Annotated in this window: 80 protein-coding genes, 3 tRNA genes and 4 pseudogenes (1 of these 87 cut by a window edge); 34 read left to right on the top strand and 53 right to left on the bottom strand. The window is 72.4% G+C overall.

Features of this window, described 5'->3' with window-relative positions:
* From ACP4IX_RS01905 to ACP4IX_RS01840, 14 genes and pseudogenes are all read right to left on the bottom strand, one after another.
* A pseudogene (locus tag ACP4IX_RS01905) lies at positions 1–856 on the bottom strand (Rne/Rng family ribonuclease); the annotation flags it as partial.
* A 274-nt stretch (positions 857–1,130) separates the two neighbouring features.
* A complete protein-coding gene (locus tag ACP4IX_RS01900) occupies positions 1,131–1,907 on the bottom strand; it encodes a TIGR03936 family radical SAM-associated protein (protein ID WP_426554541.1) in 777 nt (258 codons plus the stop codon).
* A gap of 232 nt (positions 1,908–2,139) precedes the next feature.
* Positions 2,140–3,972, bottom strand: coding sequence for a trypsin-like serine protease (locus tag ACP4IX_RS01895; protein ID WP_426554540.1), 1,833 nt, complete (start codon positions 3,970–3,972; stop codon positions 2,140–2,142).
* A 346-nt stretch (positions 3,973–4,318) separates the two neighbouring features.
* Entirely contained in the window at positions 4,319–6,259 is a 1,941-nt protein-coding gene (locus ACP4IX_RS01890) for a TIGR03960 family B12-binding radical SAM protein (RefSeq protein WP_426517229.1), read from the bottom strand.
* A gap of 92 nt (positions 6,260–6,351) precedes the next feature.
* The gene (gene rodA / locus ACP4IX_RS01885) at positions 6,352–7,551 is read right to left on the bottom strand and encodes a rod shape-determining protein RodA (protein ID WP_426517227.1); all 1,200 of its coding nucleotides are present in this window, start codon (positions 7,549–7,551) and stop codon (positions 6,352–6,354) included.
* Positions 7,548–9,854: a penicillin-binding protein 2 gene (mrdA, locus tag ACP4IX_RS01880; RefSeq protein ID WP_426517225.1), complete on the bottom strand. Its 2,307-nt coding sequence runs from the start codon at positions 9,852–9,854 to the stop codon at positions 7,548–7,550. The genes rodA and mrdA overlap by 4 nt, the downstream gene beginning before the upstream one ends.
* A 120-nt stretch (positions 9,855–9,974) precedes the next feature.
* A complete protein-coding gene (gene mreD, locus ACP4IX_RS01875) occupies positions 9,975–10,646 on the bottom strand; it encodes a rod shape-determining protein MreD (RefSeq protein ID WP_426517223.1) in 672 nt (223 codons plus the stop codon).
* A 13-nt stretch (positions 10,647–10,659) separates the two neighbouring features.
* Entirely contained in the window at positions 10,660–11,661 is a 1,002-nt protein-coding gene (gene mreC / locus ACP4IX_RS01870) for a rod shape-determining protein MreC (RefSeq protein WP_426517221.1), read from the bottom strand.
* Positions 11,662–11,824: 163 nt separating this feature from the next.
* Entirely contained in the window at positions 11,825–12,844 is a 1,020-nt protein-coding gene (locus ACP4IX_RS01865; RefSeq protein WP_398130593.1) for a rod shape-determining protein, read from the bottom strand.
* Positions 12,845–13,163: 319 nt separating this feature from the next.
* A complete protein-coding gene (ndk, locus tag ACP4IX_RS01860; RefSeq protein WP_007449819.1) occupies positions 13,164–13,577 on the bottom strand; it encodes a nucleoside-diphosphate kinase in 414 nt (137 codons plus the stop codon).
* Between the two features lie 104 nt (positions 13,578–13,681).
* Positions 13,682–14,038 (bottom strand): DUF4233 domain-containing protein, encoded by a 357-nt coding sequence (locus ACP4IX_RS01855; protein WP_426517218.1) that lies wholly within the window; start codon positions 14,036–14,038, stop codon positions 13,682–13,684.
* A gap of 5 nt (positions 14,039–14,043) precedes the next feature.
* A complete protein-coding gene (gene folC / locus ACP4IX_RS01850; protein ID WP_426517216.1) occupies positions 14,044–15,555 on the bottom strand; it encodes a bifunctional tetrahydrofolate synthase/dihydrofolate synthase in 1,512 nt (503 codons plus the stop codon).
* 187 nt (positions 15,556–15,742) lie between these two features.
* A complete protein-coding gene (locus ACP4IX_RS01845) occupies positions 15,743–18,367 on the bottom strand; it encodes a valine--tRNA ligase (protein WP_426554539.1) in 2,625 nt (874 codons plus the stop codon).
* Between the two features lie 284 nt (positions 18,368–18,651).
* Positions 18,652–19,314: a helix-turn-helix domain-containing protein gene (locus ACP4IX_RS01840; RefSeq protein WP_426554538.1), complete on the bottom strand. Its 663-nt coding sequence runs from the start codon at positions 19,312–19,314 to the stop codon at positions 18,652–18,654.
* 141 nt (positions 19,315–19,455) lie between these two features.
* On the opposite strand from ACP4IX_RS01840, the gene ACP4IX_RS01835 reads away from it, so the two are divergent.
* Positions 19,456–20,415, top strand: coding sequence for a hypothetical protein (locus ACP4IX_RS01835; protein ID WP_426554537.1), 960 nt, complete (start codon positions 19,456–19,458; stop codon positions 20,413–20,415).
* A gap of 71 nt (positions 20,416–20,486) precedes the next feature.
* On the opposite strand, the gene clpX is transcribed toward ACP4IX_RS01835, so the two are convergent.
* From clpX to ACP4IX_RS01810, 5 genes are all read right to left on the bottom strand, one after another.
* Entirely contained in the window at positions 20,487–21,773 is a 1,287-nt protein-coding gene (gene clpX / locus ACP4IX_RS01830) for an ATP-dependent Clp protease ATP-binding subunit ClpX (RefSeq protein ID WP_426554536.1), read from the bottom strand.
* 180 nt (positions 21,774–21,953) lie between these two features.
* Entirely contained in the window at positions 21,954–22,634 is a 681-nt protein-coding gene (locus ACP4IX_RS01825) for an ATP-dependent Clp protease proteolytic subunit (RefSeq protein ID WP_426517204.1), read from the bottom strand.
* A gap of 131 nt (positions 22,635–22,765) precedes the next feature.
* The gene (locus ACP4IX_RS01820) at positions 22,766–23,371 is read right to left on the bottom strand and encodes an ATP-dependent Clp protease proteolytic subunit (protein ID WP_426517271.1); all 606 of its coding nucleotides are present in this window, start codon (positions 23,369–23,371) and stop codon (positions 22,766–22,768) included.
* Positions 23,372–23,757: 386 nt separating this feature from the next.
* Positions 23,758–25,155: a trigger factor gene (gene tig / locus ACP4IX_RS01815; protein ID WP_426517202.1), complete on the bottom strand. Its 1,398-nt coding sequence runs from the start codon at positions 25,153–25,155 to the stop codon at positions 23,758–23,760.
* Between the two features lie 368 nt (positions 25,156–25,523).
* Positions 25,524–25,597: transfer RNA gene (locus ACP4IX_RS01810), tRNA-Pro, on the bottom strand.
* Between the two features lie 163 nt (positions 25,598–25,760).
* Here ACP4IX_RS01810 and ACP4IX_RS01805 point away from each other — a divergent pair.
* Positions 25,761–25,834: transfer RNA gene (locus ACP4IX_RS01805), tRNA-Gly, on the top strand.
* A 66-nt stretch (positions 25,835–25,900) separates the two neighbouring features.
* Here the strand turns inward: ACP4IX_RS01805 and ACP4IX_RS01800 are convergent.
* The 3 genes from ACP4IX_RS01800 to ACP4IX_RS01790 form a co-directional block, all read right to left on the bottom strand.
* Complete coding sequence (locus tag ACP4IX_RS01800) at positions 25,901–26,077, bottom strand: hypothetical protein (RefSeq protein WP_346265871.1); 177 nt, start codon at positions 26,075–26,077, stop codon at positions 25,901–25,903.
* A 50-nt stretch (positions 26,078–26,127) separates the two neighbouring features.
* Positions 26,128–26,586, bottom strand: a complete 459-nt coding sequence (locus tag ACP4IX_RS01795) for a hypothetical protein (protein WP_426554535.1) — start codon at positions 26,584–26,586, stop codon at positions 26,128–26,130.
* A 483-nt stretch (positions 26,587–27,069) separates the two neighbouring features.
* Positions 27,070–27,264, bottom strand: a complete 195-nt coding sequence (locus tag ACP4IX_RS01790) for a hypothetical protein (RefSeq protein WP_426517176.1) — start codon at positions 27,262–27,264, stop codon at positions 27,070–27,072.
* Positions 27,265–27,925: 661 nt separating this feature from the next.
* Here ACP4IX_RS01790 and ACP4IX_RS01785 point away from each other — a divergent pair.
* Entirely contained in the window at positions 27,926–29,098 is a 1,173-nt protein-coding gene (locus tag ACP4IX_RS01785) for an acyltransferase family protein (RefSeq protein WP_426554534.1), read from the top strand.
* Between the two features lie 109 nt (positions 29,099–29,207).
* On the opposite strand, the gene ACP4IX_RS01780 is transcribed toward ACP4IX_RS01785, so the two are convergent.
* Positions 29,208–29,681 (bottom strand): HD domain-containing protein, encoded by a 474-nt coding sequence (locus ACP4IX_RS01780; protein ID WP_426554550.1) that lies wholly within the window; start codon positions 29,679–29,681, stop codon positions 29,208–29,210.
* Between the two features lie 136 nt (positions 29,682–29,817).
* Positions 29,818–31,005 (bottom strand): PP2C family protein-serine/threonine phosphatase, encoded by a 1,188-nt coding sequence (locus tag ACP4IX_RS01775; protein ID WP_426517172.1) that lies wholly within the window; start codon positions 31,003–31,005, stop codon positions 29,818–29,820.
* A gap of 162 nt (positions 31,006–31,167) precedes the next feature.
* On the opposite strand from ACP4IX_RS01775, the gene ACP4IX_RS01770 reads away from it, so the two are divergent.
* Positions 31,168–32,424: a GNAT family N-acetyltransferase gene (locus tag ACP4IX_RS01770; RefSeq protein ID WP_426517170.1), complete on the top strand. Its 1,257-nt coding sequence runs from the start codon at positions 31,168–31,170 to the stop codon at positions 32,422–32,424.
* 10 nt (positions 32,425–32,434) lie between these two features.
* On the opposite strand, the gene ACP4IX_RS01765 is transcribed toward ACP4IX_RS01770, so the two are convergent.
* Together ACP4IX_RS01765 and ACP4IX_RS01760 are read right to left on the bottom strand one after the other, a co-directional pair.
* A complete protein-coding gene (locus ACP4IX_RS01765; protein ID WP_426517168.1) occupies positions 32,435–33,253 on the bottom strand; it encodes an Fpg/Nei family DNA glycosylase in 819 nt (272 codons plus the stop codon).
* 240 nt (positions 33,254–33,493) lie between these two features.
* Entirely contained in the window at positions 33,494–33,979 is a 486-nt protein-coding gene (locus ACP4IX_RS01760) for a ribose-5-phosphate isomerase (RefSeq protein ID WP_426517166.1), read from the bottom strand.
* Between the two features lie 210 nt (positions 33,980–34,189).
* On the opposite strand from ACP4IX_RS01760, the gene ACP4IX_RS01755 reads away from it, so the two are divergent.
* Positions 34,190–35,632, top strand: coding sequence for an amino acid permease (locus ACP4IX_RS01755; RefSeq protein ID WP_426554533.1), 1,443 nt, complete (start codon positions 34,190–34,192; stop codon positions 35,630–35,632).
* Positions 35,633–35,721: 89 nt separating this feature from the next.
* On the opposite strand, the gene ACP4IX_RS01750 is transcribed toward ACP4IX_RS01755, so the two are convergent.
* The gene (locus tag ACP4IX_RS01750) at positions 35,722–36,306 is read right to left on the bottom strand and encodes a biotin transporter BioY (RefSeq protein WP_426554532.1); all 585 of its coding nucleotides are present in this window, start codon (positions 36,304–36,306) and stop codon (positions 35,722–35,724) included.
* A gap of 332 nt (positions 36,307–36,638) precedes the next feature.
* On the opposite strand from ACP4IX_RS01750, the gene ACP4IX_RS01745 reads away from it, so the two are divergent.
* Together ACP4IX_RS01745 and ACP4IX_RS01740 are read left to right on the top strand one after the other, a co-directional pair.
* Positions 36,639–38,021, top strand: a complete 1,383-nt coding sequence (locus ACP4IX_RS01745) for an amino acid permease (RefSeq protein ID WP_426517160.1) — start codon at positions 36,639–36,641, stop codon at positions 38,019–38,021.
* A 140-nt stretch (positions 38,022–38,161) separates the two neighbouring features.
* A complete protein-coding gene (locus ACP4IX_RS01740) occupies positions 38,162–40,573 on the top strand; it encodes an Orn/Lys/Arg decarboxylase N-terminal domain-containing protein (protein WP_426554531.1) in 2,412 nt (803 codons plus the stop codon).
* On the opposite strand, the gene ACP4IX_RS01735 is transcribed toward ACP4IX_RS01740, so the two are convergent.
* Complete coding sequence (locus ACP4IX_RS01735; RefSeq protein WP_426554530.1) at positions 40,570–41,034, bottom strand: transposase; 465 nt, start codon at positions 41,032–41,034, stop codon at positions 40,570–40,572. The genes ACP4IX_RS01740 and ACP4IX_RS01735 overlap by 4 nt on opposite strands.
* 202 nt (positions 41,035–41,236) lie before the next feature.
* Between ACP4IX_RS01735 and ACP4IX_RS01730 the strand changes: the two genes are divergently transcribed.
* Together ACP4IX_RS01730 and ACP4IX_RS01725 are read left to right on the top strand one after the other, a co-directional pair.
* A complete protein-coding gene (locus ACP4IX_RS01730) occupies positions 41,237–41,878 on the top strand; it encodes a superoxide dismutase (RefSeq protein WP_426554529.1) in 642 nt (213 codons plus the stop codon).
* Positions 41,879–42,268: 390 nt separating this feature from the next.
* The gene (locus tag ACP4IX_RS01725) at positions 42,269–42,496 is read left to right on the top strand and encodes a hypothetical protein (RefSeq protein ID WP_426554528.1); all 228 of its coding nucleotides are present in this window, start codon (positions 42,269–42,271) and stop codon (positions 42,494–42,496) included.
* A gap of 121 nt (positions 42,497–42,617) precedes the next feature.
* Here ACP4IX_RS01725 and ACP4IX_RS01720 read toward each other — a convergent pair whose 3' ends face one another.
* A complete protein-coding gene (locus tag ACP4IX_RS01720) occupies positions 42,618–43,256 on the bottom strand; it encodes a DsbA family protein (RefSeq protein ID WP_426517150.1) in 639 nt (212 codons plus the stop codon).
* Between the two features lie 176 nt (positions 43,257–43,432).
* Between ACP4IX_RS01720 and pepN (ACP4IX_RS01715) the strand changes: the two genes are divergently transcribed.
* Together pepN (ACP4IX_RS01715) and ACP4IX_RS01710 are read left to right on the top strand one after the other, a co-directional pair.
* Positions 43,433–46,015: an aminopeptidase N gene (gene pepN / locus ACP4IX_RS01715; RefSeq protein ID WP_426517148.1), complete on the top strand. Its 2,583-nt coding sequence runs from the start codon at positions 43,433–43,435 to the stop codon at positions 46,013–46,015.
* A 203-nt stretch (positions 46,016–46,218) separates the two neighbouring features.
* Positions 46,219–47,298, top strand: a complete 1,080-nt coding sequence (locus ACP4IX_RS01710; RefSeq protein WP_426517146.1) for a hypothetical protein — start codon at positions 46,219–46,221, stop codon at positions 47,296–47,298.
* A 96-nt stretch (positions 47,299–47,394) separates the two neighbouring features.
* Here the strand turns inward: ACP4IX_RS01710 and ACP4IX_RS01705 are convergent, their stop codons facing one another.
* Both ACP4IX_RS01705 and ACP4IX_RS01700 read right to left on the bottom strand, forming a co-directional pair.
* On the bottom strand, positions 47,395–48,531 hold the full coding sequence (locus ACP4IX_RS01705) for a serine hydrolase domain-containing protein (protein ID WP_426517144.1): 1,137 nt from the start codon (positions 48,529–48,531) through the stop codon (positions 47,395–47,397).
* 109 nt (positions 48,532–48,640) lie between these two features.
* The gene (locus ACP4IX_RS01700) at positions 48,641–49,126 is read right to left on the bottom strand and encodes an NUDIX domain-containing protein (protein ID WP_426554527.1); all 486 of its coding nucleotides are present in this window, start codon (positions 49,124–49,126) and stop codon (positions 48,641–48,643) included.
* A 250-nt stretch (positions 49,127–49,376) separates the two neighbouring features.
* Here ACP4IX_RS01700 and ACP4IX_RS01695 point away from each other — a divergent pair, with 250 nt between their 5' ends.
* On the top strand, positions 49,377–52,685 hold the full coding sequence (locus ACP4IX_RS01695; protein ID WP_426554526.1) for a S8 family serine peptidase: 3,309 nt from the start codon (positions 49,377–49,379) through the stop codon (positions 52,683–52,685).
* Positions 52,686–52,750: 65 nt separating this feature from the next.
* On the opposite strand, the gene ACP4IX_RS01690 is transcribed toward ACP4IX_RS01695, so the two are convergent.
* Both ACP4IX_RS01690 and ACP4IX_RS01685 read right to left on the bottom strand, forming a co-directional pair.
* Entirely contained in the window at positions 52,751–53,482 is a 732-nt protein-coding gene (locus ACP4IX_RS01690; RefSeq protein ID WP_426554525.1) for a hypothetical protein, read from the bottom strand.
* Position 53,483: 1 nt separating this feature from the next.
* Complete coding sequence (locus ACP4IX_RS01685; RefSeq protein ID WP_426554549.1) at positions 53,484–54,011, bottom strand: RNA polymerase sigma factor; 528 nt, start codon at positions 54,009–54,011, stop codon at positions 53,484–53,486.
* 398 nt (positions 54,012–54,409) lie between these two features.
* Between ACP4IX_RS01685 and ACP4IX_RS01680 the strand changes: the two genes are divergently transcribed.
* Positions 54,410–55,426, top strand: a complete 1,017-nt coding sequence (locus ACP4IX_RS01680) for an aspartate-semialdehyde dehydrogenase (RefSeq protein ID WP_426554524.1) — start codon at positions 54,410–54,412, stop codon at positions 55,424–55,426.
* On the opposite strand, the gene ACP4IX_RS01675 is transcribed toward ACP4IX_RS01680, so the two are convergent.
* Positions 55,416–55,925: a DUF1203 domain-containing protein gene (locus tag ACP4IX_RS01675; RefSeq protein ID WP_426554523.1), complete on the bottom strand. Its 510-nt coding sequence runs from the start codon at positions 55,923–55,925 to the stop codon at positions 55,416–55,418. The two genes, ACP4IX_RS01680 and ACP4IX_RS01675, sit on opposite strands and share 11 nt — an antisense overlap.
* Positions 55,926–56,038: 113 nt before the next feature.
* On the opposite strand from ACP4IX_RS01675, the gene pepN (ACP4IX_RS01670) reads away from it, so the two are divergent.
* Entirely contained in the window at positions 56,039–58,642 is a 2,604-nt protein-coding gene (pepN, locus tag ACP4IX_RS01670) for an aminopeptidase N (protein ID WP_426554522.1), read from the top strand.
* Between the two features lie 154 nt (positions 58,643–58,796).
* Here pepN (ACP4IX_RS01670) and ACP4IX_RS01665 read toward each other — a convergent pair whose 3' ends face one another.
* Positions 58,797–59,828 carry an EamA family transporter gene (locus ACP4IX_RS01665; protein WP_426517133.1) on the bottom strand — a complete coding sequence of 344 codons (1,032 nt, stop codon included), beginning with the start codon at positions 59,826–59,828 and terminating at the stop codon, positions 58,797–58,799.
* A gap of 122 nt (positions 59,829–59,950) precedes the next feature.
* On the opposite strand from ACP4IX_RS01665, the gene ACP4IX_RS01660 reads away from it, so the two are divergent.
* Positions 59,951–60,472, top strand: coding sequence for a MarR family winged helix-turn-helix transcriptional regulator (locus ACP4IX_RS01660; protein WP_426554521.1), 522 nt, complete (start codon positions 59,951–59,953; stop codon positions 60,470–60,472).
* A 154-nt stretch (positions 60,473–60,626) separates the two neighbouring features.
* Here the strand turns inward: ACP4IX_RS01660 and ACP4IX_RS01655 are convergent, their stop codons facing one another.
* The 3 genes from ACP4IX_RS01655 to ACP4IX_RS01645 all read right to left on the bottom strand — a co-directional run bounded on the left by ACP4IX_RS01655 (position 60,627) and on the right by ACP4IX_RS01645 (position 63,409).
* Positions 60,627–60,908: a hypothetical protein gene (locus ACP4IX_RS01655; protein ID WP_426517129.1), complete on the bottom strand. Its 282-nt coding sequence runs from the start codon at positions 60,906–60,908 to the stop codon at positions 60,627–60,629.
* 83 nt (positions 60,909–60,991) lie between these two features.
* Complete coding sequence (malQ, locus tag ACP4IX_RS01650) at positions 60,992–63,094, bottom strand: 4-alpha-glucanotransferase (RefSeq protein ID WP_426554520.1); 2,103 nt, start codon at positions 63,092–63,094, stop codon at positions 60,992–60,994.
* A gap of 9 nt (positions 63,095–63,103) precedes the next feature.
* A complete protein-coding gene (locus ACP4IX_RS01645; protein ID WP_426517125.1) occupies positions 63,104–63,409 on the bottom strand; it encodes a hypothetical protein in 306 nt (101 codons plus the stop codon).
* A gap of 317 nt (positions 63,410–63,726) precedes the next feature.
* Here ACP4IX_RS01645 and ACP4IX_RS01640 point away from each other — a divergent pair, with 317 nt between their 5' ends.
* Positions 63,727–63,861 carry a hypothetical protein gene (locus ACP4IX_RS01640; protein WP_426554519.1) on the top strand — a complete coding sequence of 45 codons (135 nt, stop codon included), beginning with the start codon at positions 63,727–63,729 and terminating at the stop codon, positions 63,859–63,861.
* A 198-nt stretch (positions 63,862–64,059) separates the two neighbouring features.
* Here ACP4IX_RS01640 and ACP4IX_RS01635 read toward each other — a convergent pair.
* Both ACP4IX_RS01635 and ACP4IX_RS01630 read right to left on the bottom strand, forming a co-directional pair.
* A pseudogene (locus ACP4IX_RS01635) lies at positions 64,060–64,173 on the bottom strand (DUF397 domain-containing protein); the annotation flags it as partial.
* Between the two features lie 66 nt (positions 64,174–64,239).
* Positions 64,240–64,635 (bottom strand): DUF5753 domain-containing protein, encoded by a 396-nt coding sequence (locus ACP4IX_RS01630; protein WP_426554518.1) that lies wholly within the window; start codon positions 64,633–64,635, stop codon positions 64,240–64,242.
* A 101-nt stretch (positions 64,636–64,736) separates the two neighbouring features.
* Here ACP4IX_RS01630 and ACP4IX_RS01625 point away from each other — a divergent pair.
* Both ACP4IX_RS01625 and ACP4IX_RS01620 read left to right on the top strand, forming a co-directional pair.
* Positions 64,737–65,099, top strand: a pseudogene (locus ACP4IX_RS01625) (ATP-binding protein); the annotation flags it as partial.
* Positions 65,096–65,680: a Uma2 family endonuclease gene (locus ACP4IX_RS01620; protein WP_426554517.1), complete on the top strand. Its 585-nt coding sequence runs from the start codon at positions 65,096–65,098 to the stop codon at positions 65,678–65,680. The pseudogene ACP4IX_RS01625 and the gene ACP4IX_RS01620, both read left to right, overlap by 4 nt.
* Positions 65,681–65,706: 26 nt before the next feature.
* Here ACP4IX_RS01620 and ACP4IX_RS01615 read toward each other — a convergent pair whose 3' ends face one another.
* On the bottom strand, positions 65,707–66,243 hold the full coding sequence (locus ACP4IX_RS01615; RefSeq protein ID WP_210962055.1) for an HNH endonuclease: 537 nt from the start codon (positions 66,241–66,243) through the stop codon (positions 65,707–65,709).
* A gap of 309 nt (positions 66,244–66,552) precedes the next feature.
* Here ACP4IX_RS01615 and ACP4IX_RS01610 point away from each other — a divergent pair, with 309 nt between their 5' ends.
* The 12 genes and pseudogenes from ACP4IX_RS01610 (at position 66,553) to ACP4IX_RS01555 (ending at position 83,216) form a co-directional block, all read left to right on the top strand.
* Positions 66,553–67,647, top strand: a complete 1,095-nt coding sequence (locus ACP4IX_RS01610) for a mechanosensitive ion channel family protein (RefSeq protein ID WP_426517112.1) — start codon at positions 66,553–66,555, stop codon at positions 67,645–67,647.
* 220 nt (positions 67,648–67,867) lie between these two features.
* On the top strand, positions 67,868–69,085 hold the full coding sequence (locus tag ACP4IX_RS01605) for an ROK family transcriptional regulator (protein ID WP_426554516.1): 1,218 nt from the start codon (positions 67,868–67,870) through the stop codon (positions 69,083–69,085).
* A gap of 116 nt (positions 69,086–69,201) precedes the next feature.
* Positions 69,202–69,335, top strand: a pseudogene (locus ACP4IX_RS01600) (carbohydrate ABC transporter permease); the annotation flags it as partial.
* A gap of 24 nt (positions 69,336–69,359) precedes the next feature.
* Positions 69,360–70,625, top strand: a complete 1,266-nt coding sequence (locus tag ACP4IX_RS01595) for a 6-phospho-beta-glucosidase (protein ID WP_426517263.1) — start codon at positions 69,360–69,362, stop codon at positions 70,623–70,625.
* Positions 70,616–71,587 carry an N-acetylglucosamine kinase gene (locus ACP4IX_RS01590; protein ID WP_426517108.1) on the top strand — a complete coding sequence of 324 codons (972 nt, stop codon included), beginning with the start codon at positions 70,616–70,618 and terminating at the stop codon, positions 71,585–71,587. Before ACP4IX_RS01595 ends, ACP4IX_RS01590 begins: the two co-directional genes overlap by 10 nt.
* Positions 71,588–71,814: 227 nt before the next feature.
* Positions 71,815–73,284, top strand: a complete 1,470-nt coding sequence (locus tag ACP4IX_RS01585) for a hypothetical protein (RefSeq protein ID WP_426517106.1) — start codon at positions 71,815–71,817, stop codon at positions 73,282–73,284.
* Positions 73,285–73,343: 59 nt separating this feature from the next.
* Positions 73,344–74,396: a glutamate ABC transporter substrate-binding protein gene (locus tag ACP4IX_RS01580; protein ID WP_426554515.1), complete on the top strand. Its 1,053-nt coding sequence runs from the start codon at positions 73,344–73,346 to the stop codon at positions 74,394–74,396.
* 59 nt (positions 74,397–74,455) lie between these two features.
* Positions 74,456–75,790, top strand: coding sequence for a hypothetical protein (locus ACP4IX_RS01575; protein WP_426554514.1), 1,335 nt, complete (start codon positions 74,456–74,458; stop codon positions 75,788–75,790).
* 22 nt (positions 75,791–75,812) lie between these two features.
* A complete protein-coding gene (locus ACP4IX_RS01570) occupies positions 75,813–78,680 on the top strand; it encodes a tetratricopeptide repeat protein (RefSeq protein WP_426554513.1) in 2,868 nt (955 codons plus the stop codon).
* 3 nt (positions 78,681–78,683) lie between these two features.
* Entirely contained in the window at positions 78,684–80,051 is a 1,368-nt protein-coding gene (locus ACP4IX_RS01565) for a PP2C family serine/threonine-protein phosphatase (protein WP_426554512.1), read from the top strand.
* A gap of 126 nt (positions 80,052–80,177) precedes the next feature.
* Positions 80,178–81,560, top strand: coding sequence for a vWA domain-containing protein (locus ACP4IX_RS01560; protein ID WP_426517261.1), 1,383 nt, complete (start codon positions 80,178–80,180; stop codon positions 81,558–81,560).
* A 48-nt stretch (positions 81,561–81,608) separates the two neighbouring features.
* Positions 81,609–83,216: an FHA domain-containing protein gene (locus ACP4IX_RS01555; protein WP_426554511.1), complete on the top strand. Its 1,608-nt coding sequence runs from the start codon at positions 81,609–81,611 to the stop codon at positions 83,214–83,216.
* Positions 83,217–83,231: 15 nt separating this feature from the next.
* Here ACP4IX_RS01555 and ACP4IX_RS01550 read toward each other — a convergent pair whose 3' ends face one another.
* A complete protein-coding gene (locus tag ACP4IX_RS01550; protein WP_426554510.1) occupies positions 83,232–84,206 on the bottom strand; it encodes a methyltransferase domain-containing protein in 975 nt (324 codons plus the stop codon).
* A 76-nt stretch (positions 84,207–84,282) separates the two neighbouring features.
* Here ACP4IX_RS01550 and ACP4IX_RS01545 point away from each other — a divergent pair, with 76 nt between their 5' ends.
* Positions 84,283–84,696 carry a globin gene (locus ACP4IX_RS01545; protein WP_426517092.1) on the top strand — a complete coding sequence of 138 codons (414 nt, stop codon included), beginning with the start codon at positions 84,283–84,285 and terminating at the stop codon, positions 84,694–84,696.
* Between the two features lie 39 nt (positions 84,697–84,735).
* On the opposite strand, the gene ACP4IX_RS01540 is transcribed toward ACP4IX_RS01545, so the two are convergent.
* From ACP4IX_RS01540 to ACP4IX_RS01510, 7 genes are all read right to left on the bottom strand, one after another.
* Positions 84,736–85,422 carry a hypothetical protein gene (locus ACP4IX_RS01540; RefSeq protein WP_426554509.1) on the bottom strand — a complete coding sequence of 229 codons (687 nt, stop codon included), beginning with the start codon at positions 85,420–85,422 and terminating at the stop codon, positions 84,736–84,738.
* The gene (locus ACP4IX_RS01535; RefSeq protein ID WP_426517088.1) at positions 85,419–85,829 is read right to left on the bottom strand and encodes an acyl-CoA thioesterase; all 411 of its coding nucleotides are present in this window, start codon (positions 85,827–85,829) and stop codon (positions 85,419–85,421) included. The genes ACP4IX_RS01540 and ACP4IX_RS01535 overlap by 4 nt, the downstream gene beginning before the upstream one ends.
* 2 nt (positions 85,830–85,831) lie before the next feature.
* Positions 85,832–87,496, bottom strand: a complete 1,665-nt coding sequence (gene ettA, locus ACP4IX_RS01530) for an energy-dependent translational throttle protein EttA (RefSeq protein WP_426517086.1) — start codon at positions 87,494–87,496, stop codon at positions 85,832–85,834.
* Between the two features lie 440 nt (positions 87,497–87,936).
* Positions 87,937–89,343, bottom strand: coding sequence for a TQXA domain-containing protein (locus ACP4IX_RS01525; protein WP_426554508.1), 1,407 nt, complete (start codon positions 89,341–89,343; stop codon positions 87,937–87,939).
* A 261-nt stretch (positions 89,344–89,604) separates the two neighbouring features.
* Complete coding sequence (locus ACP4IX_RS01520) at positions 89,605–90,078, bottom strand: single-stranded DNA-binding protein (RefSeq protein ID WP_426517082.1); 474 nt, start codon at positions 90,076–90,078, stop codon at positions 89,605–89,607.
* Between the two features lie 314 nt (positions 90,079–90,392).
* Positions 90,393–92,654 (bottom strand): GTPase, encoded by a 2,262-nt coding sequence (locus ACP4IX_RS01515; protein WP_426554507.1) that lies wholly within the window; start codon positions 92,652–92,654, stop codon positions 90,393–90,395.
* 3 nt (positions 92,655–92,657) lie between these two features.
* Positions 92,658–94,265 carry a dynamin family protein gene (locus ACP4IX_RS01510; protein ID WP_426517078.1) on the bottom strand — a complete coding sequence of 536 codons (1,608 nt, stop codon included), beginning with the start codon at positions 94,263–94,265 and terminating at the stop codon, positions 92,658–92,660.
* A 321-nt stretch (positions 94,266–94,586) separates the two neighbouring features.
* Between ACP4IX_RS01510 and ACP4IX_RS01505 the strand changes: the two genes are divergently transcribed.
* Positions 94,587–94,662, top strand: a tRNA-Arg gene (locus ACP4IX_RS01505).
* Positions 94,663–94,693: 31 nt separating this feature from the next.
* On the top strand, positions 94,694–95,653 hold the full coding sequence (locus tag ACP4IX_RS01500; protein WP_426517076.1) for a D-2-hydroxyacid dehydrogenase family protein: 960 nt from the start codon (positions 94,694–94,696) through the stop codon (positions 95,651–95,653).
* 219 nt (positions 95,654–95,872) lie between these two features.
* Here the strand turns inward: ACP4IX_RS01500 and ACP4IX_RS01495 are convergent, their stop codons facing one another.
* The 4 genes from ACP4IX_RS01495 to ACP4IX_RS01480 all read right to left on the bottom strand — a co-directional run bounded on the left by ACP4IX_RS01495 (position 95,873) and on the right by ACP4IX_RS01480 (position 98,769).
* Complete coding sequence (locus tag ACP4IX_RS01495) at positions 95,873–96,739, bottom strand: tyrosinase family protein (RefSeq protein WP_426554506.1); 867 nt, start codon at positions 96,737–96,739, stop codon at positions 95,873–95,875.
* Positions 96,723–97,280: a tyrosinase cofactor gene (locus tag ACP4IX_RS01490; protein WP_426517072.1), complete on the bottom strand. Its 558-nt coding sequence runs from the start codon at positions 97,278–97,280 to the stop codon at positions 96,723–96,725. Before ACP4IX_RS01490 ends, ACP4IX_RS01495 begins: the two co-directional genes overlap by 17 nt.
* Before the next feature lie 241 nt (positions 97,281–97,521).
* A complete protein-coding gene (locus tag ACP4IX_RS01485) occupies positions 97,522–97,803 on the bottom strand; it encodes a hypothetical protein (protein ID WP_426517259.1) in 282 nt (93 codons plus the stop codon).
* 237 nt (positions 97,804–98,040) lie between these two features.
* Positions 98,041–98,769, bottom strand: a complete 729-nt coding sequence (locus tag ACP4IX_RS01480; protein ID WP_426517070.1) for a hypothetical protein — start codon at positions 98,767–98,769, stop codon at positions 98,041–98,043.
* A gap of 826 nt (positions 98,770–99,595) precedes the next feature.
* Between ACP4IX_RS01480 and ACP4IX_RS01475 the strand changes: the two genes are divergently transcribed.
* Positions 99,596–100,503 carry the 5' portion of a glycosyltransferase gene (locus tag ACP4IX_RS01475; protein WP_426554505.1) on the top strand. The gene runs 721 nt beyond the window's last position, so 908 of the gene's 1,629 nt are visible here — the first part of the coding sequence; it begins with the start codon at positions 99,596–99,598; its stop codon lies beyond the right edge, outside the window.

Raw genomic sequence — 100,503 nt, 5'->3', positions numbered from 1 at the left:
CGGGGGCCGGGACGGGCTCGGGCGCCGGCGCGGGCTCGCGCACGTCGGCGGCGGCGTCGGCGGGCGCGCCGGCCGGGGCGGAGACGCGCCGCGTGGCACGGCGACGGGAACGGCGGGGAGCGGCGTCCTCGTCCGCCTCGACGGACTCAGCGGCGGGGGGCTCGGGCGCGGGGGGCTCGGCGTCCGTCGCCGGAACGGTGGACGCTTCAGCGGCGGCCGGCTCGGCGGGCGAGGTCACACTGCGCGTGGCCCGGCGGCGGGTACGCCGGGGCGCGGCGTCCTCGGCGGGCGCGGGCGCCTCAGCGGGCTCCGGGGCGGCGGCGGGCTCGGCGGCGGCCGAAGCCGAGGCGGCCTCGGCGGCGGCCGGCTCGGTGGACGAGGTCACCGCGCGTGTGGCACGACGGCGGGTACGGCGCGGTGCGGCCGCTTCGGCGGCCTCCGGGCTCGGCTCGGACGCGGCGGCGGGCTCGGGCCGGGCGGGTGCCTCGGCGGCGGCGGAAGCCGGAACGACGGTCTCGGCCGTCTCCGCCGACGCCGGGGTCCCGACGGGCGCGGAGGCGCGGCGCACCGCGCGGCGGCGCGGCCGGCCCGCGGACGCGGGCTCCGGAGCCGCCCCGGCCGCCTCTGCGGCGACCTCCTCGGCTTCCGTCTCTTCCTTCTCTTCCGGCTCGTCGGCCGCGGCACTCACACCGGCGGGCGCGACGGTCTCCACCGGCGCGGAGCCACCGGACGGCGGTCCCGCCGGCCGGGACGCGGCCCTGCGCCGACGACGCGGCGGCAGGGTGTCGCTGGGGGTGTTCGATTCGGCGTCCGTCGAGGTGGTCGAGGACCCTGTGGGTTCGGTCGGTTCGAGCATGCGGGGGTTTCTCCCGTCAGGCTCCCGGGCGCCGCGCCTGGTCCGGCATCGACCATGTCGACCGCCGGTGACGTCCGCGGCTCGCGCGATGCGCGGTCGCCGCCGTCCGGGGCGCGGGCGCCGCTCGGGAGCTCTCCGTGTCTTGTCTCGCCGGTTCCGTACCCCTTGTCGTGTACGGCCTGGCGAAAGTCTTGTGGTCGGTGCGCTGCCCGACCCAGGTGGCTCCCGAGTTCGAGGGCGGCGCTACGACGTCCGTCCCTACGCGGAACCTTCCTTACGCCGGCGCCTTCGCGGCGGCGGAAGCGGCGGCCGACTGCGGCTCGGGCGCTTCTGCCTCGCGGTCGGGCGCGAGCGGGTCGGTCACCGCACCGGTCTCTTCATCGAACAGCCCCTGCGCCAGCCTGGTCACCGCTGCGGGGACCGGCGGCGCCAGGTCGGCCACGGCGCGAAGACCGGACAGGACGTCGTCGGGTCGTACGGCAGGCGTCACGTGCCGAACAACCAGCCGCAGTATCGCACAGGGCCGGTCGGTCGGCCTATCAGCCGGTGAACCGTGCGTGGTGACGCTCTCGAGGTGCGCGACTGCGGAGCGGGCGTCGAAGGTACGGACGCCGTTCTTCGTCCTGCGCTGGACCTCCACGGCCGAGGCCGCGTTGAAGGCCGCCACGGCGCGTTCCGCGTCCGCGGGGTCCACACCGTCCAGCCGCAGCTCCCACACGGAAGCCGTCAGCCGGTCCGCGAGCCCGGAGGTCCTGGCCTCGGCGGCCTCGACGATGTCGAGCCCGGCGGGCAGCGACTCGTCGAGGAGCAGCCTGAGCCGCTCCGGGTCACGCGCCTCGGTGAGCGCGATCTCCAGGTACTCCGCCTCACTGCCCGTGCCGGTGGGTGCGGCATTGGCGTACGACACCTTCGGATGCGGCGTGAACCCCGCCGAGTACGCCATGGGTACCTCGGCACGGCGCAGCGCACGCTCGAAGGCGCGCTGGAAGTCACGGTGGCTGGTGAACCGGAGGCGGCCGCGCTTGGTGTAACGCAGTCGGATGCGCTGCACCGCGGGTACGGGCGGCGGGCCTTCGGGCTGTCGCTTGCCCAGGGGAACTTCTCCTTGTGTACGGCGGTCGGGACGGGGCACCGTCCTCGCCTCGGCGGGGGCATCGCGCCCAGTCCTCTTTTCTAGAGTACGCGTTCCCGCCACCACGAGTTCCCGCCGGTACGCGAAACCGCCACGACGGGACACCTTCCGGCGTCCGACCGTCGTGGCGGTTCGTGCGAGCGAGCGCCGGTCAGGCGAGGTCGCTCCGCGCCCAGGTCCAGCTGGTGCCGCTGTTCGCGCTGTCCCAGACCTTGACCGGCTTGCCGGAGCCGGACCCGGTGCTCGTCAGCGTCCACAGGCCCGTGCGGCTGCCGCCGCCCGCCTGCACGCCGTAGTCGTAGAGCACACCGACGTCACCGCGGCCGTCACCGTCGAAGTCACCGGCGACCGGCTTCGAGCGGTCCCAGTTCCAGCTGCCGCCGTCCACGCTGTCCCAGACCCTGACCGGCTTGCCGAAGCCGGAACCCGTGCTCGTCAGCGTCCACAGCGCGGTGCGGTTGCCGCCGCCGTCCGCCCGCACCCCGTTGTTGTAGAGCACACCGACGTCGCCGCGGCCGTCACCGTCGAAGTCACCGGCGACCGGCTTCGAGCTGTCCCACCTCCAGCTGATACCGCTGTCCACGCTGTCCCAGGCCATGACCGGCTTGCCGAAGCCGGACCCGGTGCTCGTCAGCGTCCACAGGCCCGTGCGGCTGCCGCCGTTCGCCTGCACGCCGTAGTCGTACAGCACACCGACGTCACCGCGGCCGTCACCGTTGAAGTCACCGGCGACCGGCTTGGAGCGGTCCCAGTTCCAGCTGCCGCCGTCCGCGCTGTCCCAGACCTTGACCGGCTTGCCGAAGCCGGACCCGGTGCTCGTCAGCGTCCACAGCGCGGTGCGGTTGCCGCCGCCGTCCGCCCGCACGCCGTAGGCGTAGAGCACACCGACATCGTCGCGGCCGTCACCATTGAAGTCACCGACGACCGGCTTCGAGCTGTCCCAGTTCCAGCTGCCGCCGTCCGCGCTGTCCCAGACCCTGACCGGCTTGCCGAAGCCGGACCCGGTGCTCGTGAACGTCCACAGCGCCGTGTGGTTGCCGCCGCCGTCCGCCCGCACGCCGTAGTTGTACAGCACACCGACATCGCTGCGGCCATCGCCGTCGAAGTCACCGGAGAACGCCTTCGAGCGGCTCCCGTTCCAGCTGCCGCCGTCCGCGCTGTCCCACTTCATCTGCGGCTCGGCCATCCCGGACCCGGTGCTGGTGAGCGACCAGAGCGTCGAGCGGGACCCGCCGTCCTGGAGGGCACCGTTGTCGTAGAACACGCCGACGTCGCTGCGGCCGTCGCCGTCGAAGTCGGAGCCGGGAGTGGCCCGGGCGTTGGCCGTGATCCAGTCCCGGACGTCGTCGACACGGGTGCTGATCGCGGTGCTGGGGGTGCCCGCCGGGGCGTCGTTGCCGAAGCAGCCCGCCTGGTCGGAGCGGCTGCTGATCGCGACGAGCGCCGGCTTGCCGTCGACGGTGCGGACGGCGGGGCCTCCGGCATCGCCCTGACAGACCGAGGCGCCGCCCTTCCCGCTGAGGGTGAGGTCGCCGCCGGCGACGGAGGTGACGGCGAACGTCCCGGTGTGCCGGCCGAGCGGCGCCCATTCCGCGGCCGTACGGCCGTGTCCGGCGACGGTGAGTTCCTGCCCGGCGGCGGGCGCCGCGTCGGCGACGGCGACCGGGGTCACGCCGCGCACGGGCTGGGCGAGGCGGGCCAGGACGAGGTCGCGCTCGTCGTGCGGACGCAGTTCGGCCACGGTCCGGGTCTGGCCGCCGCCCACGGTCACGACGGTCTTGACCCTGGGCGCGCCGGCCGGCACCGTGCGGTCGGCGACCGGGTCCTCGGCGAAGCAACTGGCGGCCGTGAGCACCCACTCGGCGGATATCAGCGCGCCGGAGCAGCCTCGCTCGTGGTCGCCGACGAGAAGCCGGGCGGTGAAGCCGTAGGAGGCGCCCTCGGCAGGCTCACCGACCACCGCGTGGCCCGGTGAGGCGGTCATGAGCAGCAACGGTGCCGCACCGAGCAGGGCGGCCGACCTGACCGCGGCGGCTCCGGGCGCCTTCCGTCTGGACCGCTTCGGGTGTGCTGTGCTCGAGGGCGTGCCGGGTGCTCTCATCACTGTCCTAGAGATCGTCGGGCGCAACTGGACTGGAGGATGCGGCCCGCCGACGGCCCCCGGACACCCGGAAGTCACGTGGACGGCACCGCAACTTCGGACATCTAAGATCATCCACATGATCTCGTCCACCGGTCCATCCCCGGCAAACTGACCGTACGTCACACACCGAATGTGACGTACGGCACCGCGCCACGTCGCCCGCGACGCACGGACCCCGCTCAGCCGGCTACTTGACCGTCAGCGGCAGCAGCTTCTTCCCGGTCGGGCCCACCTGGATCTCGGTCTGCATGGCCGGGCACACGCCGCAGTCGAAGCACGGCGTCCAGCGGCAGTCCTCGACCTCGGTCTCGTCGAGGGCGTCCTGCCAGTCCTCCCAGAGCCACTCCTTGTCGAGGCCGGAGTCGAGGTGGTCCCAGGGGAGGACCTCCTCGTAGCCGCGCTCGCGGGTGGTGTACCAGTCGACGTCGACGCCGAACGGCTCCAGGGCCTTGTCGGCGCAGGCCATCCAGCGGTCGTACGAGAAGTGCTCGCGCCAGCCGTCGAAGCGGCCGCCGTCGTCGTAGACGGCGCGGATGACGGCGCCGATGCGGCGGTCGCCGCGGGAGAGGAGGCCCTCGACGATGCCGGGCTTGCCGTCGTGGTAGCGGAAGCCGATGGAGCGGCCGTACTTCTTGTCGCCGCGGATCTTGTCGCGGAGCTTCTGCAGCCGGGCGTCCGTCTCCTCGGCCGACAGCTGCGGCGCCCACTGGAAGGGGGTGTGGGGCTTGGGCACGAAGCCGCCGATGGAGACCGTGCAGCGGATGTCGCCCGAGCCGGAGACCTCGCGGCCCTTGGCGATGACGCGGGTGGCCATGTCGGCGATCTGGAGGACGTCGTCGTCGGTCTCGGTGGGCAGGCCGCACATGAAGTACAGCTTCACCTGGCGCCAGCCGTTGCCGTACGCGGTGGCGACGGTGCGGATCAGGTCCTCTTCCGAGACCATCTTGTTGATGACCTTGCGGATGCGCTCGGAGCCGCCCTCGGGGGCGAAGGTCAGGCCGGAGCGGCGGCCGTTGCGGGTCAGCTCGTTGGCGAGGTCGATGTTGAAGGCGTCGACGCGGGTGGAGGGGAGGGACAGGCCGATCTTGTCCTCCTCGTACCGGTCCGCGAGGCCCTTGGCGACGTCGGCGATCTCCGAGTGGTCCGCGGAGGACAACGACAGCAGGCCGACCTCCTCGAAGCCGGTCGCCTTCAGGCCCTTCTCGACCATCTCGCCGATGCCCGTGATGGAGCGCTCGCGCACCGGGCGGGTGATCATGCCGGCCTGGCAGAAGCGGCAGCCGCGGGTGCAGCCGCGGAAGATCTCCACCGACATGCGCTCGTGGACCGTCTCGGCGAGGGGGACGAGGGGCTGCTTGGGGTAGGGCCACTCGTCGAGGTCCATGACGGTGTGCTTGGAGACGCGCCACGGGACGCCCGAGCGGTTGGGGACGACGCGGGCGATCCGGCCGTCGGGGAGGTACTCGACGTCGTAGAAGCCGGGGACGTAGACCCCGCCGGTCCTGGCGAGGCGGAGGAGGAGTTCCTCGCGGCCGCCGGGACGGCCCTCGGCCTTCCAGGCGCGGATGATCGCGGTGATCTCCAGGACGGCCTGCTCGCCGTCGCCGATGACGGCGCAGTCGATGAAGTCGGCGATCGGCTCGGGGTTGAAGGCCGCGTGTCCGCCGGCCAGGACGACCGGGTCGTCGATGCCGCGGTCCTTGGACTCCAGCGGGATGCCGGCCAGGTCGAGGGCGGTCAGCATGTTGGTGTAGCCGAGCTCGGTGGAGAAGGAGAGGCCGAACACGTCGAAGGCCTTGACCGGGCGGTGGCTGTCGACCGTGAACTGCGGGACGGTGTGCTCCCGCATCAGCGCCTCCAGGTCCGGCCACACGCTGTAGGTGCGCTCGGCGAGGACGCCCTGCTGCTCGTTGAGGACCTCGTAGAGGATCATGACGCCCTGGTTGGGCAGACCGACCTCGTACGCGTCCGGGTACATCAGGGCCCAGCGGACGTCGCAGGATTCCCAGTCCTTGACCGTCGAGTTGAGCTCTCCGCCGACGTACTGGATCGGCTTCTGCACATGCGGGAGCAGCGCTTCGAGCTGCGGAAACACGGAAGACACAGACTCGGCGGCTTCGGCAGGCATCTCACGGAACCTTCGTGTGCTGACAAGGGGGACCATCCAGCCTAACCCGGCGCGGACGGTCCCCCGTACCGCTCGGGCGGCCGGTCCCCCTGTTACGCCGACATCGGTCTCTGCGCGGTGATCGACTGGAGCAGGCCCACCGCTATCCACACGGCGAACATGGAGGAGCCGCCGTACGACACGAAGGGCAGGGGGAGGCCGGTCACCGGCATGATGCCGAGGGTCATGCCGATGTTCTCGAAGGTCTGGAAGGCGAACCAGGCGACGATCCCGGCGGCGACGACCGTGCCGTACAGGTCGGTGGTCTCGCGGGCGATCTTGCAGGCGCGCCACAGGACCACGCCGAGCAGGGCGATGATCAGGCCCGCGCCGAGGAAGCCCAGTTCCTCCCCGGCGACCGTGAAGACGAAGTCGGTTTGCTGCTCGGGGACGAACTGGCCGGTGGTCTGGGAGCCGTGGAAGAGGCCGGAGCCGGTCAGGCCGCCGGAGCCGATCGCGATGCGTGCCTGGTTGGTGTTGTAGCCGACGCCCGCGGGGTCGAGTTCCGGGTTGGCGAAGGCGGCGAAGCGGGCGATCTGGTAGTCGTCGAGGATGCCGAGCTGCCAGACGGCGAGCGCGCCGGCGGTTCCCGCGCCGAGCAGTCCGAACACCCAGCGGTTGGAGGCGCCGGAGGCGAGCAGCACGCCCAGCACGATGATGACCATGACCATGACCGACCCGAGGTCGGGCATGAGCATCACGATCAGCATCGGCACGGTGGCCAGGCCGAGGGCCTGGAGCACCGTCCGGTGGTCCGGGTGGGGCCGGTCTCCCGCGTCGACGCGTGCGGCCAGCAGCATCGCCATGCCGAGGATGATCGTGATCTTCACGAACTCCGAGGGCTGCAGGGAGAAGCCGCCGGGGAGTTTGATCCAGGAGTGGGCGCCGTTGATGGTCGAGCCGAGCGGGGTGAGCACCAGCAGGATCAGGAACACGGAGAAGCCGTACAGCACCGGCACGGCGGTGCGCAGAGTGCGGTGGCCGAGCCAGACGGTGGCGATCATCAGGGCGAGCCCGATGCCGGTGTTCAGCAGGTGCCGGGTCAGGAAGTAGTACGGGTCGCCCTGGTTGAGCTCGGTGCGGTTGCGGGTCGCGGAGTAGACGAGCAGGGAGCCCATCAGCGAGAGCGCGACGGCGGCCAGCAGTATCGGCCAGTCGAGCCGGCGGGCCATCGAGTCCCGGGCGAGCAGCCGGGTCCAGCCGGCCTTCTCGGGTCCGTAGCCGGAGACCTGGAAGCTGTGGGAACCGGTCATGCGCGTGTCCTCCGGCTTCCGCCTCTGCCCGCTGCGCGGCTTCCGCTGCCGCGACGGCCCCCGCCGCGTCGTCGGTGGCGGCGCGTGTCGCGGTTCTCGCCGTTCTGCGCCGGTGGCGTCGCTCCCTGCTCCTGTCCGTCGACGGGGGCGTACTCGTCCTCCGGGGAGGCCTTCTCCGTGGGGAGGAGTTCCTTGACGACGTCCCTGGGCATCTTCGGCGCGGGGATGGTCCCGTCCGCCTTGATCGTCGGCAGCTTCGCCTGGGGCTCGGGCAGCAGTGCCTTCTTCTTGTCGATCTCCCCGTCGTCCGCGACGCCGTAGAGCGCGTCGTAGATGTTGCGGACGGCCGGGCCGGAGGCGCCGGAGCCCGTGCCGCCCTGGGAGATCGTCATGACGATCGCGTACTCGTCGGTGTAGGTGGCGAACCAGGAGGTGGTCTGCTTGCCGTAGACCTCGGCCGTGCCGGTCTTGGCGTGCATCGGGATCTTGTCCTGCGGCCAGCCGTCCTGTGCGAACCGCCAGGCGGCGGTGCCGCGGGTGGCGACGCCTTCGAGGGCGTCGTCCATCTTGGCCAGCGTGGTCCTGCTTATCGGCAGCTTGCCGTGCGCCTTGGGCTCGATCGGGCGGATCTCCTTGCCGTCGGGGCTGATGATCGCCTTGCCGATGCTCGGGTCGTACATGGTGCCGCCGTTGGAGATGGCCGCGTAGATGGTGGCCATCTGGATGGGGGTGACGAGGGTGTCGCCCTGTCCGATGGAGTAGTTGATGGCGTCACCGGCGCGCATCTGGTTGCCCTCGAGGCAGTTCTCGTACGCGATCTGCTCGACGTAGGAGCCGCCCTTCTTGCCCGACTTGCACCAGGCGTCCTTGTTGGCCTCCCAGTACTCCTGCTTCCACTCGCGGTCGGGGACGCGGCCGGTGACCTCGTTGGGGAGGTCGATGCCCGTCTTCTTGCCGAGGCCGAAGTCGTGGGCGGCCTTGTAGAAGTAGTCGTGGGGGTTCTTCGGCTTCATGCCGCCGTCCTTCTTCCACTCCTGGTGGGCCAGGCGGTAGTAGACGGTGTCGCAGGAGAGTTCCAGGGCGCGGCCGAGGTCGATCGAGCCGTAGCTGGCGGACTCGTAGTTCTTGAAGACCTGGCCGCCGACGGAGTAGGAGCTGGAGCAGTCGTAGCCGCCGTCGAAGTCGTAGCCGGCGTCCACGGCGGCGGACGTGGAGATCACCTTGAAGATCGAGCCCGGGGCCGCCTGGCCCTGGGTGGCCCGGTTGAGCAGCGGGTAGCGGGAGTCCTTGCCGGTGAGCTTCTTGTAGTCGGCGGCGGAGATGCCGCCGACCCAGGCGTTGGGATCGTACGCCGGGTTGGAGGCCATGGCGACGACGCGGCCGGTCTTGGCCTCCATCACGACGACGGCGCCGGCGTCGGCCTTGTAGTTCTCGCCGGTGTTGTCGTCGTAGACCTTGCGGGCTTCCTTCATCGCCGCGTTCAGCTCGTACTCGGCGACCCGCTGGACGCGGGCGTCGATGCTGGTGACGAGGTTGGAGCCGGGCACGCCGGGGTCGGACTCGGCCTCGCCGATGACCCGGCCGAGGTTGTCGACCTCGTAGCGGGTGACGCCGGCCTTGCCGCGCAGTGCCTTGTCGTACTGGCGCTCCAGGCCGGAGCGGCCGACCTGGTCCGAGCGCAGGAAGGGCGAGTCGGTGTCCTGGGCCTTCTGGATCTCCTCGTCGGTGACCGGCGAGAGGTAGCCGAGGACCTGCGCGGTGTTGGATCCGCCGGGGCCGGCGTAGCGGCGCAGCGCCTCGGGTTCGGCGGTGATGCCGGGGAAGTCCTCGGCGCGCTCGCGGATCTGGAGGGCCTGCTTGGGGGTGGCCTCGTCGGTGACGGGGATCGGCTGGTAGGGCGAGCCGTTCCAGCAGGGCTGGGGCGTCTCGGCGTCGCACAGCCGGACCTTGTCCATGACGTCCTTGGGCTGCATGCCGAGGACGCCGGCGAGCTTGGTGAGGACGGCCTTGCCGTCGTCCTTCATCTTCAGCAGGTCGGTGCGGGAGGCGGAGACGACGAGGCGGGTCTCGTTGTCGGCGAGGGCCACGCCGCGGGCGTCCAGGATCGAGCCGCGGGTCGCGGGCTGGACGACCTGCTGGACGTGGTTGCCGGAGGCCTCCTCGGCGTACTCGTCGCCCTGGCGGATCTGGAGGTACCAGAGCCGTCCGCCGAGGGTGGCGAGGAGGGAGAGGACGAGGATCTGGATGACGACGAGCCGGGTCTGGACGCGCGTGCTGCGGCCGGTCTCCGGAATGTTACTCATGGGAGCAGCCCATTCCGTTGAGGGTGGTGGTGGGCGACGGGCGGGGGTCGGTCACTGCGGCTGCCTCCCCCGTTCAGTGGGTGTACGTGTCGACGCGGTCGTACGGCTGGGAAGTCGTCGTCACAGCCGCTTGACCCCCTTGATGCGTCCGGCCCGGGCGACCCGCGCCCGCGCCGCCTTGGCCCGCAGTCCGTTGCGCTGGCTGCCGATGCGCAGTCCGGTGCCGCCGGAGAGCCAGCCGGAGGCGATGTCGGTCTTCTGGCCCGCGGAGTTGGTCTCGGCGAGCGGGTCGTTCTCGGCGCGTCTGGCCAGGGCCATGATGCCGGGGACGACGAACGGCGCGAGCAGCAGGTCGTACAGGGCGGCCGTGAACAGCAGGCCGGGCAGGCCCACATGGCGGGCGGCGGTGTCGCCGACGAGGGCGCCCACGCCGGCGTACAGCAGGGTGGTGCCGAGGGCGGCGACGACCACGACGGCCATGGGGCCGGTGGCCGACCTGAGCCGGCCGTTGTCCGGTTTGGCGAGCCCGGCGAGGTAGCCGATGACGCAGAGCACGAGGGCGTAGCGGCCGGCGGCGTGGTCGGCGGGCGGGGCGAGGTCGGCGAGGAGTCCGGCGCCGAAGCCGACGAGGGCGCCGCCGACGTGGCCGTAGACCAGGGCGAGGCCGAGGACGGTGAGGAGCAGCAGGTCGGGGACGGCGCCGGGCAGGTGGAGGCGGGCGAGGACGCTCACCTGGATGACCAGGGCGACGACGACCAGGGAGACGGACAGCAGGATCCGGTTGACGCGCATGGGGTGAAAACTCCTACTGCTCGGTCTGCTGGTTCTGCTCGGTCTGCCCGTCCTGCTGGGTCTGCCCGCCCTGCTCGTCCTGCGACTGGCCGTCGACGGGGGCCCCGGCGGACGGAGTCACGGTCACCGTCACGGTCGGCTTGGGTTCCGGCTCCGGCTTGTCCGGGAGCACCGTGTCCCGCGGGTCCTTCTGCGGGGCCTGGACGACGACGCCGACGATGTCGAGCTTGGTGAAGCTGACGAACGGTGTGACGTCGAGGGTGCGGGTGAGGTCGCCGCCGGAGGGGTCGACGCGGGAGACGACGCCGACGGGCACGCCGGGCACGAACGGCTTGTCGGCCTGGGAGCCGAAGGTGACCAGGCGGTCGCCCTTCTTGACGTCGGCCTTGCCGTTGAGGAGTTCGACGCGCAGGGGGCGGCCGCCCTGGCCGGAGGCGAAGCCGAGTTCGTCGCCGGCCTCCATCCGGGTGCCGACGGTGAAGTCGGGGTCGTTGGCGAGCAGCACGGTGGCGGTGTTCGGCCCGACGGTGGTCACGCGGCCGACGAGGCCGTCGCCGTTGAGGACGGTCATGTCGCGTTTGATGCCGTCATGGGCGCCGGCGTCGATGGTGATGGTCCAGGAGAAGCCCTGCGCGGCTCCTATGGCGATGACCTGGGCGCCCTTGATGCCGTACTGGCCGGCGCCGGCGAGCCCGAGCATCTTGTCGAACTGCTTCAGCCGGCTGCGGCCGCGCTCGTCGCTGCCGAGCTTCGCCTTCAGGGCCGCGTTCTGCGTCTCCAGTTCGGAAAGGCGGTCGTGCCGGTCGCCGGATTCACGGATCGCGGTGATGGCGTTGCCCACCGGGTCGACCGCGGACGACACCCCGTTCTCGATCGGGCCGAAGACGGTGGCCGCGGCCTGCCGGGCACCGTCGACCGGTGAGTCCTCCCCGCCGCGGATGTCCACCGTGATCAGTGCGAACGCGATGGCGATCAGCAGCACCAGGAGCAGCCGGCTCTCTTTCGTGTCCCTCACGTGCGGCGGCCGTGCCTTCCTCGTCGAATTCGGGAATTACGTGGCGGTGTTCAGGAATTCAGGCGATTCGGTACCTGAGGTACATGCGCGGTACCGCACCTCTATATCAACGATCCGCCGCACGAGAGGAGTTCGTCTCGTACGGCGGACCCGAAGGGTGATGTCATCTGCGGGGCTGGGCGTCCAGCACCTGCTGGAGCGCGTCGAACTCCTCGACGCACTTGCCGGAGCCGAGCGCCACGCTGTCCAGCGGGTCCTCGGCGATGTGGATCGGCATTCCGGTCTCCCGGCGCAGCCGCTCGTCGAGCCCGCGCAGCAGCGCGCCGCCGCCGGTCAGGACGATACCCCGGTCCATGATGTCGCCGGACAGCTCCGGCGGACACTTGTCGAGGGTCGTCTTGACGGCGTCGACGATCGCGTTGACCGGCTCCTCGATGGCCTTGCGCACTTCGGCGGCGGAGATGACGACGGTCTTGGGCAGCCCGGAGACCAGGTCCCTGCCGCGGATTTCGGTGTGCTCGTCGGTGTCGAGGTCGTACGCCGAACCGACCGTGATCTTGATCTGCTCGGCCGTGCGCTCGCCCAGCAGAAGGCTGTACTCCTTCTTCACGTGCTGGATGATCGCGTTGTCCAGCTCGTCACCCGCGACGCGGATGGACTGGGCGGTGACGATGCCGCCGAGCGAGATGACCGCGACCTCCGTGGTGCCGCCGCCGATGTCCACCACCATGTTGCCCGTGGCCTCGTGGACCGGCAGGCCGGAGCCGATGGCCGCGGCCATGGGCTCCTCGATGATGTGCACCTGACGGGCGCCGGCCTGGGACGACGCCTCGATGACGGCGCGGCGCTCGACGCCGGTGATGCCCGAGGGCACACAGACGACGACCCGCGGGCGAGCCAGATAACGCCGCTTGTGGATCTTCAGGATGAAGTAGCGGAGCATCCGCTCGGTGATCTCGAAGTCGGCGATGACGCCGTCCTTCAGCGGGCGTACGGCAACGATGTTGCCGGGCGTGCGCCCGATCATCTTCTTCGCTTCGGCGCCGACCGCGAGGATGCCACCGGTGTTGGTGTTGATCGCGACGACGGACGGCTCGTTGAGTACGATCCCGCGACCCCTGACGTACACCAGCGTGTTGGCGGTCCCGAGGTCGACAGCCATGTCACGGCCGATGAACGACATTGAGTTCCCCATCAGGATTCGACTGGCCTTCCCATGAGCTTTTGAGGGCTTTTCAGGTAGGCGAGGTGGGTGCAGTGACGCGTGGAGGCTTCCATCGTAGACGCGCTTTCGCGAACACTGCGCGAGGGTCTTCGCCATTGTCAGCAGATGGCGCATCGCCTCGCTTGTGGAGACGGGCCAACGGAGGCATCAGTTCCCCCGAACAGGCGCGCATATGCCACAGGGCGGTCGCTTTTACGCGACCGCCCCGGTCTGCTGCGGGCCATTCGACTGACGTCGCGTCAGAAAAAAGGCGTGTCCGGCGTGTCCGGGAAGGGACTCAGACCCGGCCCGGGAAGAAGATCTTCAGCTCGCGCTCGGCGGACTCCTCGGAGTCGGAGGCGTGGATCAGGTTCTCCCGCACGATCACGCCGAAGTCCCCGCGGATGGAGCCGGGGGCGGCGGCGATCGGGTCGGTCGGGCCGGCCAGCGCGCGCACGCCCTCGATGACCCGCTCCCCCTCGACGACCATGGCGACGACCGGACCGGACGCCATGAACTCGACCAGCGGCTCGTAGAAGGGCTTGCCCTTGTGCTCGCCGTAGTGCTGCTCCAGCGTCTCGGCGTCCAGGGTGCGCAGTTCCAGCGCGGTGATCTGCCAGCCGGCCTTGCGCTCGATACGGCTGATGATCTCGCCGGTCAGGCCGCGACGGACGGCGTCGGGCTTGAGGAGGACGAGGCTGCGCTGGGTCACGACGGGCTCCTTGGAGAGGTGCGTTCGCACAGGCGTGCGGACGCGCGGTGGTACGAAGTGATGACTGAGGTTACCGGGCGTGTCGCAGCGCCCGTCACGCAGCGTCAGGCGGCGTCGGGCGCGGCGGCGTCCGCCTGGGCCGCGAACCTCGCCTTCGCTTCGTCGATCTTCCGCCCGTAGTGCACGGACGCCCACCACAGGGCGGCGAAGACCGCCCCCAGGAAGAACATGGTCGGCACGACGAACCCGGAGGCGATCAGGGCGATCTGCAGGGCCCAGCCGAAGGCGACGCCGCCCGGCCGGGTGACCACGCCGCACAGCGCCACGCACAGGAACATCGCGATGCCGCTGACCGTCCACACCGTCCCCATGGACAGGTCCGGGTCCTTCATGGCGACCAGTCCGGCGAAGCCGATCACGAAGACCTCGCCGATCAGAGTGGAAGCACAGAGCGTACGCACGTTTCTCAGCCCCTCCCGAGGAGCAGTCGGGCCTCGCCGACGGTGATGACGGAACCGGTGACGAGCACACCGCCGCCCGCGAACTCGCCCTCCTCCTCGGCGAGCGTGATCGCGGCCTCCAGGGCGTCCGGCAGCCGCGGCTCGACCTGCACCCGGTCCTCGCCGAACACCTCCACGGCGACGGACGCCAGCTCGTCCGCGTCCATCGCGCGGTGGCTGGAGTTCTGGGTGACGACGACCTCGGCGAAGACCGGCTCGAAGGCCTCCAGCAGCCCCCGCACGTTCTTGTCGCCGCTCGCGCCGACCACGCCGATGAGCCGGCTGAACTGGAACGCCTCCCCGACCGCCTCCGCGGTGACGCGGGCCCCGGCCGGATTGTGCGCGGCGTCCAGCACCACGGTCGGCGAGCGCCGCACCACCTCCATCCGCCCCGGCGAGGCGACGGCGGCGAAGGCCTTGCGCACGGTGTCGATGTCCAGCGGCCCGGGCCGCTGCGCCCCGACGCCGAAGAACGCCTCGACGGCGGCGAGCGCGACGGCCGCGTTGTGCGCCTGGTGGGCGCCGTGCAGCGGCAGGTAGACCTCGGTGTACTCGCCGCCGAGCCCGCGCAGGGTCATCAGCTGCCCGCCGACGGCGACCTGCCGGGCGACGACCCCGAACTCCAGCCCTTCACGGGCCACGGTGGCGTTGACGTCCACGGCCTTCTTCAGCAGCACCTGCGCCGCGTCCACCGGCTGCTGGGCCAGGATCACGGTGGCGTCCTGCTTGACGATGCCGGCCTTCTCCGTCGCGATCTCGCCGGGCGTCCCGCCGAGCCGGTCGGTGTGGTCCAGGTCGATGGGGGTGACGACGGCGACGTCACCGTCGATGACGTTGGTGGCGTCCCAGGAGCCGCCCATGCCGACCTCGACGACGGCCACGTCGACGGGCGCGTCGGCGAAGGCGGCGTACGCCATGCCGGTCAGCACCTCGAAGAAGGACAGCCGGTACTCCTGCTGGTCGTCCACCAGCCCGACGTACGGCTTGATGTCCTCGTACGTCTCGATGAACCGCTCGGCGGAGATCGGCGCCCCGTCCAGGCTGATGCGCTCGGTGACCGACTGCACGTGCGGCGAGGTGTACCGCCCGGTGCGCAGGTCGAAGGCTCCGAGCAGGGCCTCGATCATGCGGGCGGTGGTGGTCTTGCCGTTGGTCCCGGTGATGTGGATGGACGGGTACGACCGCTGCGGGTCGCCCAGCACGTCCATCAGCGCGGCGATGCGGGCGACGGACGGCTCCAGCTTGGTCTCGCCCCAGCGGGTGGCGAGCTCCGCCTCCACCTCGCGCAGGGCCTTGTCCACCTCGGGATCCTCGGGGCGCGCGGGCACGTCGGCCTGCGGGGGGCCGCCCTGGGTGCGGAGGGTGCGGCTGCCGGCCTCGATCACGGCGAGGTCGGGGTCGCGGGTCGTCTCCGCGTCGATGATCTCGTCGAAGGTTTCGAGAGGGTCGGGCTGGTTCTCGCCGGGGATGTCGCTCACGGGAACCAGTCTACGGAGGTCGCCGACGGCGGGGCGGCTGAGGTGCCGTCGCGTGTGCGGGGCTGGCGTGGCTTGTCGCGCCCACGCGGCGGAGCCGCACGTCGATGCGCCCCCGCGCCCCTGGGTGCGTGAAAGGCTCCCGGCACCCTTGAAGGGCGCCGGGAGCCTTTCACCACGTACCGGTGGGCTACGCCTGCGGCAGCTTCTCCAGCTGGGCCTGGATGCGGGCGATGTCCTCGTCCGCCTTGGCCAGCCGCCCCCGGATCTTGTCCACGACGTGGTCCGGCGCCTTGGCGAGGAACGCCTCGTTGCCGAGCTTGCCGTTGGCCTGGGCCTTCTCCTTCTCGGCGGCGGCGAGGTCCTTGGCCAGCCGCTTGCGCTCGGCGGCGAAGTCGATGACACCGGAGAGGTCGAGGGCGACCTCGACGCCCGCGACCGGCAGGGTCGCCGTGGCCGTGAAGGCGTCGCCCTCCGGCTGGAGGCGCAGCAGCTGCCGGACGGCCGCCTCGTGCGCCGCGAGCGCGGTGCCGTCGAGGGTCAGCCGGGCCGGCACCCGCTGGCCGGGCTGCAGGCCCTGGTCGTGACGGAAGCGGCGGACCTCGGTGACGACGGACTGGACGGTCTCGATCTCCCGCTCGGCGTCGGCGTCCCGGAAGCCCGAGTCGGACGGCCACTCGGCGATGACGACCGACTCACCGCCGGTGAGCGTGGTCCACAGCGTGTCGGTGACGAACGGGACGACCGGGTGCAGCAGCCGCAGCGTGACGTCGAGGACCTCTCCGAGGACGCGCTTGCTGACCTCGGCGGGCTCGCCGCCCGCCTGGAACGTCGTCTTGGACATCTCGACGTACCAGTCGAAGACCTCGTCCCAGGCGAAGTGGAACAGGGCGTCGGACAGCTTCGCGAACTGGTAGTCCTCGTAGTACGCGTCGACCTCGGCGACCACCGAGTTCAGGCGGGAGAGGATCCAGCGGTCGGTGGAGGACATCCTCGACGCCTCGGGCAGCGGGCCCTCGACCGTCGCGCCGTTCATCAGGGCGAAGCGGGTGGCGTTCCAGATCTTGTTGGTGAAGTTCCGGGAGCCCTGGACCCAGTCCTCGCCGATCGGGACGTCGACGCCCGGGTTGGCACCGCGCGCGAGGGTGAAGCGGAGCGCGTCGGAGCCGTACTTGTCCATCCAGTCCAGCGGGTTGACCACGTTCCCGAAGGACTTGGACATCTTCTTGCCGTTCTGGTCACGGACCATGCCGTGCAGGGCGATGGTGTGGAACGGCGGGGTGCCGTCCATCGCGTAGAGGCCGAACATCATCATCCGGGCGACCCAGAAGAAGAGGATGTCGTAGCCGGTGACCAGGACGGAGTTCGGATAGAACTTCGCGAGCGAGTCGGTCTGCTCCGGCCAGCCGAGCGTGGAGAACGGCCACAGGCCGGAGGAGAACCAGGTGTCGAGGACGTCGGAGTCCTGGTGCCAGCCCTCACCGGTCGGCGGCTCCTCGTCGGGCCCGACGCAGACGACCTCGCCCTCGGGCCCGTACCAGACCGGGATGCGGTGGCCCCACCACAGCTGGCGCGAGATGCACCAGTCGTGGAGGTTGTCGACCCAGTCGAAGTACCGCTTCTCCATCTCCTGCGGGTGGATCTTGACCTTGCCGTCGCGGACCGCGTCACCGGCCGCCTTCGCCAGCGGGCCGACCTTGACCCACCACTGCATCGACAGGCGCGGCTCGACGGTGGTCTTGCAGCGCGAGCAGTGGCCGACCGAGTGGACGTACGGCCGCTTCTCGGCGACGATCCGGCCCTCGGCGCGCAGCGCGGCGACGATGGCGGAACGCGCCTCCAGCCGGTCCAGGCCCTGGAAGGGGCCGTGGGCGGTGATGATCGCGTGCTCGTCCATGACCGCGATGGCGGGCAGGTCGTGGCGCCGGCCGATCTCGAAGTCGTTCGGGTCGTGGGCGGGCGTCACCTTGACGGCGCCGGTGCCGAACTCGGGGTCGACGTGCTCGTCGGCGACGACCGGGATGGAGCGGTCGGTCAGCGGCAGCTTGATCAGCTTGCCGACCAGGTGCTTGTACCGCTCGTCCTCAGGGTGGACGGCGACGGCCGTGTCACCGAGCATCGTCTCGGCACGGGTGGTGGCGACGACGATCGTCTCGTCACCGTCGCCGTACTTCATGGAGACGAGCTCGCCGTCGTCGTCCTGGTACTCGACCTCGATGTCGGAGATCGCGGTCAGGCAGCGCGGGCACCAGTTGATGATGCGCTCGGCGCGGTAGATCAGCTCGTCGTCGTAGAGCCGCTTGAAGATGGTCTGGACGGCCTGGGACAGGCCCTCGTCCATGGTGAAGCGCTCACGGGACCAGGCGACGCCGTCGCCGAGGCGGCGCATCTGGCCGCTGATCTGCCCGCCGGACTCGCCCTTCCACTGCCAGACGCGCTCGACGAACGCCTCCCGGCCGAGGTCGTGCCGGGACTTGCCCTCCTTGGCCAGCTCCCGCTCGACGACGTTCTGCGTGGCGATGCCGGCGTGGTCCATGCCGGGCTGCCACAGCGTCTCGAAGCCCTGCATCCGCTTGCGGCGGGTCAGCGCGTCGATGAGCGTGTGCTCGAAGGCGTGCCCGAGGTGCAGGCTGCCCGTGACGTTCGGCGGCGGGATGACGACGGTGTACGGCGGCTTGTCGCTGTCCGCGTCGGCCTCGAAGTAACCCCGTTCCACCCAGCGCTCGTACAGCTGCCCCTCTACCTCGGCCGGCGCGTACTGGGTCGGCAGTTCGGTGGCGGGTGCGGGCTGCGGCTGCTGAGAGTTCTCGGTCACGGGGGTCAGTTTAAGGGCGTCACGACCCCGTCCCGAAACTCGTTTCGTTTGTAACGGTGCGGCCCCCGGTGACCTGCGCACGCCATCTCTGGGTCAGGATGTCAGCATCACGTAAGCATGGTCCTCGTGTTCCGTCCCTCGGTCGAGGGGCGCTCGACCGGCTCCGGCCGGCGAAGACGAGGCGATCGGGGGATCAGGGTGTCGGAGTTGAGTAGTCGCGTGCGGCGACGGCGCTGGAGGGGAAACCGGCATGGGCCTTCCCCCCTCGCGAACGAGGAGGGCTCCTACGGCTCGCGCCCCGGGGCTTTCCGCCTCGGCACCGGCCGCCCGACCGGAGCCCTCCGTTGAGGTCCTGCGCCGGCTCCCCGGACTGTCACCGCCCGCCCGGCGGCCGGAAGATCCCCCGCCGCGGCGTCGTACCCCGGGAGGCTCCGGAATTCCGGCCATGCGACCCCACGTCCCGCGCCGTCCTGCGGAACCGCCACTGCCGTCGGATGCGCTCGCTCGGGAAGCGGACGCGACCGTACGGCGTCGAGCGGTCGACCCGTCTTCGCCGGCGTCAAGGAGCCGTCCCGGAAACGGAAGGCCCTTCGGGTGTGTCCGGCGGACCTGCGGGACCGCTTCCGCGACTCGGATCGCGGATACTCGGCCCGCTGGGCGAAGCAGTTCGTGAACGCTTCCCGCGGATGCCGCAGCGCCGGTCGGAGCCGCACCGACGACCCCTCGTCGGGGAGCGCCGGTTCGTCCGTCTTCCGCCACTCGGTCAGCATGGCCGGGGTTCGGTCGCGGTCGGCCCTCTCCTGCTGCGCCCACGCCGCGGTGCGGGCGGCGAGCGCCATGTTGTAGACCTTCCGTACGCGTCCACACGCGCGCGACAGCTCCGCCGTCCGCGCGCCGGCCGGGGAGAAGCGGCGCTCGCATGCCCGCTTCGCGCACGTCGAAGCCACGCTCGCACACTGGAGCGCTTACGTGTGAGGCCCTGTCCCAGAGCCACGTGATTCACCCGGACAGTGGAACCACAGCCTCACCCATGTCTCAGGAAGCCCACCCTCCCCCGACTCAGCCGGGGGCAATCTTGGAGGAAGTCGATGAGTCACAACCAGCCGGGCCCGTACGGCGGGCAGCCCCAGCAGCCCGGACCGTACGGACAGCCGGGTCCGTACGGCCAGCAGCCGCCGCAGGCCCCCCAGCCCGGCTACGGCTACCCCCAGCAGACGCCTCCCCCGCAGCCCGGCTACGGCTACCCGCAGCAGCCCGCGCAGGGCGGCGTCCCGCCGCAGCAGCCGCCGTACGGCCAGCAGCCCGCCTACGGCCAGCAGCCGCCCGGCCAGGCCCCGTACGGCATGCCCCAGCCTCCCGCGCCGGGCGGCGGCAAGAAGAAGACCGGTCTGGTCATCGGCGCGGTCGCCGTCGTGGCGGCGATCGGCGTGGGGGTGTACTTCGTGTTCGGCGGCGGGGGCGGCGGCGGCTCGGACATCGCCGACGACGGCCCGCACAAGCTGACGACTCCGGCGACGGTGCTCGGCGAGTACAAGAAGGCCGACGGCGACAGCAGCACGAACGCCGGTGACATGAAGGACGCCGAGAAGTGGGGGGTGAAGGACGCCAAGGACGTGAGCGCCGAGTACGCGGCGGAGAACGAGGAAAACCCACTGGCGAGCAAGCAGCTCATGTTCGGTGGCGTCTACGGCACGATCGACGATCCGGAGAAGGCGCTCGACGCGATGTTCGCGTTCATGGAGAAGGAGAGCCAGGAGGGCGGCAGCGACGAGGACGTGACGTTCTCCGGGGAGCCGAAGGAGTACAAGCCCGATTCCCTCGACGGCGCCATCATCAAGTGCCAGGAAGCCAAGGTCGACAACTCCGACGGCGGGCAGAACGAGCCCAAGTCGGTGACCATGACGTACTGCGCCTGGGGCGATCACAGCACGCTCGGCCTCGTCCTGCCGATGAGCCTTCTGGACATCGCGGCCGGCAAGAAGACCGACCCGGCCGAGGCGGCCGAACTCACCGCCAAGCTCCGCAAGGAAGTCCGCGTCAAGGCCTGACGCGGGAACGGACACACGGAAGGGGCCCGGTCGGTCGACCGGGCCCCTTCGGCGTTCGTACGGTGGTGCGGCTACGCCGTCTTCTGCTCGCCCGGCCCCCGCCCCCGCGCATCCCGCGGGATGAGGGTCGGGTTGACGTTGGAGAGGACCACGTCGGCCGTGATGACGACGCGGGCGACGTCCTTGCGGGAGGGGACCTCGTACATGACGCCCTGGAGGACTTCCTCCATGATGGCGCGCAGGCCGCGGGCGCCGGTCTGGCGGAGGATGGCCTGGTCGGCGATGGCCTCCAGGGCCTCGCGCTCGAAGTCCAGCTCGACGCCGTCGAGTTCGAAGAGGCGCTCGTACTGCTTGACGAGCGCGTTGCGCGGCTCGATCAGGATCTGGAGCAGGGCCTCGCGGTCGAGGTTGTGGACCGAGGTGATGACGGGGAGCCGGCCGATGAACTCGGGGATCATGCCGAACTTGACCAGGTCCTCGGGCATGACGGACTCGAACTGGTCCTTGGACTCCAGCTCCCGCTTGGACCGGATCGTCGCGCCGAAGCCGATGCCCTTGGCGCCGGCCCGGCCCTCGATGATCTTCTCCAGGCCCGAGAAGGCACCGCCCACGATGAACAGGACGTTCGTCGTGTCGATCTGGATGAACTCCTGGTGCGGGTGCTTGCGGCCGCCCTGCGGCGGGACCGAGGCCGTGGTGCCCTCGAGGATCTTCAGCAGGGCCTGCTGGACGCCTTCGCCGCTGACGTCGCGCGTGATCGACGGGTTCTCGCTCTTCCGCGCGACCTTGTCGATCTCGTCGATGTAGATGATCCCGGTCTCGGCCTTCTTGACGTCGTAGTCGGCCGCCTGGATCAGCTTGAGCAGGATGTTCTCGACGTCCTCGCCGACGTACCCCGCCTCGGTGAGCGCCGTGGCGTCGGCGATCGCGAACGGGACGTTCAGCATGCGCGCCAGGGTCTGGGCGAGGAGGGTCTTGCCGGAGCCGGTCGGGCCCAGCAGGAGGATGTTGGACTTCGCCAACTCGATGGCGTCCTCGCGGCCTTGGGCGCCGCCGTTCTCACCGGCCTGGACGCGCTTGTAGTGGTTGTACACCGCTACGGAGAGCGCCTTCTTGGCGGCTTCCTGGCCGACGACGTACCCGTCGAGGAACTCGTAGATCTCGCGGGGCTTGGGAAGCTCCTCCCAGCGCACCTCGCTGGTCTCCGCGAGCTCCTCCTCGATGATCTCGTTGCAGAGGTCGATGCACTCGTCGCAGATGTACACACCGGGCCCTGCGATGAGCTTCTTGACCTGCTTCTGGCTCTTGCCGCAGAACGAGCACTTGAGCAGATCGCCGCCGTCACCGATGCGTGCCACGGTGTGCTTCCCCTTCGCCTGGGAGACGCCCAGCCGTCGACGTCACGTCAACGGCCGGCGGACTCCTGGTGCTGCCTTATGTCCGACGGTACCTTGCCGAGCCCCCCGTCCGGGCCCCCCTTGGCACGGTTCACTTCGACGTGGACCGTGCCAAGGAGCAGCAGACGATACCCGTCCGCGTCAGCGAACCGACTCGTTGTTCATCTTGCGGGTGGAGATGATCTGGTCGACCAGGCCGTAGGCCAGGGCGTCCTCGGCCGTGAGGATCTTGTCGCGCTCGATGTCCTCGCGGATCTTCTCGACCGGCGTGGTGGAGTGCTTGGCCAGCATCTCCTCCAGCTGCGCGCGCATGCGGAGGATCTCGTTGGCGGCGATCTCCAGGTCGGAGACCTGGCCGCGGCCCGTCTCGCTGTACGGCTGGTGGATCAGGACGCGGGCGTTCGGCAGCGCCATGCGCTTGCCCGGCGTGCCGGCGGCCAGCAGGATCGCGGCGGCGGAGGCCGCCTGGCCCATGCAGACCGTCTGGACGTCCGGCTTCACGAACTGCATGGTGTCGTAGATGGCCGTGAGCGCCGTGAAGGAGCCGCCGGGGCTGTTGATGTAGATCGAGATGTCCCGGTCGGGGTCCATCGACTCGAGGCACAGCAGCTGCGCCATGACGTCGTTGGCGGAGGCGTCGTCGATCTGGACGCCGAGGAAGATCACACGCTCTTCGAAGAGCTTCGCGTACGGGTCGTACTCGCGAACGCCCTGGGAGGTGCGCTCGACGAAGCGCGGGATCACGTAGCGGGACTCGGCGGTGGGGCCGGTGTACTCGGCACGCGAGCGGCCGTGCAGGCCGCTGCCGGGGAAGTCGTTCACAGTGTCTCCTGGAAAGGGGCTGAGGCGGTCGGCTCGGGACCGGCTGGACGGGCGCGCTGGGCCCGCGTAGGGCTGGGCTCGGCTCCGCGGGGCCCGGGGGCGGGGGGACCCGGGGGCCTGCGGGGAGCGGCTCAGGCCCCGGTGCCGCCGCCGCCCGGCATGCCGGCGGCCGTGGTGATGACGTCGTCGACGAGGCCGTACTCCTTGGCCTCGAAGGCGTCGAACCAGCGGTCGCGGTCCGAGTCGCGGGTGATCTGCTCGATCGTCTGGCCGGTGTGCTGGGCCGTGAGCTCCGCCATGCGCTTCTTGGTGTGCAGCAGCCGCTCGGCGTGGATCTTGATGTCCGAGGCGGAGCCGGCCAGGCCGGCGGAGGGCTGGTGGATCAGGATCTCGGCGTTCGGGAGCGCGAAGCGCTTGCCCGGGGTGCCGGCGCTGAGCAGGAACTGGCCCATCGAGGCCGCCAGGCCCATCGCGATCGTCACCACGTCGTTCTTGATGTACTGCATGGTGTCGTAGATCGCCATGCCGGCCGTGATCGAACCACCGGGGCTGTTGATGTACAGGAAGATGTCCTTGTCCGGGTCGGCGGCAAGGAGCAGCAGCTGCGCGGTGATCCTGTTGGCGATGTCGTCGTCGACCTGCTGGCCGAGGAAGATGATCCGCTCGCCGAGCAGCCGGTTGTAGACCTGGTCGCCGAGGCCACCACCGATGGAGGGCTCGCCGGCGGCGGAGGGCATCAGATTCGTCACGTATCCACCTGCTCGTCTTACGACGGCGCCGGGCCGTCTCACGTGTTCTGCCGGGGCGCGGGGCCGTCCGGCCGGTTTCGGGGACTCCCCTGACCTCGTATTCATGGACCCTAACGCGCAGGCCCTGCGGTGCCATCCCGGTTCCCGCGGTGTTCGCTGTGAGCGCATGACGCTCCGCCGCGTGAGCGGGGTGCGGATTCCGCCGTGGGCGGCCGGGTCCGTCCCCGGCCGCGGGCCGTGGGAGCCGGGGCCGCGCACGCCGTCGTGCCGTGCTCCGGGACGGCACGGCGTCGCCGGGACGTGAGCGCGACGGGCCCCGAAGCGCTTACCGCGTCTCGGGGCCCGTCGTTACTGCGTCAGGGGTGCCGGGGGGCTCAGCCCTCGGTCTTCTTCTCCTCGGCCTCGGCCTCGGCGGCGTCGGTGGGCTCGGCGGCGGCCTCCGTGGCCTCCGTCTCCTCCTCCTCGTCCTCCAGGTCGACGACCTCGCCGTTGGTGTCCTTGACCGTGGCCTTCTCGACCACGACGGCCAGGGCCTTGCCGCGGGCGACCTCGCCGACGAGGAGCGGGACCTGGCCCTGCTCGACGACGGCCTGCGCGAACTGGTCGGGGGACATGCCGGAGGAGGCGGCGCGGCGCATGAGGTGCTCGGTGAGCTCCTCCTGGCTGACGTTGAGCTTCTCCTGCTTGACCAGCTCGTCGAGGACGAACTGGGTCTTGATGCCCTTGACCGCGGCCTCGCGGGTCTCGGTCTCGAACTCCTCGGCGGTCTTGCCCTGGAGCTCCAGGTACTTGCCGAGGTCCAGACCCATCTGGCCGAGCTGGTGGTGCTCCAGGTTGTGCTTGCGGGTGTTGACCTCGTCCTCGAGGAGCTTCTCGGGGACGGGGACCTCGACCAGCTCGAGGAGCTTGTCGAGCACGCGCTCCTGGGCCTGCGTGGCCTGGTCGTACTGCTTCGTGTTGGCCAGGCGCTTGCGGCTGTCGGCCTTCAGCTCCTCGAGCGTGTCGAACTCCGACGCGAGCTGCGCGAAGTCGTCGTCCAGCTCGGGCAGCTCGCGCTTGGCGACCTGGGTGACCTTGACGGTGACCTCGGCCTCCTTGCCGGCCGCCGAGCCGCCCTTGAGCTCGGAGGTGAAGGTGGCCTCGCCACCGGCCTCCAGGCCCTTCACGGCGTCGTCGATGCCTTCCAGCAGCTCACCGGAGCCGATGGTGTAGGAGACGCCGTCGGCGACGCCGTCCTCGAGGACCTCGCCGTCGACCTTGGCCTGCAGGTCGAGGGTGACGACGTCACCGTCCTCGGCGGCCCGCTCGACCGGGGAGGTGGAGGCGAAGCGCTCGCGCAGCTGCTCCACCGCCTTCTCGACGTCCTCGTCGCTGATCTCGACGGCGTCGACCTCGACCTCGATGCCGGAGTAGTCCGGGATCTCGATGGCCGGGCGGATGTCGACCTCGGCGGTGAAGTTCAGCGTCTCGCCGTCCTTCAGCTCCGTGATGTCGACCTCGGGCTGGCCGAGCGGGTTCAGCTCGGCCTCGTTGACCGCGTCGGTGTAGAACTTCGGAAGCGCGTCGTTGACCGCTTCCTCCAGAACCGCACCGCGGCCGAACCGCTGGTCGATGACCCGGGCCGGGATCTTGCCCTTGCGGAAGCCCTTCACCGTGACCTGCTGGTTGATCTTCTTGTACGCCGCGTCGAGGCTGTCCTTGAGCTCCTCGAAGGGCACCTCGACAGTGAGCCGAACCCGGGTCGGGTTCAGGGTCTCCACGGCGCTCTTCACGGTTCGGTCTCCTTGGTGGCTGACTTCTTGGGTTCTGCCGGAAACAGAGCGCGTCCGGCAAATTACGCCGCCCGGAGACTTCAGACGCTGAGACACACGGGCGTGCAGCTTGCATAGTAACGGCAGCGACTACACGGCCCAAAAGGCGATCACGGGAACCCCGGGCCGATCACCCGAGCCGACCCGGCCGGATGCCCGAGGGCGACCGCCCTGAGGCCCGAGGGGAGGCCGCGGAGTGCCGGTGGCCGGGCGGGAAGCAGCGGTGGCCGACCGGGGGCCGGTGGCGCCGCGGGCGGCCGGGAGCCGGAGCGGGCCGGCCGGCCGGAACCGGCCACGGTCCGGCCGGGACGACAGCGGCCGGCGATCGGTCGGGGTGGCGGGATTTGAACCCACGGCCTTCCGCTCCCAAAGCGGACGCGCTACCAAGCTGCGCCACACCCCGTCTGGTGCGACACGTAGGGTACATGCCGCCAGGCACCGGGGCCGTCCGATTACCCGAGCGTCCGTGGAAGGTCCGGCGCGCTCCGGAAGGGGTGTGCGGTGAAGGACGACGACCCGCTAAGATGCCTGCAGTGCCGCGGTCACCGACCTGCGGCGCGCGCCGCGCGGGCGTAGCTCAATGGTAGAGCCCTAGTCTTCCAAACTAGCTACGCGGGTTCGATTCCCGTCGCCCGCTCCAGACGACTCAGGGCCAGGTCAGAGGATCATTCCTCCGCCTGGCCCTGATCGCTTTCCGGGGCCCCGATCAGTCGGTCGTGTCCCCGGCGTGCCCCTTGGGCTTTCGATCTTTCTTCTTCTTGCCCTTGCCGCTCTTCTTCCGGCCCTTGTCGACGAGCCCGGACACGGCGTCGGCGATCAGCCGGTCACGCTCGGCACTGGCATGCTGGTAGATCAGCGCGGCGCGGGCGGTGCTGTGGCCCATGCGCGCCACCAAAGCAGCTCCAGCCCAAAGCCGCTCCACCGACCGCGTGCTCACGTGGCCCGCCGGAAGCTGTCGGCGCCGAGCCCTTCCCATTCGACAGTCATGGTGTCCGCTGCCAGCCCGTAGACGCGCCCCACAGACCGATCGGTGTTGCCGTCGTCACACTTGAGCCTGATGACGTGTACTCCGTCTTCCTTGGCCACCTTGCCCTGGCAGTGGTGATCACCCACCAGTTCGACCTTCAGGTTCCTGATGTGGAGCACGAACAGGCTTCCGGGCTCAGGATTCCAGGTGGCGGGCACAGAACCCCAAGTGCCGGTGAGCGTGGCGTCGACCTTGTCACTGACGCCCTCGACGCTGGGTGTACTGGACACGCCACTGGGACTCGCCGCTGGCGTCAGCGACGGGGACGGCGAGGACTTCACCCCCTCGGAGTCGGCAGCCCCGCATCCTGACAATGCGACGACGGCCGCCACGATCGCAGCGCCCTTGCACACCTGCTTGATCACGTCACCCCTTCGAAGGACCAACCCCAAGGCCGACACCAGGACGGCTACGCTGGTCAAGCGCGCTGAGAGTATCAACACACTGATCTTTGCGCGGGAGCCGGCCGGGCCAAGACGCGTGTCCCCTACGTGCCCGATCGATGAGCGACCGGCGGTCAACAACGGGGAACAGGGGCGAGTACTGCAAGAACACACAGGTCAGCGTCTTGCCAGCTCAGCCCTGACCCGCGTACGCGATCTTCCAAACTAGCTACGCGGGTTCGATTCCCGTCGCCCGCTCCGAGAGGCCTCCGGCCCGGTCCCTTCGCAGGGACCGGGCCGGAGGCCTTTGTGCCGCAGGGCGGAGGAGTCGACGTGGAGTCGACGCGGAGCGGTGGGGCCCCTCCCGCTCGGCGGAGCCGAGAGCGGGGGGAGCTACGGCAACGCCGCAGACGCGCGCGGGAACCCGCGTCCGGGGCGTGATCGGCGTGATCCCCTCGGCAGGCCCTAGAACTGGATGGAGTTCAGCGTCTCCGCTATCGAGTCCAGGAAGCGCTGGATGTCGTCGGCCATGCCGGTCGAGGCCAGGAAGAAGCCGAAGAGGACCGCGACGACCGCTGGGCCCCCCTTGAGTGACCCTCCTCGCAGCAGCACCACCAGGATGATCCCCAACAGCAGCACCACTGACAGTGAAATGGCCACAACTGATCACACCCTCGGTCGGTCCGCTCTCCCGGCCCGGGGGTCAGCCCTGCACACCCCCGCCAGAACCATCGTGCCACCAACCCGGCCCGGTCATGCGGCAGGTGACGCATCATCCGGACGGATCCGGGTGCGAACACTCCCCCGCACACGTGGACACACCCGCCCCTCACATCCCGTACAGAGATTCGACAGGGCACCCGCGCGAGGAATTCCGGGCCCTTCGTTTCGATGTCCACACAACGCGTTCGCAGATATTTCGAATTGTCACGGGACACACACCGAAGGGGGCGTCACAGGGAGATCACAGGATTCCGCCAGGCTCCCCTGAACGCATTGAAGCGGACATTGCAGCCGAGTCGCCCACCGCACTTATTGCCTGTTCAGTCCGGATGAGTCATGACAATCCGGGTGGCCCGGGAGCCGCTGCGGTGTGCGGCCGCGCACGGCGGCGTGGGAACCGTCACGCGACCGGAGAGGCCGAGTTCCCGAAATGCGGGGCACTCGCGAGGCACTCGGGACCCGAATACGGGAATGGCTTCGAAGGTTTTACGGAATCCCACCGGAACGCTAGGGTGCCTCAGATGTTCTACGCTGCCTCGTCCCCCACCAGAGCAGCGAGGTCCTGCGACGTCCCGCCGATTTCCTGGCGGGGGGCCGCATGACGAACTCGCTGCGACCGCACGGCGACCGGAAGACGCCGTCACCATCGGACCAGCAGACACCGGACCGGCAGACCGGGCCGGGCCGACAGCGCGACGCGTTCTTCGACAACGCCAAGTACCTGGCGATCGTGCTGGTCGGTGTAGGTCACGCCTGGGGACAGATCCTGGACGGGAACCGGACCGTGGAGACCCTGTACCGGGTCCTGTACACGTTCCACATGCCGGCCTTCATCATCATCTCCGGCTACTTCTCGCGCAGCTTCGATCTGAGCCCCAAGCGCGTCAAACGGCTGATCACCGGTGTCGCCGTCCCCTACGTCGTCTTCGAGGTCGCCTACGCGCTGCACCGCCGCGTCAGTGAGGACCCGGACAACGACATCAGTCTGCTGGACCCCACCTACCTGCTGTGGTTCCTGTGCGCGCTGTTCGTCTGGCGGCTGACCACGCCCATCTGGCAGACGATCCGCTGGCCGCTGCCGATCGCCCTGGGCATCGCCGCGCTGGCGTCCGTGACCCCCACCATCGGGAACGACCTGAACATGCAGCGGGTGCTGCAGTTCCTGCCGTGCTTCGTGCTGGGCCTGCTGCTGCGCCCCGAGCACTTCCAGCTGGTGCGGCGCCGCTCGGTGCGGTTGCTGTCCGTGCCGGTCGTCGCGACGGCGGTGGCCGTCGCCTGGTGGTCGGTGCCGCGCATGGAGACCGGCTGGTTCTACCGCAACGCCGCCGCGCAGGACTCGGGCGCCCCCTGGTGGTCCGGTCCGGTCCTGACGCTCGCGCTCTTCGGCTGCTCACTGGTGCTGACCGCGTGCTTCTTCGCCTGGGTGCCGGGCCGGCGCATGTGGTTCACGGCGCTCGGCGCGGGCACGATCTACGGCTACCTGCTGCACGGGTTCCTGTCGAAGGAAGCCACCTTCGCGGGCTGGTTCCACGACCCCGCCTGGGGCAGGCCGCTCGGCGTGATCGGGCTGACCGTCCTCGCGGCCGTCGTCATCACCCTGCTGTGCACCAAGCCCGTCCAGAGGGTCCTGCGGTGCGTGGTGGAGCCGAGGATGGAGTGGGCCTTCGCGCGGAACCCGGGCGAGGCGGCCCGGGGCCGCGAGCGGCGGGAGAAGAACGAGGTGCGCGAGGCGCGGTCGCCGAGCGGGACCGGTGAGAAGGTCTCCGTGTAGGGCCCGCCTCCGTGCGGGGCCCGGATCCCCTGCCTCCGGGTACGGGCCCGTGCCTCCGGGTACGGGCCCCTGTCCCGTTCTAGGGACCCTCGCCCTCGTCCGGGGAATGCTACCGTCCAAGGGCCCCGTGTCCCCGGGCAGCAGGCTCCCGTCCCGGCCCCGGATCGGCCAGGCCGAGGAGTGCGCGCATCCGCGTGTACTTCTCGGCCAGGCGTGTGCGGGTGGCCGCGTCGAGGACCGCGAGCCGTGCCGGATCGGCGTTGTGCGCCAGGTCCGCCTCCTTGACCAGCCGCGCCCCGGGCGTGTCGAGGATGCGCGCGGCGTACGCCTCGGGCGGCTCCCCGGCCCGCTTGGTGAGGGCGAGGACGATGTCCCCGGTACGGCGGCTCAGCGGGGCCTCCCGCAGCCACCGCTCGGACAGCGCGTCGTCCTCGACGGCGTCGTGGAGCCAGGCCGCCGCGATCTGGTCGTCGTCTCCGCCGCGCCGTCGTACCCCCTCGGCGACGGCCCGCAGGTGCTCGGTGTACGGCCGTCCCGCCTTGTCGGTCTGTCCCGCGTGGGCGGCACGGGCGGCGGCCTCCACGTCGGCGAGGGAGAGCCGCGGGACGGGCCCTGCGGCGGGCCCGGGGGTGAGCCGCGAAGCCGGCTGCGACGCCGGCTGCGAGGTGGTCTCAGGGGTGTGTGGCCGGGACGGGGTGGGGGGCACGTGGTCCAGTGTGTCAGTCCGCCGACGCCGGGGACTGGGACGTCGGGCCCTCCCGGCAGATCAGCAGGAGCGCGCGGTCGTCGTTGACGTCCTTGGCCACCGCCTCGATCAGGTGCCAGGCGGCGCCGTGGAAGCCGCCCGCGACGTAACGGTCGGCCTCGCCGGTGAGGCGGTCGATGCCCTCGGTGATGTCGCGCTCGGAGGTCTCCACCAGGCCGTCCGTGAACAGCATCAACACGTCTCCGGGCCGGAGCGTGCCCTTCACCGGGTCGAAGTGCGCCCCGTCGTACACGCCCAGCAGCGGCCCCTCGGCCGACTTCTCCTCCCAGCGCCCGGTGCCCGCGCTGAGCTGGAGGCCCGGCGGGTGTCCGGCGGAGTACAGCTCGTAGTCGCCGGAGTCGAGTTCCAGGACGAGGTGGATGGAGGTGGCGAAGCCCTCGTCCCAGTCCTGGCGGAGCAGGTAGCCGTTGGCGGCCGGCAGGAACGCGTGCGGGGGCAGGCTGCCCAGCAGTCCGCCGAACGCGCCCGACAGCAGCAGGGCGCGCGAGCCCGCGTCCATGCCCTTGCCGGAGACGTCGGTGAGGACCACCTCCAGCGTTCGGCCGCCGTTGGTGCGGGCCGCGACGACGAAGTCGCCCGAGAAGGACTGACCGCCGGCGGGGCGCAGCGCCATCTCCCGGTGCCAGCCCGGCGGGAGACTCGGCAGCTTGCTCTGGACGCGGATGCGTTCGCGCAGGTCGAAGAGCATGGTGCCGCCGCGTCTCCAGGGCACGCCGACCCGGCTGCGGAACTGGGCGACCAGCAGCCCGAAGAACCCGCAGGCCGCGACGACCAGGACCACGCCGGGCGTGACCCGGGAGGGGCCCTCCGTGTACGGGCCGAGCTGCACCGACTCCACGATCAGCGCCGTGGCCGCCGCCGCGTACAGGCCGAGCAGGCTGGCCGGGCGCAGCAGCAGGCCGCCCGCGACGATCGGCAGGACCAGCGCGGCGGGTGAGCACCACACGGAGTTCGCCATCGTGGTGGCCGCGATGACGGGGATCATCAGCAGTAGTCCGGCCAGGGCGATCCAGTCCGAGCCGTCGCCGCGGAAGTAGTCGACGGCGGATCTGCGCACGCCGACGCGGGCCCGGTGCCACTGCTTCTTCCACCGGGCCGTGAACGTCTCGGCTTCCGCGCGCCGCTGTCGTCCTGCTGCCATTAGTTCGGGACCCTATCCATCGGACCGGGCACTTGGCACGGGAGGTCCCGCTTGTCCCCCGTCCGAGGCCCGACTTCACAGTGAACTTCACGAACGGCCGTCGCGCCGCAACCTGGCGGAAATTCCCTCGCAGGCCCCGGGTGGCCCTGGTAGGCATGGTCCATGGGCAATTGCGATGACGGTGGCGACCTGACGACCGAGCTGCGCGTACTGCGGCGGGACGAGTGGAAGACGTGGTACGGGACACTGGTCCGTGCCTTCAGCGGGGTCCCGGAGTCGGCCGAGGAGCTGGAGCTGTACGAGGCCCTGACCGAGGCCGACCGCTCGCTCGGCGTCTGGGAGGGCGAGGAGTGCGTCGGGACGGCGGGGGCGTTCGGCTTCCGGATGACCGTGCCGGGCGGTGCTCAGGTGCCCGCGGCGGGCGTGACGATGGTGGGCGTCGCCGCCACGCACCGGCGCCGGGGTGTGCTGACGTCGATGATGCGGCGGCAGTTGGACGACATACGTTCCTGGGGTGAGCCGCTGGCCCTGCTGACGGCCTCCGAACCGGCGATCTACGGCCGGTTCGGGTACGGCGCGGCGACCTTCCAGCTCAACGCCGAGATCGATACGGACCGGGTCCGTCTGTCGGTGCCGGACGGCACGGATGACGTACGGCTGCGGTACGCGGCGCCCGCGGACGTCCTCGACGCGTGCGAGGCGGTGTACGCGCGGCTGGTGCCGGGGCGGCCCGGGATGCTGGCCCGGCAGCCCGGCTGGGAGCGGACGGGGCTGCTGGACCCGGCCGGTGAGCGGGAGGGGGCCTCGCCGTTGCAGTGCGTGGTCGCCCGGCGGGACGGCGAGGTCACCGGGTACGCGCGGTTCCGGGTACGGCCGGCGTGGGGGGCCGGGGGCCCCGAGGGCACGGTGGTCCTGGACGCCCTGGCGGGGCTGGACCCGGCGACCGAGGCGGCACTGTGGCGTTTCCTGTGGGGCATCGACCTGACGACGACGCTGACCGTGCGCGGGCGGCCGGTCGACGAGGCGTGGCAGTACCAGGTGTCGGACATCCGGCGGTGCCGGCCGGGGCTGCGGGACGCGTTGTACGTACGGCTGGTGGACGTGGGTGCGGCGCTCGCGGCGCGGACCTACCAGGCGCCGGTGGACGTCGTGTTCGAGGTCGAGGACGCCTTCTGCCCCTGGAACGCGGGGCGTTGGCGGCTGACCGGGGACGCGAAGGGGGCGTCCTGCGAGCGTACGTCCGACGCTGCGGACCTCGCTCTGTCCGTACGGGAGTTGGGGGCGGCATACCTCGGCGGCGTGAGCCTGGCCTCGCTGGGCGCGGCCGGGCGGGTGCGGGAGGTGCGGCCGGGGACGCTGGCGGAGGCGTCCTTGGGGTTCGGGTCGGACGTCGCGCCGTGGCTGCCGCACGGGTTCTGACGGCCGGCGCCTACGTCCGCCCCCGCTGGCAGGACGGGCACCAGAAGAGGTTGCGGGCGGCGAGGTCCGCGGTGCGGACGGTCTCGCCGCACAGATGGCAGGGCTGGTCGGCCCGGCGGTAGACGTAGACCTCGCCGCCGTGGTCGTCGACGCGGGGCGGGCGGCCCATCGCCTCGGGGGTGTGTTCGGGGCGGACGGTGTCGATGCGGTTGTTCCGGACGCCCTCGCGCATCAGTTCCGTGAGGTCCTGCCAGATCGCGTCCCATTCGGCGCGGGTGATGTCCCGGCCGGCGCGGTACGGGTCGATTCCGTGGCGGAAGAGGACCTCGGCGCGGTAGACGTTGCCGACGCCGGCGATGACCTTCTGGTCCATGAGCAGGGCGGCGATGGTGGTGCGGCTGCGGGAGACGCGGCGGTACGCGGCTGCGGGGTCGGCGTCCTGGCGCAGGGGGTCGGGGCCGAGGCGGTCGTGTATCGCCTGCTTCTCGGGGTCCGTGATCAGGGTGCACGTGGTGGGGCCGCGGAGGTCGACGCAGGCCGTCTCGTTGAGGAGCCGGAGGCGGACGGTGTCCGTGGGGGGTGGTGCGGGGGTTCCCCCGAAGGTGACCTTGCCGAAGAGGCCGAGGTGGATGTGGACCCAGTCGGCGTCCCGGAAGCCGAGGAAGAGGTGCTTGCCGTGGGCCTCGGTGCGGGTGAGGGGGGTGCCGGTGAGGAGGGCGGCGGCGTCGGAGAACTTGCCCTGCGGGCTGGTGGCCCGCACGGGCGTGCCGCCGGCGAAGGCGGCGGCGTAGTCCTGGGCCAGTCTGTGGATCGTGTGGCCTTCTGGCACGGGGTGTCCTTCCTGCGTACTGCGCGCCCTCCCGCCCGGCTCAGCGTGCCGGGGGGGCGGGACTCGCCCCGGGGCTCCGGGCCCGGTCCAGGGCGGGGGCTGTGCGTCTGCCGCCCCGTGCGGGCCGGGGCCGGTGTCCTCCCTGGGAACCCGGCAACCGCACCTTCCCGGAACGCCGTCGCCAGGCCCTCGTGAGGGCCTGGCGACGTCCGGGACAGGGGCCCGCTGCCGGGCGGCGGACTACTGCTGCGGGTGGTGCGGCGGGACGGGGGGAAGGTCGCCCGTCGTCTCGTAGGACGTGAGCATGTCGATGCGGCGGATGTGGCGTTCGTCACCGGAGAACGGGGTGGCGAGGAAGGTCTCGACGAACTTCGTCGCCTCCTCCTGCGTGTGCATGCGGGCGCCGACCGCGACGACGTTGGCGTTGTTGTGCTGCCGGCCCAGCGAGGCCGTCTCCTCGCTCCAGGCCAGCGCCGCGCGCACGCCCTTCACCTTGTTCGCCGCGATCTGCTCGCCGTTGCCGGAGCCGCCGATCACGATGCCGAGGGCGTCGGGGTCCGCGGCCGTCCGCTCGGCGGCGCGGAGGCAGAAGGGCGGGTAGTCGTCCTGGGCGTCGTAGAGGTGCGGGCCGCAGTCGACGGGCTCGTGCCCCGCCGCCTCGAGCCACTCGACGAGGTGGTTCTTGAGTTCGTAGCCCGCATGGTCGGAGCCGAGATACACGCGCATGTGTCGAGTGTGACACGCCGGGCGCGGGGCAGCAGCGCCGGGTGTCGAGGTCTGGAGAAGGACGAGTGAATCTTCAGAAGCTCAGGAAAAGCTCAGGTAACAATACGGAATCATAGGTTCCTGAATTCTTTCACCTCCGTTTCACTGGTCCGACTCGTACACCCCTCGGTACGGGAACCTGCTCAACCGGCGCACAGGAAGACCACCCCCATGACTTCGCAGCCGACTCTCACGAAGCCCGAGGACGGGACCGAAGGCCCCGGAGAACCCGGGTCCGGGCTCCAGGCCGGGCTCAAGAACCGCCATCTCTCCATGATCGCCATCGGCGGTGTCATCGGGGCCGGGCTGTTCGTGGGATCCAGTTCGGGAATCGCCACCGCCGGGCCCGGCATCCTTCTCTCGTACGCCCTCGTCGGCACGCTCGTGGTGCTGGTGATGCGGATGCTCGGGGAGATGTCCGCCGCCAACCCGACCTCGGGTTCCTTCTCCGCGCACGCCGACCGGGCGCTCGGCCCCTGGGCCGGGTTCTCCATCGGCTGGCTGTACTGGTTCTTCTGGGTCGTCGTGCTGGCCGTGGAGGCGACCGCCGGGGCCAAGATCCTCGAAGGCTGGATACCGGCCGTGCCCCAGTGGGGCTGGGCGCTGATCGTGATGGTCGTGCTGACCGCCACCAACCTGGCCTCGGTCGGCTCCTACGGAGAGTTCGAGTTCTGGTTCGCCGGGATCAAGGTCGTCGCGATCGCCGCGTTCATCGTCGTCGGCGGGCTGGCCGTGTTCGGGGTGCTGCCCGGCGTCGACAGCGAGCAGGCGGGGCTGGCCAACCTGACGGAGCACGGCGGATTCCTCCCGAACGGGGCCGGGGCCATCCTCACCGGCGTGCTGCTCGTCGTCTTCTCCTTCATGGGCAGCGAGATCCCCACCCTGGCGGCCGGCGAGTCCGAGGACCCGCAGCGGGCCGTCACCAAGGCGACCAACAGCATCATCTGGCGTATCGCCGTCTTCTACCTCGGCTCGATCTTCGTCGTCGTCGCGCTGCTGCCCTGGGACGCGCAGTCGATCATCGACCAGGGTTCGTACGTGGCCGCCCTCGACTCGCTCGGCATCGCGAACGCCGGTCAGATCATGAACTTCATCGTGCTGACGTCCGTGCTGTCCTGCCTGAACTCCGGGCTCTACACGGCCTCCCGCATGGCCTTCTCGCTCGGTGAGCGCGGTGACGCGCCGAAGGCGTTCGCCCGGACCACCCGGCGCGGTGTGCCGCGGACGGCGATCCTCGTCTCCGTGGTGTTCGGATTCGTCGCCGTCTTCTTCAACTACGAGTTCCCCGACTCCGTCTTCCTCTTCCTCGTCAACTCCTCCGGCGCCGTGGCCCTCTTCGTGTGGCTGGTGATCTGCTTCTCGCAGCTGCGGATGCGGAAGATCATCCAGGCGGAGGCGCCGGAGAAGCTGGTGGTGCGGATGTGGCTGTTCCCGTACCTGACCTGGGCAGCCGCCGCCGTGATCGTCTTCGTGCTCGGCTACATGCTGACCGACACCGAGCACAACGGGCGCACCACCGTGCTGCTGTCGCTGCTCGTCGCGGCGCTCGTCCTCGCCGTGGCCTTCGCCAAGCAGCGGGTCACCGCGCGGAAGGCCGCCGCCGGGAAGGGCTGACGGCCGCCGGGCGCGAGAAAGAGGCTCGCCGGGACGCTGCTGCGGTCCGGCGGGCCTCTTCGTGGGACTACCGCGCCACCGGCGCGGTGCTACCGCTTGCCGACCAGCTTCCAGGCGGTCGGCAGTACGCCCATCGCCAGGGCGGCCTTCAGCGCGTCACCGATCAGGAACGGGGTGAGGCCGGCCGCGATCGCGGCGGTGAGGGACATGTCGGCGGCGAGGGCGAGGTACGGGACGCCGACGGCGTAGATGACCGCCTCGCCGAGCAGCATCGTGCCGGCCGTGCGCAGCACCGAGCGGTCGGCGCCGCGGCGGGCCAGGGCGCCCACGACGGTGACGGCGAGCAGCATGCCGAGGACGTAGCCCAGGGACGGGGCGCCGGTGCCGGAGCCGCCCTCCGCGAACCACGGCACGCCCGCCATGCCGACCAGCGCGTACAGGGCGAGCGAGAGCAGGCCGCGGCGGGCGCCGAGCGAGGTGCCGACGAGCAGCGCGGCGAAGGTCTGGCCGGTCACCGGCACCGGGGAGCCGGGGACGGGCACCGCGATCTGGGCCGCGAGGCCGGTGAGTACGGCACCGCCGGCCACGAGCACGGCGTCCCGGACTCGGGAGGCGGGGATGAGGTCGGCGAGGACCTGCCCGGAGCGGTGGGCGGGGACGGCAGCGGTGCTCATGGGGACTCCGCGGTGGTGTGGACATGTCGGGACACCGCGACGCTATCCCAGCGGGTCGGGCCCGATCACCAGCAGCGCTCGACAAAGGCTCGATCGGCGGCTTGGTGGGCTCCCGACAAAGGAGACCGGTTACACGCGGTCCCGGGTGACACCGGTCACCGCGGTGGGGAGGCGAGCGTCACCCGGAAGCGGAGTGCCGCATTCGGACGGTCACGTTCCGTACCGGGAGCGTCCGTATCGTGGGCAACCGGTGTCGCCGACCGGCGCGAGACCGGAGACTGTGGGCGTTTTTGCCCTGCCCCCCGTCCCCCACGCATTGGACGAGCCGCTCCATGTCCAACAGCACCACCACCGGTACGCCGCCGCAGTCGGACGACGCCTCCCTCTCCCACGGCCTCAAGCAGCGCCATCTGTCGATGATCGCCCTCGGCGGGGTGATCGGCGCCGGGCTGTTCGTCGGCTCCGGGGCCGGCATCGCCGCCGCCGGGCCGTCGATCGTCGTCGCCTACGCCCTCTCCGGCCTCCTCGTGATGCTGGTGATGCGGATGCTGGGCGAGATGTCGGCCGCGTATCCGTCGTCGGGTTCGTTCTCCGCGCACGCCGAGCGGGCGATCGGCCCCTGGGCCGGCTTCACCGCGGGCTGGGCGTTCTGGGTGCTGCTGTGCACGGCCGTCGGGCTGGAGGGCATCGGCGCCGCGGCGATCGTCCACGGCTGGCTGCCGGGCACGCCCGAGTGGGTCTGGGTGGCGCTGTTCATGGTGGTGTTCTGCGGGACGAACCTGGCGGCCGTGAAGAACTTCGGCGAGTTCGAGTTCTGGTTCGCGGCCCTCAAGGTCGGCGCGATCTCGCTGTTCCTGGTGCTCGGCGTGCTGGCGGTCGCCGGCGTCCTGCCGGGCACCGACTCCCCCGGCACCTCGCACCTGAGCGACTTCCTGCCGAACGGCGGCAACGGTCTGATCATCGGTCTGCTCGCCTCGGTCTTCGCCTACGGCGGCCTGGAGACGGTGACGATCGCGGCGGCCGAGTCGGAGAACCCGGTCAAGGGCGTCGCGAGCGCCGTGCGGACGGCGATGTGGCGGATCGCGCTGTTCTACATCGGCTCGATGGCGGTCATCGTCACCCTGGTCCCCTGGGACTCCCCGGAGGTCGTCGAGAAGGGCCCGTACGTCGCCGCCCTCGACGAGCTGGGCATCCCCGGCGCCGGTGAACTGATGAACGTCGTCGTGCTGGTCGCGCTGCTCAGCGCGATGAACGCCAACATCTACGGTGCCTCCCGCATCGGCTACTCGCTGGTCGAGCGCGGTCAGGGCCCGAAGGCGCTGGGCCGGGTGTCGGGCGGGGTGCCGCGGATCGCGGTGCTCGTCTCCTCCCTCTTCGGCTTCGGCTGCGTACTGCTCAGCTACTGGCGGCCGGACGACGTCTTCGCCTGGCTGCTGAACATGATCGGCGCGGTCATCCTGGTCGTCTGGATCTTCATCGCCGTCTCCCAGCTGCGGCTGCGGCGCCGGCTGGAGCGGGAGGCACCCGAGAAGCTGGTCGTGCGCATGTGGGGCTTCCCGTGGCTGACCTGGGTGGCGCTGGCGGGCATGGCCACGGTGTTCGTCCTGATGGCCCGTGAGCCGGACACCCGGGTGCAGCTGTACTCGACGGGCGGGATGACGCTGGCCCTGGCCGCCGTCGGCTACGCCCGGCAGCGGCGCCGGGCGCGCGGCTAGGGGCGTGGGGCGGAAGTCAACGTCGGGACGGCGGTTTCCGCCATAGCGGTGGTTTGCCGTCCCGGCCGCCGTTCTGCCCGGTGCGCCGCCAGACACTGGCCGGGGCGGCCGGGGCGCCGCTGCGGAGGACGGGAGCGCACATGGCCGACAGCAGGATCCTGGTCGCGGTACCGGAACACCCTCGGGGCGAGGGCGCCGGGCATGAGCAGTTACGGAAGATCCGGGACGCGATCGAGGCGGGCGGCTTCGAAGTCCGGTGGGCGATATCGGCGGAGGACGCGGACGCGGTACTGCGCACCGAGGCCGGCCTGGCGGCGGCGCTGGTGGCCTGGGACCTTCCCGGGGCCGCCGGTGACGGGCCCGGCGCCGCGCTCGCCGCGCCGGGAGGCACACTCGCCCGGCCGGGCAGCACCCTCGACGGGACCCCGGGCGGCGGCGCTGTGCTGCGCCGGATCGGCCGCCGGTTCCGGGACCTGCCGGTCTTCTTGGTGATGGCCGACGAGGGCCTGGGGGACCTGCCGCTGTGGGTGTCCGAGTCGGTCGTGGGCTACGTCTGGCCGCTGGAGGACACCCCGGGCTTCATCGCGGGCCGCATCACCACCGCCGCCCGCGCCTACCGGGAATCCGTGCTGCCGCCGTTCTTCCGGGCACTGCGCCGCTTCGACGACGCCCACGAATACTCCTGGCACACCCCGGCCCACTCCGGCGGTGTCGCCTTCCTCAAGTCGCCGGCGGGACGCGCCTTCCACGACTACTTCGGAGAGCGGCTGCTCCGCAGCGACCTGTCGATCTCGGTCGAGGAACTGGGCTCGCTGTTCGAGCACACCGGCCCGATCGGCGAGGCGGAGCGCAACGCGGCCCGTGTGTTCGGTTCCGACCACACCTACTTCGTGCTGCACGGCGACTCGACGTGCAATCGCCTGGTCGGCCATTTCAGCGTCACCCGCGACGAGATCGCGCTGGTGGACCGGAACTGCCACAAGTCGGTGCTGCACGGCCTGGTCGTCTCGGGTGCCCGGCCGGTCTACCTGGTCCCCACCCGTAACGGCTACGGCCTGGCGGGACCGCTGCCCCCGGCCGAGATCGCCGCGGACGCGGTGGCGGCCCGGATCGCCGCGCATCCGCTCACCGAGGGCGCGGTGTCCCCGCACCCGCAGTACGCGGTGTTCACCAACTCCACCTACGACGGCCTGAGTTACGACGCCGTAGCCACCGCTCGCGCGTTCGCCGCCAGTACGCCCCGGGTGCACTTCGACGAGGCGTGGTTCGCGTACGCCCGCTTCCACCCGCTCTATGCCGGCCGTTACGGCATGTCGGTGGACGAGGACGCCTTCCCCGGCCCGGACCGCCCGACCGTGTTCGCCACCCAGTCCACGCACAAGCTGCTGGCGGCACTGTCCCAGGGCGCGATGGTGCACCTGCGATCCGCACCGCGGGCACCGGTGGAGCACGACCGGTTCAACGAGGCGCTGATGATGCACGGCACCACCTCGCCCCTCTACCCGATGATCGCCTCGCTCGACGTGGCGACGGCGATGATGGACGGCCCGCAGGGCGAGTGGCTGATCGACGAGGCGGTGACCGAGGCGATCCGCTTCCGTCAGGAGATGGTGCGCCTGCGACGGCGGATCGAGAGCGCCGGGGACCGGCCGCCGTGGTTCTTCGGGGTGTGGCAGCCGGACACGGTCACCGACCCGGCGACCGGCGACCGGCTGCCGTTCGAGTCAGCCCCGCCGGAGCTGCTGCGCACCGAGCAGTCCTGCTGGCTGCTGGAGCCCGGCGCCGACTGGCACGGTTTCCCCGGGCTGACCGAGGGCCACTGCATGCTGGACCCCGTCAAGGTCACGCTGACCTGTCCGGGGATCAGCGCCACCGGCGAGATGGCCGAGGAGGGCATCCCGGCCCGGGTGCTCACGGCCTATCTGGCCACCCGGAGGATCGTGGTGGAGAAGACCGACAGTTACACCACGCTGATCCTGTTCTCCATGGGCATCACCAAGGGCAAGTGGGGCACCCTGCTGGACGCCCTGACGGATTTCAAGGCCCTCTACGACGCCGACGCCCCCCTGGAGCGGGTCCTGCCGGAGGCCGTCGCCGCGCATCCCCGCCGGTACGCGGGCCTGACCCTGCGCGGGCTGTGCCAGGAGATGCACGAGCAACTGCGCTCGGTGCGCCTGGTGGAGCTTCTGGACACGGCCTTCCAGCAGCTCCCGCAGCCCGTGGCGCCACCTCAGCACTGTTACCAGCGGCTGGTGCGGGGGGACACCGAGCGGGTCCGGATCTCGGAGGCGGCAGGCCGGGTGGCGGCCGCCATGGTGACGGTCACCCCGCCCGGCATCCCGGTCCTGATGCCGGGCGAGTCCACCGGCGCACCCGACGGCCCCCTGCTGCGCTATCTCACCGCCCTGGAGTCCTTCGACCGCCGCTTCCCCGGCTTCCGCAGCGAGACCCACGGCGTGACCCTCGACGAGGACACGGGCGACTACCTGATCGAGTGCCTGATCCAGGGCGCGGGGCAGCCGCCGGGGCACTCGCCCGGGCGTGCCGGTTAGGTTCTGTCGGGAAGGTGCTGGTCGCAGCCACTCGTTGAGGACTGCGACCAGCACGGCCGCCTCGTGGCGGACGGCGGGCTTGTCGTACCTCGCGGCGACGGGACCGGTGGCGCTCGAGACGACGGATTCCGCACCCGACGGCACGGCGCTCGCGGTAGTCGGTCCTGTCGAACCTCGCCGGCCGACCGCCTCCGGAGCCTGGCGTCCGACGACTGCGGACGCAGTCCGTCCCAGGTGATCAGGCCCTTCACGTTGGCCTCGGCCTGCAGCTGGGTGACGACCCGGGCCCAGGTGCCATCGCGCTGCCGGCGCCGGAACAGGTCGTGGCCCCGGTCCCGCGGCCCGTGGCGTTCTGGCACATCACGCCAGGGAGCACCGGTCCGGGTCCGCCACCGCATGCCGTCCATCAGCTGCCGCCGAGTCCCTGCCGGCGGACGGCCCGGCTCGGTGCCCCGCGGCAACAGCGGCTCCAGCCGGTCCCGCTGGCCACGCGTCAGTCACCACGCCCCGCGGAACGTGATCGTCCACGGCCGGAGACGGATCCGTGCGGCGGCCCTTTCGCGTGCCCCGGCGCGCCCGTCCACCCCTCGGGCCTTCCCGACCCTCTTGCTGCTAGCGTGCACTTGCAAGCCTTTTGCAATAAGAGGTCGGAGGGGATCCGCCATGTCCGTCTACACGCTTCCTGAACTGCCGTACGACTACTCCGCGCTCGCCCCCGTGATCAGCCCCGAGATCATCGAGCTGCACCACGACAAGCACCACGCGGCCTACGTGAAGGGCGCCAACGACACGCTGGAGCAGCTCGCCGAGGCGCGGGACAAGGAGTCGTGGGGCGCGGTCAACGGCCTGGAGAAGAACCTGGCCTTCCACCTCTCCGGGCACATCCTGCACTCGATCTACTGGCACAACATGACCGGCGACGGTGGCGGCGAGCCGCTGGAGGCGGACGGCACGGGCGAGCTGGCCGACGCGATCGCCGAGTCGTTCGGCTCCTTCGCCGGCTTCAAGGCGCAGCTCACCAAGGCCGCCGCGACCACCCAGGGCTCCGGCTGGGGCGTGCTGGCGTACGAGCCGCTGAGCGGGCGGCTGATCGTCGAGCAGGTCTACGACCACCAGGGCAACGTCGGCCAGGGTTCCACCCCGATCCTGGTCTTCGACGCCTGGGAGCACGCCTTCTACCTCCAGTACAGGAACCAGAAGGTCGACTTCATCGACGCCATGTGGGCCGTCGTCGACTGGCAGGACGTGGCGAAGCGGTACGAGGCCGCGAAGTCCCGTGCGAACACGCTGCTGCTGGCGCCCTGAGTCCCTGCCCTCCTGAGTCCCCGATTCCCCGATTCCCGGAGTCCCCGAGTCCCCGATGTCCCGAGACGTCCTGCCTCGTGATCGTCTTCTCACCCTTCACGGCGGCAGGCGGATGGCGGGGAGCCCCCGCGAGGACGTGACTCGCGGGGCTTTCCGTGCGGACCCGGACGGCGGGCCGCAGCTCGCGGGCGAGGCCCGCGCGGGGGCGCGTGTCCACCGGCCCGCCGGGACGGCACCCCCGGCGCGCGTGCCCGTCCCGCGCGCCGTACGGGCCCCTGTTCCCCCGTCCTCCCTCTGGCGCGGCGCGCGTGCCACCCGCTGTACTGCCGTCCCGGGACCGTCGCCGTGGCGTCCGGGTGTCCCGGTCCCACGGGTACCGCGGAGGAGCCGATGAGGAAGAGCCTGGCCTGCCCCACCTGCGGGGGGATGCAGGACTTCCGCCCGCTCGACGACGCCGAGAGGGCGGCGGTGCGGGAGCAGCTGAAGATCCCGTACGTGCACGACTACTGGCGCTGCGACGTCGCCGGGTGCCTGCGGTTCCAGCGCTGGGACAAGCAGCGCGCCGGCGGCCAGCTTCCGGAGAGGTTCCGGAGGCAGGCCGCCGACGGGGAGGAGTGACCCTGAGGCCTGTGGGGGCTGCGGGGCCTGTGGCGGCCGTGGGGCCTGTGGCGGCCGTGGGGCCTGTGCCCTGTGGGGCCTGTGCCCTGTGGGGCCTGTGAGGCTTCCGGGCCCCCGGCCGCTACAGGTTGCTGAAGTCCGGGCCCTTGGTGCGGGTCCGCTTGATCTCGTAGAACCCGGGGACCGAGGCGACCGCGAGGGTGCCGTCCCAGAGCTTGGCGGCGTCCTCGCCCTTGGGGGCCGGGGTGACGACCGGGCCGAAGAAGGCGAGCTGCTCGCCGTCGGCGCCGGGGACGGCGATGACCGGGGTGCCGACCTCCTGGCCGACCTTGTCGATGCCCTCCTTGTGGGAGGCGCGCAGCTGGGGCTCGTACGGGGTGGAGTCCCAGTGGTCCATGAGGGACTCGGGCAGGCCGACGTCCTTCAGGGCGGCGGCGACCGTCTCCTTCTCCGGGCCCTCGCCCTGGTTGTGGAAGCGGGTGCCGAGCGCCGTGTAGAGGTCGCCGAGGACCTCGGGGCCGTGCTCCTCCTGGGCGGCGATGACGACGCGGACCGGGCCCCAGGCCTTGGTCTGGAGCATCTCGCGGTACTCCTCGGGCAGCTCGTCGATCTTGTCCTCGTTCAGGACGGCGAGGCTCATCACGTGCCAGCGGACCTCGATGTCCCGGACCTTCTCCACCTCCAGGACCCAGCGGGAGGTCATCCAGGCCCAGGGGCACAGCGGGTCGAACCAGAAGTCGACGGGCGTCTTGACCGACATGTCTCTCCTCGTGGGGCGGCAGGGCCGAGCGTTTCTCCAGGGAACCGACCGGACGCCCCGGCCATTCCCGGCCGGCCCCGACGAATTCCCGGCCGTTCCCGGCTGCCGTGCGTCAGGGGCACATGGCAGGATCGGTGCTGTCCGCATACTGAACACCACCCGAGGGAGTGCCGCCCGTGCCCGGTGAGAATCTGTCCCGCGACGAGGCCCGGGAGCGGGCCGCCCTGCTGTCCGTCGACGGGTACGAGGTGTCCCTCGACGTGCGTTCGGCCACCGGTGAGGCGGAGGGCGACGGTCCGCGCACCTTCCGGTCCGTCACCACGATCCGCTTCCGCTGCAACGAGCCCGGCGCGAGCAGCTTCGCCGACCTGATCGCACCGAGCGTCACCGCGGTCTCCCTCAACGGCCGCGACCTCGACCCGAGCGAGGTCTTCGACGGCTCCCGCATCGCCCTGGAGGACCTGGCCGCCGACAACGAGCTGGTCGTCGACGCCCGGTGCGCCTACTCCCGCACCGGTGAGGGCCTGCACCGCTTCGTCGACCCGGAGGACGGCGAGGTGTACCTGTACACCCAGTACGAGCCGGCCGACTCCCGCCGGGTCTTCGCCAACTTCGAGCAGCCGGACCTCAAGGCGCCCTTCCGCTTCGAGGTGCGGGCACCCGAGGAGTGGACGGTGTGGTCCAACGGCGCGGGTGAACGCGCCGACGGGGTGTGGCGGTTCGCGGAGACCAAGCCGATCTCGACGTACATCACGTGCGTGGTCGCGGGGCCGTACCACTACGTGACGGACTCCTACGAGCGGGTGTTCGAGGACGGCACGCGGCTGGAGATCCCGCTCGGCGCGATGTGCCGCAAGGGGCTCGCCCCGCACTTCGACGCCGACGACGTCTTCCTGGTCACCAAGCAGGGCCTGGACTTCTTCCACGACCACTTCGACTACCCGTACCCGTTCGGGAAGTACGACCAGGCGTTCGTGCCCGAGTACAACCTCGGCGCGATGGAGAACCCGGGACTGGTCACCTTCCGGGAGGAGTTCATCTTCCGGGGCAAGGTGACGCAGGCGTCCTACGAGGGCCGCGCCAACGTCGTCCTGCACGAGATGGCGCACATGTGGTTCGGCGACCTGGTCACCATGGAGTGGTGGGACGACCTGTGGCTGAAGGAGTCGTTCGCCGACTTCATGGGCGCCTTCTCGCTGGTCGGCGCGACCCGCTTCACCGACGGCTGGATCACCTTCGCCAACCGCCGCAAGGCGTGGGCCTACCGCGCGGACCAGCTGCCGTCCACCCACCCGGTCACCGCCGACATCCGCGACCTCCAGGACGCCAAGCTCAACTTCGACGGCATCACGTACGCCAAGGGCGCCTCGGTGCTCAAGCAGCTGGTGGCGTACGTCGGCCAGGACGCCTTCCTGGAGGGCGCCCGGCGCTACTTCAAGCGGCACGCGTACGGCAACACGCGCCTCGGCGACCTGCTGTCCGTGCTGGAGGAGACCAGCGGGCGGGACATGGCGGCCTGGGCGCGGTCCTGGCTCCAGACGGCGGGCGTCAACTCGCTGACCCCGCAGGTGCTGCTGAGCACCGAGGGCCGCGTCGACGAGCTCGCGGTGGTGCAGGAGGCCGCGGAGTCCCACCCCGAGCTGCGCCCGCACCGGGTGGCGGTCGGCCTGTACCGGCGTACGGCCGAGGGCGCCCTGGAGCGGTACGCCCGCGCCGAGGTGGACGTCGACGGGCCGCGCACGGTCGTGGCGGAGCTGGCCGGCGCCGAGGCGCCCGAGCTGGTCCTCGTCAACGACGACGACCTGACGTACTGCAAGACCCGCTTCGACGAGACCTCGCTGGCGACGCTGCGCGAGCACCTGGGCGCCCTGACCGACCCGCTGGCCCGCGCCCTGTGCTGGTCGGCGCTGTGGAACATGACCCGGGACGCGCTGCTGCCGGCCCGGGACTTCGCCGGCCTGGTGATGCGGTTCGCCGGGCGCGAGTCCGACATCGGCGTCCTCCAGATGCTGCACGCCTGGGCGAACTCGGCGCTGACGCACTACGTGGCCCCCCAGTGGCGGGAGACCGGCGGCCGGCTGCTCGGCGAGGGCGCCCTGCGGGAGCTGCGGGACGCGGTACCGGGCAGCGAGCAGCAGCTGGCCTGGGCGCGGTTCTTCGCGGCGGTGGCCTCCGACGAGGCGGAACTGAGGCTGCTGCGCGGGCTCCTGGACGGCACGGAGAAGATCGACGGTCTGGAGGTGGACCAGGAGCTGCGCTGGGCGTTCCTGGAGCCGCTCGCCGCGCACGGCGCCGCCGACGAGGGCGTCCTGGCCGCCGAGCTGGCCCGGGACGACACGGCCTCCGGCAAGCGCCACCAGGTGCGCTGCCTGGCGGCCCGCCCGTCGGCGGCGGTGAAGGCACAGGCCTGGGCGCAGGTCGTGGAGTCGGACGCGCTGTCGAACGCGCTGGTGGAGGCGACCATCGCGGGCTTCGCGCAGGCCTCGCAGCGGGAGCTGATCGCCCCGTACGCCGAGCGGTACTTCGCGGTGATCGAGCGGGTGTGGGCCGAGCGGTCCATCCAGATCGGGATGGACGTGGTCCGGGGCCTGTTCCCGTCCCTGCGGGACTCCCAGGACACTCTCGACGCGACGGACGCGTGGCTGTCCGCGCACGAGGGGGCCGCGCCCGCGCTGCGCCGGCTGGTGCTGGAGGCGCGGGACGACCTGGCGCGGGCGCTGCGGGGTCAGGCGTGCGACGCGGCGGCGGCCGGACGCTGAACCCCCGATCTCTGGCCAACGATTGAGCGTTCCGTCATCGTTACGGAATTCGGGCAACAGCAGCCGTAACCCCTGGCCCGCACCGGGCGGACCAGGGGTTTTCGGCATCCGAACACCCGTCCTTTAGGGCGGTCCTGTCCGGATTTGTCGATGAGCTTGTAACAGCGGTTAAAGAGCGGGTCGGACACGGGAAAGTCCCGGTCATGACGCACAACACCCCGCTCTCCCCTCGCATCCTCCACCACCTGGCCGACAGCCGGCGCCGGCTGATGACGGCGGCGCAGCTGCGGGCGCACGGTGTCCTGGCCGCCGAGACCAACGAGCAGTGCCGGCCCGGCGGGCCCTGGCAGCAGATCCTCCCCAACGTCGTCCTGCTCCACCCGGGCCCGCCGACCAGCGAGGAGCGTCTGCACGCGGTGCTGCTGTACGCGGCACGGGAGCGGACCGGCGGCGTGAACGGCGGTGCGACCGCCGGCGTCACCGCCTCGGTGCCGGTCCAGCCGGGCGGGGAGGAGAGGCCGCCCGCCCCGGCCTACGCGGAGGCGATGATCACGGGACTGGCCGCGCTGACGCTGCACGGCTTCTCCGCCACGCCCCCGCTGCCCTCCCTGGACGTCATCGACGTCCTGGTCCCGAGGCTGCGCCGGCTGCGTACGACGGGCTGCGCGCGGATCGTCCGCACGACCGCACTGCCCACCCCCGTGCAGGTCACGGGCGTTCCGGTGGCCCCGGTGGCGCGGGCCCTGGCCGACGCGGTGGCGGAGCTGACGGACGCGGGCGTCGTCCGCCGGCTGCTGACGGAGGCGGTGCGCGGCGGGCACTGCGAACCGGCGGCGGTGGTGCGGGAACTGAACCGGGCCCGGCTGCTGAGCCGCCCGCACGTGGTGGACGCGGTGGACTCGCTGGCCGCCGAGGGGCGGGCGCTGGCCGAGCAGCGCCTGTACCGGATGGTGCGCGAGCACGGCCTGCCGGAACCGGTCTGGAACGTCGGCCTGGCCCTGCCCGGCGGCCCCCACCTCGGCGGCGTGGACGCCTTCTGGCCCGAGCACGCGGTGGCGCTGGAGCTGGACACCCGCGCCCACCGGCAGCAGGACGACGACGCGCTGTGGGCGGAGCACGCGCGCAAGCGGGAGCACCTGGAACGGCTGGGCATCACGGTCGTGCACCTCACGCCGCGCAAGCTGCGGGACTGCCCGGAGCACCAGGCGACCGTCGTCCGCACGGCGCTGATGGCGGCCGGGGACCGGGAACCCGCCGCGTATGTCGTGGTGTTGCCCCGGTAGTGACGGACCGGGACGACACCAGGAGGGGAGAGGAGGGGCCGCCGCGGTGCCGGGGCCCCTCCTCGTGCGTGGCGCGTCCGCTCGCGCGTGGCGCGTCTACTCGGGGCAGAACTCCGCCCGGATCACCGCCTCGCCGTCGCCCGACCAGTCACCGTTGAAGTTGAAGGCGAGCGCGTGCCGGCCGTCCCCGGTCGTCACCGCGTTCGACAGAGAGCCGTGGATGCCGCCGGCATGGCCCCAGACGGTCACTCCGCAGTCGAGTTCGCGCTTGATCAGGCCGAGGCCGTAGTCGGCACCCGGCTCCGCGGGCACCGTGGTGGTCATCTCGGCCAGTTGCTCGGCGGGCAGCAGCCTGCCGCGGAACAGGGCGGTGTAGAAGCGGTTCAGGTCGGCGGAGCTGGAGATCATCTCGCCCGCCGGGCCGGCGATGGAGGGGTTGAGCCGCGTGACGTCGTACGTGCGGCCGGTGACCGCCCCGTCCAGCTTGGAGTACGCGCGGCTGCTGGGCTCCGGCAGGCCGGTCCGGGTGCCCGGGACCGACGTGGCACGCAGCTTCAGCGGCTCGATGACGCGGCGGCGCACTTCGTCGCCGTACGGTCGGCCGGTGACCTCCTCGATCACCATGCCGGCCAGGAGGTAGTTGGTGTTGGAGTAGTTCCAGTCGGCGCCGGGGGCGAAGTCCGGTTCGTGGGTCATGGCGATCGCGACCAGCTGTCGCGGTGTCACCGTGTCGTAGCGGTGCTCGAGGAAGCCGTCCTTGGTGAAGTAGGCGCGGGCGAAGTCCTCGTCGGCCGTGACGTTGAAGATCCCGCTGGTGTGGTTGAGGAGTTGGCGCAAGGTGATGCGGCTGCCGTCGTGGCCGTTGCCTTCGACCACGCCCGGCAGCCACGTGTCCACCGTGTCGTCCAGCGAGAGCCGGCCCTCGGCCTCCAGCTGGAGCAGGACGGTGGCGACGAAGGTCTTGGTGATGCTGCCGACCCGGTAGCGGTCCCGCTCCGAGCGCGGTTCGCCGGTCCTGAGGTCGCCCACGCCGGCGGTCTCGGACCATGTGCGGTGGCCGTCCCGGGCGGTCGCGGTCACGCCGGGCACGCCGTCCGCTACCGCGGCTTCCATGGCGCGGCGGGTGGCGTCGTGGCCTCCGGTGCCGGGCGCCGCCACGGCCGGGGCGGCCAGCGCCACCGACAGTGCCACGGCGGTGGCCGCCACCAGGCTGGTCCGTACGCGAGCGGTCATGCTTTCCCCCATCGTCTGCGTCGTCTGCGTTCGCTGCGTTGCTCGGTCGGCGAGAGGGACCGGACCGGCGGCGGGAAGGTTGCCGCGCCCTCGGGCGGTTGAGCGCGTTTCAGCCTTCCTCGCTCCGCAGGCGTCCCGCCCGTCCCGACGGCGGCCTCTCCCGCCACAGCCGCAGTCCGATGTCGACCATCGGCACCCGGGTCAGTCCCGGGACGGCGGTCAGGTCCTGCCAGGCCGCCAGGTCCGTGGAGCCTCCGACCTCGAACCGCAGGTCACCGCCGGTGACCCGGACCTCGTAGACGAGCTGTACGCCGTGGTGGTCGACGGTTCGCCGCAGGAGGCCTCCGAACCCGGCGCGGCTCGGGCGGGTGGCGCGGTGGGAGCCGACGCCGAGCAGGGCGGTGGGCTCGACGCGGTAGCCGGTCTCCTCCTCGACCTCGCGCACGACGGTGTCGTGGGGGTCCTCGCCGTGCTCCATGCCGCCGCCCGGCAGCACCCACTCGGGGATCCCGCCGGGACCCGGTGACCGGGCGAGCAGGACCTGTCCGTCACGGACGCATATGGCGTAGGCCGCCACCCTCAGCTTTCGGCGCACTCCGGGACGTTAACCCGCCGGGCGCGGACCGTGGTGCGGCTCACAGGATTGTCACAGCCCGCCCCTTGTGTCCCCGATGGCGTATGGCGGAAGTACGCCATGGCTCCATCCCGTCCCGGACAACTCTCCCCAAACAGTGAACCCTTGCGTAAAGCTGAGCGGTCGTCCGGGATCGGATTCCGGACCGTTGCGGCCAGGACCGATCGGCCCCGGTCGTTCTCGCACGTTCCTTCACCTACAAGGGATGCCGATGACCCACAGCCCCCAGCGCGAACCGATACCGGGCGCGAGACGCGCGGCCCGCCTTGCCGTGGCCACGGGCCTCGTCGCCGCGCTCTGCGCGGTCGGGCCGATACCCGTGGCCTTCGCCGCCGACGGTCCGGGGACCGCGCCCCCCGTCGACTCCTCCGTCGGCGCAGGCGCCAAGTCCGCGCCCGACAAGCTCGGTTCGGACGACGCGGACCTGCTCGCCGAGGCGAAGGCCGACGGCACGAAGAACGTCACGATGATGGTCGCCACCGCGCCGGGCGAGACCGAGCAGGTGGCGAAGAAGCTCGACGCGGTCGACGGCGGCTCCGTCGGCCGGACCTACGACGAACTCGGCTACGTGCGCGCCACCGTGCCCACCGCCGAGGCGGACTCGGCCATCGCCGCCGCCGCGAAGCTCTCCTCCGTGCACGGCATCGACCTGCGCGACGAGATCCCGCTGGACGACCCGACGCCGGGCGCGGACCGGGCGAAGGGCGGCGAGCACCACCAGGGCCGCTCCTACCCCGCGCCGGACCGCCGCACCCCCGCCGAGAACCCGTACAACCCGTCCTTCGAGACGGGCGCCGTCGACTTCGTGAAGAAGCACCCGAAGGCGGACGGCCGCGGCGTCACCATCGGCATCCTCGACTCGGGCGTCGACCTCGCCCACCCGGCGCTGCAGAAGACCACCACCGGCGAGCGCAAGATCGTCGACTGGGTCACCGCGACCGACCCGGTCGTCGACGGCGACCGGACCTGGCGCCCGATGACCACCTCCGTCTCCGGGCCCACCTTCACCTACGGCGGGCAGACGTGGACGGCGCCGGCCGGCTCCTACCGGGTCAGCACCTTCCTGGAGTCGTACACCACCGGCGGTGACGCCGGGGGCGACGCCAACCGGGACGGCGACACCACCGACTCCTGGGGCGTCCTCTACGACGCGGCGGCCGGCACGGTCCGCGTCGACCTGAACGGCAACCACGACTTCGCCGACGACACCCCGATGAAGCCGTACAAGGACGGCTTCCAGATCGGGTACTTCGGCACCGACGACCCGAAGACGGACGTGGCCGAACGCCAGCCGTTCGTCGTCGAGATCCGTAAGGACGTCGTCTACAACGGGGCGGGCGCGAAGGCCGACTTCGTCAACATCGGCGTCATCGAGGGCTCGCACGGCTCGCACGTGGCCGGTCTCGCCGCCGCCAACGGCCTGTTCGGCGGCCGGATGGACGGCGCCGCGCCCGGCGCGAAGATCGTTTCGTCGCGCGCTTGCACCTGGAGCGGCGGCTGCACCAACGTCGCGCTCACCGAGGGCATGTTCGACCTCGTCGTCAACCGCGGCGTCGACATCGTCAACATGTCGATCGGCGGCCTCCCCGCGCTCAACGACGGCAACAACGCGCGCGCCGAGCTGTACACGCGGCTCATCGACACCTACGGCGTCCAGCTGGTGATCTCCGCGGGCAACTCCGGCCCCGGCGCCAACACCATCGGCGACCCGTCGCTCGCGGACAAGGTGATCTCGGTCGGCGCGTCCGTCTCCCGCGAGACCTGGGCCGCCAACTACGGCTCCGCGGTGAAGACCAAGTACGCGATGATGCCGTTCTCCTCGCGCGGACCCCGTGAGGACGGCGGCTTCACGCCGACGCTCACCGCGCCCGGCGCCGCCGTCAACACCATCCAGACCTGGATGCCCGGCGCCCCGGTCCCGGAGGCGGGGTACGACCTCCCCGCCGGCTACGGCATGCTCCAGGGCACCTCGATGGCGTCCCCGCAGGCCGCCGGCGCCTCCGCGCTGCTGCTGTCCGCGGCGAAGCAGGCGGGCATCGACCTCACCCCGGCCAAGCTGCGCACCGCGCTGACCTCCACCGCCGACCACATCAAGGGCGTGCAGGCGTACGAGGAGGGCGCGGGTCTGATCAACGTTCCCGACGCCTGGCGGTCGATCCGCAAGGGCGCCACCGCCCACGAGTACACGGTCAAGGCGCCGGTCGACACCGCGATCGACCAGTTCCTGAAGACGCCGGGGTACGGCACCGGCCTCTACGACCGCGAGGGCGGCCTGAAGGCCGGTGAGAGCAGGACGTACGACATCACGCTCACCCGTACGTCCGGCGCGGACCGCGCGATCCGGCACGAGCTGCACTTCGAGAACAACACCGACCGCACCTTCCGGATCGTCGGCTCCGACGAGGTGAGGCTGCCGCTGAACGAGCCGGTGACCGTCAAGGTGCAGGCGAAGCCGCGCTCGGAGGGCATCAAGAGCGCGATCCTCGAGGTCGACGACCCGCGCACCGAGGGCACCGACAAGCTGGTCCTGACCACGGTCGTGGCCTCGGCCCCGCTGGCGTACGACTTCTCCGCGAAGGGCTCCGTGCAGCGCAACGACACCGAGTCGTACTTCGTGACCGTCCCCGAGGGCGCCAAGGCGCTGGAGGTGGCGATGAGCGGGCTGAAGGACGGGAGCCAGACCCGGTTCGTCGCCCTCCACCCGTACGGTGTCCCGGTCGACAACACCTCCACGCCGTACTGCTACAACAACTACCTCGACGGCAACGGCTGCCGGCCCGACGTGCGCGCGTACGCCGACCCGCAGCCCGGCGTCTGGGAGATCGAGGTCGAGTCGCGGCGCACCTCGCCGCTGCTGGACAACCCGTACAAGCTGGACGTCACCGTCCTCGGCGCCACCTTCGACCCGGAGGTCGTGACCGTGCCCGAGGCCAAGGTGGGCACCCCGGCCGCCGCCTCCTGGAAGGTGACGAACCAGTACGGTCCGATCGAGGGCAAACTGGCCGGCGGCCCGCTCGGCTCGGCCGAGACGTCCCGCCCGTCGATCAAGCAGGGTGAGACGTCCACGTCGACGGTCGAGGTGCCCGAGGGCGCCGAGTCGCTGGACGTGGCCATCGGGGGCGTCTCCGACGCGGCCTCCGACCTGGACCTGACGGTCTACGACAGGGACGGCAACGTCGTCGGCCAGTCCGCCGACGGCGACTCGGAGGAGTCGGTCTCCGTGCCGAAGCCGGCCGCCGGCACCTACACGGTCGAGGTCGTGGGCTACTCGGTGCCGTCGGGCACCACGGAGTACGACTACCGGGACGTGTACTTCGCCGCGTCCCTCGGCTCGGTCACCGTGGACGGTTCGGCACCGGTGAAGCTCGGCACGGGCGACACGGCGACGGTCTCCGGCAGCGTCACGGCGCTGGCCGCCGCTCCGGAGGGCCGTGAGTTCTTCGGGCAGGTCCAGCTGGTGAACGCCCACGGCACCGCCGCGGGCCTCGGCAGCGTACGGATCGGGACGGTCGTGCCGTAGTCCGGTGCGGCACACGGGGAGGGCGGGCGCTCCGCGGGGCGCCCGCCCTTTCCGCGTGCCGGGCGTCAGCCGCAGGTGAGGGTGCGGGACTCCGGCAGGGACGCGGTGATCCAGGCGCGTTCGGCGGCGATGGCCTCCTCGCCGGTGATCACGGCGTCCGGGCTGTCGCCGTCCAGCGGGATGCCGATCAGCGCGCGGTCGCCCTCGACGAGCCGGGCGGTGGTGTCGTCCAGGACGAACGTGATCCGCTCGCCCGTGTTCCCCGGCCGTTCCCGCGGCTTGTGGGAGCGGGTCACGTCCAGGGTGACCCGGTGCTGCCCGGCCCCCGGCAGCGGTTCGGCGCGGGTCACCGTGCCCTCGGCCACCAGACGGGCGCAGGCGAGGTAGCGGGGGCTGCCGAAGGCGACACCGCCGGCCCCGGCGGAGTCCGCCTGCCGGTCGCCCGCCTCGGCACTGCCGCTCGCCGTGTCGTCGAGGGCCCCGCCTCCGCCCTGGACCACCAGCCATCCCAGGCCCGTCACCACGGTGGCGGCGCAGGCCGCCGCGAGCCCGCCGAGGGCGAGGGCGAGCGGACGGCGCCGGGGGCGGCGAGAGGGCTCCCCCACGGGGGAGACCCGGGGGGCGGGCAGCGGTTCGCTCAGCGACCGGCCGATGATTCCCAGCTGCTCCCGCAGCAGCGCCACGTCGGCCGCCGCCGACCGGTACTCGGCATCGGCGTCCGCCCCGGGCGGCAGCGGCTCGCCCGTGATCGCGGCCATCAGCGCGTCCTGCCCACCGGGGTGCTGTTCGGCGGCCATCTCACACCACCTCGTCCTCGTGCAGGCGGGCCCGCAGCGCCCGCACCGCCGTGTGCAGCCTGCTCTTGACCGTGCCCTCGGGGATGCCGAGCTCCTCGGCGATGCCGCGCACCGGCAGGTCGGCGTAGAAGCGCAGGACGAGGACCTGGCGCTGGGCGTCGGGCAGCTCGTCCAGGCCCTGCGCGACGGCGAGGGAGTTCACGCTGGTGTCCTCCCCGGAGGGCTGCTCCGCCTGGCGCAGGGCGGCGAGGCGTTCACCGAGCCGGTCCTGGCGGCGCCTGGCCCGGTGCCAGTCCATGGCCAGGTTGGAGGCGACGACCGCCGCCCACGCGGACACGTCGCGCGGCGCCTCGCGTCCGCTCGCCGTCCGCTCCAGCAGCCGCAGCCTGACCTGCTGCACCCCGTCCTGCAGGTCCGCCTGCGGCACTCCGCCGAGCGCGAGCACCGCCCGCACCCTGCGCTCCTGGGCCGCGTCCAGGGGATCGTCGAGTGCGTCCCCCTGGCCGCGGCGGGCCTTTCCGCGCAGCACAGCCACCCCTCCCCCGGGCCCGAGGGCCCGGCCGCGTTTCCCCTATGACGCCGGCGGAGCCGGAAACGTTCGCGGAGCCGGAAACGTTCGCGGAGCCGGCCGCGCTCCGGCACGAGGCGTGCGAGGCGTGCGTCACATCGTCGTGTGAGGGGGGAAGGGATGGGCAGGGGCCGGAACAGCACAGCTTGCGGCGCGGGGCCCGGCGGAGGTGAATTTCTGCAGTTCAGCACGGGTTTCCGCCGAAGGACCGCGCCTGCTGTCCGAGCCACCGCGTCCCAGGGTGCGGGCACGGGGCGCAAAGAACTGGACAGGCGGGCCGGGCTTCGCCCCATGATGGAAAAGTCTCGGCCGAGCAACGCGCGCGTGAAGACACGCGCACAGACGGAGAAGGAGTCACCGTGAGGGTCGGAATCGTCGGAGCCACCGGTCAGGTCGGCACGGTCATGCGCAGGATCCTCACGGAACGGAACTTCCCGGTCACCGAGCTGCGCCTGTTCGCCTCCGCCCGCAGCGCCGGCAAGGAGCTGGAGGGTGTGACGGTGGAGGACACGGCCACCGCCGACTACTCCGGCCTGGACATCGTGCTGTTCTCCGCGGGCGGCGCCACGTCCAAGGCGCTGGCCGAAAAGGTCGCCTCCCAGGGACCGGTGGTGATCGACAACTCCTCCGCCTGGCGCCGTGACCCCGAGGTCCCGCTGGTCGTGTCCGAGGTGAACCCGCACGCGATCGCCGACCGCCCCAAGGGCATCATCGCCAACCCGAACTGCACGACGATGGCCGCGATGCCGGTCCTGCGTCCGCTGCACGCGGAGGCGGGTCTCGAAGCCCTGGTCGTCGCCACCTACCAGGCCGTGTCCGGTTCCGGCGTGGCCGGCGTGGACGAGCTGTTCGAGCAGGTCCAGAAGGTCGGCGCGGACGCGCCCAAGCTCGCCCACGACGGTGCGGCGGTGGAGTTCCCGAAGCCGGAGAAGTACGTGGCGCCGATCGCGTACAACGTGCTGCCGCTGGCCGGTTCGATCGTGGACGACGGCCTGCACGAGACGGACGAGGAGCAGAAGCTCCGCCACGAGTCCCGCAAGATCCTGGAGGTCCCGGAGCTGAAGGTCTCCGGCACCTGCGTGCGCGTGCCCGTCTTCAGCGGCCACTCCCTCCAGATCAACGCCCGCTTCGCCCGGCCCCTGAGCGTGGAGCGCGCCAAGGAGCTGCTGGCCGGTGCCCCCGGCGTCGCGCTCACCGAGGTGCCGACCCCGCTGGAGGCGGCCGGCCAGGACCCGTCGTACGTGGGCCGTATCCGCCAGGACGAGACCGTGGACAACGGTCTCGCCCTGTTCGTCTCCAACGACAACCTGCGCAAGGGCGCGGCCCTGAACGCGGTGCAGATCGCGGAGCTGGTGGCGGCGGAGCTCAAGGGCTAGGCCCCTGGGGCTGGGCCTGGGGCCGGCCCCGCCTCACCTCGTAGAGGAAGCAGCCGTACTCGACGGCCCGGACGTGGACGAACGCCACGGCCGGGTCGTCGAACGCTTCCCGGAGGGCGGGTGGGAAGGCGTCGGCGCCCTCGACCAGCCGGCCGCCCAGGATGCGTCCGCCGGCCGAGTAGCGGCGCAGGACACGGTGCGCGTTCGTGAAGGCGAGGCCGTCCGCCTCCGGTCCCGCGCACTCCTCGGCGTGGACGAAGACCGGGCCCCGCTCGTCGTAGGCGCCCGGGTCGGCGCCGGTCTCGGCGGCCCAGCGCCGCAGCGGGGCGTACGAGACGAGCGCGATCCTCTCCCCCGGGCGGCTGCGGCGCAGGCAGCAGCGCAGGGGTGCGCCGCCCTCGCCGTCGGTGAACGGGGCGGGTGCGCGGCCCGCGTCGTCGGTGGTGCGCAGTTCCCTCAGGGCGGCCGGCGGGACCGGCCGTGCGGTGTAGTGCTGCATGGCTCCCAGGCTCGCGCGCGCCCGGTCCGCGCACCGGCGGGAAATGGACATCGCGTTCCGTACCGGCCACGTGGAAGGATGGCGCAACCCACACATAACGAGGAGATGACCGCGTGCCTGGCACAAACCTGACTCGCGAAGAGGCGCGGCAGCGGGCGACGCTGCTGACCGTTGACTCGTACGAGATCGATCTCGACCTCACCGGCGCGCAGGAGGGCGGCACCTACCGGTCCGTGACCACGGTGCGCTTCGACGTCGCCGAGGGCGGCGGCGAGTCCTTCATCGACCTGGTCGCGCCGACGGTCCACGAGGTGACGCTGAACGGCGACGCCCTCGACGCCGCCGAGGTGTTCCGGGACTCCCGCATCGACCTGCCGGGGCTGCTGCCGGGGCGCAACATCCTGCGCGTGGTCGCCGACTGCGCGTACACCAACACCGGTGAGGGCCTGCACCGGTTCGTCGACCCGGTCGACGACCAGGCCTACCTGTACACGCAGTTCGAGGTGCCGGACGCGCGCCGCGTCTTCGCGAGCTTCGAGCAGCCGGACCTCAAGGCGACCTTCCAGTTCACCGTGAAGGCGCCCGAGGGCTGGACGGTCATCTCCAACTCGCCCACCCCCGAGCCGCAGGACAACGTCTGGGTCTTCGAGCCGACCCCGCGCATCTCGTCGTACATCACGGCGCTGATCGTCGGCCCGTACCACTCGGTGCACAGCGTGTACGAGAAGGACGGCCAGTCGGTTCCGCTCGGCATCTACTGCCGTCCCTCGCTGGCCGAGCACCTCGACGCGGACGCCATCTTCGAGGTGACCCGGCAGGGCTTCGAGTGGTTCCAGGAGAAGTTCGACTACCCGTACCCCTTCGCGAAGTACGACCAGCTCTTCGTGCCCGAGTTCAACGCGGGCGCGATGGAGAACGCGGGCGCGGTGACCATCCGGGACCAGTACGTGTTCCGTTCGAAGGTGACGGACGCCGCGTACGAGGTGCGGGCGGCGACGATCCTGCACGAGCTGGCGCACATGTGGTTCGGTGACCTGGTCACCATGGAGTGGTGGAACGACCTGTGGCTGAACGAGTCGTTCGCCACCTACGCGGAGGCCGCCTGCCAGGCCGACGCGCCCGGCTCCAAGTGGCCGCACTCGTGGACGACGTTCGCGAACCAGATGAAGACCTGGGCGTACCGGCAGGACCAGCTGCCGTCCACGCACCCGATCATGGCGGACATCAACGACCTGGACGACGTGCTCGTCAACTTCGACGGCATCACGTACGCCAAGGGCGCCTCGGTGCTCAAGCAGCTCGTGGCGTACGTCGGTGAGGACGAGTTCTTCCGGGGCGTGCAGGCGTACTTCAAGCGGCACGCGTTCGGCAACACGTGCCTGTCCGACCTGCTGGGCGCCCTGGAGGAGACCTCCGGCCGCGACCTGAAGACCTGGTCGAAGGCGTGGCTGGAGACGGCCGGCATCAATGTGCTGCGCCCGGAGATCGAGACGGACGCCGACGGTGTGATCACGTCCTTCGCGATCCGCCAGGAGGCCCCCGCCCTGCCCGCCGGTGCGAAGGGCGAGCCGACGCTGCGTCCGCACCGCATCGCGATCGGCGCCTACGACCTGGACGCGGACGGCAAGCTGGTGCGCGGCGTGGGGGTCCCCCCGGCCGAAGGCTGGGGGAGGGTCGAGCTGGACGTCGACGGCGAGCTGACGGCCGTGCCGGAGCTGGTCGGCAAGCGCCGCCCGGCGGTCGTGCTGCTCAACGACGACGACCTGTCGTACGCCAAGGTCCGTCTGGACGAGCAGTCGCTGGCCGTCGTCACCGAGCACCTGGGTGACTTCGCCGAGTCGCTGCCGCGCGCCCTGTGCTGGGCGTCGGCGTGGGACATGACCCGGGACGCGGAGCTCGCCACCCGCGACTACCTCGCCCTGGTCCTGTCCGGCATCGGCAAGGAGTCCGACATCGGCGTCGTGCAGTCGCTGCACCGCCAGGTGAAGCTGGCCATCGACCAGTACGCCGCCCCGACCGCCCGCGAGGCGCTGCTCACCCGCTGGACCGAGGCCACGCTGGCCCACCTGCGGGCCGCCGAGGCGGGCAGCGACCACCAGCTGGCGTGGGCGCGCGCGTTCGCGGTGACGGCCAGGACGCCGGAGCAGCTGGACCTGCTGGACGCCCTGCTGGACGGCACGCAGACGATCGAGGGCCTGGCCGTCGACACGGAGCTGCGCTGGGCGTTCGTGCAGCGGCTGGCGGCCGTGGGCCGGTTCGGCGGGTCGGAGATCCAGAGCGAGTACGAGCGGGACCGGACGGCCGCCGGTGAGCGGCACGCCGCCACCGCGCGTGCCGCCCGCCCGACCGAGGCGGCCAAGGCGGAGGCCTGGGAGTCGGTCGTGGAGTCCGACAAGCTGCCGAACGCCGTGCAGGAGGCGGTCATCGCCGGCTTCGTCCAGACCGACCAGCGGGAGCTGCTGGCGCCGTACACGGAGCGGTACTTCGAGGCGCTGAAGGGCGTCTGGGAGTCCCGTTCGCACGAGATGGCGCAGCAGATCGCGGTCGGCCTGTACCCGGCGGTGCAGGTGTCGCGGGAGACCCTGGACCGCACGGACGCCTGGCTGTCCTCCGCGGAGCCGAACGCGGCCCTGCGGCGGCTGGTCTCGGAGTCCCGCTCGGGTGTCGAGCGCGCGCTGAAGGCGCAGGCGGCGGACGCGGCGGCGGCCGGCGAGTAGGCGTCACGTCCCTGGGGGCGTCCGGTGTCGCACCGGGCGCCCCCTTCCCGTGCCCCGGTCGGGCCGGGCCGCCGCGCGGACGGAGGCGTCGGGGGTGGCGAGTACGGCGAGCCCGAGGCCGCGTCCTTCCAGTGGGGCGACGGTCACAGCGGAACTACCGTCGCAGTGCCCGATCCGTCAGGTCCGTCAGGTCCGCCGGATCCGTCGGATCCGTCAGGCCCGCCGAATCCACCGGATCCGTCAGGTCCGCCGGATCCCTCGAATCCGTCGGACCCTTTCGACCGGTCCTCGAAGGAGAACCGAGAGGTTCCCGGGGGGCGGCCGCCTGCGCCCGGGGCGCGAGCTGTCCCGCGGCCGTCGCCGCGAACGCCAGCGCCATGCCCGCCAGCTGCACCGGCGTCAGCGCCTGGCCGAGCGCCGCCCAGCCGACGACGGCGGCGGTCAGCGGCGAGAGCGGGCCGAGGAAGGTGACCTGGGTGGCGGAGAGCCGGCCGATGCCGCGGAACCAGAGCCAGTACGCCAACGCCGTGTTGGCCAGGGCCAGGTAGAGGTAGCCGCCGACCGCCGGGCCGTCCAGGGCGGGCGGGGCGCCCTCGGCCAGGAGGGCGAGCGGCGCGATGAGCAGGCCGCCCGCGGTCAGCTGCCAGCCGGTGAGCGCGAGCGGGCCGACGCCTTCGGGGCGGCCCCACCGCTTGGTGAGCACGGTGCCGGTCGACATGGACGCGGTGGACGCGAGGGCCGCCAGCACGCCGAGCGCGTCCAGCGCCCCGGCCGCCTTCAGCACCACCAGGCTGACGCCGAACGCGGCGACGACGCCGGTGAGCACGGCCCGCGTGGTGGGCCGCTGTCCGAGCAGCAGCGCCGAGAGCCCGACGACGAACAGCGGGCCGGCCGAGCCGACCGCGGCGGCCGTACCGCCCGGCAGCCGGTAGGCGGAGAGGAACAGCAGCGGGAAGAAGGCCCCGATGTTCAGCGCGCCCAGCACCGCCGCCTTCCACCACCAGGCGCCGCGCGGCAGTACCCGGGCGAGGGCGAGCAGCAGCAGACCGGCGGGCAGGGCGCGCATCAGCCCGGTGAACAGGGGTCGGTCGGGCGGCAGGAACTCGGTGGTCACGGCGTAGGTGGTGCCCCAGGAGACGGGGGCGAGGGCGGTGAGCGCGATGAGGGCGGGGCGGCCGGCGGCCATGGCGGGCTTCCTTCCGGGAAGACGGGAGGAGCGGAAGCTCAATGGCAAGTAGCTTAGCCCTAAGCAAGTTTCCGTCAAGCTACTTTCTTGCAGCCGAGTGGAATCGGTCCAATACTCGTGCCATGAGTGAACGCCCCGGGCAGCGGCCCGAGCCGCGCAAGGACGCCGTCGACGCGATCATCGACCAGTGGGCGTCGGTGCGGCCCGATCTGGACACGGCCGCCATGGAGGTGTTCGGCCGCGTCTTCCGGCTCGCGCGCGCGATGGGCGACCGGATGGAGAAGGCGTACACGCCCTTCGGGATCTCCCGCGGCGAGTTCGACGCCCTGGCCACCCTGCGCCGCTCCGGGGAGCCCTACACGCTCTCACCCCGGCAGTTGTCGGCCACGCTGATGCTGACCACCGGCGGTATGACCGGCCGGCTGGACAAGCTGGAACGGGCCGGGCTGCTGCGCCGCTCCCCCGATCCGCACGACCGCCGCGCGCTGCAGGTCACGCTCACCGACCGGGGACTGGAGCTGATCGACGAGGCGGTCGGCGCGGGGCTGGCCGCCCAGACGGAGGCCCTGTCCGCGCTCGACGGCGAACGAGCGGGCCAGTTGGCGGGCCTGCTGCGGGAACTCCTCGCCGGCACCGAGAAGTAGGCGGCGCCTCGGCCGGCTCAGGCGCCGGCTGCCCATGCCGAGGGCGCCGGTCCCGTCCGCGCACGGCCGGCGCGCGTGCGTGCGGGGGGACCGGCGCCCTCGGTGAAGCTGAGGTGAGCCGACGGGCTGTGAGCCCGCCGGGGGCCTCGGCCCGTCAGGCCTTGGCGTCTGCCTTGGGCCGGGTCTTGATGTTGCGGGAGGTCACGCGGTGCTCCTCCTTGGACCTGTCCAGGACCATGACCAGGGCCGTGATGACCACGAACAGCGCGATCGGGGCCACGACGTAGAGGCCCACCGTCTCGATGACGCTGAGGCCCGGACCGGGGTCGTCGCCGTCGTCGCGGGTCAGCGCGAGCGCGGGGGACGACATGAGCAGCATCATCAGCGTCGTACCGGCTGCCAGGGCGCCGGCGCGCAGGGCGTTCTTCTTGTCCACGGTGCAAAGTTAGCGAACGGCCGTCAGGGGCGCGCGCCCGGGGTGCCGTACGAGGCCCGGGCACGGCCTCCGGGCGGGCGCGCTCAGTCGCCGGCGCCGTCCCGTACGGCGTCGATCAGGCCGTGCAGCCGGGGTGAGACGGCCAGGTCCTCCAGGGTCACGGGGCGGCCCTCGGCGTCGGCGACGGGCAGGCGCCAGTTCGGGTACTGGTCCCAGGTGCCGGGGAGGTTCTGCGGGCGGCGGTCGCCGACGGCGTCCGGGAGCCAGATGCCGGTCATACGGGCAGGGGTGCGCCGCAGGAAGCGGTGGACGGCCTGGATGCCGGCCTCCTCGGAGGGGGCGCCGGTGTCACCGCCGGTGCCGTGCAGCAGACCGAGCCGGGCCAGCAGGTCCAGCCACTCCGCCGCGTCCGCCGACGCCTCGGCCCGTTCCTCCTCGAGCGGACGGGTGAGCAGGCCGAGCCGGTCGCGGAGTTCGACGTGTTCGCCGGTGAGCCGGGCGGCGGTGGACGGCAGGTCGTGGGTGGTGGCGGTGGCCAGGCAGTCGGCGCGCCACCGTTCGGGGGGCAGGGGGCGGCCGTCGCCCGCCCAGTCGCGCTCGAACCACAGCACGGAGGTGCCGAGCACCCCGCGTTCGCGCAGTGCCTCGCGCACGCCGGGCTCCACGGTGCCAAGGTCCTCCCCGATGACCACGGCGCCGGCCCGGGCCGCCTCCAGGACGAGGACGGCGAGCATGGCCTCGGCGTCGTAGCGGACGTAGGTGCCCTCGGTGGGCGGGCGGCCCTCGGGGACCCACCAGAGCCGGAACAGGCCCATGACATGGTCGATGCGCAGGGCTCCGGCGTAGCGGAACAGGCCGCGCAGCAGGTGCCGGAAGGGCGCGTAGCCGGACTCGGCCAGGCGGTCGGGGCGCCAGGGCGGCAGGCCCCAGTCCTGGCCGCGGGCGTTGAAGGCGTCGGGCGGGGCGCCCACCGACATGCCGGCGGCGAAGTACTCCTGCTGGGCCCAGGAGTCGGCGCCGCGCGGATGCACGCCCACGGCGAGGTCGTGGACGATCCCGACCGGCATCCCGGCCTCGCGGGCGGTGCGCTGGGCTGCGGTGAGCTGGGTGTCGGTGAGCCAGGCGAGGCGGGAGTGGAAGTCGACGCGGTCCATCAGCTCGGTACGGGCGCGGTCGGTGTCGGCCGAGCGGGGGTGGCGCAGTCCTTCGGGCCACCGGTGCCAGTCGGAGCCGTGGACCTCGGCGAGCGCGCACCAGGTGGCGTGGTCCTCCAGGGCGGTGCCCTGTTCGGCGAGGTAGTCGCAGTAGGCGGCGCGGCGGCCGGGTCCGAGGGGGACCTCGTGGAGCAGTTCGAGGGCGGCGCGCTTGAGCTCCCACACGGCGTCCCGGTCGATCAGGGCGTTTTCCTCCAGCACGGCCGCGCGCAGTCGTCCGGCCCGCTCCCGCAGGTTCCGGGCGCGCTCGGGATCGGTGACGTGGGCGAACTCGGGCACGTCCTCGATCCGCAGGTGCACGGGGTCGGGGAAGCGGCGCGAGGAGGGCCGGTACGGGGAGGGGTCGGTGGGGGCGCCGGGCACGGCCGCGTGCAGCGGGTTGACCTGGACGAATCCGGCACCGAGGGCGCGTCCGGACCAGGCGGCCAGTTCGCCGAGGTCGCCGAGGTCGCCCATGCCCCAGGAGCGGCGGGAGAGGAGGGAGTAGAGCTGGACGAGGAGTCCGTAGGAGCGGGTGGCGGGGGCGGTCAGCCGGTCGGGCGCGACGATCAGGTGGGCGCGGGCGGTGCGGCCGTCGGGCGCGGTGGCGGTCAGCCGGTGGACGCCGGCCGGGAGCCGGCCGGTGTCGGAGCGGGTCTCGCCCTGCTCGGTGTCCACGCGCAGCCGGGTGCCCTCGGGCAGTGCGGCCAGGGCGGCCGGTGTGCCGCCGCCCTGCCGGCCGACCACGGTGGGCGGCAGCAGGCGTGCGCGCAGCTCGTCCTCGCGGGCGGCGAGCGCGGCGCGCACGGCCCCGGGAGTGCTCGTGTCCACCCCGAGGGCGGCCAGCGCGAGGGTGACGGCGGTGGCCGGGACCGTGACGGTGCGGCCCGGGGACGGGCTGTAGGAGGTGGCGACGCCGTGCAGGGCGGCGAGCCGGGTCAGATCCTCGGGAAGGTCCTCGGTGGGGGGCTCGGCCGGCCGGGCTGCTGCCATCTGTGACCTCTACGACCTCGTGGGTTCCGGGACGGCGAAGGAGGGGCCGCCCTGCTCCGGCACGTCCGCCGTGAGTTCGGGCGAGGACTCGCTGGTCAGCGGCACGGCGTCGGCGAACGGCGACTCGCTGGTGAGGGGCTCGGCGTCGGGCAGCGGCGGTTCGCTGGTGAGCGGGGTCTCGGCGCAGCTGCCGGTGGCGCCGAAGACGCAGTAGTGCGGGGTGTCGGAGGCGGCGGAGGGCTCCGCCCAGGGGGTGGACGGCTCCGCCGCGGGTTTGGACGGGGCCGGGAGCAGAAGCGGTGCCAGTGCAGCCACGGGGGTCTCCTTCGTAGTACTTCGTCGGACTTCGTCGAGATTCGTCGACTTCTGCCGCGCACGCTTTTGGCGGGTTACGGCAGCCCTACCCAGTCCGCGCGAGGACAGGCGCCCCGACACCGACAACGTGGGCCTGGTCACACCCCACCCCCGCGGTCTCGCGACCAATCCGGGCAGAACGCTCACCTAACCCGTTCGGGGACCGCGCAAACCGGTCACATGGGCGAGCGCCGCCGACAGGGCCACGACCCGGGCGGCGCTCCCACCCGCGCCGCGCCCTGGCTGCCCGGGTCGTCGCGGGGATACCGCGTACGGTCGTGAACCAGCCCCTGCGGAGGGAAACCACCGTCCCGCTCGCGCCCGCCGTGTACGCGTCCTGCCTGCTGGCAACGGCGACGGCGCTGCCGCTGCTGGGGCGCTCGGTGCGGCCGGGTGAGCTGCGGTACGTGTGACGGACGGAGTAGGACAGGACGCCTCGCAGCCGTCCCCGCCTGCCGGCCCATGACCGTTCTCCTACGGGGCCGGGGGCGGGTACCTCGCTGAAAAGCGTGAACAGATGCGGGCGAATGTCCTTATGGCGCTCAAACGAGCGGGCCGAGGACGGAACAGGGGAAGTGTTCGCGCTTTTGGGGAAGGTACGTCACCCACGCTCAGCCCAGGGAAGCCGTGAACCGCCCCCGGGCTTCCGGCCCGAGACGGAGTATCGGGCCATCGCCGGAGTCCTTGGAGTCGCGGACAGCGACAGTTTCGGCAACGCCGAGAGCGACCTCGACGCATTAGCCTGAGGTGTTGCTGTAGCTGGACTTCACGAAGTCGAACTCGGACACCGGTCAAATCTCCCGTCGGATAGCCTCGATGAGCTGGATGGAGTCACGCTGAGCGAGGCTCCGCCGGGCCGTGCGATCGAAGAGATCGCCGTACTCGCTGCTCGCCGCTTCGTCCTCCACCCACACACTGGACGCGATGGTGTCGGCCTGGACCACATCCATCGCCTCGGTCTCATTGAACGACAAGATGGTGAACGGGCCCGTGATGCACGGATGCCCTCCGGCGTGGAACGGCAGGACCTGCAGGCGGACTCTCTCCAGCGCGGCAACCTCCAGGAGCCGTCCCAACTGTCCTCGCATGGTGGAGGAACCACCGATCAACTGCCGCAACGCCGCCTCCCACACGACGGCGTACACCTCAAGCGGACGTTCCCCCACCAGGCGATCCTGCCGACGCATCCGGATGTCGACGACCCGCTCGATCTCCGAGGGACTACACCCCCACCCAGCGCAGCGTCCCCCTCGCCCGGCGACGAGCCTCGCGGCTCGTCGCGGAGTGGGGGCAGCCGGACCTCGCCGGAGACGTCGCCCTCGTCGTCTCGGAGCTGATGACCAACGCCCTGCTGCACGGCAGTGTCCGGGGACGACTCATCCGCGTACACCTCACCCTTGATCACCGCATCCTGCGGGTCGAGGTGAGCGATCCGCGCGGTGAGCGGTTGCCGCGTCCCCGCCCGGTAGGACACATCGGCGAGCAGTTCGGGCGGGGACTCCTCCTGGTCGGAACGCTGAGCGCGCGGTGGGGGTGGGAACCGCGCACCGTCGGCAAGACCGTGTACGCCGAGTGGGACACCCCGCCCGCCAGGCCGGATCTTCCCTACGCTGAGCGTGCGGACCCCCGCAGATCCGGAGGAGCCTTGTGACCGTGACCGCTGACAGGCCGCAGATGCTCGTCACCGAGTTCGAAGAACTCGCCCGCCATGCCGACCGGAGCATGGAAGGCGCGCGGCTCGAGTTCATCAACGGACACCTTGGGGGGAAAGCCGTGCCCGACGGCGATCACGGACGCGTTGTTCAGTGGCTGACTCGCATCTGCATGCAGCACCGGCCCGACCTGTGGCTGGACCCGACACAGGGGCTGGTGATCGAGGAGTACCGTGAGGGCCGCGCCCGCCCGGACGGCTCCCTGGCCCCGGCGGAGGCCTTCGTCGGCCAGGGCGAATGGGCCGACCCCACCCCCGTCCTCATGGTCGTCGAGGTCACCTCGTACGACTCGGACACCGACCGGCGTGGCCGCGTCGAGAAGCCCCGGGCCTACGCCGGGACCGGCATCCCGGTGTACCTGCTCATCGACCGGGACACCTGCGAGATCAAGGTGCACAGCCGTCCGGACGGCGGACGGTACGAGACCGTGCAGACGCTCCCCTTCGGCAAGGAGGTCGCCCTGCCCGATCCCGTCGGGATCACCCTGGACACCGAGCCGCTGAAGAACTGGGTGCGCTGAGCCGGGGCGGACGAAGGCCCGGACCGTCAGGCGGAAATGCCGTCGATCCGGGCCATGGCGTCCTCCGCGCCGTACGGCTGCAAGTACGGCAGCCAGCGCGGGTCCCGGTGGCCCGTGCCGATGATGCGCCAGGCCAGACCCGTGGGCGGGGCGGGTTTGTGGCGCAGGCGCCAGCCGATCTCGCCGAGGTGGCGGTCGGCCTTGACGTGGTTGCAGCGGCGGCAGGACGCCACCACGTTGTCCCACGCGTGCAGGCCCCCGCGACTTCGCGGGACGACGTGGTCGACGCTGGTGGCGACGGCGCCGCAGTACATGCAGCGGCCCCCGTCGCGCGCGAAGAGCGCCCGCCTCGTGAGCGGGACGGGCCCCCGGTAGGGAACCCGCACGAACCGCTTCAGCCGGACCACGCTGGGGGCGGGCACGGTGACGGTCGCGCTGTGCAGGTAGGCGCCGGACTCCTCGAGGCACACGGCCTTGTTCTCGAGGACGAGGACGAGCGCGCGGCGGAGCGGTACGACGCCGAGCGGCTCGTACGACGCGTTGAGAACCAGGACATGCGGCACGGATGCCTCCTTGTACGCCGGCGGCGCGTGGCTCGCGCCGGGACGATCCGTAGTCAGTCTCCCCTCATGCCTGGTCGAAGCGCCACCATGTCCCCGTAACGGGCTGGGAGTGTTTTCGACCACAGGGGATGCATCCCCAGGACCGTGACCTGTTCAAGCGCGGGTGAGGACGGTCTCTCCTGTGAACTTCGCGCCGTTCCGCACACCGTGCCCCGTTAGTGTGGTGATTCCGCCCGTCCGGTGACCGTTCCGTGACCTTGGACCGACCGCGCCGGCGGTGGGCGGCCGCTGCACCTGGAGGTATCCGCCGTGTCCCTGTCCGCCGCCGTCCTACTGGCCGACAGTTCGTCGCCGTCCCCGTCGCCGTCGCCGACGGCCCCGGCCGTGCCCTCGTTCCAGGACGCCCAGGAGAGCGCGTCGAACGCCGCCGGCTGGGTCGAGGAGAACTGGTCGACGTGGCTCGCGATCGGGCTGCGGGTGCTGCTGATCGTGGTGATAGCGGCGGTGCTCAGAGCGGTGGTGCGGCGGGCGATCACCAAGCTGATAGACCGCATGAACCGCCGGACCGGGTCGGGCGGCGGCACCGCGCTGAGCGGGCTGCTGGTCAACGCCGAGCGGCGCCGTCAGCGCTCCGAGGCCATCGGCTCCGTACTGCGCTCGGTGGCCAGCTTCCTCATCCTCGGCACCGCCGCCCTGATGATCCTCGGCACCTTCCAGATCAACCTGGCCCCGCTGCTGGCGTCCGCCGGTGTCGCCGGTGTGGCGATCGGCTTCGGCGCCCGCAACCTGGTCACCGACTTCCTCTCCGGCGTCTTCATGATCCTGGAGGACCAGTACGGCGTCGGCGACAGCATCGACGCGGGCGTGGCCTCCGGCGAGGTCATAGAGGTCGGACTGCGGGTGACCAAGCTGCGCGGCGACAACGGCGAGATCTGGTACGTCCGCAACGGCGAGGTCAAGCGGATCGGCAACCTCTCCCAGGGCTGGTCCACCGCCGGCGTCGACGTCACCGTCCGCTCCGACGAGGATCTGGACAAGGTCAGGGAGACACTCCGCGCGGTCGGCGAACGGATGAGCAAGGAAGAGCCCTGGAACGAGATGCTCTGGGGCCCGATCGAGGTCCTCGGCCTGGACTCCGTGCTGCTCGACTCCATGGTGGTGCGGGTCTCCGCGAAGACCATGCCCGGCAAGTCCCTCACCGTCGAGCGCGAGCTGCGCTGGCGCGTCAAGCGGGCCTTCGACGCGGCCGGCATCCGGATCGTCGGCGGTCCGGAGATCCCGGGGCAGGCTGCCGCGGCCCCCGACCCGACTGCCGGTGTCGCGGCACCGTCGGCGTACGCGAGCACCGTGTCGCCGCAGTCCATGGCGGCGGCCCCGATCACCCCGCCGAGCACCACCAAGTAGCGGACCCGGCGTTCTTCCCGCCGCCCCCGGAGTGACGACCGCGTCGCCTCGGGGGCGGACTCGCGGACTCCCGGACTCTTGACGGCCCCTGCCCGGCAGCCCTACGTTTCTCCACCAACAGGAAACCTTCCTGACAGATATTCCCGGCGTCCGGGTGCCCGGTGCACTTCTCCACCGCGCACCGAAGAGCAGAGCGGCTGAGAGGCAGGTGCGGACACGCATGGCGGGAACCGCCGGCACACCGGGCACCCCCCGCGTCCTGCGCGCCATGAACGACCGGGCCGCCCTGGACCTCCTGCTGGAGCACGGACCGCTGTCCCGCACCCGGATCGGCACGCTCACCGGCCTGTCGAAACCGACCGCCTCCCAGCTGCTGGCCCGCCTGGAGGCGGCGGGGCTCGTACTGGCCGGCGGCACGACGGAGGGGCGCCCGGGTCCCGGCGCCCAGCTCTACGAGGTCAACCCGGCCGCCGCGTACGCCGCCGGGCTCGACGTCACCCCGGACCGCGTCCTCGCCGCGGTCGCCGACGTCACCGGGCGCACGGTCGGCCGGCACGAGCTGCCCACCCCCGGACGGCGCGCCGCCACCCCGGTCGTCCAGCAGGTCACCGACGCGCTCGACGGCGCGGTGAAGGCGGCCGGACTCACCCGGGCCGACGTGCGCCGCCTGGTCATCGGCACCCCGGGCGCCTTCGACCCGGGCACCGGACGGCTGCGCTACGCCTCCCACCTGCCCGGCTGGCACTCCCCCACCCTCCTCGACGAACTCGCCGCCGCGCTGCCGATGCCGGTCGGGTACGAGAACGACGTGAACCTCGCCGCCGTGGCCGAGCAGCGCCTCGGCGCGGCCCGGGGCCACGAGGACTTCGTCCTGCTGTGGAACCAGGAGGGTCTGGGCGCCGCCCTGGTCCTCGGCGGACGGCTGCACCGCGGCTGGACCGGCGGCGCCGGCGAGGTCGGGTTCCTGCCCGTGCCGGGCGCCCCGCTGGCCCGCGAGGTCAGCCGTACGGGCAGCGGCGGGTTCCAGGAGCTGGCCGGTTCCCAGGCCCTGCCGGAACTCGCCCGGGAGCTCGGCGTCACACCCGTACCCTCCGGGCCGTACCCCCAGGCCGCCGCCGCCCTCGTCGCCCGCGCCGCGCGGACCGACGACGACAACGACCCGCACCGCCGGCTGCTCCGGACCTACGCGACCCGCCTCGCCACCGGTCTCGCCTCCCTCGTCTCCGTCCTGGACCCCGAGCTCGTGGTCCTGAGCGGCACCTCGCTCACCGCCGGCGGTGAGGCACTGCGCACCCTGCTCCAGGACGAACTGGAGGAGCTGGCCGCGTCCAGGCCCCGGCTCGTCGTCGGTGAGGTGACCGAGCACCCCGTCCTGCGCGGCGCGCTGGAGAGCGCGCTGGCGACCACCCGCGACGAGGTCTTCGACACCACGCGCTGAACCCGCCCCGCCCTCGGCGTCGTCCACCGCACCACCGCCGCACCGCCCCACCGCACCACCGCCGCACCGCCCCACCGCACCACCGCCCGACCGCACCACCGCACCACCGCACCACCGCCCTCAAGGGCGCCCACCACACCGACTGGAACCTCACCATGGCCGCGACCGTGCCGGTCATGGCCCCGTGACCCTCGTGTGCGTCTTCGCGCAGAAGGCGTTCGTCGAGGGCGTCACGGTGACCGGAGTCAAGGATGAGCGAAGGGTTGATGACTGCATGAAACTCACCGTGGTCGGCGGCGGTTCGACCTACACACCCGAACTCGTCGACGGCTTCGCCCGGTTGCGGGACACCCTGCCGGTCGAGGAGCTCACCCTCGTCGATCCGGACGCCGGCCGGCTGGAGCTGGTGGGCGGCCTCGCCCGCCGCATCCTCGCCCGGCAGGGCCACGGCGGCCGCGTCGTCACCACCTCCGACCTGGACGCGGCCGTGGACGGCGCCGACGCCGTACTGCTCCAGCTGCGCGTCGGCGGGCAGGCGGCCCGCGAACAGGACGAGACCTGGCCCCTGGAGTGCGGCTGCGTCGGCCAGGAGACGACCGGCGCGGGCGGTCTGGCCAAGGCGCTGCGCACCGTGCCGGTGGTGCTGGACATCGCCGAGCGCGTCCGCCGTACCAACCCGGACGCCTGGATCGTCGACTTCACCAATCCGGTCGGCATCGTGACCCGCGCCCTGCTCCGGGCCGGGCACCGGGCGGTCGGCCTGTGCAACGTGGCGATCGGGCTCCAGCGCACGTTCGCCGCGCTGCTCGGGGTGGCGCCCGCCGACGTCCACCTGGACCACGTGGGCCTCAACCACCTCACCTGGGAGACCGGCGTCCGCCTCGGCGGCCCCGAGGGCGAGGACGTCCTGCCCCGGCTGCTGGCCGAGCACGGGGACACCGTCGCCGCCGACCTCCGCCTGCCCCGGCCCCTCCTGGACCGTCTCGGCGTCGTGCCCTCCTACTACCTGCGCTATTACTACGCGCACGACCAGGTCGTGGACGAGCTGCGCACCAAGCCCTCCCGGGCCGCCGAGGTGGCGGCGATGGAGCGGCGGCTGCTGGAGATGTACGGCGACCCCGCCCTCGACGAGAAACCCGCCCTGCTGGCGGAACGCGGCGGCGCCTACTACTCGGAGGCGGCCGTGGACCTCGCCGCCGCCCTGCTCGGCGGTGCCGGCTCCCCGTACCAGGTGGTGAACACGTACAACCGGGGCACGCTGCCTTTCCTGCCCGACGACGCGGTGATCGAGGTACCGGCGGCGGTGGGCGCCAAGGGCGCCACCCCGCTGCCGGTGGCGACCGTGGACCCGCTGTACGCGGGCCTCATGGCGAGCGTGACGGCGTACGAGGACCTGGCCCTGGACGCGGCCCTGCGCGGTGGCCGGGACCGGGTGCTGCGGGCGCTGCTCGCCCACCCCCTCGTCGGCCAGTACGCGTACGCCGAGCAGCTCACCGACCGGCTGATCGCACACAACCGGGAGCACCTGGCGTGGGCCTGACCGGAACGCTCCTCGCCGTCGACGCGGGGAACAGCAAGACCGACGTGGCGGTCGTGACGGCCGGCGGGGAGGTCCTCGCCACCGCCCGCGGCGGCGCCTTCCGGCCGCCCGCCGTGGGCGTGGAACGGGCCGTGGACGCCCTCGCCCGGGCCGTGGCGGAGGCCTTCGCGACAGCGGGCGTCACCTCCGTCGGCCACGTCTCGGCGTGCCTGGCCAACGCCGACCTGCCCGTGGAGGAGGAGCGGCTGGCCGCCGCCCTGCACGCGCGTGCGTGGGGCACGAGCGTCGAGGTGCGCAACGACACGTTCGCGGTCCTGCGGGCCGGCGTCGACGAGCCGCGGGGCGTCGCCGTCGTGTGCGGGGCCGGCGTCAACTGCGTCGGCATGCGCCCCGACGGCCGCACCGCCCGCTTCCCCGCCGTCGGGCGCCTGTCCGGCGACTGGGGAGGCGGCTGGGGGCTGGCCGAGGAGGCGCTGTGGCACGCGGCGCGGGCGGCGGACGGCCGCGGGGAGCCCACGGAACTGGCCCGCACCCTGCCGGCCCACTTCGGGCTCGACTCGATGTACGCCCTCATCGAGGCCCTGCACCTGCGGCGCATCGAGCCCGTCCGGCGCCACGAGCTGACGCCCGTGCTGTTCGCCACGGCCACCGACGGTGACCCGCTGGCCCGGGCGGTCGTCGACCGGCAGGCCGACGAGGTGGTGGCCATGGCCGCGGTCGCGCTGACCCGGCTGGACCTGCTGGCGGAGCGGACACCGGTACTGCTGGGGGGCAGCGTGCTGGCGGCGCGGCATCCGCGACTCGACGGCCGGATACGGGAACTGCTCGCGGCCCGCGCCCCCAGGGCCGTACCACGGGTGGTGACGGCACGGCCCGTGCTGGGCGCGGTGCTGCTGGGACTCGACCGGGCGGGAGCGGCCCCCGGGGCCCACGCACGGGCGCGGGCGCACTTCACCGCCTGAGCCGGCCGGTCGGTCGGAGCGGTCCGGCGGGGAACCGGACCGGGTTCCGGAGGCGTGTTCCTGGGCAGGGGTGGTGCGTTGCACCGGGACCGGCACCGGACACGGGCACCGGTGCCGACGCCGGGCGCCGGGACACCGGGACCGGGTCAAGATCGGTGAAGGCCGGTGCGAATGCCGGCGCGGGCAGCGATACTTGCGGCGACGGATGACCATGGGGGAGGTCAGCAGTGACTCGACCGCCGAAGGGCAGCGCGATGCCGCCACCGGGCGCCGGCACGCCCACCCTGCCCGCCGTGCCGCCGCAGCCCCGTCCGTCGCCCCAGCAGCGGCCCGGCGGCCTCGCCCCCGCCGCACCCCCGCCGCCGTCGCCCCGGCGCACCGCGTTCGCCGAGGGCGTGGACCGGCTGCGCGCGGCGGCCGTCACCGAACCGGGACGGCTGCGCATCATCGGCGCGCTGCTCGCCGCGCTCGTCATCGCCTTCGGCGCCGTCACCGCCTGGCAGATGCACGACCGGTCCGCGGCGGCCGACGACGTGCTGCACCGCAGCCAGCCGCTCGCCTCCGAAGCCGCCGACATCTACCGCTCCCTCGCCGACGCCAACACCGCGGCCTCCAGCGGGTTCCTCGCCGGCGGCCAGGAGACCGAGGCGTCCCGCGCCCGGTACGAGAAGGACATCCGCGCCGCCGCCGAAGGGCTCGTGCAGGCCGCCGCCGCCTCCGACGCCGGATCCTCCTCCGCGGCGGCCATCACCGAGCTCAACCGCCGCCTGCCCGAGTACAAGGGCCTCATCGAGCGCGCCCGCACCTACAACCGCCAGGGATTCCCGGTCGGCGGCGCCTACCTGCGCCACGCCAACGCGATGATGCAGGAGGAGATGCTCCCGCAGGCGGAGGACCTCTACAAGACGGAGAACCAGCGGCTGCGCGCCGACTACGCCGACGCCGAGCCCTACCCCTGGGCCGCGCTGGCCCTCGGGGTCCTCGCACTCGCCGCCCTGGCCTGGGCGCAGCGCCGCGACTACCGGCGCACCCACCGCGTCCTGAACCCCGGCCTGGTCGCCGCCACCGCCGCCACCACGACCGTCCTGCTGTGGCTGGTCGTCGGCCACAGCGTCGCGCGGTCGAACCTGACCGGCTCCCACGACCACGCCGTGCGCTCACTGAACGTGCTGCACGACGCCCGCATCGCCTCCCTCAAGGCCCGGGGCGACGAGAACCTCACGCTGGTGGCGCGCGGCGCGGAGACGACGACGGTGGACGGCAAGACGCACGACACGTACGACTTCTCCCACGGCAAGAACATGGACACCCTCCGCAAGGCACTGGCCGAGGCGGCGCGGCTCGCGGACGACGAGGCGGGCAAGCGGCCGGTCACGGCGGCGAACGACGACATGACGGAGTGGGAGAAGCGCCACGCGTCGGCCCGTGAACAGGACGAGAACGGCAACTACCAGCAGGCGCTGGACCTGGTGATCGGCAGCGCGGACAGCACGGTCGAGCCCACGGTCGAGTGCTTCGACGGCGTGGACGCCGCGCTCGCCACCGCCCTCGCCCACGAGGAACGGGAGTTCCAGCAGGCGGCGGGCGACGGCCTGGACGCGATGGGCTACCTGCCGCAGGGCGCCGGCGTCCTCGCCGGGCTCGGCGCGGCCGGCGCGCTGCTGGGCATCGGCCGCAGGCTCTCGGAGTACCGGTGAAGCGGGGCGCGGACCCGGCGGACGGGTGGAAGGGGATACCCGTGGAAGGAGGAGCGAGGATGCGTGCACGACGACTGCGGGACGGCCTGAAGGGCTGGGGCGGTGTGGGGGCGATGGCCTTCGCGTGCGCCCTCGCCGTGCTCTTCGCCCTGCTCCTGCCGGTGGTCCGCTCGCACGGCGAGGGCGACGGCAGCGGAGCCGGCACCGCCGGCCACGGCGTCGCCCACGGCAGCCGGGCACGCGCCGCCGAGGAGTGCACGGCCCCGGAGCAGCAGACCCTGTCCCCGGACGACGCCGACGGCCCCACCATCGACGCGATCCGCAGCCGCCGGGGCGAGAAGCGCAAACTGGTCGTCGGCGTCGACCAGAACAGCTACGGCTGGGGCTACCGCGACCCGAACAGCGGCGGTGCGGCCGGACTCGAGGGCTTCGACATCGACCTGGTGCACCGCATCGCGGAGGACATCCTCGGCGACCCGGACGCCGTGCAGTTCAAGGCGATCCCCACCGACCAGCGCATCCCCGCGATCCAGGACGGCCGGGTCGACATGGTGGTCCGCACGATGACCATCAACTGCGACCGCCTCACCGAGGTCGCCTTCTCCGCGCCCTACTTCAGGACCGGACAGCAACTGCTCGCGCCCAAGTACTCCCCCATCACCGGGTACGACGACACGCTGGCCGGCAAGAGGATCTGCACGGCGAGCGGTTCGACGGCGTACAGCACGCTGAAGAAGGACCAGTCGGACGGCAGGCTGGCCGCCGACGCCGACCTCGGCACCACCGTGCCCAACCAACTGGACTGCCTGGTGAGGCTCCAGCTCGGCGAGGTCGACGCGGTCGTCACCGACGGCGCGCTCGCCGCGAGCCAGGCCGCGCAGGACCCCGCGGTCGAACTGAAGGGTGACGCCTTCACCACCGAGTACTACGGCGTGGCGATGAAGAAGGACGCCGACGATCTGGTACGCCGGGTCAACCAGGTCCTCGTGGAGTGGCACGCGGACAAGGCCGGGGGGTGGCAGCACTCGTACGACGTGTGGCTGTCGGGGACGATGGGCGGGGACGCGGCGAAGTCGCGGCCCCCGGCCCCGGTGTACCGGAGCACGAGCTGAACGACCGCCGCACCGCAGGGAAAGAGCACACACGAGTCCGCGACAGCGAGAGGTGATCGATGGGCGACACGGGACCCACCGGGCCGGTGATGGACCGGGACGAGGTGGACCGTGCGCTGGCGCGGCTCGGCGCGGAGCACGAGGCGGTCGAGACCTCACTCCTCGCCCTGCAGGACCACGCGGGCCGCAGACTCCTCGAAGGCGCCGAGCTCACGGGAGTGACCGGCGAGCGCTGGGCCGCCGCGGAGGCGTCGATCACGCTGCTGTGGACCTACTTCGACGCGTACACGGGCGCGCTGCGCACGGCCAGGGAGATCCGCTCCCGGCGCCGCTGGTCCAGCCGCGAGGACCTGGCCGAGCTGACCGAACTGCTGCGCGGCGAGGCCGTCACGGTGGCCGGCAGCGCCACCGCCACGGCCGCGGCGCCCACCCTGAACGGCGCTCCGGGCCGCCTCAGCGAGCGGTACTCGCTGGCGACGCTGGTGGACCGGATGAACCAGCTGTACGCGACCTCCCTCGACATGGTGGTCGCCGCCGACGCGGTGTGGTCGGCGCTGCCCGCGCGGATCGATCTGCTCGCCGCCGAGCTGAGGCGCACCCGCGAACTCGCGCACTCCGTGGGCGTCCGCCCCGGCGAACACCCGGCCGGCGACGACCTGGAACGGATCACCCGCACCCTGACGAGGCTGCGGGAGCAGGTGGTGTCCGACCCGCTGGCCTTCTGGCTGCCCGCGGAGGGCAGTGCGGCACCCGGCGGCGGCCGGCCGGACACCACGGTGTACGACCGCGAGGCGCGCGCCCTGGAGGAGGTGCGCCGCGAGATCGATGCCGTACTGGCCGTGCGCCAGGACGCCGAGCAGCGGATCGTACGGCTGCGGGACGTGCTCTCCCGCGCGGACCGCACGCTCGCCGAGGCCCGCACCGCGCGCGGCGAGGTACTGGCGAAGATCGCCGCGACGGAGGTGCCGGTGGTCAGCGGGCCGCCGACCGTGCTGCAGGAGCAGCTGGCGGCGGCCGCCGAGTACCGCAGACACGCGCAGTGGCACCGCCTGTCCCCCCTCCTGGAGTCGTTGGAGGAGAAGGCGGAGGACGAGCTGCTGCGCGCCCGCGAGTCGCTGACCGCGGTCACGGCGCCGCTGGCGGTCCGGGCCGAGCTGCGCGGCCGGCTCGACGCGTACAAGGCGAAGATGGCCCGGCTCGGTTTCGCCGAGGACCCCGAGCTGGTCGAGAAGTACGAGAAGGCGCGCCGCATGCTGTGGAGCGCGCCCTGCGACCTGCGCGTCGCCGGGCAGGCCGTGCTGCGCTACCAGCACGCGGCGGCCGAACTGCTCGGCTCCGCGCCGCACGTACCCGGACAGGGCGGGCCGGTGGACCGGGCGGGGCCCGGCGCGTGAGCGACGAGGGGGAGGCAGCGTCATGAGTCAGGCACAGCGGACGTGTCAGTACGTCGGCTGCAGCGGCACCTACGAGGACGTGGGCGGCGGCGAGCTGTACTGCGACACGTGCGGGCTCGCGCCGATCGTCGCCTCCCCCGCGGTGTTCGGCTCGACGCCGACCGGGACCACCGGCGGCGGCCGGGACTCGCGCGGTTCACGCGGCTCGGCCGGCAGCGGGAGCGCACGGTCCGGCAGCCGCAGCTCCCGTACGTCGTCGCAGTCGTCGCGGTCGTCGCAGTCCTCGAAGTCCCGGCGTTCGGTGTCGGGACGCCTCTCGCGGTCGGTGTCGGACCGGTCGACGAGCCGGTCGGTGTCGGTGCGCGGCTCCGGTTCCCCCGCCGGTTCCTCCGCGCGCGGCCGCCTCGGCGCCGGCCTGGTCGAGGTCCCGGTGGTCCCGCGGCCCGACCCGCGCGCGATGGTCCTGGACAACCCCGAGGTGCCCGAACGGAAGCGGTTCTGCTCACGCTCGGACTGCGGGGCGCCGGTCGGACGGTCGCGCGGCGAGCGCCCGGGGCGCACGGAGGGCTTCTGCACCAAGTGCGGCCACCCGTACTCGTTCGTGCCCAAGCTGAAGACCGGGGACGTCGTGCACGGCCAGTACGAGGTGGTGGGCTGCCTCGCGCACGGCGGGCTCGGCTGGATCTACCTCGCCGTCGACCGTGCGGTCTCCGACCGCTGGGTGGTCCTCAAGGGCCTGCTGGACACCGGCGACCAGGACGCGATGGCGGCGGCCATCTCGGAGCGCCGGTTCCTCGCGGAGATCGAGCACGCCAACATCGTGCGGATCTACAACTTCGTCGAGCACCTCGACCAGCGGACGGGTTCGCTGGACGGGTACATCGTCATGGAGTACGTCGGCGGCAAGTCGCTGAAGGAGATCGCCAACGCGCAGCGCTCCCCGGAGGGCAGGCGGGACCCGCTGCCGGTGGAGCAGGCCTGCGCGTACGGCATCGAGGCGCTGGAGGCACTCGGCCACCTGCACAGCCGCAACCTGCTCTACTGCGACTTCAAGGTCGACAACGCCATCCAGACCGAGGACCAGCTCAAGCTGATCGACATGGGCGCGGTACGCCGGATGGACGACGACGAGTCCGCCATCTACGGCACGGTGGGATACCAGTCGCCGGAGGTCGCCGACGTCGGCCCGTCCGTGGCGTCCGACCTGTACACCGTCGGCCGCACGCTCGCCGTGCTGACGTTCGACTTCCAGGGCTACACCACCGTCTACGCCGACTCCCTGCCGGACCCCGACACCATCGACGTCTTCCGGCGGTACGAGTCGTACTACCGGCTGCTGGTGCGTGCCACCGACCCCGATCCGGCCCGCCGGTTCGCCTCCGCGCAGGAGATGGCCGAGCAGCTGACTGGAGTGCTGCGCGAGGTCGTCTCCCTCCAGACGGGCCACGCCCGGCCCGCCGTGTCCACACTGTTCGGGCCCGAGGTCAGGGTGACGGACACGGAGTTGTTCCCCCGGCTGGACGGCGACGTGTCGCGGCTGGGGGCGCGGGTGCCCCGAACGAGGCGGCGCGGCGCCGGTGCGGCGGTGGCCCGGCGGCCGGGCGGCGCGGGCACCGGCCCCGCGCTGCCGGGCGGGACGAGCGCGACGGTCGGAGCACCCGGCGGGACGGGCACGGACATCGGCACGGGCGGCGGCGCCCTCGGGACGTCGGGCGGAACGGGCGGGGGGCTCGGCGTCCCCGGCGCGACGGGCACAGCGCACGGAGCCTCCGGCGGGTCGGCGCACCTCGGACAGTCCCCCGGCGGCGCGGCGCACCTCGGACAGCACTCCGGCGGCGCGGGCGCGGGATCCGCGCCGCCGGGCGCGGAAGGCGCGGGCGGGGGCGCGACCGGTGACGGTGTCTCCGGCCTGGTCAAGCCCGCCGACGCGCCCGTCGCCGCCCTCGCGCTGCCGGTGCCCCGGGTCGACGCCGGAGACCCCAACGCGGGTTTCCTCGCCGGTCTCATGGCGTCCGCGCCGGGTGAACTGCTGACCGCGCTGGCCGCCGCGCCCGCGCCGTCGACCGAGACCACGCTGCGGCAGATCCGGGCCCGGCTGGAGGACGGCGACGCGCCCGGCGCGCTGGAGGCCCTGGAAACGCTGGAGGGCGAACGGCCCGACGACTGGCGGGTCGTCTGGTACCGGGGGCTGGCCGCCCTGGCGACCGGCGACCACGAGGGCGCCGCGCTGGCCTTCGACGCGATCTACGACGCCTTCCCCGGCGAGATCGCGCCCAAGCTGGCGCTCGGCCTGTGCGCGGAGGTACTGGGGCAGCTCGACAACGCCGCCGAGTACTACCGCCTGGTGTGGTCGTCCGACCCGAGCCATGTGAGCGCGGCGTTCGGGCTGGCCCGCGTCCAGCTCGCCGGCGGCGACCGGGCCGGTGCCGTACGGACGCTGGAGTCGGTGCCGGAGTCGTCCATCCACTGCACGGCCGCGCGCGTGGCGGCCGTACGGGCACGGCTGCGGCAACGCACGGCGAGCGCGAACGACGTGGCGTTCCTGGACGATCTGGTCGCCGCCGCACGGCAGGTCGAGGCGTTGGACGTGTACGGTCTGGATCCGGCGCGGCGCGAGCAGCTGTCGGCCGAGGTCCTCGGATGTGCGCTGGACTGGGTACTCTCCGGAGGTCGGGGTTCCGTCCCTCCCCCGCTCTCGGCTCCGCCCGAGCGGGGGGACCCCGCTGCCGCCGGGGGCCGGACGCTGCTCGGCAGTAGCCTGGACGAACGCGGCCTGCGTTTCGGCCTGGAGCGCTCGTACCGCACGCTGGCCCGGCTGGCGCGGGGCGGCGAGGAGAGAATCGACCTGGTGGAACGTGCCAATCGTTACCGCCCCCGAACGTGGGTGTAGTTGATGTCGCAGATGCCCCAGCAGGCCGCCGTGCCGAAGTGCCCGAGCTGCGAGGAACCCCTCGAGTCGGGTGACCGTTTCTGCGGTGCCTGCGGATACGACCTGTCCGCCGTCCCCGCGCGGCCCGAGGACAGCCCGGCGGTCGCCGTCAACGGCTCGGTGCCCGCCCCGGCGCCGCCGCCGGACGGTGCGGACCGGCCCGTAACCCCGGACTCGAACGGCTTCGACCGGGCCGCACCGGCGCACCCGGCCGCCGGAATGCCGGACACCGGCTGGGGCGGCCCCCCGCCGCCACCGCCCACGGCACCGCCGAGGCCGGCGGCACCGCCGCGGCCGGCCGCGGCCGGCGAGCGGTTCGACGGTGCCGACCCCGCGCGGGAGCCCGACGAGTACCCGCTGCAGGCGCCCGACCCCCGGCTGGCCGCCGTGCCGGTGCCGGCCGCGCCGGCCGCCGACGTGAAGGTGTGCGTGGCCTGCCGCGCGGGCCGGGTCGACGACGACGGCTACTGCGAGATCTGCGGACACGCCCAGCCCCGCGAACGCGACCACATGGAGCAGGAGTCCGGGCCCGTCGCCGCGGTCAGCGACCGCGGCCTGCGCCACCACCGCAACGAGGACGCCTTCTCCGTCGGCTGCACCGCGCTGCCCGACGGCGCCCCCGCGACCGTGGCGATCGTCTGCGACGGCGTGTCCTCCGCGACCCGTCCCGACGACGCCTCGCTGGCCGCGTCCAGGGCGGCCGGCCAGTCGCTGCTCGCCGCCCTGCCCCGGGGCACGCACCCGCAGCAGGCCATGCACGACGCCATCGTCGCCGCCTCGCACGCCGTCAACGCGCTGGCGGACGAACCGGCCACCGCCCGCGAGCAGGCCCCCCACCAGAACGCGCCCGCCTGCACGCTGGTCGGCGCCGTGGTGACCGCGGGCCTGCTGGTCGTCGGCTGGGTCGGCGACAGCCGCGTCTACTGGGTGCCGGTCGACCGGAGCACACCGCCCGCCCGGCTCACCGAGGACGACTCGTGGGCCGCGCAGATGGTCGCCGCCAACCTGATGAGCGAGGCCGAGGCGTACGCCGACGAGCGCGCCCACGCGATCACCGGCTGGCTCGGCGCCGACGCCTACGAACTGGAGCCGCACACCGCGTCCTTCAAGCCGGACCGCCCGGGTGTCGTCGTGGTCTGCACGGACGGCCTGTGGAACTACGCCGAGTCGGCGCAGGAGATGGCCGAGGTCGTGCCCCTCGACGCGGCCACCCGCCCGCTGCACAGCGCCCGTGTGCTCGTCGGTCACGCCCTGGACGGCGGGGGCCACGACAACGTAACAGTGGCCCTCCTGCCGTTCCCCGCACCGCCGCAGGGGGCAGGATCGGCCTGAGGCCCCCGCCCGGGTACACGGGGAGGGGTGCGCACGCGGGGGCGCTCCCGCGGGCCGCAGGGGGCGGTCCGCGCCAGCAGCCGTCACCCCACCACCGTGGGGACGTAGAGGGGGATGCGAACCGGCATGGCCAATTTCTCGAAGTCGAACGTGCCGCAGTTCTCGGTGGACGTCTACCAGAACGAGTACCTGCCCGAAGGCGGCCGTGAGGTCAACGCCATCGTGACGGTCACCGCGACCGGCGGCGGCACGATCGGGAGCGCGGTGGCCGCGCCCCACCTGTACTCACCGGGCCAGGGCCCGTCGGCGGCCGTGGCGGTCATGGTCGACTGCTCGGGTTCGATGGACTACCCGCCCACCAAGATGCGCAACGCCCGCGACGCGACGGCCGCCGCGATCGACACCCTGCGCGACGGTGTGCACTTCACGGTGGTCGACGGCACGCACGTGGCCAGGGAGGTCTACCCGGGCGGCGGCCGGCTCGCGGTCGCCGACGCCACCACCCGGGAGCAGGCCAAGCAGGCGCTGCGCCGGCTGAGCGCGGGCGGCGGCACCGCCATCGGCACCTGGCTGCGGCTGGCCGACCGGCTGCTGTCCACCGCGGACGTCGCCATCCGCCACGGCATCCTGCTCACCGACGGCCGCAACGAGCACGAGTCGCCCGAGGACCTCAGGGCGGCGCTCGACTCCTGTGCCGGCCGGTTCACCTGTGACGCCCGTGGCGTGGGCACCGACTGGGAAGTGAAAGAAGTCACAGGCATCGCCTCCGCCCTGCTCGGCACCGCCGACATCGTCGCCGACCCGTCCGGCCTCGCCGCCGACTTCACGCGGATGATGGAGGCGGCCATGGGCAAGGAGGTCGCGGACGTCGCCCTGCGCCTGTGGACGCCGGTCGGCACCACGGTGAAGTTCGTCAAGCAGGTCGCGCCCACCGTCGAGGAGCTGACCGGCCGCCGCACCGAGGCGGGTCCTCGCTCCGGCGACTACCCCACCGGGTCCTGGGGCGACGAGTCCCGCGACTACCACGTCTGCGTGGAGGTCCCGGCCGCGAACCTGGGCCAGGAGATGCTGGCCGCCCGCGTCTCCCTGGTCGTCCCCGAGCCCCGGGGCGCCTGGCCCCCGGGCGGAACCGGGAGCGGGGGAGGCGGCGCCCGCGGCCTCGGCGCGCAGGGCCTCGTACGGGCCGTGTGGACGGACGACATGGCCGCCTCCACGTCGATCAACCCGCAAGTCGCCCACTACACCGGGCAGGCCGAACTGGCACAGGTCATCCAACAGGGTCTGGATCTGCGCAAAGCGGGAGACATCGACGGAGCAACGGCCAAACTGGGTCGTGCGGTTCAGCTCGCCGGGGTCTCCGGAAACGCCGATACGGCGAAACTGCTTGCGAAGGTGGTGGACGTGGTCGACGCGGCGGCAGGTACTGTGCGACTGAAAGCGAAGGTCGAGGAGGCCGACGAGATGACTCTCGAGACCCGGTCGACGAAGACTGTTCGTGTAAAGAAGTGACGCAGGACGACCACGCTCCACAAGCCCGCAAGAGAGGGAAGCACCGACATGCCGACCTGCCCGAACGGACACCAGTCGGGTTCCGACGACTGGTGCGAGGTTTGCGGTCACCGCATGGCCGGTGCCGTCCCGCCCCCTCCTCCGCCCCCGCCCCCGGGCGGCGGCTACGGCTTTCCGCCGCCGGCCGGTCCGGGTGGCCCCGGCGCCGGTCCCGGTCGTCCCGGTGGCCCGGGCGGCGGTCCCGGTGCTCCCGGCGCCGAGCCGCAGCTGTGCCCGCAGTGCCGCACGCCGCGTGAGGGCGGGGCACCGTTCTGCGAGGAGTGCCGGTGGAACTTCCTCACCAACACGGCCACCTCGTACACGCCGGCCGCCCCGCGCCCGTCGGCGCCCGGCGGCCCGGCGCCGCACTTCCAGCAGCCGTCGGCGGGCCCGTCGTACGGCGGCGGTGACTCGTACGACTACCAGAGCTCCCGCCCGTCCCGGATGAACCGGCCCGCCGAGCCGATCCCCCCGGGCCCGCCGCCCTTCGGCGGTCCGTCGGGGCCGGGTGGCCCCGCCGGTGGCCCCGGTGGGCCGGGCGGCGGTCCCCAGGGTCCGGGCGGCGGTCCCCAGGGTCCGGGCGGCGGTCCGCAGGGCCCGGGCGGCGGTCCCCAGGGCCCGGGCGGCCCGAACGGCCCCTCTGGTCCCTTCAACCCCAACGGCCCCGGCGGTCCCAATAGTCCCGGCGGTCCCGGTGGCCCCGGCGGTCCCGGTGGTCCCGGTGGCCCCAACGGCCCCGGCGCATACGGCGGCCCTGGCGGCCCCGGCGGCCCGAACGGGCCTTCCGGTCCGCCGGCCCCGCCCGGTTTCGGTGCCGACCCGTCACGGCCGGTACCGCCGCCGCCCGGTCCCGGCGGGTCCGGGAACGGCGCCCCGCAGGGGTACCAGCAGTCCGGACCCCCGGCCCCGCCGGCCTTCCCCCAGGAGACCAACCGGCCGCAGCAGGGCGGCCCCTCCTTCGGCGGCGGTGACGACTGGGTGCTCTCCCCGCCGTCGTCCACCGGTCACGGAGGACCGGGTGGGGGCCCCGGCGGCCCTGGCGGCCCTGGCGGTCCCGGTCGCCCCGGTAGCCCGAACGGCCCCGGCCCGGCTCAGGGCGGCGGCTACGGCTACCCGCAGCCCGGCGCGGCCCAGACCCCGCTGCCCCCGCCCGGAAGCGGCTTCCCCCAGCAGCCCCAACAGCCGCAGCAGCCGCAGCGGCCCCAGCAGCCGGCGACCTGGACGGCGACGATCGGCCCGGACCGCGACTACTTCATGGCGATGATGCAGCGCTCCGGTCCGGAGGCCGCGGGTCTGAACCTGCCCGCGTACTCGCCCGAGCAGCAGCGCACGCTCACCGGCAACCAGATCACCATCGGCCGCCGCCGGCACTCCACCGGCGACACCCCCGACATCGACCTGGCCGTGCCGCCGGAGGACCCGGGCGTCTCGCACCAGCACGCGCTGCTGGTGCAGCAGCCGGACGGCACCTGGGCGGTCGTCGACCAAAACTCGACGAACGGCACCACGGTCAACGGCGGCGAGGAGCCGATCCAGCCCTTCGTGCCGGTGCCGCTCCAGGACGGCGACCGGGTGCACGTCGGCGCCTGGACGACGATCACGGTCCGCCGGGGCTAGGCACCGCTCCGTACGTCAGGTGAAGGGCCAGGCGTACGGGCCCTCCGGGTCGTCCAGCCAGGCCCAGGCCCGTTCGCCGCTGACGGTGATGCCGTAGCGCTCACGGTGCGGGGCGTCCTCGCGGTCCCACAGCGCGTACGCCTCCTGCGGGTCGAGCCGGCCCCGGCTCAGCGCGAGCAGGAAGCGGAACAGGTCGTTCTCCCGGGCCCGGCGCGGGACACCGCCGAGGCCCGGCGTCTCCGGCTCGGACCGGTCCGCGCCGCGCAGTGGCACGAAGTACGCGGGGGTGTGCAGGAAGCGCCCTTCGGCGTGCTCCGCGTCGCGGACCGTGAGGACGGCCAGGCCGGTGGCGAGCGGCGTCAGGATCCGGCCGCCGGGGCGGCACTGGGCCAGCCAGGCACGCGGGATCGACGGCAGCGCGCACGTGGCGAGGATCCGGTCGTAGGGGGCGCGCTCGGGCACGCCCCGGGCGCCGTCGCCGGTGACGACGGCCGGATGGTGTCCGGCGGCGGCCAGGTGCCGGCGGGCCGACTCGGTGATGTCGGCGTCCAGGTCGATCGTGGTGACGAGGTCGTCGTCGCCGAGCCGGTGGGCGAGCAGGGCGGCGTTGTAGCCAGTGCCCGCGCCTATCTCCAGGACCCGGTCGCCGTCCCTCACTCCCAGCTCCACCAGCATCATCGCCATCAGCGACGGCTGGCTGCTGGAGGAGAGCAGTTCGCCGTCGCGCAGCCGGGTGGCCAGCGGGGCGTCGGCGTACGCGCCGCGCACCCAGCGTTCACGGGCCTCCCGGTCGGGGTGCTCGCCCCACCGGCGTTCGTAGCCCCCCAGGACGCCGACGTAGTAGTACGGCACGAAGAGGTGGCGCGGCACCGCCTCGAACGTCTCCCGCCAGACCGGGTCGGCAGCCCAGGCGCCGCTCAGCTCGATCTCCCGCACCAGCTCCGCCCGCGCGGAGGCGGCGAGGCCGTCCAGGTCCTGGTGCCCGCCCATGTCTCCACAGTACGGGCCCGACGGCGGACGGTGGGAGGTCCTAAGCCTCAAGTCCTATGTCCACGCGTCTGAGACCATGGACGACGTGAACGAGATTCGGCGCGGCACGCTGCAGGAGCAGACCTTCTACGAGCAGGTCGGCGGGGAGGAGACCTTCCGTCGGCTCGTCCACCGTTTCTACCAGGGAGTGGCCGAGGACCCGCTTCTGCGGCCGATGTACCCGGAGGAGGACCTCGGCCCGGCCGAGGAGCGTTTCGCGCTCTTCCTGATGCAGTACTGGGGCGGCCCTACGACGTACAGCGACAACCGCGGCCACCCGCGGCTGCGGATGCGCCACGCCCCCTTCGTCGTCGACCGGGCCGCGCACGACGCCTGGCTCAAGCACATGCGGGTCGCCCTCGACGAGCTGGGGCTCTCCGAGGAGCACGAGCAGACGCTGTGGAAGTACCTGACGTACGCGGCGGCCTCGATGGTCAACACCCCGGACTGACCGACGGCCTGCCCGGGGGCTGCGGGCCGCCGGGGCCGGTCAGCGCACGCTGATGCCCAGCGCCCCGGTCCCCGCCCGGCGCAGGGCGACGGATCCGTAGGGCGTGCGCAGCCGCAGCCACGCGCCCGAGGAGAACAGCTTCGGGGCGTCGTCCGCTCCGGACGCCCCGGTGGGGCGCAGGAACCCCAGTGACTGGGCGGCGTGCACGGCCCGGACCGGCAGCGCCGTGTCCCCGACCGTCCGGGACCACATCTCCCGCCCGATCCGGTCCAGCTCCGCCCGGGTGCGCCGCTCGGGCGGCAGCTGTGCCGTGCGGGAGCGGAACTCCGCCACCGCCGCGGCGACCAGCGCGCGCAGGTCGTCCGGGGCGGGCAGCCCCGGATCGGGCCGCCAGCCGCCGCGCGGGGGCAGCACCCCGGCCCACGGAGGCCCGGTCACCGCGCCCGGAACGCCGGCTGTCGCCGTCGGCTCGCCCACCGTCTCCAGCAGCTCACCGGCGGACACGGTCACGTCCAGCGTGACGTCGAGTCCGTTCTCGTACGGCTTGGCCAGCCGCACCGCACGCACGGCCAGCACGTCGAAGGAGGGCGGCCGGCCGAAGACGGCGAGGGCCGTGCCGGCCGCCTGCAGGCGCACCGCCGCCGAACGGTCGTAGTGGAGCAGGCGGGAGAGGAAGCCCGCGAGATCCGCGGCCTCCCCCTCGTCGGCCAGATGGAGCACCGTCATGCGGCGACGGCCCCCTCCTTGTCGTCCGTGTACTCCCGGAGGAACTCGCGTTCCTCCTCGGTGATCCGGCGGGGCCGCTGCGTCTCGAAGTCGAACGGCACGATCACCGTCGAGGCGCGGACGTAGACCTGGTCGCCGTCCTTGACCTCGTAGGTGAGCGTGAAGGAGGCGGCCCTTATCTCCGTGACCCACAGCTCGATGTCGACCGGGTGGTGCCGGTGGACGAGCTGCCGCTTGTAGTCGATCTCGTGGCGCGCCACCACGGACCCCTGCTTGAAGTCCTTCTCCGGGCGGAACAGGAAGTCGATACGGGCCTCCTCCAGGTAGCGGAGGAAGACCACGTTGTTGACGTGGCCGTACGCGTCCATGTCCGCCCAGCGCAGCGGGCAGCGGTAGATGTGCCGCAAGATCAGCCCCGGGTCAGCTTCTTGTAGGTGGCCCGGTGCGGGCGTGCGGCGTCCGCGCCGAGCCGCTCGACCTTGTTCTTCTCGTACGACTCGAAGTTGCCCTCGAACCAAAACCACTTGGACTCGCCCTCGTAGGCGAGGATGTGCGTGGCGACGCGGTCGAGGAACCACCGGTCGTGGGAGACGACCACGGCGCACCCCGGGAACTCGAGCAGCGCGTTCTCGAGGCTGCCGAGGGTCTCGACGTCGAGGTCGTTGGTCGGCTCGTCGAGGAGGAGCAGGTTGCCGCCCTGCTTGAGGGTGAGCGCGAGGTTGAGCCGGTTGCGCTCACCGCCGGAGAGCACCCCGGCCGCCTTCTGCTGGTCCGGTCCCTTGAAGCCGAAGGCGGAGACGTACGCCCGCGAGGGCATCTCCACCTGCCCGACGTTGATGTAGTCGAGCTCGTCGCTCACGACGGCCCAGAGCGTCTTCTTCGGGTCGATGTTCTCGCGGCTCTGGTCGACGTAGGAGATCTTGACGGTGTCGCCGACCTTGATGCTCCCGGAGTCCGGCTCCTCGAAGCCCTGGATCATCTTGAAGAGGGTGGTCTTGCCGGCGCCGTTGGGGCCGATGACACCGACGATGCCGTTGCGCGGCAGGGTGAAGCTGAGGTCGTCGATGAGGAGCTTGTCCCCGAAGCCCTTGGTGAGGTTGTTGACCTCGACGACGACGTTGCCCAGGCGCGGGCCCGGCGGGATCTGGATCTCCTCGAAGTCCAGCTTCCGCATCTTGTCGGCCTCGGCGGCCATCTCCTCGTAGCGGGCCAGCCGGGCCTTGGACTTGGCCTGCCGCCCCTTGGCGTTGGACCGCACCCACTCCAGCTCGTCCTTGAGCCGCTTGGCGCGCTTGGCGTCCTTCTGGCCCTCGACCTTGAGGCGGGTCTGCTTGGTCTCCAGGTACTTGGAGTAGTTGCCCTCGTAGCCGTGCAGGCGGCCGCGGTCGACCTCGCAGATCCACCCGGCGACGTTGTCCAGGAAGTACCGGTCGTGGGTCACGGCCACGACGGTGCCCTCGTACTTGGCGAGGTGCTGCTCCAGCCAGTTCACCGACTCGGCGTCGAGGTGGTTGGTGGGCTCGTCGAGCAGCAGCAGGTCGGGCGCCTCCAGCAGCAGCTTGCAGAGCGCGACGCGGCGCTTCTCACCACCGGAGAGGTTCACGACGGGCCAGTCGCCGGGCGGGCACCCGAGCGCGTCCATGGCCTGCTCCAGCTGGGCGTCGAGGTCCCAGGCGTTGGCGTGGTCCAGCTCCTCCTGGAGCTTGCCCATCTCCTCGAGCAGGGCGTCCGAGTAGTCGGTCGCCATCTGCTCGGCGATCTCGTTGAACCGGTCGAGCTTGCCCTTGACCTCGGCGACACCCTCCTGGACGTTCTCCAGGACGGTCTTCTCCTCGTTCAGCGGGGGCTCCTGCAGCAGGATGCCGACCGTGTAACCCGGCGACAGGAACGCGTCGCCGTTCGACGGCTGCTCCAGCCCCGCCATGATCTTCAGAACGGTCGACTTACCGGCGCCGTTCGGTCCGACCACGCCGATCTTCGCGCCGGGCAGGAAGCTCAGGGTGACGTCATCGAGGATCACCTTGTCGCCGTGCGCCTTGCGCGCCTTGCGCATGGTGTAAATGTACTCAGCCAAGAGAAACCGTCCGGCAGCTTGATCAGGCAGTGGGCAGATACACCCCATCTTGCCGCACCGCCACCCCTGGGAGGAAACGCGTTCGGCGCGGGGGCTCTGACCTGGGGTTTCTCGGGTGCCGCCCGGGACTCACCTGTCACTGCCGGTCGCCGCCGACCGGCCTCGGGCACCCTCGCGCGTCCCAGGGACGGCCCGGCCCGAGGGCGCCGCGCCCCCGCCGCACCGGGCTACGGTGCTGCCCTGGCCGGCACCGCGGAACGTCCTCTCCTCTTCCTCGACGCGGACGGCCAGAGCTCGTTCCCGGAGCTCACGGCCCGTGCCTCGTGAAGCCTGTCCCGCTGGGCGCCACCGGCCTCAGCCGTGCGGCCAGTACCCGTCCTCCGGGCAGGCAGAGGCGCTTGGCCGAGGACGCTCCCGCCGTACGGAAGGCTGTCCGGCTGTCACTGTTCGCTCTTCCTGCGGACGAACAGGAGGACCGCGCCGCCGATCACGACCAGGCCGATGGCCGTGCCGCCGATCAGGGGCGTCGCCCCGGAGCTGCCGGTTTCGGCGAGGTTGGGGTTCGGGGCGGGGGTGATGACCGTGGCGGGGGCCGGTTCGCCGAGGGGGCGGGTGGTGTCCGACAGTGCGGCGCTCTGGGTGCGGCAGTCGAGGACGCCCTTGAAGCGTTGTTCGAAGCCGGCCGGGCCGCGGATCGTGAAGTCGTAGGCGCGGTCCTCCGGCAGTGGGACGGTCACCGTCCGGGTCCCGCCGGCCGCGATGGTGTACTCGGTGTCGAGGAGCTCGAAGGTGAAGGGCTCGTCGCCCTTGTTGACCGCGGTGATGTCCAGGGCGCCCTCGGCGCAGTTCTTCGTCGCGGACAGGGCGGGTATCGCGCCCTGGTCGGCCCACGAGGCGGTGGCCGTCGCCGCGACGGTGGACTCGCTGGAGCCGGCCAGGATCTGGGCCTGGCTGCGGCTCTCGGAGGCGAAGGCACGGCCGACCGGGACGGTGGTCGAGGCCTGGACCGTCAGCTCGGCGGTGCCGGCCGCCGCGTCCTCGGGCACGTCGAAGAAGATCTGGGAGCCGTTGGTGACGGAGGTGACGGGCTCGCCCTGCTTGTCGACGATGCGCACCCCGCCGGCGGTGGCGTCCACCGGGGGTGTCACCGTCGCGCCCCCGGCGTTGGTGCGCACCGTCACCGGGCCGAGCCGCTCACCGGGGCGGCCGGAGACCACGGGCGGGTCCAGGGAGAGCGACGCCGCGGGCTCCGCGAGAACGCGGGCCGTCTTCTCCAGGTAGTCGGCGAGCCGCTCGGCCTGGGGATCGAGTGCCTCGACGTCCGTGTCGTCCGAATAGCGCCAGACGGCCACCTGCGTACCGGCCGCCGCCTCCTGCTCGGTGAGTCCGCCGCGGACGCCCGCCTTCTTCGCCAGCGCGGCGAGGTCGTTGACCTGGGGGTAGGAGTTCTGCAGGATCCAGCGGATGCGGCCCGCGTCCTTGTTGGGTCCCAGGGACGTGCCGCTCCAGGGCGTCTCGTGGTACTTGGCGTCCTTCTGCGTCGGGTTCTGGACGTCGACGCCGTACGTCTGCAGCATGCCGCCGCCCTCGACGGACATCTCGAACAGGCCGGCCGGCACCTCCTGGGCGCCGTCCGCCCCGTGGACGACCGCGACGCCGTGCGCCTTGAGGCCTCCGATGGTGGCCGTCGCCCCGCCCTGCCCCTGCGCCGCCGCCTCCTGGGCGGCGGCGGCCGGTCCGGCGCCGGTCACCACACCCGCGGCGGCGAACGCGGACACCAGTGCCGCGGTGGCGAGTCGCACCGCCCTTCGGCCGGGCAGAGGCAGCGCAGCGAGCGAAGAAAACACCAAATACCCCTTCGAGCAGGACCGTTGACGTGGGGGGCACGGTCCCACCAGCAGAATCACCAGCCCCTTGGGGCTCGTTCGGCATCCTAAGGACGTGACGCACCGTGGTTGCCGGTGATGTTCGTCCACACGGTGATCCGAATCGGAATCGTTATCGCCAACAGGCTTGTGAGCAGGGCTTATCGACAAATCCACCCGGGTTCGTCCGGCACGTACTCGTCGATAAGCCGCACTTCGGTCAGTTCCGGCGGACCGTCGGCTTCACGCCACCGCTGCGGCGGGTTCCGGCCGTTGTTCGGTGGTGTCCGTGCCGTCCGGCTCCCCGGCCGGTGTCTCCCAGGTGGGCTCCGGCTGCGGTGGGGAGACCGCCGTCTCCGCCTTTCCGGTGCGCCGGAACGCCGCCGTGCCGCGTGCGAGGTCGTGTCCGATCGCCACCGCGTCGATGTCCGCGGAGGTCCAGTTCTGCCCCTCGCGCACGTCCGTGCGCACCTTCAGCCGGCCCTGCACGATGACGGGTTCGCCCACCGCCAACGACGCCGAGGCGTTGGCGGCGAGCTGTCGGTTGGCCCACACCGTGAAGAAGTTGGTGTGGCCGTCCGTCCACGCGCTCTTCTCCCGGTCCCAGTAGCGCGCGGTGACCGCCAGCCGGAACCGCGCCGACGGTCCGTTCGCCAGCTCCCGGAACACCGGCCGCGTGGCCACGTTGCCCACGGCGCAGATCATCGTCTCGTTCATCGCGAGTCCTCCCTCCCGTACGGGCCGTCCCGTACGGCTGCGTCCGGCGCGGCGGTGTCACGTTCCCGCGCACCGCCGCCGCCCGTGACGACCGCGTCCGTCGCGATCGCCGCGCCGCCAGACTGCCCCGCCCGGACCGGGCCCGCCGAGGGCTGTGGACCGTCACCTCGCTTGTGGAGAACTCCGCCACCCCGACGGGTGTCCCCCGGGGCCGTCCCGCGGCCGGGCTCCCCGGGCGGACGACCGCCTCCGCCCGCCCGTCACCCCTCCCGGCGCCCCAGCGCCCCAGCGCCCCGACACCCCGGCGCCTACGTCTACCTCGCCGTGGTTCCCACCCCCGCGACCCGCCCGTACTGCTCCCGCACTTCCCGGTACCGCAGCAGTTCCGCCGCCAGCGGATCCAGAACCCTGGCCCGGCCGCATCCCGCGGCCGCCTCCCGCAGCAGGCGTTCCGCCTCGTGGCCGTAGCGTCGTGCCGGTCCGCGCGCCGCGATGCGGCAGCTCCATTCGATGAGGGGTCCGCCGACGATGCCGGCCACCATCAGCAGCACCGGCACGCCCAGGTTCGGCGGCAGGAAGCCGACGATCTGGCCCAGCAGCCACAGGCCGCCCGCCACCTGCAGGAGGGTCATGGACGCCTGGGCCAGCACGGCCACCGGCCACCAGCCCGGCCGCGGCGGACGCCCCGGCGGCAGCCCCGTGCGCACCACCAGCTCGTCGAGGGCCTCCGGCAGCCCCTGGGCGCCCCGGACGGCCGCCTCGCGCATCGCCTGCGCCCACGGCGCGGGCAGCCCGGCCGACGCCCGGTCGGACACCGTGCGCACCGCCTGCTCGACGCGCTGACGGGCGGTGGCCTCCTCGTCCGCCTGGGCGCGCAGCGAGAGCCGGCCCGTGGGAGGTTCGCGCCGGTCGTGGTGCCAGCGCCACAGCCGCAGCCAGGGTGTGCCGCACGCGCGGTTGGCGTTGCGCAGCCAGGCCCGTTCGGCGGCCTCGCCGGCGGCGGTGGCCCCCACCGCGTCCGCGAGCCGGTCCGCGAACTCCTCCCGCGCCTCCTCGCTGAGCCCGGTCCGCCGCCCGGTGACGTACACGGGACGCAGGCGCCAGGCGGCGGCGTCCACGTCGGCCGCGATCCGGCGCGCCGGAGCCTGCCGTTCGGCCACGAACTCGCCGAGCGCGTCGCGCAGTTCGCCGATGCCGTCCCCGGTGAGCGCGGACAGGGCGAGCACGGTCGCACCGGGTTCGTCGTACTCCCCGAGTGCGATGCCGTCCTCGTCGAGCAGCCGCCGCAGGTCGTCGAGGACCTGTTCGGCGGCCTCCCCGGGCAGCCGGTCGACCTGGTTGAGGACGACGAAGGTCACCTCCGCGTGGCCGGCCATCGGCCGCAGATAGCGCTCGTGGAGCACGGCGTCGGCGTACTTCTCCGGATCGACGACCCAGATGACGGCGTCGACGAGTGCCAGGATGCGGTCCACCTGCTCGCGGTGCTGCACGGCCGCCGAGTCGTGGTCGGGGAGGTCGATCAGGACCAGCCCGCGCAGCGGCGAGTCGGCGTCCGGGTGCTGCAGCGGGCGGCGGCGCAGCCGGCCGGGGACGCCCAGCCGGTCCAGGAGGCTGGCCGCGCCGTCGCTCCAACTGCACGCGATGGGCGCCGCGGTGGTCGGCCGGCGAACGCCCGTCTCGGAGATCGTCACCCCGGCGAGCGTGTTGAACAGCTGCGACTTGCCGCTGCCGGTCGCGCCCGCGATGGCGACGACGGTGTGCTGCCCCGAGAGCCTGCGCCGCGCGGCGGCCTCGTCGAGGACCCGGCCCGCCTCGGCCAGTGTCCCGCTGTCGAGCCGGGTACGGGAGAGCCCCACCAGTTCGCGCAGCGCGTCGAGCCGCGACCTGAGCTGTCCGTCGTACGCCAGCGGCATCAGAGCCGAGGAACCGGCGGGCCTGCTCGGCACCACGGCGAACTGCTCCGCCCCGGCGTTCTCGTCCACCCGGCGCGCGATCAGCCCGTCGCCCCAGGCGCCTCCTCCGTCCCCGGCCCCGGAACCGGCCCCGGGGACGGAACGGGAATCGGGAACGGGACGGGAATCGGGCCCGGAGCCGGAATCGGACCCGGAGCCGGAATCGGACCCGGAGCCGGAATCGGACCCGGACGAACCGCCGGCCGCGCGCTCCGGACCCGCCGCGCGATCACGGCCGGCCGCGCCCTCCGTACGGCCCCTGTCCGCCGTGGGATCCCTGCGCTCGGTGGGGTCCCCGCGCTCCGCGGGGTCCCTGCGCTCCGTACGGTCCCTGCGCTCGTCACCGCGGTCGCGGTCGCGGTCCCGGGACGTACGGGGGGACGCGGCGTTGTCCTGCACGCGTGGCTGAGGGCCGGGTGCGCGCTCGCTCGCGCGGCCCTGCGCACGGGTTGCCTGCCCGGGCCCCGCCTCGCCCCCCTGACCTCCCTGACCTCCCCGGCCTCCCTGACCTCCCTGCCTTCCACAGCCCCCCTGACCTCTTCGGCCTCCGGGCCCTGCCCGGCCTGCCTCCTCCGTCGTGTGGTCGGTGTGCTCGGTGGGGTCCTGGTCAGTGACGGCGGTCACCGGTCACCTCTCCTTCTGCAGTACGGACAGCGCGGCGATGAGTTCGGCCTGCGGCTCGGGATGGACTTCCAGCCCGTCGAGCGGTGCCAGTCGGCGCTCGCGCTCGACGTGCATGACCCGGTCCACCTGTTCGTCGAGCAGCCGCCCGCCCCGGTCGCGCAGCCGCAGCGCACCGTGGGCGCCGATCCGCTCGGCGAGCCGCTCCCCGGCGCTGCGCGCGCGCCGCCCGCCCAGCAGCACGGTGGCGACCAGCGCGGCGACCACCCCCGGGTCCGGTGCCATGCTCCGGTCGAGTTCGCGCACCTCCTCCTCGGCGTACTCCTCCAGCTCCCGCCGCCAGCGCCGTACGGCCATCCCGATGCGGTGCTCGGCGCTCTCCGTCGCCGGGGCGCGGTCCGCGAGTTCCGGTGCGGCGGCCGCCGGTTCGCGCCGCCACGCGTCGTCGACGCGTTCGTCGGCGGCGGTGACGGCGCACAGCAGCAGCGCGCTCAGGCTCTCGACCAGCGAGTCGAGGAGTTCCTCGGGGGAGCAGTCGAGGGGAAAGGCCCGCCACCGCTTCAGCGCGTCCCCGGCGAGCACGGCCCCCGCCTGCAACCTCCCCCGCACGCGCGCGTGCTCGGCGTCGTACGCGCCGTCGACGGCCGCGGTGAGCCGCAGCGCGGCGGCGTACTGCGCGGCGGTGGCGCCGGCCAGTTCGGGCATCCGGGATGCGAGGGAGTCCAGGATGCCGTGCGCCGTACGGGCCATGGTGTGGTGCCGGGTGTCGAGGTCCTGCGCCCGGTGGACGAGCCAGGACCGCAGCGGCGCCACGGCGGTGGCCGGCAGCAGCCCGCCGCCCCACGCCGACTCGGGCAGTTCGGGGACGGTGAATCGGGGGACCTCGCCGAGCCCGGCCTTGGTGAGCAGCGCCCCGTACTGCCGCGACACCTCGGCCACCACCTGGTGGGGCACCCGGTCGAGCACGGTGACCAGGGTGGCGTCGTACTCCTTGGCGGTGCGCAGCAGGTGCCAGGGCACGGCGTCGGCGTACCGGGCGGCCGTGGTGACCATCACCCAGATGTCGGCGGCGCAGATCAGTTCGGCCGCGAGGACCCGGTTGTCGGCGACGAGGGAGTCGATGTCGGGTGCGTCGAGGAGGGCGATGCCGGGCGGCAGGGTGTCGGCGGTCTCGACGCGCAGCACGCGCGCGGGCTTCTCGCCCGGCAGGAGCAGGTCGTCGTCCGGATCCCGGTGGGGCACCCACACGCGCGTGAGGTCGGGCAGCACCCGCATGCCGCTGAACCAGTGGTGGTCCTCCGGATGGCACACGAGCACCGGCGTCCGGGTGGTGGGCCGCAGCACCCCGGCCTCACTGACCCGCCGCCCCACGAGGGAGTTCACCAGCGTGGACTTCCCGGCGCCGGTGGATCCGCCCACGACGGCCAGCAGGGGCGCTTCGGGTTCCTTCAGCCGGGGCACCAAGTAGTCGTCGAGCTGTGCGAGCAGTTCGTCGCGGTTGGCACGCGCGCGTGGGGCCCCCGGCAGGGGCAGCGGGAAGCGTGCGGCCGCGACACGGTCGCGCAGGGCGGAGAGTGCGTCGAGCAGCTGAGGCCGTACGTCCAAGGTCACCACATGTGAAGAATGCCCAATTTCAGGGGAATTCTGAAGCATATGAGCATGCCTGCGCGCCGACCGGACACTTCGGACGGAAGGGACTACTGGGACGTGAGGCGACTCCAGGCATAACGAGTGCACAACACCCGATGCGTGAGACGCCAAAAGCGATGCAGGATTCGTACCTGCCTGCGATTATCGGGATCGCTTCACTGAACCTCCACATCGAGCCACGGAGGTGAAGCAGCAGGGACATGGAGCCGGGAGCCCTATCCTTGTCCCCGGCACCGTCACGGATCAGCCCACACCCGGGCACCACGACCGAGGCCACCACACCAGGCCCCCGTAGCTCAGTGGATAGAGCAGGCGCCTTCTAAGCGCTTGGCCGCAGGTTCGAGTCCTGCCGGGGGCGCCACTGCCCGTTCTGTCGGGAGGGACCGGACGACGTGCGACTGCGCTGCGCGGTGCTCGACGACTTCCAGCGGGTGGCGACCGACAGCGCCGACTGGTCCCCGGTCGCGGACGACGTGGACGTCGTGTCCTTCGACACCCATTTCGACGACGAGGACGCCCTCGCCGCGGCGCTCGCCGAGTTCGACATCGTGGTCACGCTGCGCGAACGCGTGCCGTTCCCAGGGTCACTGATCGCCCGGCTGCCCCGGCTGAAACTGATCGTCGCCTCCGGCATGCGCAACAGCGTCATCGACTACGCCGCCGCCGACGCGCACGGCGTCACCGTATGCGGTACGGCCTCCTCCTCGGCCCCGCCCGTGGAACTCACGTGGGCCCTGCTGCTGGGCCTGGCCCGCGGTGTCGTCCAGGAGAGCAACGCGCTGCGCGAGGGCGGGCCCTGGCAGCAGACCGTGGGCGCCGACCTGCACGGTCAACGGCTCGGGCTGCTGGGCCTGGGCAAGATCGGCAGCCGGGTGGCGCAGGTCGGTCTCGCCTTCGGCATGCGGGTGAGCGCGTGGAGCCAGAACCTCACCCGGGAACGCGCCGAGGAGGTCGGCGTCGAACCCGCCCCCTCCAAGGAGGAGCTGCTGCGGGTCTCCGACTTCGTCTCCGTCCACCTGGCGCTCGGCAACCGCACCCGCGGTCTGCTCGGCCCCGCCGAACTGGCGCTGCTCAAGCCGACCGCCTATCTGGTCAACACCTCGCGCGCGGCGATCGTCGACCAGGACGCCCTGCTCGCCGCGTTGCACGGGGGCCGGATCGCCGGCGCGGGCGTGGACGTCTTCGACAGCGAGCCGCTGCCCGCCGGGCACCCGATGCGCACCGCCCCGCGCCTGCTCGCCACCCCGCACCTCGGCTATGTCTCGCGCGCCAACTACGCCACGTACTACGGCCAGGCGGTCGAGGCGATCCGGGCCTACCTCGCGGGCTCCCCCGTACGCCGCCTGCCCTGAGGCCGCGGGTACGACGCCTGCCCCGGGGGCCGTCGGTACGACGCCTGCCCCGAGGCCGCCGGTACGACGTCTGCCCCGGGGCCGCCGGTACGACGTCTGCCCCGGGGCCGCCCGTACGTCACCGGCCCCGAGGACTCCACGCCACCCGAAGAGTGCCCCCGGCCTTCCCGGCCGGGAGCTCTCCCCGTCCGCGCCGTCCGCGCCGTCCGCGCCGTCCGCTCAGGCGTACCGGTAGATCCGGCTGTGGTCCTCCAAGTCGTCCGGCGTCACGTCCCACGGTGGCAGCCTCTCGTGCCGCGCGACGATCCGGCCGTGCTGCGTGCCGCCCCGGCCGGGCGGCTCGGCGGGCAGGTAGCGGGCGTCGGCGTGCCGGGCCTGCCAGCGGGACCACTGGAGGTCGACGAAGGCGTGGTGCAGCCAGAACACCGGGTCGTTGACCGAGGCAGCACCGACCATGGCCCCGCCGACCCAGCGGTGCACCCGGTTGTGGTTGCGCCAGGAGACGCTGCCGCGGCCGGTCCCCCACCCCTCCAGCTTGTTCCGGAACCCCTTGCGCACCGTGGAGTCCCAGGGCTCGGTGTCGTACACCGGGTCGTCGAGCGCCCACTTCAGGTCGCTCTGCGTGGGCAGCTCGATGGGCGCGTCGGCGCGTCCGAGGTCCCGGGTGAGGTACTCGGTGTCGGTGACGTTCTCCTTGATGGTCCAGTTGCCCTCGGCATGGGCGAACGGCCCGGTGGTGACCCGGCGGTCGGAACGCCGCCCGTTGCCGCCGAGAAGGTCGGCGGTCCAGGGCGAGGACGAGGTGGTGCGGTCCTTGGTCCAGTCCCAGTACGGCACCGTCACGGACGAGTCGACCCGGCGCAGCGCCTCCTCCAGGTCCAGCAGGAACCTACGGTGCCAAGGCAGGAAGGACGGTGCCATGTGGGCACTGCGCAGCCCGCTCTCGCCGTCGGAGACGTAGTACACGATGTGGAGACGCACGAACTCGTCGTACTCACCGCGCCGTTTGAGCTCCAGCAGCGCGTTGACGAACCGCCGCTTCTCGGAAGCGGTCAGGGTGCTGACGTCCTTACGCGTGTACGCCATGACGCCCCCCGGAATGGTGCCGGCCGCCCTCGGCCGACGTGTCGCGCAGCTGCTCGCCGGGGCCGAGTTCGTCGACGGCACCGCGGGCCGCGGCAAGGGGGGTGGGATACGACCGGTAGTGGTCGATCATGCTCAGCCAGCCGCCGTCGGCCCGGCGCATCAGGTGCAGCGGCCGGCCGTCCACGGTCACGTGCCAGGTGCCGGCACCGACGGCCTGCCCCGCGGTGGGCCTGACGCCCCGGATGCGGCGGCCCCGGTAGATCTCGTCGAACGCGGCGCTCGCGGCCGGCTCGGGGGCGTGCGGGGCGGGCCGCGCACCCGCCCCGGTGGGGGTGGTCCCGGTGGTCCCGGCGCTCTCGGCGGCGTCGGACGGCGGGGAAGGCCGGGAGGCCGCGATCAGGGGCGTCAGCGTCACGGCGAGGGCCGGGGCGAGCAGCCCCCGCAGCATCCGGCGCCGCGTTCCGTGGCCGGGTCCGCCTCTCGCGGGGTCCCGCGTCTCCTGTTCCGCGCCGCTCACTGCTCCGCCCACGTTGGCGATCATGGCTCGCTCCTCGTCCGCTCGGTGGATCCGCACCGTTAACCGAGCGGTGGGCTCCGCGGTCACCGCTCGCTGGGCCACCCGGAGCACCGGCCACCGACGCCGGCCCAGAGGCGCCGCGCAGTAGCCGCGCAGTACCCGCGGAGTACGGGGCAGGTGCTGGGAGGTGCCGAGGGACACGTTCCGTCCCGGCGTGAACGCCGGGGTGGTCCCACACGGCGTCGCCCGTGCGCCGGGGTGCGGGTCAGCGGCCCAGCGAGAGGCCGCCGAGCAGCCCCTCCCCGGAGTTCAGCCGGGTGGTCGTGTCCTTCACGGTGTGCAGCACGGATCCCTTGTCCTCGCTGCCGGACGCCTTCGACCGGTGCTTCGGCGGCACCACGTTGGTGCGTTCCTCGGTGAGCGCGCTCACCACGCCGTTGAGGGCGCCGGACGTGCGGTCGACGGTGACGTGGGCGAACGCGGGCGCGGCGGAACCGGCCACGGCCAGGGCCCCGGCAACGACAGCGACGGCCTTGAGGGACTTCATCATGTTCCTTTCTTCGGCGACTCACGTCGCCCGAGGACATACGGACGCCCTGCCCAACGACCTCCGCAGAGCGCGGAAACCCCGCGCTCGGAAGACATATGAGATATCCGGCAGGCGTCATCGCCCGGCGGGACATCCCTGCGCGGGCCACCGCGGCACGGCGCGGGAACCGGAACCGAGAAGGCCGTTGCGCCGCCCCGGAAGGGCGGCACAACGGCCTGGTTCGCCGTGCGGGCGTCAGGAGGGGTTGGCCGGCTGCGGGTTCGCCGGCACCGCCGCTTCCGGCGTGGCGGCGTCCGGCGCGCTCGGCAGGGCGGGCAGCCCGGCCAGGTCGGCGGCGGGCAGCCCGCTGCCGACCAGCGTGGCGGCGACGACATTGACGACGCTGCTCACGACTTCCTCCACGGCCGGACTCACCTGCGCGGCCGTACCGGAGGTGGTGGCCTTGAGCAGGGCGTCGATCTGCGCCATCAGGTCGGCGTGTGCGGCGGCGGCCAGTTCGGCCAGTGCCGTGGTGCCGTCACTGCTCTGCGCCACGACAGGCGCCGGCAGGGTCACCGGCGTCTCGGCGGCCGGCGGCTGGGCCGGGGTGGTGGTGCCGGGGGTGGTGGTGCCCGGCGTGGACGCCACGTCGTCGGCGTCCGTGTCCGCCGCTTCGGCCTTGGCGAGGGCGTCCTTGACGGCGGCGGCCAGCTTGTCCGCCTCCTCGGTGGACAGGCGGCCGTTGTCGGCCTTGAGTACGGCGCCGAGCAGATCGGTGACCGGCGTGAGCACTCCGCCCAGACCGGCCAGACTGCCGACCTGGCTCTGCAGTTCCGCAGCGTCGGGGAGCGGGGCTCGGGACGCCGCGTGGGTGCGTTCCCGGACCGATTCACCGTCGGCCGCCATCACCGCCGGACCGGAGAGGCCGATCAGCAGGCCGGCGCAGAGAGCGGAGGTGGCGATTCGCCGTGCGGGCAGACGCATGGGGGTTCCTTTCGGTGGTGCGTCGGATCTTGTGCCCACCGTGGAAGCGCCCATGGCGCTCTGCAACCGAGCGGTGACCCCGTGCGTCGGGCCGCTTTCCCTCGCATCGGCGTCCTACCTGGTGAGAGGCCCTGTCAAGGTCCGCGTGCCGTGTCGGCGTCCACACCCCCCATTCGGGGCACACGCCGCCGTCCGCGCGGCAGCCGTGCGCACGGCGACGTGAACCGGCCGCCCGCTCGCGGAAGAGCCGCGGTACGGACGGCCGGTGCGGGGCCGCCGAGGCGCCGTCGGCCGTTCTCGCGCTCGCTGCCGAACGCCGGGTCCAGCGGGCCTGCCCGGCCGGCGGTGCTGCCGCAGACGCCGGCCGGGCCCGGACCCGATGCGCGCCACCGCGCCGGACGGAGCACCCGGGACGCGGGCACCGCGCTGCTGCCGCCGGCGGCGCGCAGCGGCGCCACCGGCGCTTTACGGCGCGCAGCGTCGGCGCGAGCCGCCGAGGTGAGCCGCCGGCGTGAGCCGTGCCGCCGATCGAGTGATCTCACAGGAGAACAACGTTCACCAATCCAACACACTCGCCGGTTTCACCGGATTGGCACGGTTCGCCGCTAGAGTCCCCCATCATCCGACGCATCCCCGTGCACCACTGCGGGACATCGGCCAAGGGGACCCTCCGGGAGCTCCGAACGCGGCGGACGTCCACCGGCCTTCCGGCTCGTTCCCCAGCGGGACGCCGCGTGCGCCCGCGTCCGCCGTGTCGCGACCGGTGCCCCGCGGTGAGACGCGCTCCCGCCCGTCCCGAGCCTGCTCCTTGAGCGAGGAAACGCGTATGCACCTGCCACCGACCGACTCCCCGCCACGGGTTCTCCACGTCACCCAGCCGGTGGACGGCGGGGTCGCCCGTGTCGTCAGGGACCTGACGCGCGTTCAGCTCGCCACCGGGCTGCGTGTCACGGTTGCCTGTCCCGACGGTCCCCTCGCGGGCGAACTCCGGTCGCTGGGCGCCGACGTGCGGCACTGGGCGGCGACGCGGTCACCGGGTCCCGCGCTGGTACCGGAGGTACGACGGCTCGCGCGCGTGATCGCGGACGTACGGCCCGACCTGGTGCACGCGCACAGCGCGAAGGCAGGTCTCGCCGGGCGGCTCGCCGTACGGGGGCGCATTCCGACCGTGTTCCAGCCGCACGCCTGGTCGTTCGAGGCCGTCGGGGGGCCCGCCGCGGCGCTCGCGCTCGGCTGGGAGCGGTGGGGGACGCGGTGGGCGGCGCGGACCGTGTGCGTGAGCGAGGCGGAGCGGCTGCGAGGGGCCGGGGCCGGGGTCCGCGGGCGGTGGGCGGTGATCCCGAACGGCATCGACCTCGACCGCTTCCGCGACGACACGGTCTTCCGCGACGACACGGCCGGAGGCCGCAACGGCGTGGCGGACCCGGAGCCGGCACGGCTGCGGGCCGGCGTCGGCCCGCACGCCCCGCTGGTGGTCTGCGTGGGACGGCTGTGCCGGCAGAAGGGGCAGGACGTCCTGCTGGCGGCGTGGGGGTCGGTCCTCGCGCGCGTGCCGGGGGCCCGGCTGGTGCTGGTCGGCGACGGACCGGAGCACGCCCGGCTCGCGGCGCGTGCCTCGGCGTACGGATTCCTCGGCGACGGACCGCAGCGGGCCGGGCCTGCACCCGGAACCCACGGCGACGGACCGCACCGGACCGGGCCCGCACCCGGAACCCACGGCGACGGACCGCACCG

The organism is Streptomyces sp. WG5 (assembly GCF_049974565.1).
Classification (GTDB): Bacteria; Actinomycetota; Actinomycetes; order Streptomycetales; family Streptomycetaceae; genus Streptomyces.
The sequence above is the reverse complement of the archived record's forward strand: the minus strand, read 5'-3'. Positions and strand labels throughout refer to the sequence as shown.

Excerpts from the sequence above, each read along its gene's own strand:
- ACP4IX_RS01545 (WP_426517092.1), top strand. The coding sequence starts at position 84,283 with ATGGACGACGTGAACGAGATTCGGCGCGGCACGCTGCAGGAGCAGACC.
- ACP4IX_RS01760 (WP_426517166.1), bottom strand. The coding sequence starts at position 33,979 with ATGCGCGTGTATCTCGGCTCCGACCATGCGGGCTACGAACTCAAGAAC.
- ACP4IX_RS01705 (WP_426517144.1), bottom strand. The coding sequence starts at position 48,531 with ATGACCGCTCGCGTACGGACCAGCCTGGTGGCGGCCACCGCCGTGGCA.
- ACP4IX_RS01710 (WP_426517146.1), top strand. The coding sequence starts at position 46,219 with ATGACGCACAACACCCCGCTCTCCCCTCGCATCCTCCACCACCTGGCC.
- ACP4IX_RS01595 (WP_426517263.1), top strand. The coding sequence starts at position 69,360 with ATGAAACTCACCGTGGTCGGCGGCGGTTCGACCTACACACCCGAACTC.
- ACP4IX_RS01755 (WP_426554533.1), top strand. The coding sequence starts at position 34,190 with ATGACTTCGCAGCCGACTCTCACGAAGCCCGAGGACGGGACCGAAGGC.
- ACP4IX_RS01540 (WP_426554509.1), bottom strand. The coding sequence starts at position 85,422 with ATGACGGTGCTCCATCTGGCCGACGAGGGGGAGGCCGCGGATCTCGCG.
- ACP4IX_RS01730 (WP_426554529.1), top strand. The coding sequence starts at position 41,237 with ATGTCCGTCTACACGCTTCCTGAACTGCCGTACGACTACTCCGCGCTC.
- ACP4IX_RS01890 (WP_426517229.1), bottom strand. The coding sequence starts at position 6,259 with ATGCCTGCCGAAGCCGCCGAGTCTGTGTCTTCCGTGTTTCCGCAGCTC.
- ACP4IX_RS01485 (WP_426517259.1), bottom strand. The coding sequence starts at position 97,803 with ATGAAGTCCCTCAAGGCCGTCGCTGTCGTTGCCGGGGCCCTGGCCGTG.
- ACP4IX_RS01750 (WP_426554532.1), bottom strand. The coding sequence starts at position 36,306 with ATGAGCACCGCTGCCGTCCCCGCCCACCGCTCCGGGCAGGTCCTCGCC.
- ACP4IX_RS01695 (WP_426554526.1), top strand. The coding sequence starts at position 49,377 with ATGACCCACAGCCCCCAGCGCGAACCGATACCGGGCGCGAGACGCGCG.
- ACP4IX_RS01675 (WP_426554523.1), bottom strand. The coding sequence starts at position 55,925 with ATGCAGCACTACACCGCACGGCCGGTCCCGCCGGCCGCCCTGAGGGAA.
- ACP4IX_RS01565 (WP_426554512.1), top strand. The coding sequence starts at position 78,684 with ATGTCGCAGATGCCCCAGCAGGCCGCCGTGCCGAAGTGCCCGAGCTGC.
- ACP4IX_RS01800 (WP_346265871.1), bottom strand. The coding sequence starts at position 26,077 with ATGGGCCACAGCACCGCCCGCGCCGCGCTGATCTACCAGCATGCCAGT.
- ACP4IX_RS01785 (WP_426554534.1), top strand. The coding sequence starts at position 27,926 with ATGACGAACTCGCTGCGACCGCACGGCGACCGGAAGACGCCGTCACCA.
- ACP4IX_RS01740 (WP_426554531.1), top strand. The coding sequence starts at position 38,162 with ATGGCCGACAGCAGGATCCTGGTCGCGGTACCGGAACACCCTCGGGGC.
- ACP4IX_RS01520 (WP_426517082.1), bottom strand. The coding sequence starts at position 90,078 with ATGAACGAGACGATGATCTGCGCCGTGGGCAACGTGGCCACGCGGCCG.
- malQ (WP_426554520.1), bottom strand. The coding sequence starts at position 63,094 with ATGGCAGCAGCCCGGCCGGCCGAGCCCCCCACCGAGGACCTTCCCGAG.
- mreD (WP_426517223.1), bottom strand. The coding sequence starts at position 10,646 with ATGCGCGTCAACCGGATCCTGCTGTCCGTCTCCCTGGTCGTCGTCGCC.
- ACP4IX_RS01865 (WP_398130593.1), bottom strand. The coding sequence starts at position 12,844 with ATGTCGTTCATCGGCCGTGACATGGCTGTCGACCTCGGGACCGCCAAC.
- ACP4IX_RS01495 (WP_426554506.1), bottom strand. The coding sequence starts at position 96,739 with ATGGCGTACACGCGTAAGGACGTCAGCACCCTGACCGCTTCCGAGAAG.
- ACP4IX_RS01690 (WP_426554525.1), bottom strand. The coding sequence starts at position 53,482 with ATGGCCGCCGAACAGCACCCCGGTGGGCAGGACGCGCTGATGGCCGCG.
- ACP4IX_RS01660 (WP_426554521.1), top strand. The coding sequence starts at position 59,951 with ATGAGTGAACGCCCCGGGCAGCGGCCCGAGCCGCGCAAGGACGCCGTC.
- ACP4IX_RS01575 (WP_426554514.1), top strand. The coding sequence starts at position 74,456 with ATGGGCGACACGGGACCCACCGGGCCGGTGATGGACCGGGACGAGGTG.
- ACP4IX_RS01775 (WP_426517172.1), bottom strand. The coding sequence starts at position 31,005 with ATGGCAGCAGGACGACAGCGGCGCGCGGAAGCCGAGACGTTCACGGCC.
- ACP4IX_RS01820 (WP_426517271.1), bottom strand. The coding sequence starts at position 23,371 with ATGCCCTCCGCCGCCGGCGAGCCCTCCATCGGTGGTGGCCTCGGCGAC.
- ACP4IX_RS01770 (WP_426517170.1), top strand. The coding sequence starts at position 31,168 with ATGGGCAATTGCGATGACGGTGGCGACCTGACGACCGAGCTGCGCGTA.
- ACP4IX_RS01480 (WP_426517070.1), bottom strand. The coding sequence starts at position 98,769 with ATGCGTCTGCCCGCACGGCGAATCGCCACCTCCGCTCTCTGCGCCGGC.
- ACP4IX_RS01895 (WP_426554540.1), bottom strand. The coding sequence starts at position 3,972 with ATGACCGCCTCACCGGGCCACGCGGTGGTCGGTGAGCCTGCCGAGGGC.
- rodA (WP_426517227.1), bottom strand. The coding sequence starts at position 7,551 with ATGACCGGTTCCCACAGCTTCCAGGTCTCCGGCTACGGACCCGAGAAG.
- ACP4IX_RS01720 (WP_426517150.1), bottom strand. The coding sequence starts at position 43,256 with ATGTCGGTCAAGACGCCCGTCGACTTCTGGTTCGACCCGCTGTGCCCC.
- ACP4IX_RS01580 (WP_426554515.1), top strand. The coding sequence starts at position 73,344 with ATGCGTGCACGACGACTGCGGGACGGCCTGAAGGGCTGGGGCGGTGTG.
- ACP4IX_RS01570 (WP_426554513.1), top strand. The coding sequence starts at position 75,813 with ATGAGTCAGGCACAGCGGACGTGTCAGTACGTCGGCTGCAGCGGCACC.
- ACP4IX_RS01665 (WP_426517133.1), bottom strand. The coding sequence starts at position 59,828 with ATGGCCGCCGGCCGCCCCGCCCTCATCGCGCTCACCGCCCTCGCCCCC.
- ACP4IX_RS01490 (WP_426517072.1), bottom strand. The coding sequence starts at position 97,280 with ATGATCGCCAACGTGGGCGGAGCAGTGAGCGGCGCGGAACAGGAGACG.
- ACP4IX_RS01745 (WP_426517160.1), top strand. The coding sequence starts at position 36,639 with ATGTCCAACAGCACCACCACCGGTACGCCGCCGCAGTCGGACGACGCC.
- ACP4IX_RS01835 (WP_426554537.1), top strand. The coding sequence starts at position 19,456 with ATGAGTCACAACCAGCCGGGCCCGTACGGCGGGCAGCCCCAGCAGCCC.
- ACP4IX_RS01560 (WP_426517261.1), top strand. The coding sequence starts at position 80,178 with ATGGCCAATTTCTCGAAGTCGAACGTGCCGCAGTTCTCGGTGGACGTC.
- ACP4IX_RS01630 (WP_426554518.1), bottom strand. The coding sequence starts at position 64,635 with ATGCGTCGGCAGGATCGCCTGGTGGGGGAACGTCCGCTTGAGGTGTAC.
- ACP4IX_RS01605 (WP_426554516.1), top strand. The coding sequence starts at position 67,868 with ATGGCGGGAACCGCCGGCACACCGGGCACCCCCCGCGTCCTGCGCGCC.
- ACP4IX_RS01550 (WP_426554510.1), bottom strand. The coding sequence starts at position 84,206 with ATGGGCGGGCACCAGGACCTGGACGGCCTCGCCGCCTCCGCGCGGGCG.
- mrdA (WP_426517225.1), bottom strand. The coding sequence starts at position 9,854 with ATGAGTAACATTCCGGAGACCGGCCGCAGCACGCGCGTCCAGACCCGG.
- ACP4IX_RS01725 (WP_426554528.1), top strand. The coding sequence starts at position 42,269 with ATGAGGAAGAGCCTGGCCTGCCCCACCTGCGGGGGGATGCAGGACTTC.
- ACP4IX_RS01555 (WP_426554511.1), top strand. The coding sequence starts at position 81,609 with ATGCCGACCTGCCCGAACGGACACCAGTCGGGTTCCGACGACTGGTGC.